We start from the raw sequence: 110257 nt of genomic DNA, 5'->3' as shown, positions 1-110257 counted from the left end.
ATGTAGGCCGTCACGTAGGTCGCACCGAACAGACCGCAGAACGTCATGAGCACGGGCGTGTTGTTCCAGAACAGCACGGCCGGCACCACCGTGAGCATCGTGAACGCCCACAGATAGGGAGACGTGCGGTTGTTGCGCTTGAGCATGCGGCGCGCCTCGTCCTCGTGGAACACACTGCGCACGATGCGTCGGTAGATCAATTGGTGGAAATGCAGCGCATCCGCCATGCCGGGCGACACGCCGCGCGCCAGCTTGCGGTAGATGGAAAACAGGGTCTCCCCCACGGGATAGATCAGCAGCAGCAGGGGAAACCAGGGCGACACCTCGGCATTGCGCTGCACCAGCGACAGGCTCGCCAGCGCGATCACCCCGCCCCAGATGTACGCGCCGCCATCGCCGGCGAACAGCATGCCACGCGGGTAATTCCAGACCAGAAACCCCCCCGTCGCCGCCGCCAGGCAGACCAGCAGCGAGGCCAGGGCGCGGTCGCCCACCTGCAGGCACACATGGGCCAGCGCCAGGCATACGATCAGCGCCACCATGCCGGCCAGGCCGTTGTAGCCGTCGATGATGTTGAACGCATGGGGCAGTCCCGCCATCGCCAGCAACACGACCCCCATGCCGAGCCACGGGGCCTGGCGCAGCAGCATGTCCAGCCAGGGCAGCCCCAGGCGCGGCACGTTCATGTCCAGCAGCCAGACCGCCAGACCGCCGGAAATCAGCGTGAGCAGCAACCGGTAGCGCACAGACAGCCGCTGGGTCATGTCTTCGGCGATGCCGCCGAGCACGGCCGGCAGCAGCACCGCGATCCAGAGGAGCACCCAGGGCCCCAGGCGCAGCGAACCGGGATCGCCCAGACGGGTTTGCCACATGCCCAGCAACCAGCTGACGACCAGGCCTGCCAGCAAGGCCAGACCGCCCAGGCGCGGCACCTCGCCCACGTGAAAACGCTGCGGCATGGCGTCGCCGTATGCGACGGCCCGCCCCCCCGACCAGCGAATAATGGCTGCGGCGACGACCGTGGTGACGATCAAACTGACGAGAGATAACCAGATCATGGGGCGCCAATGTTAACAGGCCGTTGAAAAATCCCCCGCCGACGCCCGCGTTGGCCGCTACGATCTGAAGCCATCGGTGAACGACCCAGACGAGGACGATGAGAGGCAGTCAAGATTTCCAGGGGGCGATGTTCAGCTACATCAGCCTTGAAGAGCGCGTGCCGCAGGCACACCCGCTGCGCAAGTTGCGCGCGGTGGTTGATGCGCTGCTGGCAACCATGAACCGCGAGTTCGAAGCGGTGTACGCCCGCCGTGGCCGCCCATCGGTGCCACCGGAGATGCTGCTCAAGGCCTTGCTGCTGCAGATCCTGTTCTCCATCCGCAGCGAGCGCCAGTTGGTCGAAGCGATCAACTACAACCTGCTGTACCGCTGGTTCGTGGGCCTGAACATCGAAGACAAGGTCTGGGACCACTCCACTTTCAGCGCCAACCGCGAACGTCTGTTCAACGAAGACCTCGCCCGCGCCTTCTTCGAGCGCGTCAAGCTCAGTGCCCAGTGGGGCAAGCTCGCCAGCGACGAGCACTTCAGCGTGGACGGCACGCTCATTGACGCCTGGGCCTCGCACAAGAGCTTCAAGCGCAAAGACGACGACAGCGGCACGCCGCCTGGGCGCAACCCCGAGGTGGACTTCAAGGGGCAGGAGCGCTGCAACGACACCCACGAGAGCACCACGGACGCCGATGCCCGGCTGTTCAAGAAGAGCCAGGGCGACAAATCCCGCCTGTGCCACATGGGGCACATCCTCATGGAGAACCGCAACGGGCTGATCGTGGATGTCGAGATCACCCACGCCAGCGGCACGGCCGAGCGCGAGGCGGCGCTGGCCATGTTGGAGCGTCGGGGCAACAGGAACAAACGGGCCACGGTCGGTGCCGACAAGGGCTACGACAGCAAGGCCTTCATCAAAGGCTGCAGAAAGCTCAAAGTCACGCCCCACGTGGCGGCCAAGGACAAACACTCGGCGGTGGATGCGCGAGTGACACGGCACGAGGGCTACAAGACCAGCCTGAAGGTGCGCAAGCGCATCGAAGAGGCCTTTGGCTGGATCAAGACCGTCGGTGGTCTGGCAAAGACCAAGCTGATCGGTCAGGCCAAGCTCACGGGCCAGGCGCTGCTGTGCTTTGCCACCTACAACCTTGTGCGAATGGGCAGCATCGGCGGCTGGTGGGACGCGCATCATGCGTGAGCCCAGGGATACGTGCGCCCGAAATGGGCGGGAGGGCCTGCAAACCGGCCAGATGGGCCGTTGCAATCGCTGCGCAGACGCGTCTGGGCAGCTCGTGTCTTCGCACTCAGCGTCCCTGATGCGTTCGAAAAGCACTTTTTCAACGGCCTGTTAAGGGTCGCCCCGCCGCCGGCGAAGTATCTCAATGCAATAAAGGGTGCGCTCATGCCCCCAGGGCCTCGAAATACTCCGCGCCGATCCGGTCCCAGGTGTAATGGAGCCGCCCCAATGCCTGCATGCAATTTCCCACGGCTTCGGCCCGCGCACCCTCCAGGTCTGAGAGCAACGCCGTGAGCGCCTGGGCATCCGCAAAATACCGAGCCTGCCCATGCGTCGTGTAGCGGTTGAAGGAGCAGTCATAGGCGGCCACCGGCAAACCAAAGTGCATCGCCTCCACCAGGGAAGGGTTGGTCCCGCCCGCAGAATGGCCATGCACGTACAGACTGGCGCGCTCGCGCAGCGTCCGCAGGGCACCGGGGTCGTATTTGGGATCGGCCAGTGTGATGTGGTCACACCCGCCATAACGCGCGCGCATTGCGCGGCCAAAGGCGCTGGCCTCCCAGTTGCCCACAAACACCAGCGGCAGCACGGGCTGGCGCGCAAAGGCATCGAGAATCATCTCCACATTGTTCTCGGGCTCGATGCGGCACAGGGCCAAGGCATAGCGCGGCGGCAGCGCGGTATGCCAGGGTCGGCGCGTGCACTGCACGGCATGTTCGCCACCATAGGCGATCACGGTGCAGGACCTCGCGTAGCTGCGAGCCACATGCTCGGCGACGCCCTCGTTGTCCGCGACCACCACATGCGAACACCGCACGGCGAGCCACTCCGACAGGCGCAGGAAAGCCCTGGCCGCCCTCCCCCACTTGGCTCTGCGCCATTCGACGCCGTCGATATTCGTCACCACTTTGGTACGCCCGAAGCAGCGCAGCAGGGGCAGCGCGATGGCGCCCGACACCCCGAGCAGCAGCACCGTGTCCACGCGCTGGCGCCAAGCCAGCGCCAGCGACCAGAGGTCGTAGGCGATGCTGGACACCCCGTTGGCGGAGATCGGCAAATGGTGCAGACGCGCACCATGGAAGCGCCGCGCCTCCTCCGCGGGCATGGGGCCACTGCAGAAAATCGTCAGGTCCACGTCCAGGCCATGCCGCTCCCGATAGAGGGCCAGGTTCTCGGCCAGCGTCTCAAACCCGCCATAGGCCGCGGGCACGCCGGCGCACCCGACGATCGCCACTTTTCGCGTCATGCCCGCCCTTCAATCACCGCCGCCCCGGCCGCCCACCTCAGGGGGCCAGCGACGCATTGGCCTGCTCGATGCTGGCCTGGCGATCCTGGCCGGCCAGCGACTGCAGCCGCATGCGCGACAGCAGGTACAAATAGCGCGCCTGCGCCAGGTCGCGCAGCGCCATCGTCTTTTGCTGCTCGGCATTGAGCACATCGACCGTGGTGCGGCTGCCGGCCTGCTGCGACTTGCGGCTGGAGATCACGGCCTGCTCGGCCGAGCGCACCGCCTGCTCCAGCGCGGCAATGCGCAGCGCGCCCTCGGTCATGCCGCGAAACTCCTTGTGCACGCGCACGCCCAGATCCAGGCGCGTCGCCTCCAGCGCTTCGCGCGCGCGTTCCTGCGCGGCCAGGGCCTGGCGCACGGTCGAACTCACATAGCCGCCCGAATACAGCGGAATCGTCAGCTGCAGGCCCACCACCCCCTGGTCGTAGCGCGAGTTCACGCTGGTCACGCTGTCGCTGCTGGAGCGCGCCCACTGGGCCACGGCATCCAGCGTCGGCTTGTGTCCGGCCTGGGCCTTGTCGATCTCCAGCCGCGCCGCCTCCACCTGGGCGCGCAGCGAGCGCAGCTCGGGGCTGGCCTCCTCGGCCAGGGCCACCCAATCCTCCAGCCGGGCCGGCATGGGCGGCTCGGGCCTGAAGCGCTGCACATCCAGGCCGGCCAACTGCGCCAACGGCTGGCCGGTCAGCGTCTGCAGCCTGCGCTGCGTGAACTCCAGGTTCTGCAGGGCCTCCAGCTCCTGCGCGCCGGTCATGTCCAGGCGCGCCTGGGCCTCGTCCACATCGGTGCGGGTGCCCGAGCCGGCCGCCAGCCCCTTGCGCGCGGCATCGAGCTGCACGGTGTAGCTGGCCTTCTGCGCGGCGACCAGGTCGAGTTGGTCGCGCGCCAGCAGCACATCGAAATAGGCCTCGCCCACGCGCACCACCAGGCTGTACTCATCGCGCTCCAGCAGCGCGTCGGCATCCTCCACCTGGGCCCGCGCCTGGTCGACCAGGGCGTTGTTGTACGGCCGGTAGATCGGCTGGCGCACCGTCAGGCTCTGGTTGCCGCTGTAGTAGTGGTTCTGCTGGGTCACCGGCTGGCCGAGGAAATTTCTCGTGCGGGCCGTGAGGTCGTTGTAGTTGCGCGTGGCGCTGAGCGACACGCTCGGCAGGCGCTGCGCCTGCGCCTGGGGCAGGCGCTCGCGGCTGGCGTCGGCGGCGGCGCGCGACGCGCGGATCGAGGCATCGTTCTGGAGCGCGGCCTCGTAGGCCTGGCGCAGATCAAGCGACCAGGCCGGCCAGGCCAGCGCCACGCCGGCCAAGGCGGCGCAGGCACGCGCCAGGCGGTTCAGGCGCGGCATGCCCAGGAGGGTGGAAGAACGGGCCATCGTCTCACTCCTCGGTCATCGAGGCTGCCAGGCGCTTGGTCAGCGGATGCAGCAAATAGGTCAGCATGCTGCGCTCGCCGCCCTTGAAGATCACCTCCACCGGCATGCCCGGATGCAGCTGGCGCTGGCCCAGGGCCTTGGCGCCCTCGCCCGTCACCTGCACGCGCGCCAGGTAGTAGCTGACGTTGGACTGCGGCTCGGTCAGCAGGTCGCCCGACACCGACTCCACCGCGCCCTGCACCACCAACTGGGGCGAATTGGCGAACGACGAAAAGCGCACGTCCACCGGCATGCCGGCCTTGACGCGGTCGATCATGTGCGGCGCCACGCGCGCCTCCAGCAGCAGCGGCGCGCCCTTGGGCACGATGTCCATGAGTTTTTGCCCCGGCTGCACCACGCCGCCCACCGTCTGCACGGCCAGGCCCACCACCTGGCCGTCGGCGGGCGAGCGGATCTCCGTGCGCTCCAGGTCGTTGCGCACGGCGCGGAATTTCTCGCCATCGACCAGCACCTGGCGGCTCACGTCGGCCAGCTGCGTCTCGACTTCCTTGCGGTATTCCTGCTGGCGCGAGATCGCGCGCTGGCGCAGGTCCGAGATGGCGCTGCGCGCGCGCAGCGTATTGCCCTGCAGATCGGCGATCGAGGTGTTGACGTCCGCGACCGAGCGCTCCAGCTCCAGCTGGCGGTTGCGCGGCGCATAGCCCTCCTTGACCAGGTCGCGCAGATGCCCCAACTCCTCGTGCAGCAGCGCCAGCTGGTTCTTGCGGTTGCCCAGCATGCCGGCGTAGGACTGCAGCAGCCCTTCCTGGCCCTGGATGTTTTCCTCGATCGACTGCAGATCCGAGCGCAGCAGGCTGCGGCGGGTGTGGAACAGCTGCTCCTGGTTCAGGATCTGCTGCTGGATCAGCGGATCCGATGCGGCCTCCTTCAGGTCGGCAGGCCAGGCGATGCCGGGCTTGCCCAGCTGCTCGGCCTGCAGGCGCGCCTGCATGGCCAGCAGCCCCAGGTAGCTCTGGCGCACCGACTCGTAATTGGCGCGCGCCACGGCCGCATCGAGCTTGATCAAGAGCTGCCCCTCCTTGACCTCGTCGCCCTCGCGCACCAGCACCTGCTGCACGATGCCGCCGCTCAGGTGCTGCACCGCCTTGCGTTTGGTGTCCAGCGCCACCACGCCCGGCCCGGGCACGCCCTCGTCCAGCGGCGCCAGCGCGGCCCACAGCAAGAAGCCGCCGAAGCCCAGGCCCAGCGCCCACAGCCCCCAGCGGCCGGCCCGGCCGAGGTCGTGCTTTGCTACTGTATCCGCAGCATCCAGCGCTTGTGCATCAGGCGTCAACTGGGATTTTTTATCTGAAAAATGTAAGGATTGAGCCATGTCAGAACTCGGCAAAAAAAGGGGGCGCCAACCACAAGGGAAAGGAGGGGCTCAGGCCACGGCCAGCGATGCCTGGGCCGCCGGGGACTGGGCATTGCGCAAGGCCGCCAGCACCGCATCGCGCGGCCCGTCGGCCTGCACGCTGCCGTTCTTCAGGATCACCAGCCGGTCGGCGACGGCCAGGATGCCGGGGCGGTGCGTGACCAGCACCACCGTGCTGCCCCGGGCCTTGAGGGTCTGCACCGCGCGCACCAGCGCGGCCTCGCCCACGTCGTCCAGGTTGGCATTCGGCTCGTCGAGCACCACCAGCGCCGGATCGCCATAGATCGCCCGCGCCAGGCCGATGCGCTGGCGCTGGCCGCCCGACAGCAGCCCCCCGGCCTCGCCGATCGGGGTGTCGTAGCCCTTGGGAAAGCGCAGGATCATGTCGTGCAGCCCGGCATTGCGGGCCGCGGCGATCACCTTCTCGGCATCGACCTCGCCGAAGCGCGCGATGTTCTCGGCGATCGAACCTTCGAACAGCTCGATGTCCTGCGGCAGATAGCCGAGGTAGGGCCCGAGCTCGTCGCGGTTCCAGCCGGCGATCGGGCGCTCGTCGAGCAGCACCTCGCCTTCCATATGGGGCCAGATGCCGATCATGCAGCGCGCCAGCGTGGACTTGCCCGAGCCCGAAGGCCCCAGCACCACCGTGGCCGTGCCGGGCTGCGCCTGCAGGCTGACGCCCTTGAGGATCGGCTCGGAGCGCCCCGGCGCCACCGCCACCACGTCGCGCAGCAGCAGCGCGCCCGTGGGCGGCACGCGGGTCAGGGCGGGGTCGCGCTCGGGGTTGCCCTCCAGCAGCGCCTCCAGCCGCTCGAAGGCGGAGCGCGCGACCATGAAGCCGCGCCAGGTGCTGACCAGCAGGTCGATGGGCGCCAGCGCGCGCGTCATCAGCACGTTGGCGGCGATCATCGCGCCCGGAGAGAGCTGGCCGTCGATCACCAGCAGGGCGCCGGCGCCCAGCGCCAGCGACTGCTGCGAGTAGCGGATGAACTTGCTCCAGGCGGTGATGCGGTGCGTCACCGCCTGCGCCTGGCCCTGCAGCCGCTGGGCCTGGCCGTGCTTGGCCAGCCAGCGCGCGCGCAGGTTGTGCACGATGCCCATGGGCTCCAGCACCTCCACGTTGCGCAGCTTGCTTTGCAGGTACAGCGTCTCCTCGCTGGCCCCGGCCTGGGCCTGCTCCGAAGGGGTCACGGTCTGGCGGTGGCCGAACCACACCAGCGCCACCTGCACCAGCGCGAAGAAGATCGCCAGATAGCCGAGCAGGGGGTGCAGGAAGAACAGCACCGCCAGATAGACCGGCGCCCAGGGCGCGTCGAACAGCGCAAAAATGCCGTTGCCCGTGAGGAACTGCCGCACCTGCACCAGATCGCCGAAGGCCTTGGCCGTGCTGCCGCCCAGCTGTTTCAGGTTGGTCTCGAAACTGGCATTGAACACGCGGGTGCTGAGCATGCCGTCCAGCCGCATGCCGGCGCGCACCAGCACGCGCGAGCGCATCCATTCCGAAAACGCCCCGACCAGAAAGAGGAACAGGGTGATCAGCGACAGCATCAGCAGCGTCAGCTCGCTCTGGCTGAGCATCACGCGGTCGAACACCTGCAGCATGTACAGCGTGGGCGCCAGCAGCAGCACATTCGCCACCATGCTGAACACGCCCACCACCATGAATTCGCGGCGAAAGGCCCACAGCGCCCGCGTCAACTCGCTGCGCTCGAAAAATCCGGGGGTCGTCATCATTGGACTCTGTTCTTGGTCTTGGATCGTGGCCGCCTCAGGCGACGGCCTGCCCGGGCGCCAGCGCCGTCGGGGCCGCTGCGGCCGCTGCCTGGCGCGCCGCCTGGTTCAGCGCGGCGAGCACCTCGTCGCGCGGGCCGAAGGCCTGCTGCTGGCCGTCGCGCAGCACCAGCATCTTGTTGGCCACGGCGAGCACGCTGGTGCGGTGGGTGATCACCACGACGGTCGCGCCGCGCGCGCTGGCCTGGGTGATCGCGGCGGCCAGGGCGGCGTCGCCCTCCTCGTCGAGGCTGGAGTTCGGCTCGTCCAGCACCACGTAGACCGGGTCGCCATACAGCGCCCGCGCCAGCGCCACGCGCTGGCGCTGCCCGCCCGACAGGCGCGCGCCGCCCGGGCCCACCCGCGTCTCGTAGCCCTCGGGCAGGGAGGCGATCAGCCCCTGCAGCCCTACGGCCCGCGCCGCGGCCTCCACCTGGGCCATGTCCACCTCGCCGAAGCGCGCGATGTTCTCGGCCAGCGTGCCCTCGAACAGCTCCACGCCCTGGGGCAGGTAGCCCACATGGGGCCCCAGCTCGGCCTTGTTCCAGGTCTGCACATCCACGCCGTCGAGGCGCACCTTGCCCATGGCCGCGGGCCACAGGCCCACCAGCAGGCGCGCCAGCGTGGTCTTGCCCGAGGCCGAGGGGCCGACCACGGCCAGCACGTCGCCGGGCTGGAGCGCGAACGCGATGCCGCGCAGGATCGTCGCATTGCTGCCCGGCGCGCCGGCCACCAGCTGCTCCACCTGCACGCTGCCGCGCGGCGCGGGCAGCGGCATGGCCGGCGCCCGGGCCGGCACCGCGGCCAGCAGCGCATCCAGCCGGTTCCAGGCGTCGCGCGCATTCACCACCGTCTGCCACTGCGTGACCACCTGCACCAGCGGCGCCAGCATGCGCCCGCCCAGGATGGAGCTCACGATCATCATGCCGCCGCCGCCATGCAGCTCGCCATGCAGCAGCAGCCAGCAGGCCAGGCCCAGCAGCATCGAGCTCAGGATGTTCTGCAGCAGCTTGCTCAGCGCCTGGAAGCCCCCGGCGCTCTCCGACGCCTGGGCCTGCAGCTGCAGGAACTCCCGCTGCTTGGTGATCCAGCGGCGGTGGGTGTTGCGCAGCATGCCCATGGCCTCGATCACCTCGGCATTGCGCAGCGTGCCGTCCGCATACTGCTGTGCGGCGATCGCCGTGCGGTTGGCCTCCATCAGCGGCGGCTTGGTGCGCCGCTCGTTGAGCCACGTTACCCCCACCTGCAACACGCCGAACACCACGGCCGACCAGCCCAGCACCGGGCTGATCAGGAACAGCAGCACCATCATCACCAGGGCAATCGGCGCCTCCATGATGGCCAGCAGCGCCGGCGAATGCAGGAATTCGCAGATCTTCCTGAAGTCCTGCATCGGCTGCACCGTGCCGCCGGGCACGCGGCGCACATTGGCCTCGAAGATCGCATCGAACACGCGCACGCGCAGCTTGCGGTCCAGGGCCTCGCCGGCCGCGCGCATCACCTCGCCGCGCGCCCATTCCAGCACCTCCATGAGCACGAAGGCCCCGAGCACCGCCACCGTCAGCCACCACAGCGTGAGATGGTTGCGGCTGTTGACCACGCGCTCGTACACCTCGAGCATGTAGCCCGAGGGCGCCAGCACCAGCAGGCTCGCGAACAGGCTGAACCAGGCGGCGCGCACGTAGTAGGGGCGCAGGGCCACGACGGCCTGGCGCAATTCGGAAGGGGCTTGGGTTGGGTTCATACGGCCTCGTCGACCATCACATATTCGGGAATCTCGCCCGGCTCCGGCGGCGCCAGCGCGCCCTCGGCCGCGGCGGCCGGCTGCGCCTGGTCCACCAGCAGGAAAGACAGTTCGTAAATGCCGTCGGCACGGCGCGACAGCACGATCTCGCGCAGCTTCTGCGCATGAAAGCGCGCCTCGACCTCGGCATCCAGCGACAGCTGGAAGCGCATGCGCCCGTCGAGCGTGAACATCGACAGCTGCCCCGCCTTGAGGCTCAGCGTGTGGCGGTCGAAATACACCGGGCAGCTGTCGGCAAAGCGCAGCAGCGGCAGGGGCCGCTCGCCCAGCTTGTCCAGGTGCAGCGGGCTGTCGGGGTGCTGGAACACCATGCGGCAGGTGCGCGACACCGAGTAGATCGCGTTGCACACCATCTGCGAGCCCATGTCCGGAAACTGCTCGCGCAGCTGGCGGTAGGCCAGGTGGTGCAGGGCCACCCGGTTCCACACCCGCGTGGACTGCACCAGCGGCGCCAACGCATTGCACAGCTGCGCAAAGCCCTGCTGCAAGGCCTGCAGGCGCTGGGCCTGCTCGGGCGAGGTGTTCAGGGGAATGCGGAGAATGGCGTCCATGGCAGGCTGCGCAGTCTAACAAGAACTCCTATATGAATTTCATATAAGAGACCGCGACGGCGAAAAAACAACGCGTGCGGCAACGCATGGATCCGGCCTGCATCACCCGCCCTCCCCTCACCACCACAGGCTTGTGTACGCACACATCTTTTTCAGTAGCAATGCCATCAGACTGGGCGCGGCTGTTACCCCTTCCCCCACTGGGGGAAGGTGGGGATGGGGGCCCGCTGACGCGTACGCAACGCATGAAAAAACAGGCCGTGGCGGCCCCACCCCAACCCTCCCCCAGCGGGGGAGGGAGCAAAACCGCGCCCCGCTTTGGACTACGTGCCATTCGCAAAGAGGTGTGCATACGCTATGCCAAGTAAAGCAAAACCGCGCTGCGCGCCATGCGCACAATACCCGGCACGGCCCCCGCGGCGTTATGCTGCGCCGCACCTTCCCGCACCCACCCAACATGACCGACACCCCCTCCAACCCGACCGCCAACCCCTTGACGCCGCTCTCGCGCCAGCAGCACGGCCAGCTGCGCTGGCGCGGCCCGGCCGACTACGGCTTTGCCCGCCACGACCAGCTCTGCCCCCTGGTGCTGCAGGAGCTGCCCAAGGCCGCCCTGGCCCTGCCCATCGGCTTCGTCGCGCAGCAAGAGCAGTTCCTGCCCGTCGCCATCCAGGGCCTGCAGGCCGGCCGCAACCTCTACGTGGCGCCCGACGGCCGCTGGCTTGCCGGCTACATCCCCGCGCCCTACCGCAGCTACCCCTTCCGCCTGGCCCGCACCGAGGACGGCCAGCAGGTGCTGTGCATCCACGCCGATAGCGGGCTCGTGGGCCCCGGCGACGGCCAGCCCTTCTTCGACGAGCAGGGCCAGCTCTCCCCGGCCACCGCCCAGGTGCTGCAGTTCTTCCAGCAGCTCGAGGCCAACCGCCAGCACACCACCGCCGCCTGCGCCCTGCTGCAGCAGCACGGGCTGATCCAGCCCTGGCCGCTGCGCCTGCAGACCGATGCCGGCACGCAGGAACTGGGCGGCCTGCTGCGCATCGACGAGGCCGCGCTGAACCGGCTCTCCGGGCCGGCACTCGAAGCGCTGCAGCGCGGCGGCGCCCTGCAGCTGGCCTATTGCCAGCTGCTGTCCATGCAGCACCTCGCCAGCCTGGGCCGGCTTGCGACCCTGCATGCCCAGGCGCGGCAGGCGCCGCCCCCGGCGCCCGCGCCGGCGCGCGACCTCGACCTGGAATTCCTGAACCAGGGCGGCACGCTGCGGCTCGGCGCGCTGTGAGCGCCATGCCCGAGGCTGTACCGCCGGCCCCGGTGCTGCAGCGCATCACCACGGCCTACGACCCCGCGCAGGACCGCATGCGCCTGGCCGGCGAACGCGCCGACGGCAGCACGCTCACGCTGTGGCTCACCCAGCGCCTGCTCAAGCGCCTGCTGCCGGCCCTGTGGCAATGGCTGGAGCGCCACGACGCCCCGGCCGGGGCGGCGCACTCCGCCCGCCTGCCCGGCTACCACAGCGATGCCGTGCACGGCTTTGCCCAGCAGGCCGCGCGCGCCCAGCTGCCGCCGCAGCCCCCGGTCACCCCGCACGAGCGCAGCCCGCAATGGCTGGTGCACAGCATCCAGCTCTCGGCCGGCGCGTCGGGCGTGGAGCTGCGCTTCAGCGGCGAACCAGGCACCGATGCCCCGGTCGGTCTGACGCTCGCCGCCCAGCCCCTGCGCCAATGGCTGTCGATACTGCAGCAGCAGTACCACGAGGCCGAATGGCCTACGCAGGACTGGCCCGCATGGCTCGCGGCAGCGGCCGGCCCGGCCGCCCCCGCGGGCCGGGCCATGCTGCATTAGGGAACGCTCTCAAATAAAGAGCTGCCAGCGCTTGCCTGACGGGCGCCACCAGCCGATTTGGCTTCAAACCAGCGGCGGCGCGGCCTCCATCGCCTCCGCCTCCGCCTCCAGCAACTGGCGCACACCCGCCAGCGCCTGCACCGCCTCCTGCAGCAGCGCATCGGCGGCCTGGCGACCGGCCTCGGCGCTGTCGCGGGCGCGGCCCGCCTGCTCCAGTTGGGCCTGGGCCAGCGCCGCGGCCTGCTGCGCCTGGTCGCGCGCCTGCTCGGCCCAGGCCAGTTCGGCGCGCAGGGCCTGGGCCGCGTCCGGCGTGGGCGCCGGGGCCGGCGCCGCGGCGCCGTCGGCCAGCGCCTGCAGCCATTGCAGCTGGCGCGGCAGGCAGACGCCGTGCAGGTCGTACCGCGCCTGCACGCATTGCCGCGCCTGCGCGCCCAGGCGCTGCCGTTCGGCCGGCGCCTGCAGCAGGCGCGCCACCTCGTCCGCCAGGGCCTCGGCGTCGAAGAACTCCAGCAGCCGGCCGGTCTCGCCATCGGCGAGCACCTCGCGCACCGGCGCGGTGTCGCCGGCCACCACGGCGCAGCCGGTGCTCATGGCCTCCAGCAGGCTGCGCGACAGCGCGAGCGGGTAGGCCCAGTGCACATGCACCGCCGCCAGCTGCAGCACGGCCACCACATGGGCGTGGGGCAGCGGCCCCAGGAAATGCACGCGCTGCCAGTCGGCCTCGGGCATCTGCGGGAGCACCTCGTCGATGAGGTGCTGCTTCCAGCTGCGCCCGTCCGCAGGCAGCGGGCCCTGGCCCGGGCCCTCCGCGCCCACGATGAGCACCCGCGCCGCGGGGCGCTGGGCCAGCAGCCGCGGCAGGGCGCGCATCACCACCTGCAGGCCGCGCCGCGGCTCCAGGCTGCGGGCCACGAAGCTCACGACCTCGTCGCCGGGCGCCAGCGCCACGTCGCCGGGCAGCGTCGCGCGCACCTGCGCGTTCGGCGCCAGCGCTTCGGTGTCGATGCCGTCGTGCGCCACCCACAGCCGCTCGCGCCACGGCGCGGGAAACCGCGCCGCCTGCCAGTCGGTGGGCACCAGCAGCCCGTCCGCCTCGCGCAGGTGCAGGTCCAGTTGGGCATTGCGCATGCGCAGCTGCGCCTGCACCAGCGCCTCGGCGCGTGCGCGCGCCGCCGCGTCCAGGGCCTGTAGCGGGCTCAGGCCCGGGTCATGGTCCGCATGCCGCGCACTCGCCGCGTCGTGGTAGTGAGCGCCCCACAGGCCCAGGCGGGCGCCGGGCCACACCGCCTTCAGGAACAGGCTGTCGCCCAGGCCCGCATGGGCCAGCATCACGTGGGGCGCGAACCCCTGCTCGTCGCGCAGCGCCAGCGCGGCCTGCAGCGCCGCCTCGCCGCGGATCGCCCGCAGCTCCAGCTCGGCCACCCAGCCCTGCGCCCCCGGCGTGCCGCCGCGCGGCAGGCCATAGGCATGCACCTGCACGCCGGGCACGTCGAATTCGGGGCGGCGCCCTCGGGGGCTTCTGGCACAGCGCCCGCACCGCATGCCCCTGCTGAACCAACGCCTGCGCCACATGGCGGAACTGTGCCGGGAACCCCGGGTGCACGAAAAGAATACGCATGGACCTCATTCACTCAAAAAAGCCGTGGGCTGCCCATGCAGCCCACGTGCGAGTGAATTTATCGCGTCCCGGAGGGGATTCCCGCTGTTTTCTTGTATCAATTCTCGCCCGGCTCAGGCCAGCTGCAGCGCCTTCAGGATCGGCAGGCGCTTCTCGGCCAACTCGGCGGCCTGGGCGGTGAGCTCGGCCAGGTTCTGCTCGGGCGTGTCCAGCGCCCTGCCCTGCTTGACCAGGCGCTGCCCCTGCACAGCCAGCAGGTTCCACACGAAGCCGGCCCAGTCCTGCGGGGCCTTGTGGCCGTGCTGGCGCGCGAGCAGGAACAGCTGCTGAAAGCGTGGCACGCTGACACCACCGCCGGTGACCGGGCTGGCCAGGTAGTTCAGCTCGCTGCTGCTGCGCGCCTTGGTCATCAGGTGGGTGTTGAGGCGCTCGGTGCGTTTCTTCGCCTTAGGGACTCTCTGCACGAATCCCTGTACGATGTGGCTGAGCAAGCCTGAAGCTCAGACAATAAGCGCATGAAGCAAAGCAGCCTGGGCCTGAGCAACACCACCAAACGCACCCGCAAGCGCGAATTTCTCGATGCCATGGAGCTGGTGGTGCCTTGGGCTGAGCTGGTCTCGCTGATAGAGCCCTACGCACCCGAGAGTGGGCGCCGGGGCCAGCAGCCATTTGCAGTGAGCACGCTGCTGCGCATCCACTTCATGCAGCAGTGGTTCAAACTCAGTGACCCCGCCATGGAAGAAGCCTTGCACGACGTGCCAGCCTTTCGGGACTTTGCAGGCCTGTCCCACTGGGACGCACAGATCCCCAGTGAATCGAGCATCCTGCGCTTTCGTCACATGCTGGAGCGCCACAAGCTGGCCGATCAGATCCTGGCCACCGTGAATGCGCTACTGCAAGCCAAGGGGTTGCAACTCAAGGCAGGCACCGTAGTGGATGCCACGCTGATTGCTGCGCCCAGTTCAACCAAAAACCAAAGTCACGAGCGTGACCCCGAGATGCATCAAAGCAAGAAGGGCAATCAGTGGTACTTCGGTATGAAGGCCCACATTGGGGTGGATGCAGACTCAGGCCTGGTGCATACGGTGCGAGGCACCAGCGGCAATGTCGGTGATGTGGTCGAGGCCAACAGCCTATTGCACGGGCAGGAGACAGACGCCTTTGGTGATGCAGGCTACCAAGGTGTAGACAAGCGGCCCGATGCCAACAAGAACGTACGTTGGCATGTGGCCATGCGCCCAGGGCTGCGCCGGGCTTTGGACAAAGACAGGCCTGTGGAGGCTCTGATTGACCAGTTGGAGCGCACCAAGGCCAGCATCCGGGCTAAGGTCGAGCATCCTTTCAGGGTGCTCAAGCAGCAGTTTGGGTATGTGAAGGTGCGCTACCGAGGGCTCAAGAAGAACACGGCGCAGATCATCACGCTGTTTGCGCTCTCAAACCTGTGGATGGCGAGGCACAAGTTGCTGACTTGCATGGGGCAGGTGCGCGTGCAGGGAGCGTAGTGCTTTCAATATCGGGGCAATAGCCCTCGCGCAGCGCCTGCGGCAAGCGCTGCACCAGTCCAATTGCTCAAAGTGAGTGCTGTTTTAGTTCAGGCATCGCCGTGACACAGGCAGAACTGATTCGTGAAGAGCTTCCCTAGTCTTACTGTGTCATAAAAGTAGTTTTTCACTCATGCTGATGCGGCCGCAGCAAGGGCACTGTCCCAGACGGTCTATGAGTGCGTAACTCAGCAGATGACGCAAGCTTGTGATCGAGTTGTCCACGTGCCGCTGTGCGCGCAGGCCTGCCTCTGGGGATGTAATCTTGGGGAACGGCAGGCACTTGGCGTTCGATGAAGTTTTTTTTACCCCCGGCAGGCTTGTCGGCGATAAGTCGCTCGCTCATCAAGAAGGCGTAGGCTGCGATGCTCAAGCTCGCATGGTGGTGGAACCCTCGCCAGCCGCGCCCCTCGTAGTGCCCCAAGCCGAAGTCCTGCTTGAGGTCTTGGTAGTCGCGCTCGATACGCCAACGCTGGTAGGCGCAGCTGACCAAATCGTTCAAGGCAGTGCTCTCGGGCAGCGTTGACAGGATGTATTTGACTGGCTCGGCCTGCTCCACTGGCCACTCGATGAGCAACCACTCTTGCGCGCGCAGACTCGCCTTGCCAGCATTGCCACCAGCGTGACGCACCCGCACCGCTGCGAACCGTCCCGTGAGTGGCGCGTTGGTGCCCTCGCGCCAACTGATTGTCTGGAACGCCTGCGCCGGTAACGACAAAGCCAGGGCCTTGACGCTCATCGGTTGCAACTGAGCGGTGCGCCTTGGCGTCACTGGGGGCCTGCCTTTGCCGCTGTAGGTCTCAGGTGGCAGTGGCTCGACGCCAGGGGGCCAGACTACGACCGCTGAGGTCACCCCCACCGCATAGTGCAACCCCATGTCGCTGAGCGCCTGCCGGAACGCGGTGTCCACGCCGTAGCCTGCATCAGCCAACACGCAGTGTCGGGGTGCACCCTCGCTCAGCAGGGTGCGCAACTGATGCAAGGCAATCTGTGTCTTGGTCGCAAAGCGAACCGACTCTGGTACGCCTGTGCGCTTGCGTCGCTCAGCGTCTTGCGCCCAGTCCTGGGGCAAATAGAGCTGCCATGCCACAGGAATGCTGCCTTGATCGCAAGCCAGCGAGACGCTCACCGCCACCTGGCAGTTGTCCTGTTTTCCAGGCATGCCGCAGTATTGACGGGCTACGCCCACCGAGTGCACGCCCTTTTTGGGAAAGCCCGTGTCGTCGATGATCCACCAGCCTCCTCGGCTGAAATCCATGTGTGGCACAACCCACTGGCAGACCCGGCGCAGAACTTCGACATCGGACCATTGGGCCTTAGCCACAAAGTGATGAAGTGCTTGGTGCCTTGCACTGGCATGAAGCGGATCCACCCGCGCGGCCATGGGCTCCACACTCTTTCGCGATAGTGGCAGCATCAAACCTGTGCAATAACCCTTGAGACCTGCGTAGCGATCTGCGTGTCCCAGCGCCCGCGACAAATGCGCCATGTACTGGTCAAACCGTTCACTCGCACTCATCGTCCCTCACAAAAAGAATTGGGAGGATTCATGATGCCACATTTATGACACAGTAGGACTAGAGGACATTGAGGCCTACCACCATGCTGACCTGGCCCGCGGTGCGGCGCGAGGCTCCGCCAACCGGCGCATCATCTTGCTGCGCTACATGTTCAATCTTGCACTCAAATGGGAAGTGCCCGGAGTGCTCAAGAATCCGGCCAAGCATGTGCAACTGGCCGATCCGCAGAATGCGAGGGAGCGGTTTCTTTCACCCGAGGAGATGGTTCGACTGCAGCAGGCTGTGCAGGACAGTCCCAACAAGATGCTGCGCTTTATCGTGCCAGCCTTGTTGCTGACCGGCATGCGCAAACGCGAGGTATTGGATGCCAAGTGGGCAGACATTGACCTACAGGCCAAGACCTGGTTCCTGCCCGATACGAAGTCAGGCAAGCCACGGGTGGTGCAGCTCTCAGATGCCCTGGTGGGCATGCTCCAGGCCATGCCCCGGCGCGGTGAGACGCCCTGGGTGTTTGCCAACCCGGCCACCGGCAAGCCTTTCGTTTCCATCTTCTACGCCTGGAACTCGGCACGCAAGAGGGCCGGCTTGGCAGATATCCGTGTGCATGATTTGCGCCACACGTTTGCCAGCTTGCTCATCAACAGCTCGTTTGAGCTGTACGACGTGATGCATGCGCTGGGGCACACGCAGATGCGAACGACGATGCGCTACGCGCATCTCTCGCGTGCCAGGAAGTCGGCTGCGGCCGATGCAGCAGCGCTGCAATCGGGCCTGCAGAGCTGGTTGCCGGTGGCTGCAGCCAACGAAGGGGCGTTCTTGAAGTCTGCCTGAGGCCGTGTTGTGCCGAGCGGCCGCTCAGTGCGGGCCTACGGCGCCGTCATAGAACAGTGTTTTGCTGTAATGCACCTGAAATCGAGCCTTCACAGCAAAGAGCTCGATTTCACGTATCCGTCCGGCCACCCCATATTGACCGTCGCCGGCGGTCATGACTGAGACTCAGATCGTGGCGCTCTGCCACCGATGCGGCAACAGTTCCCCGATGCGGCTGTCCTTGTGTGTGGGCAGTCGGGTCATCACATCCTTGAGGTAAGCGTGTGGGTCGTGGCCATTGAGCTTGGCCGACTGGATCAGGCTCATCACGGCAGCCGCACGCTGTCCCGCCCGCAGCGACCCGGCAAATAACCAGTTCTTACGACCGAGCGCGACCGGTCGCATCTGGTTCTCGATCCAGTTGTTGTCGATCGGCAGTTGGCCGTTGTCCAGCAAGCGCGTGAGCGGCTGCCAGCGCCGCAGGCTGTAGTCGATGGCCCGTGCCGTGGCTGAACCCTCGGGTACCTTACTGCGGTGCTCGCTCAGCCAGGCGTGCAATTTGTCCACGATCGGGCGGCTGTGCTGCTGGCGCATTCGCAGCCGCTCGGTGCCATCGACATTGCTCGCCTGCCTCTCCACCTCGTAGAGCTGCCCGATCTGCACCAGCGCCTGCTCGGCGATCTGGCTCTTGTTGGCTGCGTGCAGCTCAAAGAACTTGCGCCGGGCGTGCGCCCAGCAAGCCGCTTCGGTGATGTGCTCGCCCATGAGCTGCTTGTAGCCCGCAAAGTCATCGACCAGCAGCGTGCCGCGCCAGCCGTTGAGAAATTCACCGGCGTGCTTGCCCGCGCGGCTTTCGCAGAAGTCGTAGACCACGGCCTTGAGGTCTTCGTGCCGCCCCGGGGTGTAGGCCCACAGGTAGGCGCGGTGCGTCTTGCCATCGCGCTCGCTGCCGCGCTTGAGCATCTGCACCGGGGTCTCATCGGCGTGCACGATGCTGTGTGCGAGCACCTCCTGACGCAGCGCATCGACCAGCGGCTGCAGTTGCACGCCGCAGCTGCCCACCCACTGCGCCAGGGTCGAGCGTGCCAGCGGCACCCCAGCACGGGCATAGATGCTCTCCTGGCGGTACAGGGGCAGGTGGTCCGCGTACTTGGCCACCAGCACCTGGGCCAGCAAGCCGGTGGTGGCCAGGCCCTTGTCGATGATGTGCGCCTCGACCGGCTGCTGCTTGAGCGTCTGGCAGCACGCGCACACCCATTTGCCGCGCACATGGCGGTGCACCATGAACACGCCGGGCGTGTAGTCGAGCTTCTCGGCCACGTCCTCGCCCATGCGGCGCATGGCCTGGCCGCAGCACTCAGTCACCTCGGGCTCGTGTGTGAATTCCTGGCGCAGCAGTTGTGCCGGCAATGGCAGGCGCTTGGGTTGCTGGCGTGGGCTGCGCTCTTCAGCCGAGCGCAGCTGCTCGATCTCCTCATCCACCGCCTGCAGGTCTTCTTCGAGCGCGTCTTCCAGCAGACTGCGCTGATCGGCGTTCAATGCCTCGGTCTTGGCGGCGAACTTCAGCCGCTTGAGGATGGCCATCTCGTAGCTGAGCTTGTCCAGCAGCGTCTGCTTGTGTTTGAGCTCGCTCATGAGGTGCTGCAGCATCTGGCGCATTTGCGCCTCGTCCATGCTCTGCAGATCCACCGGTTCGTTCATGGCCGTCATCATCCCTGATGGGTGGGCAGCCGCCTACTGGCATATCCACGAATTGAACGCCGCCCCAGGGGCGACCAACATCACAGCACCGTGATCACAGCGTCTTCTCCCAGGCGCTGCCAGGGCAAGCCCGTGACCAGGGCTTGCAGTTGTTCGACGCTGAGTGTGAGCCGAGGACCCAGGCGCTCATCGCCCCAGGCAAACTTGCCCTGGTTCAGGCGCCTTGCGGCCAGCCAGACGCCAAAGCCATCGTGCACCAGTACCTTCAGGCGGTTGGCCCGTGCGTTGGCAAAGAGATAAGCGTGGTGCGGGCGGGCCGCGCCAAAGACTTGCACCACTCTGGCCAGGGCCGTCTCGGGGCCGGCGCGCATGTCCAGCGGTTGCGTGGACATCCAGACCGCATCGACCCGGATCACCGCAACACCTCGCGCAAGAGCGCCCCGCACTGGCCCAGTGGGCACTGCAGGCTGACCACCAGTTCGCCGCGTTGCAGGCGCACATGGACTGGCGCAGACGGCAGCGGTAAAGGCGCGGATGGCGGTAATGCAGCCAGCGCCTGCTCCTCATGGGTGCTGTCCGCCATTGCCGTCAGCGGCAGCGAGATGAAGCCGAGCTCAGCATCCGAACAAACGCCCGGTTGAGCGCGCACAGGGCCCGCCTCCCGAATCCATCGGTGCACCATGTTCGCGTGCAGCCCGTGCGACAAGGCCACACCACCGACACTGGCACCGGGCTGCGCGCACGCAGCCACCAACTGTGCCTTGAACGCTTTGCTGTATTCACGCCGGCGCGGCCGGCCTTCGCTTGAAACCTGTTCCATCGTCTCCACGATCCTCCAATCGTGGGCACGATGCCCGCTTCTCACGGCGCGTTCAATATGGGGTCACCGGACGGATACGATTTCACGAGCATTTTTGCGATTGGAACGGTCGCCCGACAGTATGCACATGAACGCGGTATTACGTACCCCACAAGGTGGACAGCCGCCGCGCCAACGACAAGGCCTCGACCAACTCACTCACCTCCAGGACGAGAAGTTCAGATCGAGGCCAGTGGGTGTAGAGAGCGAGTTCCACCACGAGGGCGGGCAGCTCGCCCGGATTCACTGCAAAAACCCGCCCAGCACCTTCTGCAGTTGGGCGTAGTCCTTCATGTCGAGCCGGTGGATCACCGCTGGCGGCAGTTCGGCCAGATTGGCAATCAGCCGGATTTTGCGTTCGGCATCGGTGCCGGCGGCTTTCTGCGCGGTGAGATGGTCGCCCACCGTGGGGCGGCGTAGCGCAATCTCCTTGATTGGCAGGCCATCGTGTTCGATGGGGAAAGTGAGGGTGATGTGTTCAGTGGTGTTTACCGTGATTCCTTTGAAAGCGTGTGTAATGAATACGAGTGGGACAGGCGCCCTGGACATTAACGCCAATTTTGACTAAACTTCATGCCAAATGGCTTTACCCCATAGGAGAACATCATGACCACTGCCAGCGTGCATTCCTCGGTTGCTTCGGCGTTGAACCTTCTCGGTGGCGAGGCGGTGCTGCATGCCCGCCCCCGGGTAGTCATGGACTGGATTCCCCTGGTGCGTCGGGGGCTGCCATCAGCCTCAGTCGATGCCCTGGTGCGTCTCACGCGCATCACGCAGACCGAGCTGGCGCACGCACTGGCCATTCCGGAGCGCACACTGGCCAGGCGCAAGCGTGAGGGTGCGTTGTCGGCCGAGGAATCCGCCAAGTTCGTTCGCTTTGCCCGCGTGGTCGAGCGCGCCGAAACCGTCTTTGAAGACACCGACAGTGCGCTGAGTTGGCTGCAAAGCCCGAATGCATCGCTCGGTGGCGTGACCCCTCTGTCGCTGCTGGACACGGATATTGGTGCCGACAGCGTACTGGACACCTTGGGGCGGATCGAGCACGGGGTGTTTGCCTGATGCGCACCGTCTGGCGCATCACTACTGCGCGCTTTGCTCAGACAGCCTTCAGCGGTGAAGGCGCGAGGCTTTACGGCGGGCGCTGGAATCCAAAGGGCTGGGAGGTGGTCTATACCGCCGAATCCCAGTCTTTGGGCTTGCTTGAACTGATGGTGCAGGACGATCCCTTGCGGGCGCACTACGTGCTGATTCCCGCACAGCTGCCTGACGATCTGCCCGAGACACGCATCAACATCGAACAACTACCCGACGATTGGCGCACCATCGGTGCGAGAGATGTCCTTCAGTCCATGGGGCAAGCGTGGCTGCAAGGTGCCCAGACGGCGCTATTGAGCGTTCCCAGCGCCGTGGTGCCGGCGGAGCGCAACATTCTCATCAACCCACGCCATCCGGATTTCGCCCGCATTGTGTTGGGGGCCCCCCAGTCCTTGCATACTGATACTCGCCTGCTGCGCAATCTTGGCAAACCCATCTGACAGCAGGTCGCCGTGCCAGACAAACTGCCTGCAGTGGTTTCGCATGCAGTCTCCCTACCTTTCAGGTCTGTGCCTGCCACAGCGCCCGGCCAATGGCCGTCACCAGCCCCGTCACCAACGCATTGCCCATCAAAAACCCTCGCTTTGCGGGCGTGATGCCGGCAATGTCCGTGAAGCCCCGGGCAAACCCGTTGAGCACTTCCAGCTCCTCGGGCACCAGGCGCCGAAGCCGCCCATCCGCATGCCGCACCACGTGCGTCGTGCGCGACGCACCAGCGCCACCTTCGCTCGTGATGACGGTGCGTGCCGGCGCGTCCAACCGGTCCGGAAACGCCATCGCGCCCTCGCTGAAATGGTAAGCATGGCCATGCGCACTGACACGCGCAATCGACTTGGCTGCCTTGAGCCGCTGCCACTTGGGCAACGCGGCATCCGCCAAAAAACATGCCGGCGCCACCGCCTCGCCCGTCTCGCGCACGACATCGCCCAGTGTCAGGGCCTGTGCCAAGCCGGTGAACTCCGTGAAATCCGTCAGTTTCTGGGCCACCAGGGGTGCTGTGCACACCCAACCTGCCGCACACACCCCGCCCGAGGCAAAGCCGCTGCCGCGCTTGAGCGGCACATACGACATCGCCGCAAAATCTCCAACAGGCAAAGAAAACACCTGCAGCTTGCCCCCGTCTTTGACACTTGCGGGCAAAGCCTTGGACAGCACCCCCGCGCTGAGCAACCACGGCAAGCTGCCCTGCTGGGCCTCTCCCGCACATGCCGCCATCCGGGTATACAGCGGCGTGCTCTCATGCGCGGCCACCATGAACAACCTGCGGCGCTTTTGTGCAAACCCGTAGTCCGCTGCATTGACCACCCGCCACTCGACCGCATAGCCTTCTTGCTGCAGGGAGACCAGAATCCGGGCAAAGTCTTGCCCTGGACACGTGGCCGGCGAAGAGAGCAACCGGTCCACGTTCTCCAGCACCAGGTACTTCAGCGGTGCGCCCGCTGCGCGGCGCGCTTGCAGCATCCGGCTGACCGCCCACCACATCACCCCCTTGTCCCCTTGAAGCCCCTGCGAATGGCTCAGCGGCTTCGCCACGGAGTAGTCTTGGCATGGAAAGCCCCCGACCAACACATCCGGGCACAGTGCATCAAGGCTCGCCATCAGCGCCGGCTCCTGCAGCACTTCAAAGATGTCCTCGTTGACCAAGTCCTGCACTCCCCAGCGCGCGCGGTAGACCTCGGCCGCCCACTGTTTTTTGCTCGCGGGCTCATACTGATTGGCCCACACCACTTTAAAAGCGGCCTGCTGCGCTGGTGTGCGCACTTGCTCAAGCCCTTGGCGAAACCCGCCCACCCCCGCAAACAGCTCCATCACGCGCAGGGTTCCCTGGTTTTTTATACCCAACATCTGTCATCTCCGGTAAAAACCCGGCGACGACGGCGTTGAGCGGCATGCAACCCTTGCACGCACCAGACAACTCAGCGGCCATATCGGCCGGACTGAGAGGTCTAGGGGGTGGGGTTTAGCCTTTTTGCGGGGGGCGAAAAAAAACCGCAGGTCGTACAACCCGCGGTCTCAATCAGTGGCAATCCCTCAAAAATCAGCCTTGTGTTGGTATGTCCTCAGTCTTGGTGGTGTCCACCTTCTTTCTTGAGCAACCCCTCGAGACCATCGCTGTCCAGCGTGATCCCGGCCAGCAGGCCGGCAAACACGGACACCGATGCAGAGGTCTGCAGCAACTCAGGCGCCCCGAGCTGCAGGGGCACCTGCCAGCGGCAGCGAGGCAGTGGGCGGTGGCTGTTCACCAAAGCGGTGGTGTCTTTGTCAATACGCATGTCATGTCCTTTCTTTCAAAAATGGCCTGAGAACACCCTGTCCTCCTTGCGTATAGCGACTGGCGCACAGCACGCACGCGCAAAAAAACCCTGCTCCCGCAAAAACTTGGAATCTTTCTTGTTCGCGCGCACAGCGCGCTCGCTATACCCAGCAAAGCCCCGGCCCACAAGGCTTTGCCTTGTTGGTGCCGGTGCCCGCCGCCCGCCCGGCACTTCAAAACACAGCCAGAACGATTCAAGGAGACCCGCATGAGCCACACCCCTGGCCACGACCCCCTGGTGCACACGCACCTCTCGAGCTACCTGCAGCGCATTTGCGACCATGTGCGCCTGGGATACCGCCACTGGTGCAGCGGCACGATCCGCGTGGACAAAGCGGCGGCGCTGGTGCGCAAATTCGACCGCCTGTACGCCGTGGGTCGCTCGCGCCACCAGCGCGCATGGGCACGTCACAAGGGTGAGGCCGCTGCCGTGCTGCTGCTATATGCGCCCACGGTGCCAGGTACCGCCGACACCGCCGAAGCCGATGACGACGCCCTGCTGTGGACGCTGCTGCTCACCCCTGGCCAGAGCCTGGCCCAGCAGCTGGAAGTGCTGCACGACGCAGGCACGGCCACCGGGCGCGTGCAGGTGCGGGACTTTGAGCTCGTGCAGTTGCCCCGCGCAGGCCAGGCCCACAGCGCCTGGACCTGGCGCCTGAGCGAAGGGGCTTACCAAGGCTGGCGCGCCCATCTGATTGACACCGCCCGGCGCAGCCCCTGGCTGCTGCCAGGGCAGGTGCAGCGCCTTGCGCGCACCCCCGGTTTTGCTGGCTGCCGTGTGCAGGTCAAGAAACTGCAGCAACTGGCGCGCGCCGAACACCAGCGGCGCATGCCGGGCCAAGCCGTCCTGGCGCTGCCGCGCGTGCTGTACGTGCAGCGCCTGGCCAGCGGCCAGCTGCGACTGTCGCAGCTGCGCCGTCGCTATACAGCGCAGACCTCGTGTGCTGCCAACACAAGGGGTGACAGAACCTGCCACTGAACCGTGCGCGGGGGCTGCCACCCCCGCTGCATCGAGACTTCGAGGCTGGAAAGCCTCACGATTCCGTCGCCAATCGGGATCAGACTGCGATAGCCGCATGCGCGTAGTTGCGCTGGTGCGGCTGTAACGGGGCGCTGCAGGCTGCAATGCCTGCTTCGACCCCATTCGAGACACAGGACAGAACGAGTTTGGGCGACACGGACACGGCCGCCGGGAGCAAATGCCCGGATGTGCCTGTCGATGGGCGTGTGGGTAGCAGGCAGGTGTGTACGGGTGCAGCCAAGGCACTGCTTAAGGTGCTCGACAAAGCCCCGAGGCAGCCCTCGCAGCCCTGCATTGAAACTGGAGCGGCTTTCTGCTGTGGCAATGAAGGTGAGGGGGCCTTTTGTGAGCCCCTCGGAAGAATGATTTTGATAGCTGCCAGCGCTTGCTGCATAAGCGCTGGAGGCCTATTTGGCTTCAAGCCACGCGTTCTGGTCTGGGGGACAGCATTTGGCGGGCGGTGGCCATGCCGCGCAGGGCGCGTGCCTGGCGCCGGGCAGCCAGTTGAGCCAAACTGGCCGGCGTGCCCACCGCGTTGGCAAAGGAGCGAAAAAAGGTATCGGCGCAGGCAATGAACGCCTCGGTGTCCATGCCCAGGCGCTGCAGCAAGGGCGGCACATGGTGGGCAATGGTGCCACGCTTTGTGGGGTGAACCACGCGGCCCACGGTGTCCACCAAGTCCAGGTATTCCTGCAGCCCGAACGGTACTGCCTGGGCAAACCTGCCGGTAGGGTCGAACGGCATCAGCGGTGCCTCGGGCAGGCAGGCCAGGGCCTGCTCGGGCAGCAAGTGGGGCAGAGGCGCAGCGGCGCCAGGCGCGCTGCTGTGCTGCGCAGCCTGCAGAGGCGCCTGCGGCGCCTGCACCGGCACAAAGGGCTGGCCCCGCAGCTCGGCCAGGCGGGCGGCGATGGCCGTGTGGGCGCTGTCCTCCAGGCTCTCGGCCATGCCGGCGCGCACCGGGTTCAAGTCCACATAGGTCATGGCCGACAGCAGGGCCTGCTCGTCCAGCAGCGCCTGGCTCTTGAAGCGCCCCTCCCAAAAGCGGCCTTTCACGCCGTCTTCGGCATTGGCCTGGCGCGCAATCGACTCGTTGAGCACGCGCATGAACCACGACAGTTCAAACAGACGGGCGCGGTAGGTGTCCGCCAGTGCTTGCACCTGCTCGAGTTGCGCCTGGCCCATCAGGGCGCGCTGCGGCGGCTGCAGGAACTGCTGCACCAGCAAGGGGCCGGTGAAGAGCTGCGTCCAGCGGCGCAGCACCTCTTCATCGCTCCAGCCGCGGGCACGTGCTGCATCCACGCGCAGCACGACGTGGTAGTGGTTGCTCATGACGGCGTAGGCTGCCACGTCGATGGTGAAGACCGAGGCCAGCTCGCGGATGCGCGTTTCTATCCAGCCCCGGCGGTGGTCAAAGTTGCCGCCCGTGGCGGCATCATGTCCGCACAAAAATGCGCGGCGCACGCAGCGGTTGACGACGTGGTACCAGGGCGTGTCGGCCAGCGAAATCAGGCTAGAACGTGGGCGGGTCATGGCTTCAAGCCCACCTGAGGCGCCCGGGCGCCGCGCAGCAGCCCCTCGGTGCTCAAATCTTCGTCAATATCAGGCCAATGGATGCCATAGCCCCCACCAGCCAGCTCCCAATGGCTGCGTTGCTGGGGCGTGGCGTTGGCCAATCTGGGGTACCAGACCAACGGCACCGCAATCGTGCGCCCGTCCATCAAATCGACCACCAAACGCGCATCTTCTACGACCACATGCATTGCGCGCACGTCTGTTTCAGGTGCCAAAGAATGCATTCCATGCCTCCTTTAAAGAAGATTGGTGAATTTTCACCATCCGTTGAATCTTGCTTAAATCTTGTGCAGAGAAACCCATGCTGCGTGCAACCGCCGCATCATGTAACCACACTTTGGCGGTCGCTGCATCCTTGTCGATATGCACATGGGGCGGCTCGTTCGGCTCGTGGCTATAAAAATAGAACCGAAATCCATCCACTCTCAAAATTGTTGGCATATGTTGTTTGGCCAGCAGGGTTAGCGGGAGCGGGGCATGCGGCCTCAGTGTAGGCAGTGCTACGGATTGAGGCAACTAAAGTGGGTGTCCTTTGTATTGAAGGGGCTTACCAAGGCTGGCGCGCCCATCTGATTGACACCGCCCGGCGCAGCCCCTGGCTGCTGCCAGGGCAGGTGCAGCGCCTTGCGCGCACCCCCGGTTTTGCTGGCTGCCGTGTGCAGGTCAAGAAACTGCAGCAACTGGCGCGCGCCGAACACCAGCGGCGCATGCCGGGCCAAGCCGTCCTGGCGCTGCCGCGCGTGCTGTACGTGCAGCGCCTGGCCAGCGGCCAGCTGCGACTGTCGCAGCTGCGCCGTCGCTATACAGCGCAGACCTCGTGTGCTGCCAACACAAGGGGTGACAGAACCTGCCACTGAACCGTGCGCGGGGCTGCCACCCCCGCTGCATCGAGACTTCGAGGCTGGAAAGCCTCACGATTCCGTCGCCAATCGGGATCAGACTGCGATAGCCGCATGCGCGTAGTTGCGCTGGTGCGGCTGTAACGGGGCGCTGCAGGCTGCAATGCCTGCTTCGACCCCATTCGAGACACAGGACAGAACGAGTTTGGGCGACACGGACACGGCCGCCGGGAGCAAATGCCCGGATGTGCCTGTCGATGGGCGTGTGGGTAGCAGGCAGGTGTGTACGGGTGCAGCCAAGGCACTGCTTAAGGTGCTCGACAAAGCCCCCGAGGCAGCCCTCGCAGCCCTGCATTGAAACTGGAGCGGCTTTCTGCTGTGGCAATGAAGGTGAGGGGGCCTTTTGTGAGCCCCTCGGAAGAATGATTTTGATAGCTGCCAGCGCTTGCTGCATAAGCGCTGGAGGCCTATTTGGCTTCAAGCCACGCGTTCTGGTCTGGGGGACAGCATTTGGCGGGCGGTGGCCATGCCGCGCAGGGCGCGTGCCTGGCGCCGGGCAGCCAGTTGAGCCAAACTGGCCGGCGTGCCCACCGCGTTGGCAAAGGAGCGAAAAAAGGTATCGGCGCAGGCAATGAACGCCTCGGTGTCCATGCCCAGGCGCTGCAGCAAGGGCGGCACATGGTGGGCAATGGTGCCACGCTTTGTGGGGTGAACCACGCGGCCCACGGTGTCCACCAAGTCCAGGTATTCCTGCAGCCCGAACGGTACTGCCTGGGCAAACCTGCCGGTAGGGTCGAACGGCATCAGCGGTGCCTCGGGCAGGCAGGCCAGGGCCTGCTCGGGCAGCAAGTGGGGCAGAGGCGCAGCGGCGCCAGGCGCGCTGCTGTGCTGCGCAGCCTGCAGAGGCGCCTGCGGCGCCTGCACCGGCACAAAGGGCTGGCCCCGCAGCTCGGCCAGGCGGGCGGCGATGGCCGTGTGGGCGCTGTCCTCCAGGCTCTCGGCCATGCCGGCGCGCACCGGGTTCAAGTCCACATAGGTCATGGCCGACAGCAGGGCCTGCTCGTCCAGCAGCGCCTGGCTCTTGAAGCGCCCCTCCCAAAAGCGGCCTTTCACGCCGTCTTCGGCATTGGCCTGGCGCGCAATCGACTCGTTGAGCACGCGCATGAACCACGACAGTTCAAACAGACGGGCGCGGTAGGTGTCCGCCAGTGCTTGCACCTGCTCGAGTTGCGCCTGGCCCATCAGGGCGCGCTGCGGCGGCTGCAGGAACTGCTGCACCAGCAAGGGGCCGGTGAAGAGCTGCGTCCAGCGGCGCAGCACCTCTTCATCGCTCCAGCCGCGGGCACGTGCTGCATCCACGCGCAGCACGACGTGGTAGTGGTTGCTCATGACGGCGTAGGCTGCCACGTCGATGGCAAAGACCGAGGCCAATTCACGGATGCGCGTTTCCACCCAGCCACGGCGGTGTTCAAAGTCCTGACCGGAGTGCGCGTCGTGCCCGCACAGGAAGGCGCGGCGCACGCAGCGGTTGACAACGTGGTACCAGGGCGTATCGGCCAGGGAAACGAGGGCGCAGCGGGGCGGGTCATGGGGTGAGTGTAGGGCGTGCTGATTATTTAGGCAACTAAAGTGGGTGTCCTTTTATTCAGGGCGTATCGGCCAGGGAAACGAGGGCGCAGCGGGGGCGGGTCATGGGGTGAGTGTAGGGCGTGCTGATTATTTAGGCAACTAAAGTGGGTGTCCTTTTATTCACAATTCACACTTTGAGCTTGCGCCGGATGAAATCGACGATGACCGCGCGGTTCTCATCGCTGATCCAGCTCCAGATGCCGTGCAGGCCGATGTAGTCAAAGTCTGGCAGGTCAGCGCGGTCGGCAAACTCGGCGAAGGCTTGGTCGTAGAGTTTGGCCTGGTTGCCGGAGACGGATGCCAGTTCCTTGGCAAAACCTGCCTGGGCGGGGTTGAAGTCGGTGCCGCTCCATTGGGTGATGCTGGCCGCCGCATGCAGGTTGGTGCTGACGCCCTGGCCAAAGCCCAGTTCACAGGCGGTGCCGAACTCGGGGCAGACCAGGCCGTTGTTCAGGAAAGCGAGTTTGACCCGCAGAGGGTTGAGTTCGGTGTAGTAGCCAAAGGTGTAGCCAATGTCGGCTACGTAGCCGGCGGTCCAGTCTGTCATTGCTTGTCCTTTTATCTGGGGGTCTTTTGTGAGCACACCATTTCTCTGACGCACTCAGAAAAAACCCCACCCCTCTTGCGAAGGATGGGGTCATGAGGCTTTCACCTCAAGCACCTACCTGCGGCAGGTGCTTGTCTCTGAGAGATTAGGCGAAGACAAAGTTAGCAGCGCCGAAGTCGGCAGCGGTCACGCCAGTCAGCGTCACAACAAAGTCCACCGTGCCGTTGCCATCGAAGTCAACTTGCAGATCGTTGGTATTAACAGCATCGGTGAAGCCGATTTGGGTTTTGCCAGCGGTTGCCGAGAAAGCCGTCGTGCCGGTGAACACAGCCGAGCCGGTTTGCAGCGAAGCTGCGAACTGGACCAAGTCGGCATTCACGTTGAAACCACCAACGGAGTCCTTAGCTGCTGCGTTCGATTGCTCGGCAACAGTGAAAACCAGCTTGTCAGCACCCGTACCCAGAGTGATCTGGTCAGCGCCTTTGCTGCCGAAGATGGTGTCGCCCTTGTTCGAAGCGGCGTAGGTGTCCACAGCTTCGCCGCCCTTGAAGGTCACAGCAGCGGTGCTGTTCGCAGCAGAGATCGACACGGCACCCTTAGCGGCCGAAGCGTCGATGCTCGACAGAGCAGCAGCGCTCACCGTAGCCACCGAAACGTCGCCCACACCGGTGATGGTGATGGTCTTCAGCTGCGCACTCGTCAGAGTGTCGAGCTTGAATGCACCAGCGCCAGTTTCCGAAGAAGAAGCGATGTTCACAGCTTCCACGCCATTGGCCAGAACCGTCACTTTGGAGGTCGCCAAGTCAGCGCCATCCTTGTCGGTCGTCAGGTTCAGCACGTCGGCCGTACCGGCGATAGCACCCTTCACGTCCACGGTCACGGTAGCGGCAGCCGTGGAGGCGCCGTCCAACTGAACGGTGCCATTGTTGGCCAGATTAGACAGCGTCAGATTGGCACCAATCTTTCCAACGACCTCAAAGCTGTTCACGCCAAAGTAGTCAGCGTTCAGCGTTGCTGCTGCGGCGATATCACCGGTCACTGCCAGTACTTCCACATTGGTCACTGCGGCAGCCTTGGTGAAAGCGGTAGCGTCGGTCAGAGCGATAGCCAGCGTATCCTTACCAGCGCCGCCGTCCACCACATCTTTGGCGTCGAAATTGGCGATTTCAAAACGGTCATTGCCAGCGCCACCCTTGACCGTCAGGTCGTTGGCAGCACCGGTGTACTTCAGCGTCACACCAGCGGAATTGGCCGAAGCATCCACCGTCTTGATGGCAGCGATGGCTTCGGACACGGTCACGGCCTTGTCGCCGGAGATGGTCAGCGAGGTAAGCTTGGTACCGTTGTTCGTCAGAGTCACGTCGCTAGCAGCCGAACCGGTTGCAGCCAGGGTGAAGCCAGTGGCGGTTGCCGACTTGACGTCCAGGGTAGCCTTCGTGACGTTGGCCACGGTTGCCTTCTGAGCACCGTCCAGCGTCACAGTGGTCGTTGCTGCCGAATTGGACAGCTTGACTTCTTGAGCAGCGGTGGTCTTGATAGTGGCAGTAGCGCCGAGAGCGGCACCGTCCAACTCAACCGACGTCACGCCTGCCAGCGTGGAGATATCCACAGTGGCTGCTGCCGTCACGGTACCGCCCTTGATATAGACGTTTTCCACGTTCTTCAGGGTCGGCAAAACGGTCTCTTCCACCTTCGTAGCGGTACCGATGTACAGCTTGAAGGTGTCGGTACCTGCACCGCCGTCGATTTGGTCGCCAGCGCCAGCATTGCCGGTTTGGGTGTTGTCGCCAATGATGGTGTCGTTGCCAGCAGTACCAACGATGTTGTCCACACCTGCAGTGAGCATAATAGCCCGGTACTCACCAATCCCTTTATAAGTCAAAGACTTACGCGCGTTTTGAAGCTCCCAAAACGCCCACTTCCGACCACTTTCCTACCGCAAAAGGCATATTTTCAGTCTGATAGGATATTTCCTTTGTCTTTTCAAAGGCTTAGCCGCATCACCTATCTATATAGACGCAATTTGCAGCCAATCCGACGTACCAACTACCTACCAACCGAAGCCATCTAGTGCAAAGGCCACCCAATGTGTCTCATCAGGTGGCCTTTGTGCCTTTTGGGTGGCTCGGGATGCTGTGCTCATTGTGGCCCATCAGGCGGGTTTTGTGCCTTGAGAATGACGCCAATCGCCCCGTCATCACGCGTGACGAATTCGATGCCAGCCAGGCTCAGTGCCTTGACCACCTTGTTGAGTGTTGAGCTGCGGCTGTCGGCCAGCGCCCCTTCCATGCGCAGCAGCGCCGACATCGAGATGCCCGAGGCCTGGAGCAGGTCCTCCCGGCTCCAGCCCAGCATCGCGCGCGCGGCGCGGATCTGTCTTCCGTCGATCATGGTCGACTCCTTCCTTTTTTTTTCGGTCTTGGTAGGTGAATATTTCTGTTTGATTAGACGCTTTTTATGTCCTTTCCGGCGCATTGTATCGTAGTATGACCCTCAATAGATAGAGGAGCACGACGATGCCAGCACAAGCGTTGACGACCGAATTCCTGGCCACGCTGCCAGGTCGCGAGCCTGCCTCCGGGGCCGTGAGTTACTTCGATACGGAGATCAAGGGCTTCTTGCTGGAGCACCGGGCCAGTGGCGGAGCAACCTTCTACTTCCGCTACCGCGATGCGGCCGGCAAGGTGCGACTGAACCGGATTGGCCGGGCCGATGAGATTTCGGTGTCGGACGCCCGGGCCAAGGCGCACAAGATGAAGCAGATGGTGACCGAGGGTGGTGACCCCAAGGTGGAGAGCCATCGCTTCAAGGATGTGCCGACCTTCGGGGATTTCGTGGCCGAGCGGTATCTGCCCTACGCCAAAACGAGGAAGCGCAGCTGGGAAACGGATGAGACGATGTTGCGCAATCACCTGCTGCCGGTGTTTGCCGATTTCCGGATGAACCGGATCACCCGCTCCGATGTGGTGGCGTTCCACCACGCGGTGTTCGAGAAGGGTTACGCGGCCGGCACCTGCAACCGGATGATCGTGCTGATGAAGTTCATCTACAACTGCGCGATCCGCTGGGACATCTTGCCGCCCAAGGGCAATCCTTGCGATGGCGTGGAGCCCTTTGAGGATCACGGGGCGCGGGAGCGTTACCTGACGACCGAGGAGGTGCAACGACTGTTTGATGAGCTGGACACCAACCGCAATGTGCAGGTGGGCCAGGTGATCCGGCTGCTGCTCTACACCGGTGCTCGCAAGCGAGAGGTCCTGGACGCCCGGTGGGACGAGATCGACTTCAGCCGCCGGATACTGACGGTGCCGGCGGCACGGTCGAAGTCGAAGAAGCCGCGCCACATTCCCCTGTCGGACGCGGCCATCGAGTTGCTGCAGTCGCTGCCCCGGCAGGAGGACATCCCCTGGGTGTTCTTCAACCCCAGGACCAAGAAGCCACCGGTGTCGATCTTCTACGCCTGGGACTCGATCAGGAAGAAGGTGGGCTTGGGCGAGGTGCGGCTGCACGACCTGCGCCACAGCTACGCGAGTTTCCTGGTCAATGCCGGGCGGTCGCTGTACGAGGTGCAGAAACTGCTGGGTCACCACGATCCGAAGGTGACGATGCGCTACGCGCACCTGTCGCCGCAGGCGATGCTCGAGGCGGTCAACGTGGTGGGGAATGTGGTGGGGCGGAGGCCGGTGGTGACGGCGGCGAATCAGGCTGCGGTAGCCACGGTGTAATCAGCGCAACGCCTCGAGCATCTTTTCTGCATCAGGCCAGGGCAAGCGACGCTTGCCCTCTTTCATTTTGTGCAAGGCCTTGAGCGCATCGTCCACAGTCAGCAGCTGGTTTTCGACCATGGCGCACAGCAGACCGATGGTGCCCATGACCGTGACCGACTCCTTGATGGCCACGATGCGCAAGTTGGCATCACCTGTCAGTAGCGTGCAGGATTCTTGTTTCGCCAGTGCCAGCGCCAGGTAATCGTTGTGACTGGGCTTGGCGCCGTTCTTGGCAGGCAGCGTCGGGTTGTACTGACCGGGCAGCAGGGCGGCGTATTTCACGAAGTCACCGCTGACCTCCATGATCTGCAAACCCATCTGCTCAAGCCCCGGACTGCCCTCTTCGATCTCTTCGTAGTACAGCAGATCAGGAATGCCGAACTGCATCGGAAGCCGGAACAGCGTTTCCATCAACGCCCCGGCCTCCATGTCAATCAAGATGTTGGCATCACTGATAAGCAACCGCATCCGACGACTCCAGCTGGCGTTCTTTGTGGAAGCGCATCATCGGGATGCCCAAGAGTTCTGCGGCCTTGCCTTCAGAGATGTATTGCTCGGCCAAGGCGCGGTAGACCAACTGATCGAAAAGTCGTGGATGCTCCTTCGGCAACGGATCACCGGGCTCGTTCTTGCGCCAGCCCTTGGTAGAAAATCGTTTGACCATCGACAGGTGGAACGCGTCGGTAATCACGCCACACTGCTTGGCCCGCTGCAGCCATCCGGCCATCGACAGCCCGAACTCGTGCTTGAGCACATACAGCTCTTGCCATTCCAGCGCGTGACGCTGTTGCCCCAGCAGGTGAATCACCGCCACACGCGGGGCCAAGAAAGCACCAGCGAATCGGTTACACGCCTTCTCCTCGTCAAGGCCGTCAGCGAGCCGCCCCTCGAGCATCAGATGCCCCAACTCGTGGGCCAGGGTGAAGCGCTGCCTGTCTCCGGGCCAGAGCTTGGACACGGCCACCACGGGATACTCGCGACCATCGTCGGTACGCGCCTTCGCGGTCAATCCCGAGAACTTGGGGTTTTCTTCGTCGACCACGATGACCAGCAACCCAACCGCTTCGAGGGTGTCGGTGAGATCAGCGATGGGGTTCATGCCCAGTTGCCAGGCATTGCGCACTCGATCCGAGAAGGCCTCGATCTCATCGAGCGACTCGATGCGTTCAGGCAGGCCTTCGGGCGGTGCGAACGCCAGCAGGGGCGATTCCGGAAAGGCACCGAGCAACTCGACACGCTTTTCCACCAACTCCACCACCTTGAGCTTGAGCGCATCCTGTGCCGTCTTGCCAAAGGAGGAGAGTTTGCGGAACTCCGGCTGGAGCAGCTCTACCGTGTGCGTGCGGAAAAAATACTCGGTGCGAATGCCGCAGGCACGCGCCAGCTTGAGCAGCTGCGACGAGGATGGCGTCAGCAGACCCTTCTCGTATTTCTGGATGGCGGTGTGCGACACACCGATTTTTTCGCCCAAAGCACCCAACGTCAAACCTGCCGCCAGTCGTGCTTGACGAATGCGATCTGCAATCATGACGTCTCCTTGGGCTTGGTTTAAAAAGTAAACGATTTTACCAAGTTTTTAAACCTCGGTGAAGGAGAAACGCCAAACGAAAAAATCCCCCGACCCCACCACCCGTAAAGGCAGTGAGATCGGGGGATCGTCGTTTCAGGTGGTCGTGCGCTACCGTGCCGGTCCACGCCACTTGTCAAAGCTGCGCGCACCCGTATAGCCCAGGTAGCCCGCACCAAACAGCCACCACAGGCTCTCGGGCACCGCACCCAGCAGTTTGTTCAGGTTCTCCGCTGCCTGGAAGACGTGCGTCGGCCACCAGATGCCGATGATGGCGCCCATCACGCACAGCAGAATCACGCCGTAGATCACGTACAAAAACGTCGGCCGTGCCCGGCTGGTCCAGGGGTCCTGCGAGTTGGCTTCAGCCAGAATTGCCGACAGGCTGGTCTGCATCTCCTGCAGTGCCAGCTGCCCTTCGGCCTGCAGCAGCGCGAGCTTGGCTTTTTCCCGCTCGGTGGGGTCCGGTACCAGGCGGTCGATCAGCCGACTGCCAGCTTCCAGCAGGCCCGGGGCCAAGGTGGTGAGGATCGGGGTCATGCCGTGCCCTCCACGAACTCTGCCATCCGGTTCATCCAGCCAGCGGCGAACGCCGACTGCTTGGGGTCGTTCGTGATCAGCCGCCCGAGGTGACGCAGGCGCTGGCCCAGCACCTTGCCGTAGAGCACACCTTGGTCGGCGGCAGCCAGTGCGGCGCGGGTCTGGGGACCGATCACGCCATCGGCCATGACACCGAGCGCCGACTGCAACCACTGCACTGCGCGCTTCGGCCCGGAATGCACGCCGGCATCGACCAGCAGATGCAGCAGCGCTGGATGCGTGACGGCTTCGAACCCCGGAGCAGTGATGTACTTTTGGCGGTAGATGGCACGGGCTTCGGCCTCAGTCAGCGCCTGCACTTCAGTGGCCATTGCCGGACGACCGAGCTGGCGCCAGCTGCCCAGCGTCTGCGCCGTGATGCCGAAGTTCGTCGGCCCGCCCCGGTCGGCCGGGTGATTCACGTAGCCGCCTTCGCGGCGCAGGATGTCATCCAGAATCTGTTCGATGGCGTTCATGGCCGCTCCTTGCTGGTGGGATTGCCGAGGCGCGTCTGCGCCCAGCGCTCAAACTGGTACAGCGCCCGGCTGCCCATGTGGCCCGAGACGCCCACCAGTGCTGCCGTGACGAGGGGATCGAGCTGCGCGGCCTCGCACAGCCAGAAGGTGATGAGGCCTGCGAAGGCCGAGGTGGCGATCTCACCGATGAGCTCAACCACATTGAAGACGCGGGTCTCGCCAGATTTGACCTTGCGGTAGAAACTTACCAGGCCACCCCAGGCGGCCAGACCCGTCACCCACAGGTAGGTGATCAAGCCGTAGGTCGAAGGATCTTTTTCGGGCATACGGGCTCCTTATTCGTTCTGTTGTTCAATTGCTGTGATGGGAACGGGGGCGGCGGTGAAGCGCTCGCACTCGACCTGCGTCGTGTAGCCCTGGTTGCCCAGGCGGTGCTCGACGCGCTTGATGCGCCAGTCCGTGGGGATACCCGGGCGCAGATTGATGGACAGCCTGCCTTCAGCCGCCAGCCTTGGATCGCCCGGCAGGCTGAACGACAGCTCGCCTTGTCCCCGCTCGCCGGTGTTCTTGCGCGTCGCCGCTGCCGCCTTCGCTTCCGCTTCGGTGGCATGGACGTAGCGGATTTCCTCGAATGGTGGCGATCCGGTGGTCACCTCCCGGCGCTCGCCTTTCTCGAAATCCCACCAGTACGCCTTGGTGCCGCCGGTGCTGACCTGCGGCGGCGACTGACCGTTTTCTCCCTGGGCGCTGCCGGTGCCCGCCGGCTTGCGGGCACTGTGCTGGTAGCGCCACTGGGCGAGCTGCTCAGGTTCGAGCCGCAACGTCGGCAGCACCTGACCGGTGACAGTCTTGGCCGCGCCCTGGCGGGCGAGCACCAGAAATCCCGCCACGGGTTTGGCCACTGCATCGTGTTTGGCGGCCAGACGGGTGAGCAACGCCATGTCCGACTCGGCGGTCTGGTCCAGATGCGGGACGGCGATGGCGCCCAGTTCGGGATCGATCTTGGCCTGGTAGCGGTGTTCAGCCGCGATGACGCTGACCAAGCCCCCGAGCGTGGTCTCCTCCCAAGAACGCGTCTTCGGGCTGCGAAACGGTCCGACCATGTCGGCCGCTTTGGCCGACACCGACAGCGTCGCTGGAGGCGAGCGGATCTCGATCTCATCGACGATGAATTGGCCCATCGCCACCCAGGATCGGCCGGCATAAGACAGCGAGACTTCGAGCACCGTGCCGATCTTGGGCAGTTGGGCGATGGCGCCATCCGCACGCCGTCGGTCGTCCAGCGTCAGACGAAGGGCATCGGAAGATAGACCGGCTTCGTCGGTCACGACCAGCTCCAGCAGCCGGTCGGCCACGGCGCGGGTGATATCGGTACGGTCGGCAAGGATCAGGAAGGTGGGTTGCATCGCGTCTACTCCTTACGACCAGATCCGAACCAGCGGCAGCACCGGCTGGTCATGAAGTGCGGGTAGAAATACCGGCGTGCCCGCAGGCAAACGCAGCATCTGCCCCACTGGCAGCCGTGCCAATTGGCGGTTGGCCTCGATCACCAGCGGCAGCACATCGAGGCGGCCGTAGTGTCGCCAGACCAGGGCATCGAGCATCTCGCCCTCGCGGGCGGTGAGCACTTGGGCGTCGAACGGTTTGCGGCTCATGGCAAGGCCTCCTGCAACCAGACCAAGGCGGTGCGGGTTTTTTCCAGCAAGGCGATGAGCTCGCCGGCAATCTCGCTGTGGCGCTGGCTGTAGAGCACCGGGTCGCTGCGCGCCTGGATCTGGGCAGCGGTGGTCCACAGCGCATTGATCGCGGCGAGCAAGGCGGTGATCTGCGCGTCCAGTGCAGCAGATGAACTCAGCGGGGCATTGGCCGCCGTGATCACCTGCTGCACCAGCGGGTCGACCGCGTGGATAGTCAGCCCGGCCGACCTCAGCTGGCTGTGCAGGCCATTGAGACTGGAACCAAAGCTCGAGAGCAGTTCCTTCAAGGCGGTGTGGATCGAGGCCACGGAAGTGAGTTCAGTGGCATTGCCCAGGTCATTGAGCAGACCGGGCAAGGACCCGAGCAGGTCATCGACGGCGCCGAGGGGGTCGGTGAGCACCGAATCGATGACCGAAAGCACGGCGAACGGACTCCAGCCACCCGAGTAGTCTGTGACGGTCTCGTCCTCACCGTAGGCCTTGAGCTTCATGTCGAACCCCACCCGGCGCGGCTGGCCGTCGTCCATCAGCACGCTACGGGTGTCACCGACTTCAACGATCACCCACGACCCCCACACCCGCCCAAGGCCATCGACCAGTTGCAGGGGTTCGCCCCGGTCGGCCAGTTCGCGCATTTCTTCGACTTGTGCCAAGCCGGCATCGAACCCCGGAAACAGCACGCCCTGCAGCCGGATCTCGGCAGGCTCGCGGCCCGTGAACTGCAGCGCGGGTTCGCGTCCGATACGGGCCTGCTCGGGCCAGCGCCAGGACTGGCTCATGGCCAGGCTCTGGTAGGTCGCTTGCCCCATCTCGAAACGAAACGGCCCCAGGGCCAACATCACGCGTTCGGCCATGGCGAACCTCCGCAACAGGAAATGGAACTCAGGGCAGAAGAAGATCAGTCGTGCAATGCCGCGCTGGAGCCGCGCAGAGCGTCCCGGATCAGGCTGCGTAACCGGCCTTCGAGCAGATCGGCCAGGGCCTGCGGGTCGCTGCCTGCAGGTGCATGGATAGTGATCTGCGGGGCGAAGTGGATCGTGGGGGCGCCTGGAGCCACTGGTGCCCCGGGCATGGACGGTGCCACACGAGTTGGATCGTTCACCGGGACTGGCTGGGCACGCTCCGGAGCCACCACATCGCCAGGCTCATCTTTGACCGATGGCAGTTGCGGTGTAGGCGCGCCCTCCCTCACCGGTCGCAGCGCCGGTACGGGTACATCGCTCCGAGCAGGCAGCGCCAAGCCCAGCGACGGACGCTGCGGCGAGGGCAGCCGCAGACCCGGTTGCTCGACCGGTACAGCGGGCTCAGGTTCTGGCGCGGCCGAGACAAACGAAGGCGCCACCCTCGGCATGACCAGCGCTGGCATGACAGCCGCACCAAGCGACGGCGACTGCATCGCCGGCATACCCGGTTCCGGTGGCACCACTTCCGGGCTGGCCAGCGACAACGGCACGGCCTGCAGCGACTGCGCCAGTTGCCCGACCTCATTCACCACCGCTGGCCCGGCCGCCGCCACCCCTTGCGCCAAGCCGAGCGACAGCGCACTGCCCAGCGTGGCAAACACCCGCGACGGACTGTGGATGCCCAGCATCGCCTTGAAACGGTCGCGCACCCCGGCGGCGACCTCACCCACGGCGGCCACGGCTTGCTGCGCAGCATTGCGCACGCCTTGGGCAAGACCTTGCAGCATCGCACTGCCCAGCGCCATGAACTGGCCTGGCAGATCACGCAACGCTGTCAGCATCGAACCGATCACCGACTGCAGTGCCTGCAGTGGATTGGGCGAGCTCAGCGCAGCCGTCAGTTGCTGCCAGGCCGACTGCGCCCCGCTGACCACGCTGGCCCACAGGCTGCCGAAGAACCCCGAGAGCGGTTGCCAGGCGGCTTGCAGCGCAGTCAGCGGCGAGAACGACAGCAGCCACCGAAAGCCTTCCATCACCCAGCCCACCAAGGTGCCCACGGCCCGAATCGGGAACGTCAGCGCCATCAAAGCGGTGCTCAATACGCTGCCGATCACCATCCCGAGGGACTGGCCCGATGCCGAGAGGCTGTCGAATTCATCCTTGGAAAGCGTCACCGGCGCGAGCAACTCGCTCACCCAGCCGACCAGGCCGCTGACTGCATCGGCGACAACCCCGAAGACCGACGCCACCGCCTGGCCGATGGGTGCCAGTGGCGCCAGCGCCGTGGTCAAACTGGTGATGGCCGGCTGCAGCGCCGAGCCGATGCCTTGAAACACTCCGCCGACATAGGCAGCAATGGGGTCCCAGTATTTGCGGATCACCAAGGCAAGGCCTGCGACGGCGACCCCGATGCCAGCGACGATCCAGGTGATCGGGTTGGTCAAGAGCGCAGTCGTGGTGGCACCAATGGCCGGCAGCATCGACCAGAAGGCCTGCGCTGCCGACTTGATCGGCGCGATCAGCCCGAGGGCTCCGGTCTGCATCCGACTCCAGGCCAGCGACAGAATGCCCGCACTGGTGCCCGTCGCTGCCGCCTGCACTTGCAGCAACGCCAGACCGGCCCGCGCCGATTGAAACGCCACCTGCGCACCGAGGATCGGCCCCTTCACGAAGGTCCAGGCATAGCCCAATGCGATGGTGGCCACCTTCAAGCCCAGCACGGCACCGACGGTGCCCACCACCACTTGCGTGACGATAGGAAACCGTTCGGCGAGATGGGCCAGGCTATCGATAGGCCCCATCAACGCGCCCACCAAGTTGTTCAAGGCCGGCAGCAGCGCATTGCCCACCGTGATGCCCAGCCGGCTCATCTGGTTCTTGAGGAGCTGCAGATTGTTCGCGGTGGTGGCCGAGCGCGCCTCGTACTCCTTCTGCATTGACCCAGCGTAGGCCGTTTGATCGGCGACCAGACCCACCGCCTTCTCGTAGGTCTCCATCGAGCCCACCAGCTTGGCGATATCGTCGGCGTACTCCATGCCGAAGAGATCCGACAGCGTGCCCATCAGGTCCGGGGCCTTCTTCACCTGCTGCAGAAAGGTGGTCAGCGCTCCTTGGGCGTCACGCTGGATCATCTGCTTCATGACCTCGGCCGACAGCCCGATGTCCTGCAAGCCCTGCTGGAACTTCTCGTTCTGCTTGTCGGCGGTGGCCAACTTCATCAGCAAGGCATTGATGCCGGTAGCCGCCACCTCCGGGGGCGTCTTGAGTGCCAGGAAGGTCGCGCCCAGGGCATTGAGCTGCGCCCCGGACAGGCCGAAGAGCTTGGCGGTCGAGCCTGCACGGTTGGCGATGTTGAGCAGGTCGGATGCCTTGGCATCCATGTTGTTGGACAGATGGTTGATGGCGTCGCCGAGTTTGACCACCTCGTCCTGAGTGAGGCCGAAGATCGAGCGCAGGCCTGTCATGGCCGCACCCGCCTGCTCACCGGTTAGGTCAAATGCCACCCCCATCTTGGCGGCGTCCTCGGCAAAGCGCAGCAACTCTTCGCGGGCGATGCCGGCTTGCCCTGCAGCCGCGACGATGGCGCCGATGCCGTCAGCGGCCATCGGAATGCGCGTCGACAGCAAGAGCACATCCTTGCTCATCTGCCCGAACTGATCCGGCGTGTCGAAGTTCACCACCTTCTTGACGTCGGCCATCACCGACTCGAACTGGACCGCCGGTTGCACCAGGCCATAGAGCGCACCGCCCAGGGCCACCGCGTCCATCAACTGGGCGCGGTAGGCACTGCGGTTCTCGAGATTCCTGGCCTGCGCCTGCTGCGCCCGGCTCAAGGCTTCGGTGCGAGATCGAAGCGTCTCCAGCTGGCTGCCGAGCCGCGCAGACTCGCTGCCCATGGCGCGGGTGTTGACGCCCGCGCGCTGCAGCGACCCTGAGAGTTCATCGACGGCTGCCCGCTGGCGACGGTAGGCTTCCTCGGCTCGGGTCGCTGCGGCACGGGCGCGCTCCAACTCTCTGGCCTGCTTGGCCGTGGCACCGCCATCCTGGCCGGCAATGTTCGCTTCCAGTCCGGAAACTTTCTGCTGCGCCGCGCGCATGGCCAGTGCCGCATCCTTGGCCTGGCTGCGCAGGCTCTCCAGCTGCTTGATGCCCGACTGCTTGTTGCCCAGTTCGGCCATCGTGGAGCCCAACTGGTTCAGCTGAGCCTGGGCACCGCGCACGGCCGAGCCGAGCGAGGCCGCCAGCGTGGCACCGATGCTGATTTGAACGGGATGCGCGGTGGCCATGGGCAAACCTCAGGAAGATGGCGTTGCAGACAGCCGCCGCGCCAATGACAAGGCCTCGACCAACTCACTCACCTCCAGGGCAAGCAACTCGGATCGAGGCCAATGGGTGTAGAGGGCAAGCTCCACCACGAGGGCGGGCAGCTCACCCGGATTCACTGCAAAAAACCGCCCAGCACCTTCTGCAACTGGGCGTAGTCCTTCATATCCAGCTGGTGGATCGCCGCTGGCGGCAACTCGGCCAGGTTGGCGATCAGCCGGATCTCGCGCTCAGCGTCGGTGCCGGCCGCCTTCTGCGCGGCCAGGTGGTCGCCCACCGTGGGACGGCGCAAAGCGATCTCCTTGATCGGCAGACCGTCGTGTTCGATGGGGAAGTTCAGGGTGATGCGTTCGGGGGTGTTCATGGTGGGCTCCTTATCGTTCATTCATCACAGCCCAATCGCCGCACGAATGGCTTCCATCTGATCGGTGCCACCCACCTTCCTGACCAGGTTGATGGCATCGATCTCGATCAGCTCTTCGTCATCGATGGTCAGCCTGTAATAGCTGGCTGCCACCGAGACCTTGAGGGTGCTTTTGTCGCCAGGCTTCCAGGTGCCGGCATCGAGCTCTTTCCAGCCACCGCGCAGGTTGACGATGACGGGCTTAGCTTCCGCCCCCTGTGCCTGGATGGCACCCCGGATGGTGATTTGCGTCGCGGCGTTGTCGAGCAGTCCGAAGAGCTTGAAGACTTCCGGGTCGTGGTCGGCAATGGTCAGCTCGGCTTCGAGCTTCTCCATACCGAGGTCGATCTCGACCGGCAGATCCATACCCCCGGCGCGGTGCTCCTCGGTTTTGAGGGTGAGTTTGGGCAGTTGGATCTCGTCGATGCGTCCGGCGTAGCCGCGACCGTCGACAAAGAGGTTCATGTTCTTGAGAACCCGTGGCAGTTCGATGGCCATTACAGAATCTCCTCGAGATAGTCATCGACCAGGTGCGAGCGGAAAATAATGTGCTCAGCCGGGTACGGCGGGGTGAAGTCGAAGTTGAAGTAGATCTTCCCGTCCTGGATGGACTGGGGCGAATTGAGGTCCGGGTCGGCCCAGCACTTGCCACCGAGAATCGCGCCCTGGGATTTGAGTTGGCGCAGGTAGGCGTTGACGCCTTCGGTGACTTCCTCGACGTAGGTCTTGGTGATGTTGCGATCCACGGCCCAGAGGTGTGCTCTGAGCAGCGACTCGTTGATCATGTCGGCGGTGCGCCGCACACTGAGGAAGGCCCACTTGGGGTCCGAAGAACAGGTGCGGTTGCCCCACAAGCGGTAGCCATCCTCCTGAATGATCGTGGCCACCTCGTTCTCGTTGAGCAGGTTGGCCCGGGCATTCGGGTCACCGAGTGCAAAGTCCACCGGACGGTGGCTGCCGACGATGCCGTTGATGACATTATTCGACGGGCTCCACCAAAAACCCCGGTCGTTGTCGATCTTGGCAATCAGGCCAGCCACACGCGCCGACACCGGTTCGGTCACCACCGCCCCATTCTTCATCACCTTGACGTGCGGATCGACCACGTAGATGCGCGGTGAACCCCAGTCCTCGCGGTAGTCGATTGCAGCAGCATCTGTCGTGTTGGGGCCGTCAGCGATGATCACCGCGCGCAGGCGCTCGGCAATGCCCAAGAGTTCCGCCACCACCGGGTTCGCCAGCTGGCGGGTGTTGTCATCGGGATCAGTGGGGCGCTGGTGCGTAAAACCCGGGGCGATCAGGATGCGCGGCGTGACCTTGGCCACCGACTGCGAAGCGAGCAAAGCCTGCAGGCCGAGGTACTGACCGGCGTCATCGACACCGCCGAGCACATTCGTCTGGGTCTCGGTATCCGTCGCCCCTTCGGCCACCCGGATCACGACCACCAGCGCACCGGCCTGATCGAAGATGCCATCGATGGCCATGGGCAAGGTGCCGGTGGCACCCAGTTTGGCCGCCTCCAGGCGAGAGCCGGCAATCAGCACCGGGGTGTTCAAGGGAAATCGCTGTTCATCCGCATCCGGGGCGGTGCCAACGAGGCCGATCACCGAGGATCGGACGGTACGAATGGGACGCGGGCCGTTGTCGATTTCAACGACCTCGACCCCGTGAAGAAAGTGATCTGCCATGGGTGGTCTCCAGAAACAAAAAATCCGCCAGCGGCGGATCGGGTGAATGTGTGGTTGCAGTGCGACAGGCTCAGGCGATGGGCTTGCCCTCATCGGGCTCGATGGCCTTCTCGCAATGGTTCGGATCGAGCCGATCCAGCAGCCGACACAGCACACAGGCCCAGCGGTTGCCCTCTCGAGCTGCTTTCCCTGCGCGACTGGAGAGCGTCTCGTCTTCGTGGCCACCGAAGGCCGCGTTGGCCAGTTGGTCGTGGGCGACCGCCAGGGTCCAGGCACGGCGGGAACCGGTGACGATGGCCAATAGCATCCACAGAGACGCGATCACCGCCGCGATCTGGCACAGCCCCCACAGCCCGAGCATCGACAGGCGATATTGGATTGCGGCCATCACTGCAGCACCTCCTGCACCCGAGCCTCGGTCAAGAGGCCGCTGGCGGCGAGCGCCTGCAGGCCACCGATGGTCTGGGCATCGGCCAGATTCACCTCTTCAGCGATTTTCAACTTGTCGAGGAACACTTCGACCATGACCTCGGTCTTGGCGGCGGTGTAGATCGCGGCCAACTCCTCCATGGTGAAGCGATTCATGAAGGCGAGCTTGGTGATCACCCGGGTCGGCTCCGCCGGCGGGGTGGTCAGTGCCGCCTGCGTGGCCTCGATGGCCGCCAGCACCTCCTCGTCCGTCTTGCCGGGATAGGCATCCACCACCTTGCCCGCCTCGACCCGGTAGCGGGCCGCCAGCCGCGACTGTTTGGTGGTCAATTTGATCCAGCCGGTCTCGGGTGCGTCGGTCTCAATCACCGCCACCGCATCGTTGCGGATATCGAAATAGACACTCATACACTGACCTCCACGTAGAAGGGATAGGTGCCGCCGGTGTTGTAGCCGTTGGGAATGGGCAGCACGATTTGCGGCGGGGACACGGAGGCGGTTTGCACCGCACAGTCGTAGCCGTACACCGCACCGCTGCTGGCCGCGCTGTAGCTGCTCGACGCATTGAACGCCACCGCAAAACCCGACGCACCCCAGTGCAGCAGACTGCGACCGTCCGAGGTATTGCTGTCGGCGTACATCACCCGGGCGCTGCTCGAGCGCTTGTTGACGGTGATGACCCCCAGGCCCGCGCCGTAGTAGTAATACTGGCTGTAGAAGGCCACGGTGCTGCCATCGCGGGTCTGCATCACCTGCATCCCGGAACCCCGGGCATTGTGCCGGCCATAGCTGGTCGTCACGGCATAGGAAATGGCATTGACCAGGGCACCGAAGGTGGTGTCCCCGGTACGCGGCAAGCGCACCACATAAAGCGCAGTACCGGCGTTGAAGAAGCCGATGTAGACATCGCCGTTGTCGGTGAGCACCGGCGTGGCCCCACCGACCGCTTCGGCATTGGCTGCCGGCGTCCAGTCCGACCAGGTGAGGGTGAGCTCAAGCGGCGTGATGGCCGACAGGATCGCCTCCAGGTTGCTGGTCTCGCTCAAAGGCGGCAGATTGCGGTACAGCCGCAGCCACATCCCGCTGCTGGACGTGGCGGAACTGCCGCCCAGGATGACGAGCTCGTTGCGGGTGCGGTTGTAGGACGCCGTGCCAAAGTAGCCGTTGGGCAACCCTGGGACGGTGAAGCGGCTGATCCAGCCCCGGACGCCGTTGGAAACCACCACCGTTTCCACCTCAGCGCGGCGGGTGAGATACAGGCGTCCATTCCAAAGCAGCAGCGTGAGGCTCCCGTCGGCCAGATCGCCATTGACGAAGGCATCGTTCGCTTCGGTCTTGGTCTCCACCCCGAAGGTCGGGCTGCGCTGGGGCAGCAGGATCGCGCCACGGTTGTCGAGGTTCCAGCGGTCGTGACCGAACTCGCCGCATCGACCGGTGTAGTGGTCGTAATTGCTGTTGCTGGTGCTCGGCGCGGCAGTGGCACCGCCAAAGTTGATGGCCTGTTGCAGCGCACCGTCGTAGTAGGTCGAGGTTCCACTGGTGTTGGCCGGCCCGGACCAAGCCCCGCCCAGCGCAAACACTGGGTCCAGCGAAATCCCCAACCCGGAGGGCTGGACGGTGCCGTAAGAGGCATAGGCACTGACCGAGATGGGCGCCATCGCGGGCGCAAGATTCGGGATCTGGCGCGCCGGTTTGAAGTCGCCATCGAGCAGCCGGTAATAACTGCCGCCGCTGCCCCCGAAGTTGCACACGGCGTAACGCACATCGCTCACGGGGCGGTCACTGCGGCCGAGCGGATTGGATAGATACCGTCCCATTACGCGACCTCCTCGATGCCCCAGGCGTTGAAGCTGACCGTGGCGGCGCTGGCCTGCACCACGATCTTCTGTCCTGCAGCCAGGGAGAGCGCAGTGCGCTCCAGCACCTCGGTGGCAGCAAGGCTCACATCAAATTCAATGAACTCGCTCTCGGCCGGTGTGGCCAAAGCGGTGAGCGCCACGCGCACCTTGGCAGCCGCCGTGCCCTTGTTGCAGGCGGCGACATTGACCACCGCGCGGCGGCCGGTCGGTACTTCGTAGAGGGTTGCCAGCGTGTTGGCGGCTGGCAGCGCCGTTCCCAGAATGGACATCGAGGAGGCTCCTTAGAGTTGGGCAAGGAAGAAGGTCTTGCGCCCCAGCACCAGTTGCTGGGTGACGCTGTTGGCAGCGGCTTGCGCTGTGGCTACCGCCTGATCGGCTGCGCTTTGCGTGGCGGCAATCGCCTGGTCGCGAGCACTGGCCGATTGCTGGATCGCGGTCTGGGCAGCGGCATTGACGGTGGCCACCGTGCTGGCCTCGGTCTGCGCCATCACGGCCAAGGCCGCGTTCTTGGTCTGGGTGACCGAGGATTCCGCTGCCGTCTTGGTGGCGGTGATCGCGGTCTCGGCCGCTGTCTTGGTGGCCGTGACGTTGGCAATGGCCACATCGGCGGCCGTGGCGATGGTGTCGAGCGTCGCCGACTCCACTGCGTTGGCGTGCGCCGACATCTCCGCCATCTTGATGTCGCCCATCTCCTCGACCTCGAGGACGGTGGCGCGACCACCGATGCGGTCGATGGCGGTGCCGAGATACGCCAGCTCTTCGGGTGTGGCGATCTCAGCGGCGGTTTCGATCTTGGCTTTGATCGCGCGCACCGCATCGCGCAGCAAGGGGTCTTTGGCCATGGGGTGTGCTCCTTAAAAGCCGAACTGGTGAAACACCCGCAGTTGCTGGCGGTGCAGCCGTTCGGTGAGTTGGTCTTGCCCCTGCTGGGTGGACACCTCCTGCGTGGCCACATCCGCATCGATGCGGGTGATGGCCTCACGCAGGTTCAGGACGTCTTCAGACAGCAGGTGCTCGGGGTGCGGCAGCGGGTAGCCGCGCGGCGTGCGCTCCTGGGTCATCGCTCACCCCCATCAGGTGACGATGACGCGCAGGTTGCGCACGAAGGGCCGGTGCTGGGGATTGCCGGACAACGCCAGCTTCACGCGCGTGGTGCGGTCGGCACCGACGCCTACGAGGCTGGTGGCCTTGTAAGTCCGCTCGACCCAGCCGTTGCCCACCTCCACGCCAGAAGACAAGGACAGCGCCTGGAAACTGCCCGGCGTGCCTGACTCCGCCTGCACCGAGACACTCGAGGTGCCGGGCGTCAGCGCATCGAAGGTCACCGACACATTGAAGGTGGCAGCAGCCGGAATCGCACGCGACAGGTAGTCCCCCGCTGCCTCCAGCGTGCCGAACACCAGCTGCGTGCCCGGGTAGAGGATCGGACTGGCCGTCTCCGTGCCAGTCAGCTTGGCCGACACCGCCAGGTTGCCCGAGAGCTTCTCCGACAATGCCAACCCCTGGTCTTCCGACAAGGTGTAGATCCGCCCCTGGGCATCGGTCGCCAGGAACTGCACGTCGGTGCCGGCGGCCGGACGCTCGACGCCCGCAAGGGCCATTACATCCGACAGATTCGTCACGGTGTACTGGCCCAGCGAGACCGTCTTGCTCGTCTGCGAAAACCTGCAACCCAGCAGCCGAAACGTCAGGTCCTGCGTCTGGTGCGGTGTCCAGGTGATGCCGTTGGAGGACGAGAGCAGTACCCCGATCTGGTAGGGCTGCGCCGTCACCCAACCGGTGCGCGGGTCGTACTTGCCGAGCTCGGCCACCGACACGGCGTGGTTCGCATCGTCGGTGAGCACCACGATGGCGTACTCGCGGTTGGCCTCAAGTGCCACCGGATCGAGGGTGATCCGGGTCGGGTTGCCATCGGTCTTGATGTCAGCAGCCGCCAGGCGACCTTCAGTCAGCACGGTCGTGGTCGGGAGGCCCACTTGGGTTTCACGGATCTGCACGATCACTGGCGCAGCGCCGCCCTTGGTGGTGAACCACAACTCCAAGCCACCGATGGTGCGGCGCTCGGGCAACGTGAAGGTCTGCGCCAGTGGGTCCCAGCGACGCACTACCGTGGTCAGGATGCGACGACGGGTCTCCGTCACGATCTGACCTCGCCCGACATAAGTCGCCGAACCGTAGCTGCCGCCGGCACCCACGAATTCCACCAGCTTGGCGCCAGCCGGAATCGCCTGCGGGATCTGGAAGCTGCCCGTGAGCAGACCGGAAGCATTGGCTGCCGTGCCGGCCGGCTGGCTGATCCCGATGCCATCGAAGCGCAGTTGTGCCAGGGCTTCGTTCGGCCCAAACCCCATGACCGTGTAGGCGACCTGCAGACTGCGCAGGAACTGCGCTTCCTCACTCGAGGACGCCAGCACCTGCTCCGAACGACGCGTCTCCACGACCTGCTCGAGCACACCGCTGCCGGTGATCAAGCGCTCGGTGACGTTGGACGCCCAAGTGGTATTGGTCACCGTGAACTGGTCGACAGCCGGGTTCAAGGTGACCCGGGCCGGCACTGGCTCGAAGGCCTGGTAGGGGTTGATCTTCATCGCACCCGTGCGAGCCAACTGCTCGATCACCGGGGTCAGGGTGTAGTCGAGCGTAATGAGGACGTTGCTGTTGTCCTTGGCGTGCTGGGCCGAAGCGGTGATCGGCAGCGTGAGGACACCGGCCACAATCGCGCCGGTCTGGGCCACACCCTGGTCGCGCAGATCGTCGTCGAGGAAGTTGTCGACAAAGAGCCCCTTCTTGGCGGCGGGCTCACGGATGTTGGCATCCACGCGCAGGCGCTCCAGGGCCATGAGATCGTAGAGGTCGGCGATCTGGCGCTGCATGGCGGTCAATTCCGAGACCTTGATGGTGCGAATTGCAATGTTGCGCACCAAAGGTTCAGAGCTACTACGCCAGCTGTAAGCGATCTCAGCCAGCGCCAGGCGCGAGGCCGGGACGGTGGGTGCGACGGGATTGCGCACTTGGCTGATGCCCTTGATGCGCTCGACCTGACCATCGGCGGTGAGCGCCAGCACATCGATGCGCGGCAGCTTCCACTGGTAGTCGATGTACATCGTCGAGCCCTGTACGACGCCAGCCACTTTGAAGCCGGTGTCGGTCAATTCGGTCGGCGTGATGCTGGCGATGTACTGGTAGGTGACCTGGTAGCTCGATCCGGGAGCCGGCTCGGCACCACCCGGGCTCCAGTCGATCTCATCGCCCACCACCTTGTAGTCGGTGCCTTGCGCATAGGTGGTCGTGCCTTGTTTGACGGTGAGCACGGCCACCACCGTGGGCTCGGTCAGCACATCGCGGCTGCCGGTAAAGGCGCCGTGGATGACGGTCTCGGTCTTGGCCTGCGTCACCTTGATGTCGAGCACTTGGGCGAGCGGTGGCCGGTTGATGGTCACCACCATGGAGCCATCGCCCGAGTCATTGAAAACCTGTGGCTCGGAGGACACCCGCTGCAGATCCGGATCGATGGGCAGACGCAGGCGCTGTGATTGGCTGCGCTCAACCTTGAAGCCGTCGATGTTGGCGCGGCCCTCCGCCACGGAAAAGAGGTGCTCTTGGCTGTCGCTGTCCTGGGAGAGATAGCGCACGCCCAGCCCCTCGGTCACGTAGTGGCCGTTGGCGTCATAGTCGTAGCGCGCCAGACTCGCAATCACGCCATCGAGCACGGGCGGCTGGCGGCGGTTCTCGAGGATGCCATTGTCCAGCGCGTAAACAGCGTGGAAGTCACCGGGCTGGCCGTCACTGGTGCCGGCACCTTCCCAGCCCCAGGCGAGGGTCTCCTGCAGACGCCCGGCACCCGGCTCCTGGTAGTTGCGCACGCCAACAGCGGGTTCGCGCAAGGCGGGATCTTCGAGTTCGGTGACCGTGCGGGTGGTGAAGCGCACGCCGACGGCAACCCGACCATCAACAGGCACTGTGAACGTGGCGGCAGGCACCTCGCGCACCGCGCCGCGCAGATAGACGCGGCCGGCTTCCAGCGTCACGAGCCCCGTGTCGGCATCGATCTGCAAGTTGGCCCCGCTGACGATGTCGCCGTCCTTGAGCAGCGCATCGGCCACGCTTTGCAGGCGGTGGATCAGCGTGCTCTGGATCTCGTTGAGTTCTCGGGATTGCAGGCCATCGCCGGCGCGGAACAAGAGCTGGGTGTAGTGCTTGGCCGGGTCAAACAGGTTGTAGTAACGCTCGATCATGGATGGCCTCGCTTAGAACGTGACGACGAATTCGAAGGTCTCGCGCGTCGAAGGCTGGCGCACGATGGGCACCGAGTTCTGCAGCACGAGGAGGATGCCGGGCTCAACGACTTGGCTCGGCACGAAGAATTTCTGCCCAACGGGCAATTGAGGATTGGTGTGGGTGCCGACGAATAGGCCCTGCTCACGCACGATGGAGGTCGCGGCATCCTCGAAGTCAAACCGCACCCGAATGAAAAGGTGGTTCGTGGGCTCGGTGACCAGCCGGTAGCGTCCAGTCGGCACCACGATCTCGCCCTCGGGGTCGGCGGCAACGAAATGCACCTCGTCCACCACTCGGCGGCCGACTTCGCGCAGCAGCGCCGTCTGGCCAATCGACTCGGGCGGGTGCGAAATCTTGAAGTGGATCGTGACGTCACCGCCTTCCGGGATGGCGCTGGCCGGCAGACGGCGGATCACGCCCTCACGGGCATTGGCGCTGTAGTCCACATCGAGCAGGTACTCGGTCTGGTCATTGAGCGAGGTGACGCGGATGTCGGCCAGGTGCGTAAAGCCCAGCTCGATCACACCCGCTTCATCGAAGGATGTGCTGATCGCCTTGGTGGTGTCCCACAGCGGATCGCCCTCGCCCAGGGCGAGGTGCAGGGTTTGTTCTTTGATCGCGGCGGCAAGCGCAGCGCGACCGCTGGCAGTCAGGATGGCCATCGGGTGCTCCAGAAAATGAACGGGGAATAGAAAAATCAGGACTGCGTGCTGTGAGCGCTGCCGATCAGCTCGCGGGTGTCGGTCCAAGTTGAAGACGGCCAGCGCACACCGGTCCAGGTCTGGCCTTGCCAGGCGGCGCGGGTACTGAAGACCGGCACGCGTGCGGGAGACACCTGTGAAGCGGCCCCGGCTTCTGCGCTGAGGGTCAGCAGGCGCAACAGGCTCGGGTGAGCGTCGTCGAAGACATAGGGCAGGTTCTCGCTCAGGCCAGGGATGCAAATTTGCATCTCTGTGAGCGCGCGCCACTCGACCTCGGCCACATCACCCAAAGTGAGATCGCCCAGGGTGGGCAGCGGCCGGGTGCGCAACAGTGCTCGCCGGGGCGTGCGGGTATTGACCTCGCCCAGAATGACCTCACTGAGCACCACCTGCGCCCGTTGGTACAGGCGTGGCCGCCAGCCGGCCGCATCGGGTAGAGCTGGATTGCTCCGGGCGTGATCACGCCGCACAAAACCCCGGTCGAGGCTGGGTACGGACTCGCCCAAGGCCCACATCCCCAGCGCCTGATCGGCACGGGCCTGGACCCGGTGAACAGCGAGATGGTCGCGGTGGGCCAGCAGACTCAAGGTCGGCACGACCAGGTCACTCGTATGCGCCCGCCTGAATCGCTCCAGCACCTCCACGCGAATCAGCCGGTGCGGCGTCGCGGAAAGCTTGTCACTGCCACCCAGGGTGATCGCTTGCCCCACCTCTTGCCAGGCAAAGCGCGGCAGGTTGGCGTTGAGGTCGCCCAAGGGCGTGCTGTCAGACAGCACCACCATCGCCCGTGCAAATCGGCGTTTGGGCAGCAAGGTGGTCGCATCTGGCACGCCCAGCGCATTGGCCAGCGTGAACAGATGCGAGTGCAGGATCTCCTCGTTGGGCGTGTGCCCAGGATCGCCCAACGCCGAAAAGTCGAGCAAATACCGGTCGATCAAGCGGGCCACAGCAAAGCGCACGGCCTCACGGTTCGGCGCGATCTGTTGTCCGGATGCCAGCGCGTTCTGTGCGAAACCTCGCCCAAACGACAGCTTGGTCTGCCCGTCCCTCCAGAACACCCCACTGTGATCCGACAGCAGCGCATCGCCCAGTCGACTCTCATCCAGCACGACGCGGCGCAGGTCATGGCCGTGATAGAGGCGTGACAGGCGAGACCGGGCCGGCGCCGACAGGCGGGCGATGGCAATCAGGTTGGCAATCGCCGTGTCGCTGTCGAGCACTTGTCCCGGATCGAGCTGGAACTCGGCGAAGTGAACGCCCGGGGGTTCCTGCTCGACCGTCGCGCGCATCCCGATCCAGGACAAGGCGGTCGAAAGTGCAGCCGGTGTGCCACGCAGTCGCTGCCAGAGGATGCCCTCGGCAATCGCCTGCCTTGGCTGGGGCAGGTAGGGCAACAATTCGCCGAGGCCGTACTCCCAGATCAGCCAGGGCAGCAGCGGGTCAGACGGATCGGTCTTGAACTGGCGGATGGCATCTGCCGGTAGTGCCATCCGGGACAGCGGATCGGTCGCCAGGGATAGCGCCTGCTCCAGCGGTGTGGCATTGGCGGGCAGCAGATGGTCAGCGGTCATGTGCCCTCCAGCGCAGGGTGGGGGGTGCTATCGATCCCGCCCTGCAAAATCCAGATTCAGATTCATCAGCCGTACCGCCTGGTTGGCGTTGGCGCGAATGTCCACGGTTGGTGACAGCACCTCGACTTTGTGCACGCCTGGACGCTGCAGCTCGCCAATCACCCAGGAGGGCGTCAGGTCCCAGCCCAGACCCGACTGCGCAGCCAATGCTTCCTTGAAACGTGCCCCGATGGCCTCGAAGGCCACCATCGGCGTGTCGGGGTAGAGCCAGATCCGGGCGATCACGGTGACGGGAATCAGCACGGCTGGCACCACCTCGACGGTATCGGTCAGCACCCGGATGTCGTCACGCAGCACAACCGCGCGAACAGCATCGAGCACCGCATCCGGAACGGTGTCTGCTTCACCCTTGGCGAGCACGCTGATGCGCACACGCCCGGGTTCCGGGCTGTCGACCTCGACATCGGCCACCTCGGGGGATGCCGAGAGTGCCCAATAACGGTAATGCGCCGCCCCGCCCGCATTGGCAAAGCCGATGATGCGTTGACGGGTGCGCAGGCGCAGCGCCTCATCGGTCTCATCCATCAAGCGCGTCACGCCGTAGAAAGCGGCCAGATGGTCGAGATCGCTGCCTGTGGCAAAAGCCAGGAGGGAGGCCTTGGCAGCGGCGTTGATTCGGTTTCTGAGCAGCACTTCCCGGTAGGCTGCGACCTCCAGGAGTTTCACGGCCGGGTCTGAGGCCAAGAGGGCCGAGTAGTCCGGGTAGCGGGATTGAAACTCGGCCTGCAGTTCCGAGAAGATCTTCTCGAAGGACAGAGGCTCGATCACCGCCGGGGTTGGCAAACTCGCCAGATCCGATAGCGTGCTCATTCATACCTCCAGTGCGGCAATCACGGTGGCTTGGCCATCGGGCAGATAGATGCCTTCCAGATCGAGCACGACTTGCCCGACTTCTGCCCTGGCGATGCGAACGCGGGTGAGCTTGAAGCGGGGTTCCCAGCGCGCCAGCGCCTCGGCGGTGGCCGAGTACAGATCCATGGCGAGTCTCGGGGTCATGGGGTTGTCAACCAAAGCAGGTAGGCGCGAGCCATAGTCACGGCGCATCACGCGGGTGCCAATGCGGGTGGTCAGGATGTCGCGGATGCTCTGGCGCAGGTGGTCGATGCCAACGAGGGGCTGGCCGGTTTGGGCGTTGATTCCGAGCATCGCTGATTACCCTGCATAGACATTGGGTGACCCTTCGGCCACGCTCGAACCACAGGCCACCGGATCGCCGATGCGCCCGACGGCCTGACCTTCGGCAAACACACAGGAACTGCCCTCCGCCAGCACGCTGGCGTGACAGGCGGGGCCACAGCAGTGAGTTCCCCAGGCATCCCCCATCCGATGCACCGCGATGCCATTGATGAACACCGAGGCGGCAGCGGAGGTGCTCGGGCGTGCCGGGAAACAGCCATGGCCGGTACATTGATCGCCCAAACGGGTCACAGCAGGCATCCGCTACCTCCTTCAGTTCAGATCAATCCGGGGTGCAGTCAGCCGCGCGCCCTGATCGCTGAGTTCCAGTCGCGTCGGGCCAATCTCCAGCACGATCTTCCCGCCCGCTGGCACGGCCAAGCGCCAGTGGTGCTGCGCCCGGTCGTACTCCATCACCGCCCCGTCCTTGAACCGCGTGCGCGAGATATCTGCTGAATCGGCCGGAGCAGGATGATCAGCCCGGTAGATCGAGCCGACCACCACCGCCTGGTTGAGATCACCCCCTGGGGCGACCAGCAACACCTGCTCCCCTGGCTCTGGCGGATGCCAGGTTCGGTCGAGACCTGCACGCAACGTCGCAAAGGGCAACCAGCCTGTGGTGATGGGACCGGCCTGCACCCGCACACGGGCAAGTGCGGTGTCGAGCGCCACCACCTGGCCCATGAGTGCCACATTGCTGATGCGCCGCTCGGCCTCGGTCATGTCCTGGTGCAGGTTGCGTTCGGTCATGCTCATTTCTCCCTCACGGCTCCCGGTAGTGCGTGCCGACCGGCTGATAGCTGTGCTCATGGCGAGTGCCGATCTCCGGCACCCAACTCACCAGCACTTGCAGGGGCAACACCCCGTCATCGATCACAGGCGTGGTCCAGTAGCTGACCTCGAACGACAGGCGGGCGGCCAGCACCGGCGTATCGCCCTCTCCGCCCTGATCGACTTCGGTGCGGGTCAGGCGTGTGCCTTCGACCAGCAGGCCCAGGGTCTCATCAAGATCGAGGATGGCTTCCACCGCTTGGGCCAGCACATCGGCCTCTTCGGCAGCGGCGTCACCACTGGCGATGATCTCGATGGAGAGCTCCAGCTTGCGATAGCGCAATCCGGGGTCAGCATTGGGCTGGTCCTCGATACGCTCATCGCGGGTGTAGATCAGGATCGCCGGGAGCTTGCCAGCAAACAGCGGGGTGCTGCGGTGGATGCTGATGCGCGAAGCGGTGATGCGCTCATCCACCTTGGGCAAAGACTCGTTGAGTCGCGCGGCCACGGCCTCACGAATCAGGGTGCGTGGATGCTTCATGACCGCCCCCTTTGTGTAGCATCAATTTGAGGAAGCCATGCCCATCGGGTCGCACTTCGACGATTAGGTAGAGCACACCTTGCACCGTCACGGCATCGCCCTCGGTAGGGTTGGCCGGCAGATCGGCCTGTCGCACCTCGAGCACTGGCTGCACGCTGGACACCGGCACACCCGTGCTGGCATCCACCTCCTGGTGCGCCGCCGAGAACACGCCCCGGCCCGGCAGCGCCTCGGCCTGCCCTTCGAGGTGAAACACCACCGGCTCACCGAAGGTGGTGAGCACGATGGATGATATGGCCCGTGTCAAATCACCGAAGACCGTCATGGTCACCTCCCATCACGATCACCAGCCATTGCTCGAGAAGAGCCGCACGGTGAGCGCCGGGCGTTTCACAATCGGCAGCGGGTTGGACTGGGTGTAGATGTCGACGCCCGTGCCATTGGGCCGTGCCAGCTGGTGCGCATAGAGCTCCTGACCATAAGTACCGACGGCTTCCATCAGGTTCGCCGGGGCGAAGTAGGTGCGGAAGGTATCCAGCGTGCCCAGCGGGAACGCCACCCCTTCGCGCGGCGGAATCAGGCGCACGGATGTACCGTTGGCGAGCGTCACCGTGCCGAAATACTCTTCGAACAGGATGGAGCCGAAGCGGAAACCCCGGCGCACATCGTCGCGCAGCGGGTTGGTGCCGGCCGTGCCCTGGTAGAAGGTGTAGGCCTCCTTGACGGTCTTGTGCTTGACCAGGGCATCGAAGAACTCGGGGCTGACCAGGGCGTGAATGGTGGTCATCATCTCGCCCTTCAAGTTCTCCTCGATGTGGCGGGCGACCTGGGTGCAGTGGATGACCATGTCTTCGGTGCTGCCGAACACGAAATCCACCTCGGGCTTCTGGATGTCGAACTCATCGTGCCAGTCGTAGAGGGTGTTGCCAGCACCATCCTTGGTGATGCCCAGCAGTGCATTGACGCGCATGTACTCAAGCGTCTGCGCGTGCTTGGCGCGCATGCGGGCGAGTTTGCGGGTCATCACGGTCACCAGCGGGTCTTCACCGGCCGCCAGGCCCAGGCCACGGATGCCCTGGATTTCCTCGGGCAGCACCACGTCGTTGTGCGGGATGTGCGGCACGGCAAAGGAGCGTACCGAGCGCTTGTCGGTGGTGCCCACCGTCGCAGGCGCCCCGGGCGCAACAGCCGGCAACAGACGCAGCTCACCCTCGATGGACTCGATGGTGACGTTGCGCTGCGAAATCGGCTCGGGCGCGAACAGCCCCAGCTGACCGACTCGGCCATAGGGGTTGGGCAGCATTTGGATGGCAGCCGACATCTCGGCCAGCGTGAAGCCGCCGGCGTCGAACGGATTGACGATCACGGTCATATCAAGACTCCTGGGAAGTGAGATCAAGCGACCGGACGCACGACGATACCGTGGGCAGCCAGTTGCTGGTGTTTGAGGGATTGGGCTGCGGCATCCGTGACCGTGGCATCGAAGGCCAGCGCACGGTCTGCGACGATCACCTGGCCACGTGCGAGCACCACCGCCTGGGTGTCAGTTGCGCTGGCAGCCACCGGGTGCAACAGCACGGCGTTGGCAATCTCGGCCCCCTCGGTGCCCGTGGTCGATGCCACTGGCGAGAAGGTGTATTTGCCATCCGCCGTGATGCGACCGAGCACCGCACCCAAGGGGTAGGCGGTGCCGGCCTTCAGGGTCACGGTCTCGCGGGTGTAGTCCGGGTCGGACTCGCGCTTGATGAGATCACCCAGCGTCGACGGGGAAATCAAAGGTGTGCTCATTTACGACCTCCATAGGCTTGAGCCGCTTTGACCAAGGGGCTATCAGCGACGGATTGGGGTTTGGTAGAGGCAGGTGCCGGGGCCTCGGCGACGATGTCTTGCGCGACATCACGCTCGGCGGCCTGCTGCAGCACCGTTTGGCGCAGCGCATCCGGGGTGACACCACGGGCCAGGGCCTGGGCCGGATCGACCGTCACGCCGAGGCGCTTGGCCTGGGCGGCGATCTCAGTCAATTCAGCCAACTGGCGCCGCAGTCGTTGCTCGACTTGGGCGGTGATGGCCGCTTCATCGAGCGGCGGCGGGGTTTGCGGTGACTGCGCCGGGGTCGGTGTGCTGTTCTCTTCGGTGTCGTCCATCGGCGTGACAGGGTTGTGATCATTCATGGAGATCTCCTTCGGGAAGGGTTGGGATCGGGAACTGATGTGGGACGTGGGGCGGCAGGCCGACAGCGCAGTGGCCTTGTTGCGCAGGCTGCGGCCAGCACTCATGGCGAGCTGGCGTTGCAGGGCCGTGATCGCCTCGGCGCGGGTGCCGATCTGATCGGCCAGACCCGCCTGGAGCGCGGCCTCCCCGCGATAGACACGGGCTTCGGTGTCGCGGATGGCATCCACCGTGACTCGGCGGAATCCAGCGACCAAGGCGATGAACTGCTCGTGCAGCTGCTCGATGTCGGCCTGGATGTCAGCCGCGACCGGTGCTGGCAGCGGTGCGTGCGGATGGCCATCGACCTTGTGGGCGCCGGCGTGCAGGAAGGTGTAGTTCAGACCGGCCTTGATATCGGCCACCGACTCGTCGACGTGCACCGCCACCACGCCAATCGAGCCCACCTCGGCAGTGCGGGTGAGCCAGAGGCGGTCAGCCGCAGCAGCAATGGCGTAGGCCGCCGAGAGTGCTGCCTCGTCGGCAATCGCCCACAGGGGTTTGCCGGATGTCTGAGCCAGCTGGCGCAGATGCTGCGCCAGATCGAACACGCCACCCGCCTCGCCGCCGCTGGAGTCGATCTCGAGCAGCACAGCGCGGACCTCTGGGTCGGCAAAGGCTGCTTCAGCCATGGCCTCGATGTCGTGGTAGCTGGTGAGGCCACTGGCGGCACCGATATACGAAGCGCGTCGTACCAGGGTGCCAAGGATCGGGAGGACGGCGATGCCCTCCTGAACTTGGAGGCCACCGCTCATGCCGGCATCGACGTTGGCCGGGGGTGGCGTGGCCAGGGTGTCACCCGCGAGCTTTCGGGCCACCACCCCGAGGATGACTTCGAGTTTGGGGCGCGCAATGAGGAGCGGCGTCCCGTACAGGCGGGACGCCAGGTAAGGCAAATCGGTCATGGGAATTCCTCAGTTCGAGGGGGCTGGCGGTGGCGCCTGCGCAGGAGTCGGTGCCGGGACCGGTGCCGGGACCGGTGCAGGCTCACGCCCGAAACGCAGCCCCAGGCTGTCCTCGCGCCGGTGGTCGCCTGCGATCTCAGCATCCACCATGGCAGCATCAAAGCCCCGTTCGGCAATCGCCTGGGTGCGCGACTTGAGCCCGGCCTCGATGGCATTGATCTCGGCGCGGATGTCTTTCAAGGGATCGACCCAGTCCCAGCGGGGCGGCAGCCAGCTGCAGTCCAGGTAGTCGGCGCGGCGTTGCTCGTAGTTCGGCAGGTCCAACGCCCCCGAGAGCACCGCCGTGTTCATCCAGCGCGACCACACCGCCCGGCACAGCTGAAACACCAGTACCGAATGCTGGAATGCCTCGATGCGCCGGCGAAACTCCAAGAGCGCCGCGCGCGTGTTCGAGTAGTTGGCTTTCAACATATCGGCCGACAGGTTGGCGTAGGGCAGACCCAAGGCAGCCGCCACCTGCAAGAGCGTGCGGTACTGGAAGCTCTCGTAGTTGCCGCCGACATCGGCCGGGGTCGAGAAGGTGATGTCCTCGCCGTCGTCCAGGATCTGGAGTTGCCCGGGTTCGAGCGGCAGCAGCGGCTCGCCCCGGTCGTCGGTTTCGCCACCGTTGTCGAAGTCGCGCTCGGGCCGGCGCACGAAGCCGACGAACATCGCCGCGACCTTCTTGCGGTCGAGCTCGGCGTCGTCGTACTGATCGAGCAGAAAGAGCTTCACGAGCGCCGGCGAGAAACGGGAAACACCGCGCAACTGCCCAGCGTCCACCGGATCAACGATGTGCAACACCGACTCGGCAGGCACCCGAACCGTTTCTCCAGCGAGTCCCGGATCGGTGATGTCGCCCGGGTGGCGGCGCAGGAAGTGGTAAGCGACGCGTCGGCCGATCTTGTCGAACTCGATCCCCTGGCGGATGCGGTGACCGTTCTCCAGCAGCTGGTTGTGGTGCAAGGGCAGCATCTCGGCCGGCAGCATCTGCAACTGCAGCGGCACGGACAAACCATCCTCGGGCCGGCGCGGCCGAATACGGAAGAACACCTCCCCGGCGATGAACAGTTCACGAGCGGCCCGGCGCTGCTGGCCGTAGAAATCGGTCAACCCCTCGGCATCCGACTCATCGGTCCAGCGCAGCCACAGGCGCTGCACCCGATCCTTGAGCACCGCATCGGCAATGCCCGACGAGGGCTTGATGCCGGTGCCCACGGCATTACCCGCCCAGGACTCGACCGCATTGGCGGCATAGCCGTTGTTGCGAATGAGATACCGGGCACGCGCGGTCATATCGGCGCCAGCCGCCTGGATCAGGGTGTTGACGTGGGCACGGCTGGCAGCGAAGGTCTTGAGGCGTCGCGCGGACAGTCCACCCTCGAAGCCGCCGATCATCGCGCCGACCTTGCGGCGCAGGTTCTGGAATGCCTTCATCACAACCCCTTCCCGGCATAGGTGCGGATGCGACGGGCGCGCGGGCGACCTTCGGCTAAAGCGATCTCGCGATCCAGGTCCCCCAGGGCCGACTGCAGCTCAGCATCAGACTTGTAGGTGACCCACTTGTCGCCAGCCTTCACGGTGAGCACACCATTGAAGCGCGCAGCCTGCAGGGCCTCGCGTTGGGCCTTGAGTTGTTCGAGGGTCATGGACAGCACTCCCGGCCAGCGGGAGGCTGGCGGTATCAGAGGTAGTTGGAAGAAATGGCCATACGGCGACGGCGCGGACTGGCGGTCATCGGTGCCGTAACGGGCGTGGCGTTAGTGATGGAGTTGCGGCTTGTGGGTACCGGCGGCAGCGCCTCGACCCGCTTGTTCAGGTTCAGCCCCATCGACAGCAGGCCGTGCAATGCCGCGTAGGCGTACACCCGGCAATCCAGTGCTTCGTTGCGCCGGCCATCCGGTTTCCACCAGAAGCGCTGCGGAAAGCCCTTCACATACCGAGTGCGGATGCGCTCGGCGGTGAGTTGCTCGAAATACTGCGCATCGCGATCGAGCGGAAAGTGCATCGCACCAGGTCCACCCTCAGCCTTCTTGAGACGCGCGTAGATCGCCTCCTTGGCGGCATCCACCCCGACGGTGAACAGATTGACCTTGCCCTTGTTCGCCTTGCTGGGGCGCTTGGGCCAGATCGGCCGTTTCCCTGCACCGCCCTTGATCGCCCAGATGCGCTTGCGCTCCCGGCCCTTGCAGAAGGCATAGGCCGCCAGGGTGTGGTGACCACCGGTATCGAGACAAGCGGCTTCGATGGTCAGGCCGTTGGCCAGCGTCTCGTGCTCGAAGCGACTGCCGAGGTAAGCATCGAGCTGCGCCCAGGTGTCCGGCGCGGACGGGTCACCCCACAGCACTTTGTAGTCCACCGACCAGGACTCCTCGTCCCGGCCCCAGCCGACCACTTCCAATTCGAGGCGGTCGTCCTGCACGTCGATGCCACAGGTGAGCAGTGCGACCTCGGCAGGAATCGCCGGACCATAGGCTTCGCGGCGTTCCATCAGACCTTCAGCGTCCAAAGTCTCGCCCTCCCGGTCTTCCCAGGTCTCGGCCAGCTTGGTGTTCACCCAGACCTTGAGCCGCACCGGATCGTCCTTGGCAGCGTGGTGCTCCTGCGCGATCTCGCCCCAAGTGAGCCACGGGCTGTAGAGGCTGGAGAGGTGGAAGCCCACTGTCTTGCCATCACCCTCAGCTCGTGACGTCCAGCGACCGCTGGCCAACAGCGCCGGCTTGCGGTACTCGGGGTGGATGCCATCGCACTGCGGGCAATGCCAGGCGGCCTCGCTCATCTTGCCGGCCGGCCACTTGATGTCACGCCAGAGGATCTGGCTGTGCGTGCCGCAGTGATCACAGGGCACCTCGAACACCCGCTGGTCACTTTCCAGATACGCCGCCTCAATGCGGGAAAAACCCTTCAGGGTCGGCGTCGAGCACAGATACACCTTGCGGTTGACGAAGGTGGCCGCACGCTGCACCGCGAGCGCCACCGGATCGCCTTCGCCATCAGCATCGCCCGGGTAGCCATCGACCTCATCCAGAAACAAGTAGCGCACCGGCATCGAGCGCAGGCCTACCGCCGAGTTGGCGCCGGTCATGATCAGCACGCCTCCAGGGAATTCCTTCATCAGCTGGGTGTTGCCGGAGTCGCGCGAGCGTGGATCTTTGACGCGACTGGCGAGTTCGGGACTGGCTTCGATCAGCGCATCGACCCGCTGCTTGGAAACGCGCTTGGCGCCTTCGACGGTCGGCTGCACCAGCAGCATCGGCCCCGGGGCGTGGTGGATCACATAGCCCAGCCAGTTCAACCCCGCTTCAGTCTTGCCGATTTGAGCCCCGGCCATCAGCACCACCCGCTCCACGCGCGAAGTCGCCGACAGCGTTTCCATCACCGCCTTGAGGTACGGCGTGCGGGTGGTCGACCAGCGACCCGGCTCAGCGGAGGCCACCGACGAAAGCATCCGGTGGCGGTTGGCCCAGTCATCGACGGTGAGGATGGGATCGGGTGCAAGGCCCCGTTTCCAGGCGGCCTCCACGCTCAACGCAGCCGCAGATTCGGCAGTGTCGAACATAAGCCACTCCGATGCGAAATAGATGGACCGAACGCTTGGCTTCAATCCCGAACAGCGCGTTCATACAGACACCGCAACAACACACGCCAAGGAGAACCACGATGTGCAAAACCGCCAACAAGACCGCCACCATGGCCGCGCAGCAACTCGACCAACTGCTCGCCCAGATCGCCCTGGACCATCTCTTCATCGAGACCCTGGCCACACGCAACAGCGACAGCCTGGATTTCCACGACGTCAGCGTCTGGGCCGTCCAAAGCGCCCTGATGGCGGCCTACCAAGCAGGCCTGGCCGCAGGCCAAAACGCCACCAGCAAGGCCACTGATCAACCGACCCAGCAGCAAGCCGTCTGACCTTCATCACCCACAAGGAGCACGACCATGTCCGCACAAACCACCCCGATCACCGAACGCCAACTGGACCTGATCACCCGCGCGCATTGCGACGCCGCTGGCCTGATCGAGCCGCTGCTGGCCCTCAAGGGCGGCGCCAAGCTCAAGATGATCGCCAGCCTCGCGCAGCGGGGACTGATCGAGCAGATGGATGGCCAGTGGCGCATCACGGGTGCCGCCATCGCGATCATCAAGGGCGAGGCCCAACCGGAGGATGTGCTGCCTGCGGTAAAGGGTGCCGCCACGTCACCCACACCGCCGCTGGCCGACGACCCGGAACTGGAAGCCGCCGTGGCTGCCGCCGAAGCCAGCTGGCAGCAGGTTCAACCCGCCAGCACCCTTGAGTCGCCCAAGCGTGGCCCGGGCAACAGCAAGCAGGCGCTGGTAATCGAGATGTTGAAACGCCCCGAGGGCGCCACCATCGCGCAGATCTGCGAAGCCACGGGCTGGCAGGCGCACACGGTGCGCGGCACCTTTGCCGGCGCACTCAAGAAGAAATTGGGCCTGAATATCGTCTCCGAGAAGATCGTGGGCCCCGCCGGCACGCCGGGCGCAGGACAGCGCCTCTACCGCATCGCCGAGGAAGCCACCGCGTGATCGCGCAGCCCGACGCCCCGATCCCGGCAAACCTGTTGCCAGCCTTGCTGGAGGCCTGCCGGGAGATCGCCCGGATGAAGCATCCGAGCATCGAGCACCTCCTTCGCCACCGGGGTTTGGCTTCGAGGCCGACCGCATTGCCGATCTGGTGCTGGCGATTGAAGCCCTCGATGCACTCGATGCCCATCGCGATGCAGATTGAGCTTGGCTTCGGTGGGGACCAGCGCGTGAATGCTGTTGTCACCCACATCCACCGAAAGGACGCCACCATGACCACCGCCAACCACACACCGATCCGTGCCCGCTTTGCCCGCAAGCCCTGCGACCTGGACGAAGTGCTGCACAACACCGACCCCAGCGCACTCTTCGAGCCCATCGAAATCGCGTGGCGTAAGGCACTCACCGAGGCTGAATATGACGCCTTCGCCAACACACTGCTGGAGGACCGGGACTGGCTGACCGGTCTCGGAGGCCACGCGGCAGGGTATCGGCGCGTGGTGGCTGTCAGCGCACCGGGGCGCACAACCGTATTTGTCGATCCCTCCGGCGGCAGCTACGGGCGCTACGTCGGCATTGCCGAAGAGCAGCCTGCGGCAGATGACGAGCAGGCCGGCGCGATTGCCTGGCTGATCGACAACCGTCGCCCGGAGGTGTCGCGCGAGCAGGCCATCCACACCCTGCGCCGGGCGCTGGCAGGCGATCCCGCCGCCTTGCGCATCCTCGACAGACTGGCCAACCAGTCATCGAAAAATGATCAATGAATCGCTTGGCTTCAGTGGCGACAAGCGCGTTCATACAGGTGTCGCAACGATCAACCGAAAGGAGAGCACACCATGAACACCCCCCGCGAATTTCAAGCTCACTACGCCGAAACCAGTGGCCGTGATGCGCTTACCAACGCCCGCGCCACGATGCAGCGCGCCCTGGTAGAACTCGACCGCTACATCGCCCGCTACGAAGAAGCAGAGTCGCTCAAAGACAAGGCCAATGTCCTCAACTGGACCCTGAGCCATCTGGCCACCTACGTGCCCAACAACGTGCGCCTGGACCTGATCGCCAGCGCCCAGGCGGAACTGGTGCGTGCCGACACGATGGAATAAGGAACCCCGAGCCAAGCGCAAAAAGATCGAACAGGCGCTTGGCTTCCATCTCGAACAGCGCGTTACTACGGGTGTCGCCACGATCAACCGCCAGGAGCCAGAGATGAACACCACCACCCAGATCCCCGCTACCCAGAACGAGTCGTGGGGCTTTTACGGCACGATGAACGAACAGGCCGAGGCCGCTTGGCCACTGGCCATGACCGCGATCTCGGATGCCACCTACCAGCCGCTCGAGTCAGTCCGCACCTTCCTCGACAGCCGCCACGGCCGCCACTTTGCCGACGACGTGCAAAACGGCCTCTACGCCGGCGCCACCCTGGCGGACGCCATCGCACAGGCCACACAGCGCTGGATGGGCTGGACCATTGGCCGCAGCACCAGCAAACAGTACGGCATCCCCAAGGGCCTGCCTTACCTGACGGGCTTCGTGATCCACTGCGAGATCGTCGAAGAGTCTCTGGCGGCGTGAGGAGTACAACGTGGCCGCGCTCTCCACCAACCCACAACTCGAAACCCACTACGACCAGTTCATCGCCGAACTGACGGCACTCACCCGCAAGTACGGCATTGCGATCCAGTCAGTCGGCGGTGTCATCCTGGCTGATGCACCCGGTGAATTCAGCCATGTCAGCTATGTTGCCGACATCAGCAGCGGTGATCTTTATCCTGAGTTCCCGGATAACTGACGCACGCGCAGCGCCTCAAAGACCCGGCGCAGCACGTAGCTCCTGACCAGCGACACGGCCGTGAAGATGAGGCCAATCAGCAAGTTCTCCTGCAGCGTGGCGTGAAGCCCGAAGAGGGGAAACACCAGCCATTGGGTCGCCACCGCCACACCGTAGCCGACCAGCATATTGGTCACGGCTTCCACCAGCGACATCCAGCGCGACTGCTTCACAGCGCCACCTCGGCATCGATATCACTGGCGTCGGCAGAATCGGCTGTGCCGACCAGGTCATCGAACTTCACCCCATCCGCTTCCCGCACCGCCTGTGAGCCAGCGTATTCCTGCCAGCGACGAACGATCACATCGACGTACTTGGGGTCGAGCTCAATCAACCTCGCCTGGCGACCGGACTTCTCAGCGGCGATCAGCGTGGTGCCAGAGCCACCGAAGGGATCGAGCACCACATCACCCGGTCGGCTGGAGTTGCGGATCGCTCGCTCGACCAGTTCCACCGGTTTCATTGTTGGGTGCAGGTCATTGACGCGCGGCTTGTTGAAGTGCCACACATCGCCTTGGTCGCGGTCACCACACCAGTGGCGGGTAGCTCCCTCGGGCCAGCCGTAGAGGATCGGCTCGTACTGGCGCTGGTAGTCCGAGCGCCCGAGCGTGAAGGTGTTCTTGGCCCAGATGATGAAGGTCGACCACTTGCCACCGGCAGCACGGAAGGCGGACTGCAAGGTGTCAAGTTCCGATGAGGACATCGCCACGTAGACCGCGCCATTGCATCGGGCCAGCGCTGGCTTGAACGCCGCCAGCAGGAAGTCCTGGAATCCGTCGCCGAGGTTGTCGTTCAGGATCGGACGGTTGGTGCCGCGCAGCTTGTCCTTGGCCGTGTTGGCATAGTCCACGTTGTACGGCGGATCTTGGAAGATCATCGCCACCCGCTCGGTGCCGAGCAGCGTGTCGTAGCTCGCGTCATCAGTGCTGTCGCCACAGAGCAGCCGGTGCTTGCCCATGATCCAGACATCACCAGGCTTAGACACTGGGGTGACCGGGACCTCGGGAGCAGCATCCTCGTCGGTGTGGCCCTCGGCAGTGGTTTCCTCGCCCGCCATGATCTCCAGCAACTCGTCGGCATCGAAGCCGGTGAGCGCCAAGTCGAAATCGGCCTCCTGCAACTCGGCCAGCTCCAGACGCAACAGTTCCTCGTCCCATCCGGCGTTCTCGGCGATCTTGTTGTCGGCGATCACCAGAGCCCGACGCTGGGTTGGGGTGAGATGCTCAAGCACCACTACCGGCACGCTCGCCAACCCCAGCTTGCGCGCCGCCGCCAAACGCCCGTGACCGGCCACGATCACGCCATCCGACCCGGCCAGGATTGGCGCAGTGAAGCCGAACTCGGCGATGCTCGCCGCGATCTGCGCGATTTGGGCCTCGGAGTGGGTGCGGGCATTTCGGATATAGGGCAACAGGCGCTCGATGGGCCAATGCTCCAGTTTGTCAGCGAGCCAGGCTTGCATCGGTGTTCTCCAGTCGTTCTGATTCGACCTCGGCAAAGGTCTGTCCGGTGGCCAGCAAGGTCACCGGGATGTCGGGGTGGTTTTGTTGGAAGCGCTTGACCGCCACGTCGGTGTAGGACGGGGCCAGTTCGATGGCGCGGGCCACGCGATTCGTCTTCTGGGCGGCCAGGATCGTGGTACCGGAGCCGCCGAAGGGCTCGAAGACAACATCACCCGGGTCCGAGTACGCCAGCAAGATGTGCTCGGGCAGGGCCACCGGAAACACGGCCGGATGGTCGATGTCCCGGCCGATCTTGCCCTTGTGGCGCATCACGCGAATCACGCTGTCCGGGATGCGGTAGTCCTGGGTAGGCTGCCCGGCATGGGTCCAGCCCCCGACCTCGCCATCCTTGCCGCGCATCGCCGTCGATGATCCGTCGGCGCGCAGGTGGCTGTCCTGACCGGCGTGTTTGCACGGCACGATCTTGTTGGGCTTCCTGCTCTGGCGGTTGAAGTGGAAGACGAACTCGAAGCTGGGGGCCAGGCGTCCGGCCCAGTCACCGGGCATCCCCGGCCCCTGGTCCCAGACGTACCAGCCAAAACGTCGCCAGCCTTGCGTGCGCATCCAACTGATCCAGCCATCCCAATACGGGATCACTTCATTGTCGCGGTGGATCAGGCCCAGGTTGACCAGCACCTGGCCGTCGCCGGCCATGGGCAGGTTGGCGAACACCCCGCGCATCAGCGCATCCCAGTCGGCGATGCCTTGCGTGTAGTTGCGCTGCTGGCCGTAGGGTGGGCTGGTGAAGCACAGGCTCGCCCGGTCGCCGGCCATCAGGGCAGCGACTACGGCCGGGTCGATCGAGTCGCCGCAGATGAGGCGGTGCGCACCCAGTTGCCAGATGTCGCCCGGTTGGCTGACCGGGTTGGCCGGTGCCTCCGGGATATCCTCATCCTCGGGTTCGGCAATGGGCGCAGCCTCATCGGCGCGCTCGGTCTCTTCGATATCGCCGAGCAGGTCGGCCAGTTCCTCATCGCTGAATCCGGTCAATGCCAGATCGAAGCCCGCTGCTGACAGGTCAGCCAACTCGACGGCGAGCAGTTCCTGATCCCATCCGGCCTGCAGCGCCAGCTGGTTGTCGGCCAGGATGTAGGCGCGGCGCTGGGTGGGCGTCAGGTGATCGAGCACGACCACGGGCACGGCGTCCAGATCGAGTTTTCTGGCGGCGGCCAGGCGACCGTGGCCGGCGAGAATGCCGCCGTCGTCCGACACCAAGAGCGGCGCGGTAAAGCCAAACTCGACGATGCTGGCGGCGATCTGCGCCACCTGTGTGTCGGAGTGAGTACGGGCATTTCTCTGGTAGGGCTTGAGCCGATCCAGTGGCCACATCTCGATGCGGCTGGCCATGGCGGGGGTGACGGTCATCGGGAGAGTTCCTCCAGGGCTTCGCGGATCGCCTCCATCAGCAGGTCTTCCACCACGCGCTGGTCGGGTTGAGCGACCACGGCCGCCACGATCTGTGGAGCGAGCTTGCGGGGAATTTGCTGGATGCGGTCACGCAGCAACCGCGCGAGGTTGAAGTGCTTGACCTTCACCTCGTCGGCGTTGAGCAGCTTGCCCGTGCGTTCTTCGAATTCGAGCTTGGCCAGGCGCGCGGCGTAGGCTTCGCGGATGGCGCGGCTGGTCTGGTAATCAGGCGCGGCAGCCCGGGTTTCCAGAGGCGGCTGCAGCTCACGGTTGGCAACTGCTGCCGTGGAAACCGGGGTGGAAACAGGTGGGGTTGCCACCTTGGTCGCAGGTTTCGGGGCGCCGGTGTTCAGGTTCTGCGACGGCAGCGTGTTGCGCGCCCACTGGGCATCGGCCTTGGCCGGGTCGATCTTGCCGTCGGGCTCGACGCTGATGCGCCCGGCCTTGATGGCCTTGGCCACAGCGGTGTGGCTCACGCCACGGTGTTGGGCATAGGCCCGGATGGACAGTCCCATCGCATTCCTCCGGGCCGGGCGGGTCAATCAATTCGTCAGGGGTGGATCACCTCGGCGTGGAAACGGGTGGCAACTGGCAACCTCTTTTTGTCGCTGGCGCTAGGCAAGCCGGGTGGTTGGCGCGTCCCCCGCTTTTTAGATCGCCCGGGAGGACCCGTCAGATGTGTCAGATGTGTCAGATGCGTCAGACATCATCACGTGGCCTTCGCCAGTTCTTCCCGCAGCGCCCGTTCCATCTGCCGCTGGTACTCGCGCAGCGCCACGCTGCGTACCGTCTCGGCCATACCCAGTCGCGGCTGCACCTTGATCTGGGCCTTGGGCCGCAGCAGGTAGAGCGCGAGGATGCGCCGCTCGTCACGGCGCTCGAACAGCATCCCCGCCCGGTAGAAGACGGTGGGCTTTTTCTTGACCTGATCGAGCCACTGGCTCTTGGGGATCACCCGGCTCTGGGCCATCTCGCGCAACCGCCCGGCCGGAATGGGTCGCGCATCGGGATGGCTGCCGCCCGTCTCCTGTGCCGCCATGAAGCGATCCCGCGACCAGACCTCGGCCATCAAGGTGCGCGGCTTGGCCGGCGTCACGCCGATACCCCGACTGATCCACGGCCGGCGCAGATTGAAGCGCTCGGGCAGACTATCGCGCACCGCATCACGGGCATCGAAGGCCGTTCGGGTCAGGGCTTTGGCGGCGGCGTTCGGAACGTGCCGCTGAGCCACGTCCGACAGGTACTCGGTGGCCTTGGCCACATCGGCAGTGACATCAAGTTTCAGCATCGGCGGACTTCCGGCGGCGTGGGGTGGCTGGAGTGTCGGGCTGGGTAGCCGGTTCAGCTGGGATGCCAGCCTGTTGCGCCAGGATCTGTTCAGCAGTGGCCGCATCGACCTCAACCGTCAGGCCAGGGACGAGCGAGCGCACGCCGCCAGCGCCGGTGAGGACCACCGGGCGGGTGATGAGAAGTTTCATGGGGGAGTCTCCAGCGCTGGGCAGACAGGCGAGCGCCCAGCCCAGAAACGACAACGCCCACCAAGGTCTCCCCGGTGGGCGCAGTTATCAGCAGTACGTGAATACTGTACCTTGTGGGGGGCCAGCATTCAATCAGGTTTCGGGAACTACCCTCAAAAAAATTTCAGAAGGCGACTTTCCAGTCCTTGAGGATCGAGACGGTTTGCGTCAGCCCTTGCTTGAGCAGGATGTCGAGAAACTCGTCAGCGGTCTTGGGTGGCTTTTTGAGGGAGGCGCGCTGCTCGGCTAATGCCTGCAGAACCGATGCGGGGTGAAGGTCGAACAGATCCACAATGAAGTCGTCCGGGTGCTGGGCGTCCAGGTTATAGCGATCCAATGCGCCAGCCGGAAAGTCCTTCAGGTTGAACGTGACGATGGTCTCAGCCCCGCTATGGATGGCGGCAGCCACGACATGGCGATCATCGGGATCGGGCAACTCGATGGCTGGGATGAGATGCTCGAAACCTTCGACCAGGCTATCGCGCACATTCGAATTCATCAGGGTGCGGGTTTTTTCCAGCGCAGCAGGATCGAGTTCTGGGCGCTGCTTGAGCAGGTTGCGAATCCACTCGTCGTGAATGGTGTTTGACCAGCGCGCACGGAACCGGTCCGTGAGCGCCAGTCGCATCAGCAGATCCCGCAGCGGCGCGGGGTAGAGTACGCACGCGTCGTAGACGACCGTGAAGTGCGAACTCATTCGTAACCCATTCCCAGTTCCTGAGCCTGCTCGGCCAGTGCATCCAGAGCCTTGCGCCGCTCAGCATCGATGCGCTCCTTGTAGGCAATCACGTCCTGGTAACGCACGCGGCGATGTGTGCCCGTCTTGTGGAACGGAATCTCCTTGCTTTCCAGCAGTTTCACCAAGTGCGGGCGCGATACGTTGAGAACATCGGCCGCCTCTTGGGTGGTCAGTTCGGCATGGACCGGGATGATGCTGACGGCGTTGCCCTCGCCGATCTCGGTCAAGACATCGACCAGCAAGCGCAGGGCCGACATCGGAACGCGCACCGGGTGAGCAGCGCCCTTGTCATCGAAAATCTCGATCTGCTGGGTTTCTGAACGCATCTGCAGATAGGCCGAGAGCGCCCGCCCGCTCTCGCGAGCCAGCGCCACCTCTTCGGCTGTGGGCATCGTCTGCGGTAGTTGGGTCGTGGTCATCGTGCTCTCCTTGGTGTCTGTTTCCTGCGCCGGTCTGTGATGATAAACGAAATAAACGACAAACGCAATAAACGAAAGACCCTGACCGTATCTGATCAAGGCCTCTGTGCTCAGACCGATGGACTGGTCGACTCAGGACGCCGTCGGTGTTGTGGCGGTCCCGAACGCTCATAGCCGTAGTACCGGGCCAACACCCCAAGGGCTGCCACCAGATAGCCCTTGGCCTCATCCCGATCCTGCCGTCGACCATTCCAGCCTTCACGCTGAGCCCAATCGCGGATCGACATCTGCAGCCCCGCCACGTACCACAGCGCCGCCCCGGCTGGACTGCCACTGCCTCCCACAGCGTCCAGTGCATCCCGAACCGCACGGGCGGCACTGGCGTTACGCTCGATCAACATCTCTCCGGGGGCTGTTCCACAAGGCAGACCATCGAGTCGGCTGCTGGCGACACCACTGGCAAAGGCCCGGGCAAAGTCCTGCGAGAACTGCTGACCGGCGTCGTGCATGGCGCCGGTGATGCTGCCGTTTCGGAGCATCAGCGCCAGCGTGTCCACCGTGCGGTAGTGATCGACGGGCTTGCAGTCATCGTCCTCCTCGCGTACGTAGCGGATGACGCTGCCGTCCGGGCGGATCAGTTCATGGCCGATGGGTGGTTTGCGTTCGGCTCGTGCCTTGGCGCGTTGGGTCTTCTTGGTCATGGCCGGCCCTCCCCAAGTTGCCCGAGGGTCGCCAGCGCACCGTCACGGTCACGCTGCACAGTGATCGACTTAGCCGTGGTCGCCACCACCGTCCAGGTCTCGCCATCACCCCGGTCGATCACCTCGCCCTCGGCCCAAGGCGTGCTCTTGCGGGATGCTGTGGTGCGCGCTCCGTAGAGCTTGGTGGCGATGCCGGTCAGGAACGCCCGGTCCCAGTCGTCGTAGATGTCGTCCAGCGGCACCACGACGATGCCTTGCTTGTGCCAGGCCGCTGCGCGCATCGCACGCAGTTCTTCGGCGTTGGCCGGCGACTGCGGTGCCATCCTGCCCAAAGAGCAGGGAATCGAAGGTGTGTTTATGCGCATACCACACCTCCTTGGGCCATCGCCCAGTCCAACAGTGCCAGCGCATCGGCGTGGTTGTCGTCGACCGGTTCGATGCCGCGCGCCTTGGCTGCCGCGATCATCTCGATCTTGCCGGCATTGCCCCTGCCAGTCGCATGCTTCTTGATCGTGCCCACCGGCACGCCCTGGTACGGGATCTGATGATGCTCGCACCAGGCCGTCAGATGCGCCATGAAGCCGCCATAGGCGTGTGCGGCATCGACGCCGGCGTGTTTCCTCACCTCTTCGAACACCACCCAGTTGATGCCATCGGCACACTGCTTGATGTCGGTCAGCCAGCGTTTGAAGCGCAGGTATCTCATTCCGCCACCTTCGAAGCGCTGCGGCTTGAAGGATTCGCTGCCACCGCTGATCAGTCCGTCGCGGTCGACCAATGCCCAGCCCGTGGTGGTGCCCAGATCGAGGGCCAAAATCGTTGTCGTCATATTCGTCAGTCCTGTTTTTGGGGGCGGTCTGACAGATCCGACAGAGTTGCCGATTAACCTCTTACGCGTGTGCGCGTGTAGGCGTAAATCAGTAGCCCTGTCTGATCTGTCAGTCCTGCCCAGATTCATGTTTCGGGTCAGTTGTCGGCGTAGGGGGTGAAGCGGTCTTTCGGGGGCTCCTTGAGACCCACACCCCGGAATCCGCGCAGCCCCATCCCGTTGCGCCACTTCTCCAGCCCCCGTGTGAGCAGCAGATCGGCGAAGCGCTTTTGCGAGCCGACGAATTCGCCGGCGGCTTCGGCCCACTGCTTCCAGTCGGTGAAAAGCTCGGCGGTCAGCGCCTTGGCGTTCGGGTGGCGCACGCAGCGCTCTTCGAGCCAGCGGCCCAGCGCGTCTTCCGCCTCGAAGTACTCATCGGTGGCATCAAGCACGGGTTTCGGTGGTTTGAGCCCCTCCCGCTGCCAGGCCAGACAGCCCTCAACACCCCAGCTGAAGATCCCATTGGCCTCAGCCAGCAACTTGGTCTGCAGTTGCTTGTCGCGCTTTTCCGGGGGCACGGTGATCGTGAAGGGGATCAGGTGCAGACGGCGGCGCATCGCTTCGTCGATATTGCGGATGGCCGGCTTGTGGTTGCCGGCGATCACCAACTTGAACTGCGGGACATAGGTGAAGAAGTCCTGGCGCATGAAGCGTGCGGACACCCGGTCGCCACCGGTGATCTCCTTGATCTTCGACTCGTTCCAGCGCCGGCCTTGTTCGGTCTCGGTCGCGCCGACGAAACGCGAACCGCGCAGCCCGGCCAGATCGGTCGGGTGCCGGTCACCGCGCGTTTCCATGAAGGTGTCCATGGGCGCGTTGGCGGCGTAGTCACCGAGCAGGGTAAAGAGCGTGTTCACGAACACCGACTTGCCGTTGGCCCCGGTGCCGTAGAGGAAGAACAAGGCGTGCTCACTGGTCGCCCCGGTCAGGCAGTAGCCGAACATCCGCTGCAGGTAGGACTGCAGCTCGGCATCGCCGCCCGTGACCTGCTCCAGAAAGCGCATCCAGGTCGGGCAGGTGCTGCCCGGCACCAAGGTGGCCGAAGCGATCTTGGTCATCCGGTCGGCACGGTCGTGCGGGCGCATCCGGCCGGTGCGCAGATCCACCACGCCACCCGGCGTGTTGATCAGCCAAATATCCGCATCCCACTCATCGGTAGTCGCCGCGTGCCGACGGTCCGAGCGCGCCAGACGTTCTACCCCACCCACGGTGCTGCTGGCCGCGAGCTTGGCCGCGACCTTGCTGCTGTCCGCGCGCACCGCTGCGTGGCGACAGACGTGACGGATGAGATCAGTCGCTGCCAAGGTCTCCTCGGCCCGCCAGCGCTGGCCATCCCACATCAGCCATTTGCCCCAGGCCGCGATGTAGCGCCAGTCGCGCTGGTAGCGCCGGGTGAAGCTGACTGCCAGGGCATCCTCAGTCCCCCACACCGTGGCATCGCCATCGTGGTCGGCCTGCCCGTCGTACTCCGGCAGATCAGCTCCATCGCCCAGAGGCTGCACCGTAATGCGCGGTCCGGTGGCGATGAAACCCGCGACATCGAAGTCCTCCGCCAAGGCATCCGCTGCATCCCAGCCCTCGGGCTTATCGTCGGGTGGCAGCAGGATGGCGCAGGAGGTGGCTCCCGCCATGAGCACGGCTTGCGAGGCGGCCTCGGCATAACCGAATCCCGGCTTGTCCCGATCCGGCCAGATGAGCACAGCTTTGCCCGCCAGCGGTGACCAGTCGGTCTTGTCGACCGGCGCATTGGCGCCGTGCATCGCGGTGGTCGCCACGATGCCGGCCTCGATCAAAGTCTGCGCGCATTTCTCGCCCTCGACCAAGATCACCTGTTCGGCAGCAACGATGCCCGGCTGGTTGTAGAGCGGGCGCGGCTCGGGTGGCGCCATCTTGCGGCGCTTGGCATCCCAGGGGCGGAACTCTTTCCGGCCCGGGGCCGGGTCGTAGCGATACACGCAGGCGATCAGGTTGCCGGCGGCATCCAGGTAGTCCCACTTGGCCGTGGCCGGACCCAGCTCGTCGACCGGGGCTTCGGCCTTCTTGCGCTTCGGCGGATGGCTGGTGGCTCGCCCCACCAGTTGCCCGGCGATCTCGAGCACCCGGGCAAAGTCCGCCTGGGTGTCGAGCCCGTGGTGGGCGGCGATCAGATCGAAGATGTCACCGCCTTCGCCAGTGGCGTGGTCGTGCCACAGGCCAGCGGTTTCACCCTTGAGTGACACCTCCAGGCTGTCGCCAGGGCTGCCCAGCACATCGCCGACCAGGTACTTCTGGCCACGCTTCTTGCCGGCTGGCAGCAGCGTCATCAGCACCGACTCCAGCCGCGCCAGCAGATCGGCACGGATGGCGTCGCGTTGTGCGTTGGGATCACCACCGACAGGGAAGGCCTGCGGCGGCACCGAATTGAAATCAAGCATGGATCAGTCCTCCCTGTGGCGGATGGTTGTGGGCATGGCAGGTGATGGAATGCACGGGGGCGCTGCTGGCGCTGACCACCGGCTCGGTGGGTGCGCTTTGCACCGGCACCTTGAGCGGGACCTTCTGCCAATGCGCCTTCTCGTCGGCGAGGTAGCCGGCCTTGCGTGCAACGAAGCGCACGAAGTCCGGATGCAAGCCAACCAGGTCACACCAGAGCGTGAGGTCGTCCCCGAGCAGAAAACGCCTTGCTTCGCGCCGCATCCGGCGGTTGGTCAGACTGAGGCTGTCGTGGATGGCGCGGGCGAGCACCGCCACCACCAGCCGGGACTCTGGGCACACGAGGAAGGTGTGGCGATTGAGCACCTTCTCGATGGCCTGCAGCCCGACCAGGGGTTTGGGTGGCGACCAGCGATCCACCCACTCGGTGCGGTAGGTCTTGCGTGCGCTGGCGCGCTTGGAAGCTGTGCTCATTGCGCACCTCCCCAGCAGCGCTGCGCATAGCTGCAAAACTTGCACTCGAAGTGGCTGGCCTCGGCGAAAGCGCGCGGCAAGAGCTCACCGGCCTCGGTCGCCTGAATCACCCGCACCGCCCGGTCGGACATCTTCTGCGCCAGTGCGGCATCGAAGGGGACCAGCTCGAACCACAGCTCCTGGGTATCCTTGTTGATGGCGGTAAAGAGCGCCGGGTTATGGCTGATGCCTTCGACCGTGCCTTCCATGTAGGCCTGGTAAGTGGCCATCTGCGCGGCATAGACCGGCTTGGTGAGCGCCACGCCAGACTTGGCGCAGGCTTTCCAGTGCTTGTCAGCCATGGTCTTGCACTCGAAGAGCATCGGGAAAGAAAGCCCCAGCTCTGGTGGTGCCGCCGTGATGATCCCGTCGACGTGGCCCTTGATCCGGCCACCCGCCACCGAGAAGCCAAACTGGCTGCCGTTGACCTTCTGGTTGTGCAGCTCGAAACCCGCCATGCGCAGCCAGCGCACGGCTAAGTCCTCCAGCACATGGCCGACCTCGAATACCCGCAGGATGCGACCTGAGAAACCACGGCCGGGATCAACCGGCGCACCAGCGTACTCGTACTGAAGCGCCCGTTCGCAGGCCACGCCCAGACGCGAAGCACCAAGGTAGTCGCGCGGGGTCTGCCCGGCACGTTCAACATCCAGCGCCGTATCGATGAAGCCCGTCACCCTCTCGTGGAAGGCCGGCCTGTGATTAAAGTCCAGCATCGATATGCCTCCATGTTTTTTCGTGCTTGATCGCATCGATGGCGCCGGGCGTCACCCCAGCCAGCACCGATAGCTCTTTGGGTGTGCACGCACCAACTGCAAGCAGGCGCTTGATGACCTGTACCTGTTTGCTGTTCAGACGTGCTGAACTGCTACGCTCGCCGCGAGCTGCTCTCCCCTTGGCCTTCATGTCAGCCAGGTTCTCGGCGTGTGTCCCAAGCCAGAGGTGCGCCGGATTCACACAACGTGGCGTATCGCAGCGATGGCAGACATGCAGCCCATCAGGGATAGGGCCGTAGGTAAGCTCCCACGCTGCGCGGTGAGTGGTGGTCTTTGCGCCTCGAAGCGCATTGCCCTCTGGCTCGCGACGGATCTGTCCATAGCCCCTTACGTTGGTGCTACCCAGCCACAGCCAACAACCATCGGGACCTGCACCCAGATCAACGCGGCTCCAAAGCCGTACCGATAAGGGGAGAGGCTTGCGCCGAACGACGCACCGCCCTGTGTTCGGCTGATGAGTGGCGTCTTTCTGCATCACTTCGCCCTCCCACGCTTGTCCGGCTTGGCGACCACCGGCTCCCCAGTCTCCCAGGGCAGGTCGTCCTCCAGATCAGCGAAGGGATTCGCCGGATCGAAGGTGATCGTTGCCGAGGCTGGCTCCAACTTGACCACCGGCTGCGGCGCCTGCGTTTCATACGGCTCAATGCCGCGCACCGGCGGATATTTCGCCTGTTGGTGGTGAGCCGCCATGGCCTCCGTCCAGCCGGTCACAATCGCTTCGATCACCTGCAAGGCCTCGGCCTCGCTGTAGTGACCCAGCGGTTTGTCAAAGCCGATCTCGCCGGCGGCCTCGCCGAAGCACTTCAGGCAGGCGCGCATCGCCGCGCGCTCGAATTCGGTCGGGTCAACCATGAGCACGTCCTCCTGCCTGGGGTCGGTTCGAAGCCACTGGCCGTAGAGCGCGTGAAACGCGTCCTGGCATTTGCGGCTGCAGAAGACCCAATCCATCGGGTACCGGCGCGATTCGCCCACCCGGAATCGGTTGTCGCTGTGGCCGAGGCCACGGGCCTGTCGCTTGCAAGCCCAACATTGGCCGGCCATTCATTGCCCTCCCTCCAACGCACCGATAAAGAGGGTCATCTGCAGCGGCTGGCTGCCAAACGCCGTGGCGCAGCGGGTGTCGAAGTCCCGGTAAGTCATCGACGAGCGCGCGATCATGGTCACCGCGTGGATCTGCTTTTCCAGCAAAGCAAGACCGCCTTCGGAGAGCCACTGGTGCGCCTTGTCGGACAGGCGCTTGCGGTTCCTGATCTCCTCGATGATTTCGCGGGGCATGATCACGTCGTACACCCAGCGCAAGGTGATCTGGCCGATCACCGCCGGCGGGTTCTGCTGATGGCCCAGGTAGTGCCAGCCGAACAGGCGAAACAGCGCCCGGTAGTAGTCGGGGCTGAAGCGCCGCTCCCAGCTGGCCACCCGTTCGCGCAGCAAGCGCGAGATCAAGGCCTGCAGCGCATCGGGGGCACGGTGGTACTGGTAGCCGGTGGCCTCGTCGATCAGCGCGACCTCACCGGTCTTGGCCAGGGCCTTCAGGATGCGCTGGCAGTTGGGCACCAGGTGCTGGCGTTTGCGGTGCAGTCGACCTTCCAGGGCAGCGTCGATCACGCCCGAGGCGACCTCGCTGATGACCCCAGCCGGAAAGAACGCCGTGGTCTGCCCCGAGGGCAGGCGGATGCTGCAGGCGTTTTCCTGCAAGACCTCCGCTGCACCGGGGGCGACATCGGACAGCAGGGCTTTGAGTTGGCTGCCCCGGCGCGATTCGTGCAGGCCGATGGCGGTGGCCAGTTGCCGCTGCACATAGCCACGGGTGCCGTCTTCCAGCACCACGGCTTCCACCGCCAGGTCACCGAAACGCACCACGCCGTAGTGGCTGGTGGTCAGGATAGGTGTGCTCATCATCGTCACGCCCTCCCTCACTGCGCCCAGGCGGGCTTGCCGCTGGGGACGGTGGCTGGGGCTGGACGCGATGAAGGGGTGTGGGCAGCTGGTGGCGTGTAGCTTGGGGCCACGACTGCTGCCGGTGCACCCGACTGACCGGCGCCCGTATTGCCCATGCCACCCCTGGGCATCACCCCCATGACCAGGGCGTAGTCCCTGTGGTCTGGCTCAATGGCGGCCTTGATGGTGTTGCGGTCCTCGCCTCGGCCATCCTTCTCGATGTCGATGCGGGCGGCGAACTCCAGGCCATCCAGGTCGGCAAAGCCGCTGATGCGACGGGCAGCCTGCGCCTGAGAGCTGTTGTCCGCCGGATGTACGTTGCGCGCGGAGTTGAGCGCCGCCCTGATGAAGGTGCGGCCCATGTTCCCCCAGGTTGGTCCCTTGGCGCTGTGCAGACCGACGTTCCACCAGATCTTGCGTTTGGCAAACGGGCCTTCCATCACCACGCCTTCGCAGGCGAGGTAAACCGCACCGGTCTCGAAACTCTGCGTGGCCCAGCCGCCGGTCCAGCCCTGTGCCGGATCATCGAAACCGCCCGGCTTGATGCTCAGGCGCAGCTTGACCGCCGTGTTGCGCGGGATGAGGTCGAAGGACTGCTGCTGTTCAGCGTCGTTGAAATCGTTCCAGTTGGACATGGCGGGTTACTCCTGGGATGCGTGGAAATCGGGGGTGGCGGTCGGAAAAGCGGTGGCGTGCGCAGCAACGGCATCGCGGCCGAGGCACTTGGCGATGAGCTTTCCGAGGTGGGGTTCTTCGATGGGGTCGAGCCGACCGCTGCGGTCTTTGCTCGGGAAGCCCCAGGTGTTGTCTGCGCCGGTGACAAAAGCGCGGTACGGCGTACCGTCGTCGGCCTTCAAGATGGCCAGCGTGATCACTTCATCGAGCACGCCCGGCAGCTCGGCCGAGGTCTTGGCGCCTTCGAGCTGCAGCTGGTAGATGCGGCGATTGAAGTCGTCCAACTTCTCTTCGAGGATGCAGACGTAGATGACGTGTTTGTCCCGCACGTGCTGCAGGTGCGTGAGCGCGCCGATCATTTCGGTGCCCAAGAGGCCATAGGCGCCCCGGGTGTCGGGCTTGCCGGTCTTCTCGGAGAAGGCGGCCGGCTGCGTCTTGCACCAGGCCAGGCACATCCGCGAGAGCACGGTCAGACTGTCGACGAAGTAGGTGTCGTACTTGGCCAGCTGCGCCGGATCGCCGTACTTCTGACAGACGTGGTCGAAGTGCGCCTGCGAAAAGGCCTGCTCGGGTGAGGCGCTCGGGCTCGGCCCGGCAAGGAACACCACCAGGTCCTTGAACTCCGGCCAGGTGCGCGGGCGCAGGGTGTCGCCGGCCCAGTCCAAGATCGACAGATCGCCGGCCTCGGTGTCCACCAGCAAGGTGCGCTCGGCATCCAGGGTGCGGATCTGGGAGGTCTTGCCCGCGCCCGGCACACCGACGAGGGCGACCTTGGCGCAGCGTTTTTCTGACAAGCGCTGGTCAGCGCTGATGATGGGAAGGGTCATGACAGGTTCTCCTGTTCACTCAGGGATTCAAGGGCGGTGAGAAGGGGTTCGCTTGCATCGGCGCCGGCGGCCACAGCCATGTCGCGCAATTCACGCAAGGTGCTGTGGCGACGGGTGTCGGCGCTGATCTGCGCTGCCAGCAGCTCCAGGTGGGCATCGATGTCGGCCAGGGCAGCACGGGAGAGCGGCTTGTAGATGACGCTGTCTTCGCTGAGCGCCTCCTCGTCCACGCCCGACACCGGGACGCTGATCGCCGGCGGTAGATGGGCCATCAACGCACCGGGAATGCCGGGCACGCGCAGTTGGGCGTGCTCAGTGATGGCCGGGTAGCGCTTGAGCTCACGGCGGGCCATGGCGGCAATGGCGTTCTCGACCAGCCGCTCGCCCATCTGGCTCACGCCTTTGCGGTACAGCGCACAGACCACCTGGGCCACCTCTCGCGGCCTGGCGTAGCCCTGCACCTCGAAGGCGTTGCGGATTTCCTTGCGCACGGCCTCGCGCAACCAGCCGAAGTTCACTTCACGCATGGCGAGCCTCCTTCCACAGCAGGTCGAAGGTGGTGATCAGGGGCATCACCCGTGACAGCCAACCGCTCAGGTTCTTCTTCTGGTAGTGCGGCACGCATCCCATCAGGGACTGGGCGTCCACATCGATGCGGCACAGCGACTCCAGTCCTTCGCGCAGGGCCAGCCAGCGCTCGGCGTCTGCCGTCGATTCGGCGCAGACCGTGGCCCCGTGGAAGCGCCCGTCCGAGCCCAGCACCAAGGAGCAGCTTTGCTCAGCCAGGCGGCGGGCCTCGCTTGGCGAGGGCAGCGGTGTCTGCTCGGCCTTGATCGCCTCGACCACCGCCATCTGGTCGGCTCCGCAGAGCTGCTGCTCAGCCGCCACCCGCTCGAAGATCCTCACCGCCGAGGCACCACACACGCCGGCCTGCTCGATGCGGGTCTGCACCTCTCTGGCGATGTCGCGGATCTCCTGCGGGCTCTTGGTCAGCATCAGGCGCTGCTGACTGGCAGGCAGTTGTGCCAACTGAGCGGCTAGACGCACAGGAATGGCGCCGGACTCGACAGCAGCGCCCAGCTCAGGCATGCCGTGCTCGAGCACCACACGCGCACGCTGCAGACTGCGCTCACCGACATTGAGCAACTGCGCTGCATGAGGCTGGGTCAAACCTGCCAGTGGCCGGGAAGCGCTGGGGCGACCTCTGCCCAGGCTGGCCAGCCGGGCAGCAACCATGGCCCGCTGGCTCTCGGAGAGATGGCGCCGATGCAGGTTGAGCGAGACCACCAGCGCAAAGGGATCACCGTCATCGGCGCTGACCTGGCGCACCAGGGGCTCCAGTCCCAGTTGCTCGCATGCCCGCAGCCGGTGGCGACCATCGATGACCTGGCCATCCAGAATGAGGATGGGTTCGCGCTGGCCGTGGGCGGCGATGTCCGCCACCAGAGCGGTGAAAGCGGCCTCATCCATGACCGGGAAGAGTTCGGCGGCCGGATGCAGGGGGTAGGCAGTGCTCATCACTGGCCCTCCCCATTCGCATCCATGCGGCGCAGCACGAACTTCGGTGCCTTGGGCGTCACGGTGCGCAGGGCCTCGAACGGTGCGCGCAGGGTCTGGGGCCAGGCCTTGAACTTGGCTTCCGACACCGAATACTTGATTTCGACGTACTCGCGCGGATCGCCACCGGTGGCTTCGATCTTGGCCACCAGCTCGGTCAGGCCTTTGGGCTCCCACTTGACGTCCTTGCCGATCTCGACAGTGATGTCGAAGCCGGCGTCCTGGAGATGCGTGGTACCGGTGTCTTGGCCTTTTGCGAGCAGTTGCGCGCGGGCCGCATCGGCGTAGCGCATCTCCAGGCCGGTCTGCACCATGGCGCTCAGGGTGGCGAGCTCGGACTTGGCGTCGCTGATGAAGCGCTGTAGGGCGGCAACGTTCTCCAGCGGCAGGTCACGGATGACCTGGGCCGAGAGGTCGAGGAACGGATGGACGCCGGAGGTCTCCAGCGCGGCTGCGAGGGGGGTGGGCAAAGGGGTGGGCAGATTCGTGCCCACCCCGGCATTCAGGCGTGCGCTCATGCCACACCTCCTGGGCTGACGCGCTCGGTCGTGCTCTTGTGCAGGTTCTGCGCTTCGAAGGCCTCGACGTCCTCCAGGCGGTAGGCGATGCGGCCTTGCAGTTTCAGGAAGATCGGGCCAATGCCCTCGGTGCGCCAGCGCTCCAGACTGGCTTCGCTCACGCCCCAGCGCTCGGCCAGTTGGCGTTGATTCAGGTGCTTGATGCTCACGTTTTGGCTCCTGTTGTCATGTGCAAAATTGCAGGGCCATGGTCCCAACCAGGGGGTGGGCAAACCGGTGGGCAAAGTGGACGGAAAGGGTGGGCAGATTTGGTAAATAGGGGGTTTGCCACCGGCCAGACGCAAAAAAGCCCGTCAGGCGATGCCGGACGGGCGGGGCAACGAGAAACCGGTGGATTCAGGGGATTGGCAGCGCTTGAGCCAGGTGCAGCTGTGGCCTGCGACGTTTCAGGGATACCCGGAGGGGTGGGCAAAGGGGTAGGCAAGTTGCCCACCAGGCGAAAAAAAGCCCGGAGGGTCAGTCCGGGCTCGCGGGATAGCGCTGTTAGCGATCAGCCTTTGGGTGGGTAAGGGTCGTTGCCGTAACTGTTGCGCTCACGGATGCGCCCATCCTCCCCATGGATCAAGACTTCGCTTTTTTGATTGATGGCAATCTCGCGTGCGGCGCGCTCGGCCTCGGCCTGCGTGCGGTGCAGAGAGGTGTCTCGGGTATTGCCTTCGCCGCGAACGGCCCAGCCTTCTTCACGGGGGACAACGTGTTGGTTTTTTCCGGTCATGATGGAGTCCTTTTCAATGGATAGAGATCAAGAAACAAAGAGGGTCACGAGGCTGTCTTGTCGTTGGCTCACCCCCTTTCCAGAATCAGAAACTCCGGACGCAGCCAGAAGTGGCCCTTGTCGTCGGATTGCACGAAGGTGTCGAACACCGCCTTGTGGCGCTTCTTGATGTCGGCGTAACGGAAGGTCTCCGAGATCCCCAGCGCCTGCGCGATTTCCCGCTTGTGTACTTCGTCGCCATCGGCGTCTTCGAGAACCTTGAGGAAGCCATACACCTGCGGCGAGAGCTTGTGCTCTGCGCCGCCGATCAGCACGACACGCCGGGTGTGCAGCAGCCGCAGCGAGGTTTCGTCGCTGGTCAGAGGCGGCGCCAGGCCATCGAAATACCCGTCAAGCGACTCCAGCGTGAGATGCCCCTTGCGCAGCTGGGCCACCGCGCGCAGGGCAATCAAGCGACAGTCGGCCAGGGGCGAAGTCCTGAGCAGCGCCGCCTCGGTGGTGGTGATCACCGCCTCTGTGCCAGGTGCAGCCAACTCGGTCAGTTGGGCGCGTGCCTGCACGGGGTCGCTGACCAGCCGACAGCCGAAGAAGAAACTGCGCCGGTGTCGGCGAATCTCCAGCTCCCCCAGGTGCCAGAGCACGCCCGGGATGATTTCGGTAAGGGAGTGTCGGCCTCGCAATCCCAAGGCCTGGAGCAACCAATCCGCCACCTTGCCCGGATGGGCCTGCCACAGCCGCACCTGCGCCTTGGGCAATTCCATCTCCCCGCACTCAAAGCACAGCGCCCGGTAGCGTCCAGGGGCGCCGGCGAGCGGTTGCGGTCGCACCCGGTGTTCGCGGCAATCCGGGCACAGGACCTCGGGCGCCATTTCTGCGGCCAGGCTTAGCGCCTCGCAGTCGCGCAGACGCTGGTACAGCACAGCGCGTCCGCCCAGCCCCACCGCATCAGGCAACAGCTGCTGGTCGGGCGTCTCCAGCAAGGCACAGAGTTCGGCCAGTGCAGGTGCGTTGATCGGGCCTTCGCTCACAGAACCTCACTGTCGGCAACAGGCTCATCGGCTGCCACCGGCGTGGGCGGGTCTTGCATCACGCCCAGGGCACGCAGCAGGGCTTCTGCCAGATGGACGTCGGCCTCTTCCATCTCGCGCAAATTGGCAATCCCGGTCGGCTTGACGCGGATGTGCAGCACCCGGTGCTGCTTGGCGCCGTCGGCAGGCTCGAAGTACAGGCTGACCACCGCATCGAGGATGTCGAAGCCCTGGCTCATCAGCACATCGGTTTTTTTGGCGCGCACGCACTCCAGCGCATCGGGACTGTCCTTGTCCCCGGGCGGCTTGATGATGAAGTCGCAGGCCGGCGGCTGAATCGCACTCACGCGGCATTCAGACAGCCGCGCCTTGCCCACGCCGTAGTCACGCAGATCCAGACCGCTGTGCTCATCGGGCCACACGCCCTGGCGCAGGCGGTTGAGCAGGAACATCGGTTGCGGCACCGCGATGGGCACAATGGGCTTGCGGAACACATACTGGCCCAGTGGGGCCAGCAGTTTCTTGCGCGCCGAGTTGCCGCCGGGCACAAGCAGGTCGATGACACCGTTGGCTGGATACAAGATCACCGTCATCGTCAAGGGCGGACGCACATCGCGCCAGATGGTGCAGTCGTCCGGGCCAAACTCCAGGCTGCGCTGCAGGTTGTCCTCGATGCGGATGTCCAGCTGCACACCGCCATCGAGGTGACGCGTCAGCACATCGATCTCGCAGGCACGGGGGCGGCCCTTCTTTGGTGTGAAGGCCAGGGCGAGCGTTTTGCGCAGGCCATCGATGTCTTCGGGCTGGCAATGCAGCACCTGCGCCGGTGGCAGATAAAGCCGGCGCCAGCTGCGGCCACCCACTTGTGCATTGGCGCGCAGAAAGGCCTCAGCGATATCGAAGCGCTGGGGCCAGTTGGCCAGTGCCCACAAGGCGCGCTCGGCGTCGCTTACGTGGTGCTCGAAGTCCTCGAGCATCGCATCGCCCAGCGGCACGGCGTTGCTCAACGCCTGGATGCCGCGTTGGTTCGCCAGGGCCTTGACCCTGCGCAGCTCGGTATAGATGGGGTTCTGCTGCGATTCGTGGAGCGCCTCCAGTGCTTGCAGAATCGGCTGGTGCAGGGACGCAGCCTCTTGCGTCCAGTCGGCGCCCTCGGGCAGTGCGATGCCCCGGGCCTGAAAGTAGAACTGCCAGCTGCGCGGCGGCACTTGGCGGATGAGGTCACGGTAATTGAATGCGGCCATGGTGTGTGCTGTCTCCTCAAAAACATGGCCCCGTGTGTCCGATTGCTCCCTGGCTCACCCTGGCCGAAACCCAGAGCCGGCTGAGTCACCACACCCTGCCGACCCACTTCGTTCGATATAAACGTTCGATACACCGAACTTGATAGGGATTATTTCTGGCGCCTAATGGGTTTGTCAAGCAGGTGCGTATTCGTTCGGTATGGTGGTATATTCTTGGGCTTTGTACGAATCGACGATAGGAGACTGCGATGCCATCTCCCCTGGGTGACAAGCTGCGCGCGCTGCGCCAGCAAAAGAAACTAAGCCTTGAGCAACTGGCCGAGCTCACCGATTCCAGCAAGAGCTATATCTGGGAACTGGAGAACCGCGACGATCCCAACCCGTCGGCCGACAAGATCAGCAAACTCGCAGCGGCACTGGATGTGACCACCGAGTTCCTGCTCAGCCACACCACCGCGACCCCGGATGCCGAGGTCGTCGATGAGGCGTTCTTCCGCAAGTACAAGACGATGCCGGAGAACACCAAGAAGCAGATCCGCAAGATCCTGGACGCCTGGGACGACGACGAATGAACGACCAGAAGCGCCCCAAGGCCGAGGCCAACGACATCTCGAAGTTGCTCAACCAGGTCTTCGGCACGGATCGCTTCCCGGTGCCGGTCGAAGACATTGCGCTGGAGTACACCCAGCAGAAATTCCGCGATGCGCCGATTGCCAAGGTCAAGGGCGAAGATCTGGACGGTTTCGATGGGATGCTGGCCGCCAACAAAAAGCGCGACAAGTGGATGATCCTCTACAACAGCGCCGTGAGCTCCGAGGGCCGCAAGCGCTTCACGGTCGCCCACGAGTTCGGCCACTACCTGTTGCATCGGCACCAGCAGGAGGAGTTCGCCTGCGGCGCTGGCGACATCGAAACCAGTGGCGAGGGCAAGGGCAGCCGGGACATCGAGAAGGAAGCCGACGACTTTGCCACCGCCTTGCTGATGCCGCTGGATGATTTCCGGCGGCAGGTGGACGGTGAGGCCGTGAGCTTTGACCTGCTGGGGCATTGCGCCGACCGATATGGCGTGTCGCTTACCGCCGCCGCGATTCGCTGGCTGGAGATTGCACCCCAGCGTGCCGTGTTGGTGGCCAGCCGCGATGACCATATGCTGTGGGCGTCATCGAACGAGGCAGCCTTCAAGTCCGGGGCCTTCTTTGCGACGCGCAAGAACACCATTGAGTTGCCTCGGTCAGCGCTGGCGCACAGCCGCAATTGCACGGGTTCAGCGCAATCTCAAGACACCCGAGCGCAGGCCTGGTTTGCGCGCGAGCCCGCCGATATGCCGATCACCGAGATGACCAAGGTGGCCGGCAACTACGGTTACACGCTGACCTTGCTGGTGATGCCGGAGGCTGAGAAGCGGTGGCGGCGGAGGGATGAGGAGCAGGTGGAGGACAGCTACGAGCGGTTCATTTCCCGAGGGCAGAAGCCGTATTGAGCGCACACCTATGAGCACCACGCTGACCTGCTTCAAATACCGCAGCCCCGCTGCTGCCCTCCGATGCTTGGCGGAAGGCTCGCTGTACTTCGCCAAACCGTCGGAACTCAACGACACGCTTGAGGCCAAGTATGAGCACGCCACGCCGGAGGATTTCACTCGGGCGATGATGCAGACCTACAGCGAAATCAGACAGCAGCGTGGTGGCCAGGCTTTGGCGTTTGACCAGCAGAGCATGGCCGAAATGGTGGAAGCTCACGCCCGGGAATGCCAACGCCTGCAGGATTTCACAGATCAGATCGGCATTTTCTCGGCAGCACAGCGACCTGATCACCAAGCGCTGTGGGGCTACTATGCCGACAATGCATCTGGCGTTTGCTTCGAGCTGGAGTGGAGCCAGGAAGTGATGCAACTGCACCGAATACGCCATATCGATGTGAGCTACAGCGAACAAGCTCGCATTCATAACCGTGCGCAGGACTGGCACCACGTCTTCCTTGAGTTTGCCCGTGAGCATCCCAACGCCAGCCTTGATGATTTGCGCCAGCTGTCACTTGAAGAGGAAGTCAGACGAGAATGGGGGCGCCGGACTGCAACGCGAGCAGTCTCGATCAAACACACCGACTGGTCGCACGAAAAAGAAATTCGCCTACTGGCGCCAAAATCTGGCGCGCTTCCAGTTCTGGGCGAGGTTCTGAAACGGGTCCATTATTTGCGTACCGATGGCGAGCACTGGGCAAATACTATGCAACTCTTGGTGACTCGCTACCCCTCTGTCGAACTCGTTCATTGGCAATTCAGCCATGGCGAACTCAGCGCCACGCCTACGCCGATGGAAATTCGGCTGATCCCGGTGTGAGCATCGCATAATGCTTATGTTGCCCAACCTTGACGAACTCCGCGACCGACTCGCGATACCGACAATCAACACAGGCCGCCAGATTTACCTTTTTGGCCACCCTGCCGGCCCAGTCACCGATGACCTGGAAGGCTTGCATGCTATTGCCGACGAGAATGGCTGCATCCGATTGATCTCTGGCACCGAGTTTTCGATGCAGATGTACCGGGGTCAGACGCAGATGTATCCGCGCTGTGTCCCTACGCTAAGCAGACTAGAGAAAGTCGAGGATCAGTTCTTGGCCCTATGCCGCCGTGTCGCCTTCGAGGACGCCATTGGCGAGCACCCAATGGTGAGCTTGGCTGAGCGGATCAGACTTTGGGATTCACCCCTGTACGTTGACCGTGAGGGGCTGGCACAGCACTATGGCCTGGCCACCGATATGCTGGACGTGACGGGCAACTTCGATGTGGCTTGCTTTTTCGCAACCTGCGCCTGGAGTCATGAAGACGGCCGGTACCGGCCTGTCGCCTCCGACGAGGCCTCTGGGGTGATGTACCGGATCACCCCAGCGTTCGTGACTGGTAGGAACGGTACTGATGACGCAGTTGGGCCAGTGCACATTGTCGGCTGGCAGCCGCTGCCTCGACCTGAACAGCAGCGCGCTTTTGTCGTGAAAATGAAGCCCGGCCAGGATTTCACTTCACTGCCCTCGGTCGAGACATTCCACTTCCAGCATCAGGCACACATCTCGCACCGTATATGGAACGCTTTCGACCAGGGCAAGGCACTGTTCCCGACAGACGCTGCTGCCGAGCTAGCACGTCGAGCAGAATCTCTGAATGAATTCACCGAGAGTCAAATCGAGCGTGCGTCGCAACGGCTGGCCGAATGGACTGCGGAAACTGATGTTCCCATCGACACAGTCCGAATCCGGACGATTACCGGAATAACGATGACCGAAGCGCCACAGCTGAACTGGAGCGGTCTCGTTATTGAAACCTCGGAAGAGCGATTGAGGGAACAGTTCAGAGAGGTTGTTGATCGTGTCCGGTTCCGCATGGCTGCCTACGGGTGAGCGGCCTCACTCAAACAACACCACCTCCACCGCTTCTCACAGTCGATCCGGGCCCATCATTTGCGGGCGTGCAATACCGGGAAATCCCCGGCGCCCATTCTGGTTGTCCAAAATCGTGGGATGACGGCGGCACGGAAAGTCAGATCGTGGCGCATTTTTGCTAGAAATTCATCCTTCAACCGCGGTTCGTTAAAAGCATCACCGTTTTGAATGGTTGCCATCCACGACTGAAATGCCAGCACGACATCATCAGGTGCGTGCAACCAGAGGACACGCCCTTCTTCGAGCATCTGGTCCAGCTTTTCCACATCCAGGCCAGCAAGGGTAATCGATGGCAAGAGTCGAACAATTTTCTCGTAAATCGCAGATCTCTGGCCACGCCGTTCCCAGGCTTTTTGATAGAGCCACGCGATAGATCCGATAAATGCGCCGAACGCGAAAGACCACTCACCCATTGTCCATCCTCCGTTCTACCGACCTCACCCTACCCACACACCCACTCGACCAGGCCATTGAGGCGTTCAGCACACCAACAACATCGCTTACCAGCATCTTCCATTAATTTCGGTGTCCTTTAGGTGTTGGTGTAGGTTTTTCGATGGGTGGCACGTAAAGACGTTAGGAGCGTTCGCAGCGAATGGCTCCAACCTCATGCAGCGTTTCAACGCGGGAGCGAATTGGCGATGATATTTGTTAGCGTGCGGAGTACAACAGCAACCCCCTTGCCACCTCCGAGCAGTTCGGCCAGGGATTTCGCGTCGAGCGTATCGTTGTTGAGATCGTCCAGCACCGCATCAGCCAGGTCGGCCTTTGCAACCTGGAGGGCGGCTTCACTGGTCGGAGCAAGTCCTCTTGGTGCGCCATCGTTCGCAGCAATGAAGGATTTCAGAATTGCGTGAATTGGCTCAGGCAAGTCGGCCGCCGACTCGGAGAAGCCCTGCACACCTTCCCGCAGCAGATTGAATATGCGCTGATCATAGGGCGCCAGCAGTTCCATGATGCGATGAGGGCGTAAGGACGGGGACACCGCTGTCAAGGCTGTGAGCTCAGGCAAGAGCGCCTCGCATGCCCTTGAAAGCCCTTCGTCGCCGGCGGATTGAAGGACGGCCAACAGCGGGTTAATCGCTTGCCCTGCCCTCAGTTGATGAAGGTGTTTTCTGCTCTCCTCGGCTGTGCTCAGCAGCAGAGATTTACCTACTTCCCGGACAACACGTACGTCGCGGTCTTGGCCTGCGTCCTTCGCAAGTGGATCGATATGGGTGGTGATTCGGTCAAGGTTGCTGTTTTCAGTAAGTTCGCCGAGATCAATGCCAAGCTGAATCGCGCCGTAGAACGACACCAACGCCCCGACCCTGCTCGTGTTCGCAATCTGCCCAATTGCTACCGTGTGACCGTGGGTGAAGGGGTTAATGTGGAAGACACCCGCCACCGGACGTGCCGACACCTGACCTGAGGCTGGCCAAGGCCGATGGTCAGCGGGCAAGCGCGTCTCAGGCGGCAGCGGGCGTGGCGATGAAGCCGTGCTTGCGCAGCATTTTGATCCAGCGCGGCGCGTTGCGCTGAACGTTCAGCGCCTCGTAATCGACCTCCTTGTCCTGGTAGTGGCTTGCGTTGCTGAGCATGGCGTAGATGGTGCGCAGCATCTTGTGGGCCAGCGCCACCACTGACTTCTTGTGGCCCTTTCGGATGGTCAGCGCGTCGAACTTGGCCTTGAGTGCGCAGCGCGTTCGTGCTGCAGCCTGGGCGAACTCGCACAGCAGCCTTCTGACCCAGGCGTTGCCCTTGCGGATGCGCCCGGTTTTGCGCTTGCCCGCGCTCTCGTTGTTGCCTGGGCAGATGCCCACCCAACTGGCCAGGCGCTCTGCACTGCCAAACACGCTCATGTCCGCACCAATCTCCACCAGCAGCATGGCCGCCCCCTGCTCGTCGATGCCCGGCAGGGTCTGCAGCAGCCTGAGCTGTGGCTGCCAGGGTTGCAGGCCCTGCAGCAGGTACTGGTCCATGCGGGCGATGCGCTGCTCGATCTGCTCAATGTGCTGCACGATCTCCTGGGCCACAAAGCGGTGCACTGCGCTGAACTGCTCGGTGCTCAGGGCCTCGCACAGTTCTTGCCTGCTCGCTCGCAGCCGCCCCTTGTGGTTCAGCACCTCGTGCATGGGCTGTCCCTCGATCAGGGCTTTGACCATGGCACGCGCGCTCTGTCCGTGGATGTCGGCCACCAGCACGTTGATGCGAATGCCCGCGTCCACCAGCACCTTGTGCAGCCGGTTCTTCTCGGCGCTGCACATGCCCACCAGCTTTTGCCGCTGGCGCGCTACCAGGCGAAGCTGGCGCATCTGCACCGGTGGAATGAACGAGGCGCGCAGCAAACCCGCACGCGCCAGCGTGGCCAGCCACTGTGCATCGGCCATGTCGGTCTTGCGACCGGGCACAGCCTTGACATGCCGCGCGTTGACCACCCAAGCAATAAGGCCCACCGCCTCCAGCGCCGCAAACGGGCTTTTCCAATACACCCCTGTGCTCTCCATCACCACGACCTCAGGGGCCATCTCCAGCGCCCACTGCGCCAAGGCGCGGCGGTCGCGTTTGAAGGCGCCGAAGTCTCGCTTGGTGACCTCTACCCGGCCATCGTCATGTTCGACAACGGCGCAGGCCGTGATCTTGGCCTGGTGAACGTCCAGCGCAATGACGCGCTTGTGCATCGGGGTCAAATCCATTGCGGCTCTCCTGCAGCTTGAATGACAATCACAAGCGTGCGGACCAGCCAAGGTGCCGCCGACCAACGGCCTGCCGGGCAAGCCCGGCGGCTCTCTTTAATGTGGGCTGTCAGGCGCGCTCTGACCCGGCTGGGTCTGGGCAACGCCCGCAGGCAATCCTGGGTACGAGTGGTCGGCAGCGGGTCAAGTTAGCGATCGCGGTCGAGTGCCATCAAAGAATTGACCGACCTCTACCCGCGCTGGCCCGCACGCCCCCAGTGTCTTCCATCATCCAGGGTGAACCGCAAGGGTCATGACAGTTAGTGCTGATCTGCGCCATAGCACCAGGAGGCTCCCAAAGAACGCGATCCCCCACCGGCTCGTCTTTCTCGACAATATCACGCGCTTTGGCAAGGCCCGAAGACCGGGCGATTTCGGGATACCCGTGCGCGAGAAAGGTCAGGGCGAGGTAGAGAAGCCCACGCATAAAGGCTTCGTCACCGAGAAGCCTCGGCGCATGCAGCGGCTGCGTGAATATCTGCGTTCGGACAGGCCCTGCTGGTTCTGCTACGACCTGAAATCCAGATTTTTTCTGCTCGGCGATCCATTTGTCTGCTTGCGCCTGGTCGGCAAATTTCATTTGGACGCGTTTGCCCACCAGCTCGGGGGTCTCTCTCAGAGATGGTGGCGGGGCGATTTTCGCTTCGTTTTTGGAAAAAAGATACCGCTCACCATCCTCGGATTTGACTTCTGCAGGCCGTATCTCCTTGTGCCGATCAGGAATCACTCCGATGATGGCGTTGACGATATCCAGAGCATTCAGGAGCGTCGCTACGTGCCGCCCAAACGCATTATTGTGAGTTTCACAATAGATTCGTCGATTTGTTCGCCTACCGCCAAATGCTGCTGGAAACACGTGCTCACCTGAGCCTGCGGGTCCATTGCAGATGATGCACGTCTTTGCCATTTATGCGTCTCTGTTATTTATTCCTGACAGCTTATCGGAAAGTGCGTCTTTGCCGCTCACCCCAGCCCACCCCACCCCACCACAACCACCTCCACCGCCTCCCGCAGCCGCTCCCGGCTCAGGTGGGCATAGCGGCTGGTAGTGCGAATATCGGCGTGCCCCAGCAGCTCCTGCACCTCGTACAGGCTGCGCCCGGCATTCACCAAAAAGCTGGCAAAGCTGTGCCGCAGGTCGTGGATGCGCAGCTCGGGCAAGCCGGCCTGGGTGCGCGCCCTGTCCCAGCTGTAGAAGATGGACACGAACGGCCGCCCAGTGCGCGGGTTAGCGAAGATGTGCGCAATGGCCGGATCGGCTTTCTCCTTCAGCTCACACAGAAGCTTCAGTGCCCCGGATGACAGCGGTACGTGACGCACCTTGCCAGACTTGGTCTTGGGGATGCGCCACAGCTTTTGCCGCCAGTCCACGTCCTGCCACTTGGCATCGAGCGCCTCGCGCTTGCGCGCGCCGGTGAACAGCAAGAAGGCGACGATGCCCGCCAGCAACGGGTTCTGGCTGTGCCGCACCGCTGCCAGCAGCCGGGTGGTTTGTTCCGGCGTCAGGTAGCGCTCGATCTTGTTGTCTTCCTTCAGGTTTTTCAGCTCCTTGGCCGGGTTGCTATCCACGCCGTCGATGTGCCAGCGCAGCGCCAGGGTGTAGCCGTAGCGCAGCAGCACCAGCACGCGGTTGATGGTGCCGGCGGCGTAATCGCGCGACCGCATCGCCTCCACCACCCGAGCAATGTCTGGCGGAATCAGGCTGCCCATGGCGCGGTCACCCAGTGCGGGCAGTAGGTGGATACGGATCATCGTTTCGTCAGTGTCCCAGCTGCGCTTGTAGCTCTTCACATACGGCAGGTACTGCTCGGTGTAGAAATGCTCGATAGTCGGGCCGTCAATGGGCAGATCCACCGCCTTGGGATCGCCGCCTGCGAGCACCTTGCGCAGTGCGGTGCGTGCCAGATCACGGGCTTCGGCCACGGTCAGCAGCCGGGCATCACCCAAGGTGTGGCCGCGCTTTTTGCCATCCTGGCGGTAGCGCACCCGAAACGCCATGCGGCCGTTGGCCAGCACGTCCACGTACAGGCCACACATCAGGGTGTCGAAGATTTCGATGTGGGCACGCCCCGGTGGGCAAGTGAGGGTAGCGACCAGGTCGTCGCTGAGTTTTTGAACTGGCATGGGCAGTCTCCGTTGGGTTGAAAACAGAGACTGTTGCGGCCGGTGACTACCGCAGAGAAGGATGCTTTTTAGGTCGTTCTGGAAAGCGAGGCGGTCGTTGTGGGGTCGATGGTGGTCTGGCGATGTAAGCAAAAGCCAGGCGGATCAAGTGCTGGGGTGGGACAGAAGACGCCGCTCACTTCTGGTGCGGATGGCTTCACTGGTACGTCTGGCAACGACACTTTCAACGCCGTTGAAGTCGCTGGCCCGACCGCTACTTGGTCCGTTGGTGACTCCGTCGATGGCGGCGCAGGCACTGATACCCTGAATATCACCCAGACCGCTGCTTTTGCTGACAAGCTGAGCACCACCGTCAAGAACATTGAAACTGCCAACGTTATCAGCGGCACGACTGGTTCCAGCATCACCACGACCGGCTGGACTGGCCTCGAAACGCTGAACCTGACTGCTCCCGCTGCTGTCAGCGCTACCGCTGCTGCCACCACCGCTGTGAACGTGACGAACTCCGCTCAAGCTGCAGGCGCTATCGCAGTCAACGGCGGTTCCAACGTTAGCGTCACCGCTAGCGGCGTGACCACCGGTACGACCACTGTTGGTGGCACGACCGCTGCTGCCGGCAACGTGACCATCACTTCCTCCGCTACTGCTGCTGGCACCACTGGCGCTATCACCGTTACCGGCGGTAAAGAAGTTAGCATCACCACCAGCTCCAGCAACGCAGTGAACACCACCGTTGTTGGCGGCGCTATCACCGTGACTGGCGATGCAAACACCACCGCTGTGACGGTCAAGCAAGACACCGCTGCTACCGCTGCCGCTACTGTCGTTGGTAAGACCAACGCTGCTGTTGTCATCGCTGACAAGAACGCCGCCTCCACAACCGCTGCCGGCACGATCACCACCGTGACCCTGCAGGGCTTTGGCACTGTCGATTACAACGTTGATGCTGACACTGCTGATGCAGGTGAAACTTCCACCATCAACTCTGGTGCTCTGACCACCCTGAACCTGTCCGGCAAGGGTACCGCGCTGACCGTGACCAACGGCGCGCTGACCACCCCGACCGTGACCACGCAGGCTCTGAACGTCAATGGCTTGACCACCACCGGTGCTGTCACCCTTGACACCGATATCACCACCCTGAACATCACGTCTTCCACCGCTGCTTCCACGATCAACTCGCTGGTTGCCGCTGGCGCGACTACCGTGAACGTTGCTGGTGATGCTGCTCTGACCCTGACCGGCCAGACCCTGACGGCTGCTACTGCCATTAACGTCACCAACACCGCCGGTGCCTCTTTCGGTACCGCGCTGGCTGCTGGTGTGACCTTCACCGGCGGTGCTGGTGCTGACACCGTGACCCTGACCGACGAGTTCACCAAGGCCATCACGATGGGCGCTGGTAACGACAAGGTTTCAATCGTTGACACCGACGCCGATGGCGTGCTGGCTGGCACGGGTGGTTCTGTTGCTGCAGGCGACGGCACCGACACCATCGCTCTGACTGCAGCCACTGCAGCCACAATTTCTGGCAACGCCACCTTCAACACCAAGTTCACTGGCTTTGAAGTTGCTGACATCACCGCCACAACTGCCAACGCCACGGTTAACCTGGCAGGTATCAACGGTGTCAACCAAGCTGTTGTTCGCGGCATCAGCGCTGGTAACACCTTGACCCTGAACGGCTTCGCAACTGGTGGTACGCTGACGCTCGACACTGACGCTGCCAACGCTGCGACTAGCGTTGTTGCTGCTAACGTGACCAACGCCGTTTTGTCTGCTGGAGACACCTTCAACGTTGTCATCAAGAACAGCACAGCGGGCTCGATCGACGCTGGTGACATCCAATTGGCTGGTATTGAGACGGTGAACATCTCCACCGTTGATGCAGGCACCACTACCAGCACCGCTGCAACCGTGGATACCATCGTTCTGGAAGCCACCTCGGCTACCAGCGTGGTTGTTTCTGGTAACAACGGTCTGAGCATCACCAACACTGGCAACACGGCTATCACCAGCTTCGATGCCTCGGGTGTGGTTGCCAACGGCACCGATGACACGGCCGCTAACCTGGCTGTGACCTTCGCATCCGCTAACACCACGACGACTGCAACTGTGACTATCAAGGGTGGTGCAGGTAACGACACCCTGACTGGTAACGCTGCCAAGGACACCATCAACGGTGGTGCTGGCGCCGATATCATCACCGGCGGTCTGGGTCTGGACACCATCCAGCTGGGTTCCGGCCGCGATGTGGTCAAGGTTGCTTCTAACAGCGATGCGCAAGTTGCGACCTCCGACTCGACCACGGCGACTGCCGATGTTGTGACTGGCTTCAGCCTGCTGGAAGCCATTACCGCCTCGACCGACCTGAGCTCGGTTGCTAATTTCCAAGCGGCTACGGCTGGCGGTGCAAATGCCAACATGCTGGTTCTGGACCTGACTGCTGATGACGGCGCAGGCACGAGCGGTACCAACTTGGCAGTCGCCATCGAAGCCAACGGCACTGGTGTTGGTCAAGCTGCTGGCGCGACCTACACGGTGACCAACGGTATCCTGACTCTGTCTGGTGCTGGCGCTTCGACAGTTGATACGCTGGGTGAGTGGCTCACTGAAGCCGCAGCAGTGTCGGCGACTGCTGGCGAAACCGTTGCCTTCGTCTTCGGTGGTGACACCTATGTCTTCGCCCAGAACGGTGCTCAAGATGTGCTGGTGCAACTGGTTGGTGTCCAGGCTTCCGCTCTGGCCGCTGCTGGTACCGCTACGTATGCTGCCGGTACGCTGCTGATCGGCGACAGCCTGTAATCTCCCCCCGGAGATACCCCACGGCACTTCACGGTGCCTTGGGGTAAGGTGAAAGCCATTGAAACCCCTGTGACTTCGGTTGCAGGGGTTTTCTAATTTCTGCAGAACGAAAAAAAACCGCCCCGAGGTTTCCCAAGGGGCGGTTTCTGTTTCGGCTAAGCCGCTACCTTGCGGCAGGAGCTTTCTCCTGGTGGGAGATTACAGATCAGCGTACAGGATCGCGCCGGCGGAAGCGGTGGTAGCGCCGGAGACTTCGACCAGCGAGGAACCAGCCACACCAACCAGCTGAACCAGCACGTCAGCCGTACCGTTCTGAGCGAACACGTAGGTGTCAGAGCCGAACTGGAAGCCCAGCACGTCGCCAGCCGTAGCGGCAACGGCAGCAGCTTCGACCAGCCACTCACCCAGCGTATCCACAGCAGCCGCACCAGCGCCGCCCAGCGTCAAGATACCGTTGGTCACGGTGTAGGTAACACCAGCGGCTTGGCCAGCGCCCGTTGCGTTGGCTTCAACAGCCAGAGCTTGGTTGGCACCAGCACCAACACCAGCGTCGTCGGCAGTAACGTCCAGATTCAGCACGGTGAGGTTCGCACCAGCAGCCGTGTAAGCCTGAATCTTGGCGTTCGTGCTCAGGTCAGCGCCAGTGATCCCGGTGCTCACCAAACCGAAACCGGTGATGGTATCAGCGGCAGACGTACCCGAACCGATGATGTCACCAGCGGTGTTGTCGTCGTTGTTGGTGATCTGGACGATGTCACGACCGTTGCCAACGGTGATGGCATCGAGACCCAGTCCACCGTTGATGATGTCGTTACCAGCACCGCCGTTGATTGCATCCTTGGCTGCGCCACCGGTCAGCACGTCGTCACCAGCACCACCGGTAATGGTGACGTTAGCAGTCGTCGTGTCGTTCAGCGAGGTGTAGGTCACAGCCAGGTTGGCGGCCGTATCCAGACCGGCAGTGCCGTTGGCCACAACGCCGGAGGCATCGAACGTGGTGACCTTGGTGCTGCCAGTTGCAGTCAGCGTCAGGCCGTTGTTACCGGACACGGTCACCTTGGTCGCTTCATTTGCGGTCAGGGTAGCGGTGTGGATAACAGCAGCGCTGCCGCCAGTAGCGGTCGAGGCGTCAGCGGCGGTGATGTTGATGGTCTCAACGCCAGCAGCGGTCACCGTGCCAGCAGCGAGAACGCCACCAGTCTTGCTCAGGTCCAGGTTGAACACGTCAGTAGCGCTCAGCAGAGCGTTGGTGACGTTAGCTTGGTAAGAACCACCACCGGCGACGTCGGAGGTCAGCTACCACGACCACCTCCACCGCCTCCCGCAGCCGCTCCCGGCTATGGTGGGCATAGCGGCTGGTGGTACCGGCCAATTCAAAGGCTATCAACAGCATCGCGGGCTTGTTCCATCAGCTCATCCGCGATGGCTCGGATCTGCTTTTCCGAAACACTGCGGCTTGGCTGAGGTCTTTGTGCTTCATCCAGCGTAGCCACAGTACCCGTCGGATCACGCTCGGCTTCCTGGCAATAGCGCTGATGCTCGACAGCAGCCGTAATCGCTGCCTCTCTGGTCATATCCCTGGCCGCAACAAGCTCAGCGGCGTGCATAGCGATTGCCCGAGCCGTTTCTTCTCGCCACTCATCCTCTGCGTCTTCTACTGCGATGGTCGATCCGTAACTCATTTGCGCTCCTGAAAAAAGAAAAAAACCCTGCCCCTCTTTCGAAGGACAGGGTTTCAATCACCTCAAGCACCTACCCGAGGGCGGGTGCTTGTCTCCGGGGAGATTAGAAGCCGAAGTCGCTCAGCGCAACAGTGGCGGTACCACTCAACACGATCATCATATCGTTCGCCGCATTAAGTGTGCCGTTACCGTCGACGTCGATGAACGCCACGGTAGAGCCTGCGCCGCCACCGAAGGTAGAAGCATCAACACCTTGAACAACAGCCACACCACGGGCAACACCGGTATCGACGAAGAAGTCGGCAATCGTGGCGGTCGTGCCGTTAACCAACTTGACAATGTCAGCGGCTGCCAGCGTCTTGTTGGCCAGGGCAGACTGCTTCTGGCCGGTAAAGCCGAAGGCACCCAGATCGATCAAATCGGTACCAGACACAAAGCCAGTGATGACATCGAATGCTTCAGCGTCAGCTGCGGCAGTGTAGGCACCATCTTTGTTGGTGTCGGTGAAACCGATTTGCGAGTCACCCGCATTCAGGATCAAGGTGTCACGAACGCCATTCGCGCCGAGGGTAACCACGTCACCACCCTTGCCTGCATTGATGGTGTTAGCACCAATACTCAGTGCATCGATGACCAGGGTGTCGCCATGAGCAGAACCCGTGATCGACACCGCAGTCGTCGTTTGTACACCTTCGCTCATGATCAACCCCTTCGATGCAGAAGCATCGATGGTCTTAATCGTGGTGTTACGAGCGGCGCCCGTCTCAGAGTCGAAATTGGTGATCTGCAGAACGTGATCGCCAGAAACAACAAGCTTGGTGGCGTTTGTAGCCAGCTGGGTCAGAGTGTTTTTGACACCTGCCACGTTACCAGCATCGGTCTTGGACTCGATCGTCACGGTCTCGATGTCAGCAGTGGTGATCGCAGCAACCGTCAGGTCGTTGGCATCGTCAGTCTTAACGGCCGGGGTGCCGGCATCGCTGTAAGCACCAGCAATGCTCACTTTGATTGCATCGGTCGTACCGGTTGCGGTCTTCAACGCATAGGTGATGCCGTTAGTGGTCGTAGAGGTAATCGTCAGCAGTTCGCTGGTAATACCGCTAACAGTCGCAGCCTTAGTCAGATCGCCACCGATAGTGACCTCTTCAAAGCCACGGCCATCCACGTTGTAGTTACCGTTACCCGCGGCATTACCATCAGTCCCGTTGGAACCCTTGATGTCCAGCACTTCGAAACCAGTGACATTGGCCATCAGACCAGCATCCAGGTTTGCAGATGCAGTGATGTTCACCGTGTCACGACCAGCCCCACCTGCGACGGTCTTGGCACCAGCAGCACCGTAATCAACAGCACCGATGGACACGTAGTCATTACCGTCACCCGCCACAACCACTGTTGCAATAGCAGCAGAAGTGATGGTGTCAGCGCCAGCACCGCCCGTGATGGAAGCAGTATCCGCGCTACCGGCGACAGTAAGTTTACCTGTCAATTCAGCTGCATTGACCGAGTTACCATTGACAGCCTTACCAGTATCCAGTGTAGCCAGGTTGACGTTGCCCGCACCTTTCACGGTGATTACAGCGTCATTTGCCAAGTCAGCAGTGGCACCCAGCGTCAGGTTACCCGTTGCGTTGATGTTGAGGGCCGTCGTGGCGGCGAGAGCAGCAGCACCCGACAACGTCGTGTTGGCGCCAGACTCGACGGTCACGTTGACAGTCTTGGCCTGAGCAGCGCTCACTACGTTCATGGCGTTAGCGCCAGTGCTAAAGACCAGGTTCAGGGTCTCGATGTTGCCAACAGTCAGGTTGTTGTTGGAGTTCGCGCCAGCACCACCCGATTCGGTCGCCTTGGCGACTTCAACGGTAGCGGTGTCTGCTGCACCAGTCGCACCGACGAAATTCACGGTCGACGCCACATCGGTGATTTCCTTCAGAACCACGCGGGTAGCCAGGTTGGCATTATTGACGGTCAGCGTATCGCTATTTACGGTAGTTGCCTCGTCACCAGTCACGCCCTCGAAAATAGCCTTTTCGTAGGCAACGCTGTTCAGGTTCAGAGTACCTGCAGCCTGAGCTGTGCCTGCAGTACCGGGAGCTGCAACAGCCTTGTTGTTGACTTCAACGTTTTCAACATTGCTGATAGTAGCCACAGCCAAGTTGACGGTAGCGTTATCGCTGGTGACTTTCAGGGTGTCGGTACCGGCACCGCCGTTGATCACATCACCCAGGGTCAGGGTAGCACCCGTACCGTTGAGACCGATGATCGTATCGTTACCAGCAGTACCGGTGAAGTTGTCCTGACTGGTAGTGAGCGTAATAGCCAGCTACTCTGCAATCTCTTTGTAAGTCAAAGACTTACGCGCGTTTTGAAGCCTCCTAAGCGCCCACTTCCGACCACTTTCCTACCGCAAAAGGCATATTTTCAGTCTGATCGGATATTTTCCTTGTCTTTTCAAAGACTTAGCCGCGTCACCTATCTATATAGACGCAATTTGCAGCCAATCCGACGTACCAACTACCTACCAACCGAAGCCATCGAGTGCAAAGGCCACCCAATGTGTCTCATCAGGTGGCCTTTGTGCCTTTTGGGGTGGCACAGGATGCTGTGCTCATTGTGGCGGCTGAGGCGGTTTTTGTGCCTCTGCTTTATGCGAACCAACCGTCATCATCGAGGATGGTACGTACCGCCGTGAGCTTGATCACTCCCTCACCAAAGCTGCCACCCACGGGGTTGAAAACGTCGAGATAGAAGTATTCGCTGGGCTCGGGCGTGCTGTCGCCGATGATCTCGACCGGGATCACAGCCTGGTTCTCATCGGGATACAGGTTCAGTGTGCCACTGACGGCAAGGTAGTCGGTTCCACCCAAGGCCGAGCCATCTCGCGTGGCGTAGTCCACGCTCAAAATTTGATTGGGGTCGCTGCGCACGCCGGTAAACTGCACCAGGAAGTAGGCGAAGCTGGTACCGCTGTTACCCTCGGCGACTTCCTTTTTGACCTCCTCCGGCTTGGTCGGGGCGTTCGGATAGTTAGCCCGCAGGCTTTGGTCAATCCACTGTTGGTAAGCGCTCACGCGCTGCCAGGCGGCGATCTCACCGAAACTGCTGTTTGTGCTGCTATCGATATCAGGGTTGATGCTGCCCCGAGTCAGGCTGGCGGTGTAGCTTGCGACGCCGGCAAGCTTGTTCTGGAGGAAGGCTGGACCGCCGCTGTCACCTGATGCAATCAGGCCTTCATCAAGTCCTCGGCCGGTGTCATAGCGATAGATTAATTGGCCCAGTGCATCGTTGGTGGAGGTGCCGTTGTCGAAGTCGGCGATCAGTTGTGTGCCGGAGAGCGGTGTCCAAGCCATTCCTGAGCCGAGATAGCTTTTAAGTGTCGCTGCATCAGCATCGAACTGATTCGACGCCTTGAGCCGGATGGGAGTGGCGGTGTCGCTGCTGGTTGCGCCAGTGCTTCCCGTGCCGGTTCGGCCATAGCCTGAGAAGTTGAAGGCTTGGCCGATCTCGTCGCTGTCACGGTAGATGTCGTAGCGATCGGCCAACACAGGCGCAGTGCCGGACAGCCAGACAATCGCCAGATCGTTATTGCTGTCTACGTCGTACCCCGGGTGCTGGAGGATTTTGGTCGCGGTCAGAGTTTGCGTCCCACTCCCCGTTTCGAAGGTGACGCTGGCAGATCCCGTCCGTCCTTCGAACAGGTGAGCAGCCGTCAGAATGGCTCGGCCGTCAAAAAGCAAAGTCCCCGTGCCGTAGTAGCCACCATAGCTCACACGCACGACACCATCGTAACCGTCCCCAGGATAGGTACGGTAGCGGGAATCGGTGTAGTAGGTGGTCGTGGTTACCATCGGAGATAAGTCAGCTGCGGAAAACTGCACATTGTCTCAAACGCTCAGTTTCCTTGCGACGCTTTCGCCTGTTCGGCCTTCAGGATCACGCCAATCGCTCCGTCATCACGCGTGACGAATTCGATGCCAGCCAGGCTCAGTGCCTTGACCACCTTGTTGAGTGTTGAGCTGCGGCTGTCGGCCAGCGCCCCTTCCATGCGCAGCAGCGCCGACATCGAGATGCCCGAGGCCTGGAGCAGGTCCTCCCGGCTCCAGCCCAGCATCGCGCGCGCGGCGCGGATCTGTCTTCCGTCGATCATGGTCGACTCCTTCCTTTTTTTTTCGGTCTTGGTAGGTGAATATTTCTGTTTGATTAGACGCTTTTTATGTCCTTTCCGGCGCATTGTATCGTAGTATGACCCTCAATAGATAGAGGAGCACGACGATGCCAGCACAAGCGTTGACGACCGAATTCCTGGCCACGCTGCCAGGTCGCGAGCCTGCCTCCGGGGCCGTGAGTTACTTCGATACGGAGATCAAGGGCTTCTTGCTGGAGCACCGGGCCAGTGGCGGAGCAACCTTCTACTTCCGCTACCGCGATGCGGCCGGCAAGGTGCGACTGAACCGGATTGGCCGGGCCGATGAGATTTCGGTGTCGGACGCCCGGGCCAAGGCGCACAAGATGAAGCAGATGGTGACCGAGGGTGGTGACCCCAAGGTGGAGAGCCATCGCTTCAAGGATGTGCCGACCTTCGGGGATTTCGTGGCCGAGCGGTATCTGCCCTACGCCAAAACGAGGAAGCGCAGCTGGGAAACGGATGAGACGATGTTGCGCAATCACCTGCTGCCGGTGTTTGCCGATTTCCGGATGAACCGGATCACCCGCTCCGATGTGGTGGCGTTCCACCACGCGGTGTTCGAGAAGGGTTACGCGGCCGGCACCTGCAACCGGATGATCGTGCTGATGAAGTTCATCTACAACTGCGCGATCCGCTGGGACATCTTGCCGCCCAAGGGCAATCCTTGCGATGGCGTGGAGCCCTTTGAGGATCACGGGGCGCGGGAGCGTTACCTGACGACCGAGGAGGTGCAACGACTGTTTGATGAGCTGGACACCAACCGCAATGTGCAGGTGGGCCAGGTGATCCGGCTGCTGCTCTACACCGGTGCTCGCAAGCGAGAGGTCCTGGACGCCCGGTGGGACGAGATCGACTTCAGCCGCCGGATACTGACGGTGCCGGCGGCACGGTCGAAGTCGAAGAAGCCGCGCCACATTCCCCTGTCGGACGCGGCCATCGAGTTGCTGCAGTCGCTGCCCCGGCAGGAGGACATCCCCTGGGTGTTCTTCAACCCCAGGACCAAGAAGCCACCGGTGTCGATCTTCTACGCCTGGGACTCGATCAGGAAGAAGGTGGGCTTGGGCGAGGTGCGGCTGCACGACCTGCGCCACAGCTACGCGAGTTTCCTGGTCAATGCCGGGCGGTCGCTGTACGAGGTGCAGAAACTGCTGGGTCACCACGATCCGAAGGTGACGATGCGCTACGCGCACCTGTCGCCGCAGGCGATGCTCGAGGCGGTCAACGTGGTGGGGAACGTCGTGGGGCGGCGGCCGGTGGGGAGTCAGGCGGCGGTGGTGGCCACAGCGTAAAATACTGGCAAACCGGACGAGTTGTCGGTTATACTAGTCGCACATCTCCCCAGTCGCCTCGGTGGCTGGGCGCGGGGCTACCTTCGGGTGGCCCCTGCTTTTTTGTGGGTACTGATGCGTACTATCGTCTACGTCGATGCGTTCAATCTGTACTACGGGTGCTTGAGGCGGACCCCGTATCGTTGGTTGAACATTCAGAAGCTCTGCGAGCTACTGCTGCCGAAGAACGACATTCGGGCAGTCAAGTATTTCACAGCGCTGGTATCGGCTCGCCCAAATGATCCTGATCAGCCTGTACGTCAACAGACTTATCTGCGCGCACTGCGTACTTTGCCCACGACAGAGATCGTGCTCGGCCACTATCTGACGCATAACGTTTGGATGCCCAAAGTCGTGCCTCCTGGCCAGCCGCAGGAATACGTCGAAGTCATCAAGACCGAAGAGAAGGGTTCCGACGTGAACCTTGCAACGCATCTGCTCAACGATGCTCACCACAACCGATTCGACGCTGCGGTGGTCATCTCCAATGATTCTGATTTGCTGGCCCCGATCAAGATCGTGCGCGCGGACATGGGCAAGAAAGTCGGTGTCCTAAATCCGCAGAAAAACCCCAGTCGCGCCATCCTGCCCCACATTGACTTCATCAAGCAGATTCGCTCGGGCGCACTTGGGGCTGCGCAATTTCCTGATCAGATCACGGACCAGCACGGTACATTCACTAAGCCAGGCGGCTGGTAGCCACGCCCAAACGCAAAAATCCCCCGACCCCACCGCCGGCAAAGGCAATGAGATCGGGGGATCGTCGTTTCAGGTTGTCGTGCCGGGCAGCACCGGTCAGCGTGCCGGCCCACGCCACTTGTCGAAGCTGCGCGCCCCGGTGTAGCCCAGGTAGCCAGCACCAAAGAGCCACCACAGGCTCTCGGGCACCGCGCCCAGCAGCTTATTGAGGTTCTCCGCCGCCTGGAAGACGTGCGTTGGCCACCAGATGCCGATGATGGCACCCATCACGCACAGCAGGATCACGCCGTAGATCACGTACAGGAAGGTCGGCCGTGCCCGGCTGGTCCAGGGGTCGGCCGAATTGGCCTCAGCCAGGATCGCCGACAGGCTGGTCTGCATCTCCTGCAGCGCCAGCTGCCCTTCGGCTTGCAGTAAGGCGAGCTTGGCTTTTTCGCGTTCGGCGGGGTCCGGCACCAGGCGGTCGATCAGCCGACTGCCGGCTTCGAGCAGGCCCGGTGCCAAGGTGGCGAGGATCGGGGTCATACCGTGCCCTCCACGAATTCCGCCATCCGGTTCATCCAGCCGGCAGCGAATGCCGACTGCTTGGGATCGTGGGTGATCAGCCGTCCAAGGTGGCGCAGGCGCTGCCCCAGCACCTTGCCGTAGAGCACACCTTGGTCAGCTTGTGCGAGTGCCGCGCGGGTCTTGGGGCCGATGACGCCATCAGCAGCGACACCGAGCGCCGTCTGCAGCCACTGCACTGCGCGTTTCGGTCCGGAATGCACCCCGGCATCGACCAGCAGGTGCAGCAACGCCGGATGCGTGATGGTCTCGAACCCGGGGCCGGTGATGTACTGCTGGCGGTAGATGGCACGGGCTTCCGGTTCCGTCAGCGCCTGGACTTCAGCAGCCGTGGCCGGGCGGCCAAGCTTTCGCCAGCTTCCCAACGTCTGTGCGGTGATGCCGAAGTTCGTCGGCCCGCCCCGGTCGGCCGGGTGATTCACGTAGCCGCCTTCGCGGCGAAGGATGTCATCCAGAATCTGTTCGATGGTGTTCATGACCGCTCCTTGCCCAGACGCGTCTGCGCCCAGCGTTCCAGTTGGTAGATGGCCTGGCTGCCCATGTGGCCGGAGATACCGACCAGCGCAGCGGTGACTAGGGGATTGAACTGCGCGGCCTCGCACAGCCAGAAGGTGATGAGGCCAGCGAAAGCGGAGGTGGCGATCTCGCCGATGAGTTCAACCACGTTGAAGGCACGGGTCTCACCGGATTTGACCTTGCGGTAGAAATTGACCAGGCCACCCCAGGCGGCCAGGCCCGTCACCCACAGGTAGGTGATCAGGCCGTAGGTCGAAGGATCTTTTTCGGGCACGGTGGCCTCCTTACTCAGATTGGGTGATGGGAACGGGAGCGGCGGTGAAGCGCTCGCACTCGACCTGCGTCGTGTAGCCCTGGGCACCGAGCCGGTGCTCGACGCGTTTGATGCGCCAGTCGGTGGGGATACCCGGGCGCAGGGAGAGCGACAGCCGTCCCTCGGCGGCGAGCCTCGGATCACCGGGTAGGCTGAACGAGAGTTCGCCCTGCCCACGCTCCCCAGTGTTCTTGCGGGTAGCAGCCGCTGCCTTGGCTTCCGCTTCGGTGGCGTGGACGTAGCGGATTTCCTCGAAGGGCGGCGATCCAGTGGTCACTTCCCGGCGCTCGCCTTTCTCGAAGTCCCACCAATATGCCTTGGTGCCGCCGGTGGCTGTCGTCGGTGGTTTTTGCGTATCGCCATCGCTGGTCGAGCCGCTGCCGCCGGGTTTGCGCGCCGAGTGCCGGTAGCGCCACTCCGCCAGATCACTCGCTATGAGCTTGATCGTTGGCATCACCTGCCCGGTGATGGTCTTGATCGCCCCCTGCTTGGCCAGTACGAGAAACCCCGCCACGGGTTTGGCCACGGCATCGTGCTTGGCCGCCAGGCGCGTGAGCAGCGCCATGTCCGACTCGGCGGTCTGATCCAGATGCGGGATCGCGATGGCGCCCAGCTCCGGATCGATCTTGGCCTGATAGCGGTGCTCAGCAGCGATGGCTGCGACCAGCTTTCCGAGCGTGGTCTCATCCCACGAGCGCGTCTTGGGGCTGCGAAACGGCCCGACCATATCGGCGGCCTTGGCCGAGACGGTCAACGTCGCGGGCGGCGAGCGGATCTCGACCTCATCCACGATGAAACGCCCCAAGGACACCAGCCGGGTTTCGGCATAGCCCAGCGACACAGTCAGCACCGTACCGATGCGCGGCAGCTCAGCAATCGCGCCGTCCTCACGGCGACGATCATCGAGGGTCAGTTTCAATTCATCGGACTGGATGCCGGCTTCGTCGGTCACGACCAGTTCGATCAGCCGGTCGCGGATGGCAGCGGTGATCTCTTGGGTGCCGGCGTAAATGCGGAACAGTGGTTGCATGGCCCCCTCCTCGTATTGGGCTCACGACCACAGCCGGATCACCGGCGCTTCAGTCGGCAGCGGCAGATCGGGCAACTCGACCACCAGGCCAGCCACAAGGACCGGGGGTAACTGGGCCAACTGCGGATTGGCTTCGAGCACGGCGGTCAGTACATCGCTGCGCCCGTAATGCCGCCAGACCAGATCGTCGAGCACATCGCCATCACGGGTGATCACCCGTTTGAAGATCGGCCGGGTCATGGCTGATCCTCCCCATAGGCCTTGAGCTTGATGCGGAACTCGAGCTTCCTGGGCTGACCGTCATCGGCAAACACGGTGCGGGTGTCGCCGATCTCCGTGATCACCCAGGCACCCCAGATGCGGCCCAGGCCATCGACCAGCTGCAGCGGCTTGCCGGCGTCAGCAAGGGATCTCATGGCTTCGATCTGCCCCAGGCCACCCTTGAAGCTCGGGTAGATCAAGCCGTCGAGTTCGATCTCGCCAATGTTGCGTCCGACGAACTGCAGCGCAGGATCGCGGTGGATACGCGCCTGCTCCTGCCAGCGCCAAGACTGGTTCAGCGAGAACTTCTGGTAAGCGAGCGTGGCGATTTCAAAACGAAACTCGCCCAGGCCCAACATCACCCGTTCGGCCATGGCACACCTCGACAATGAAAGGGGGTGGAAGGAATCAGTCGTACATCGCCGCAGCCGGGCTGCGGGTGGTCTCGCGCATCAGGGTGCGCAGGCGCGACTCGATGAGTGCGGCGATCTCGCGCGCATCCATCCCGGGCGGTGCATTGACCGTGATCGGGGCAGACAGCGAGACACTGGTGTTGCCACGCGCAGCCAGTGGTTGTGCCGGCATCGTCACCGGTCTGGCACTCGCCACTGACGGACTGCCCGCTGACATCGGTGTGAGACCAACGGGAACGGTACCGACGGCGGGACGTGGCGCAGCCAGCGAAGCAGTGCCACCCACCGCTGCCGGACGCGTGGTGGCCGGTGTCGTGGCAGTGGCCGATGACGGTTTGTCACCGCCGAAGAGCGAGCCGAACCAGTTGCCGACCTTGCTGCCGGCTTCCATCACCCAGCCGATCTTGCCGGCGATCCAGTCGATGGCTTGACCGACGGTGGCGGTGATGCCCGACCAAAGACCGGTCATGAACTCCGCCACCGGTTGCCAGGCGGCGCTGATGAGAGCCAAGGGGGAGAATGTCACCAGGGCCGTAAACCCCTCGATCACCCACCCCACCAAGGTGCCCACCGCGCGAATCGGAAGCGTCAGCACCGTAAAAGCCGTGCTCAACACACCACCGATCACTGCACCGAGGGACTGGCCCGAGGCGGACAGGCTGTTGAACTCCTCCGTGGAGAGCGTCACCGGCGCGAGCAACTGACCGATCCAACCGACCACCCGGCTCACGCCATCGGCGATGAAACCGAACACGGAAGCCACCGCCCGCCCAATCGGCGCCAGCGGTGCCAGTGCTGTGGAGAGACTGGTAATCGCCGGCTGCATGGCCGAACGAATGCCCTCGAACACACCGCCGACGTAAGCGGCAATCGGGTCCCAGTATTTGCGGATCACCAAGGCCAGTCCGGCAACCGCCACCCCAATGCCGGCAACGATCCAGGTGATCGGGTTGGCGAGCAGGGCTGCCGTGGTGGCGCCGATGGCTGGCAGCATCGACCAGAAGGCCAGCGCTGCCGACTTGATCGGCGCGATCAGCCCGAGGGCACCCGTCTGAATCCGACTCCAGGCCAGCGACAGAATGCTGGCACTGGTTCCAGTGGCCGCCGCCTGCACTTGCAGTAGTGCCAGACCTGCCCGGGTCGACTGAAACGCCACCTGGGCACCGAGGATCGGCCCCTTCACGAAGGTCCAGGCGTAACCCAGCGCAATCGTCGCCACCTTCAAGCCCAGCACGGCACCGACGGTGCCCACCACCACTTGCGTGACGATGGGGAAGCGCTCGGCCAGATTGGCCAGACTGTCGATGGGACCCATCAGCGCACCCACCAGGCTGTTCAAGGCCGGCAGCAGCGCATTGCCCACCGTGATACCCAAACGGCTCATCTGGTTCTTGAGCAGCTGCAAGTTGTTCGCGGTGGTCGCCGAACGGGCCTCGTACTCTTTCTGCATTGACCCAGCGTAGGCGGTCTGATCGGCGACCAGGCCTACCGCCTTCTCGTAGGTCTCCATCGAGCCCACCAGCTTGGCGATGTCGTCGGCGTACTCCATGCCGAACAAATCCGACAGGGTGCCCATTAGGTCCGGCGCCTTCTTGACCTGCTGCAGGAAGGTGGTCAACGCGCCTTGGGCATCGCGCTGGATCATCTTCTTCATGACCTCGGCCGACAACCCGATGTCCTGCAGACCCTGCTGGAACTTCTCGTTCTGCTTGTCGGCGGTGGCCAGCTTCATCAAGAGCGCATTGATGCCGGTGGCCGCCACCTCAGGTGGCGTCTTCAAAGCGAGAAAGGTCGCGCCCAGGGCATTGAGCTGCGCGCCAGACAGGCCGAACAGCTTGGCCGTCGAGCCCGCCCGGTTGGCGATGTTGAGCAGGTCGGACGCCTTGGCATCCATGTTGTTGGACAGGTGGTTGATGGCATCCCCGAGCTTCACCACCTCGTCTTGCGTCAGTCCAAAGATCGAGCGCAAGCCCGTCATCGCCGCCCCGGCCTGCTGCCCCGACAGATCGAAGGCCACGCCCATCTTGGCGGCGTCCTCCGCAAAGCGCAGCAGTTCATCCCGGGCGATACCGGCCTGACCCGCAGCGGCGACGATGGCCCCAATGCCGTCGGCGGCCATTGGGATGCGGGTCGACATCAAGAGCACATCTTTGGACATCTGCCCGAACTGCTCGGGCGTGTCGAAGTTCACGACCTTCTTGACGTCGGCCATCACCGATTCGAACTGGACCGCCGGTTGCACCAGACCGTAGAGCGCGCCGCCCAAGGCCACCGCATCCATCATCTGGGCGCGGTAGGCACTGCGGTTCTCCAGATTGCGGGCTTGCGCCTGCTGGGCACGCGTCAGGGCTTCGGTGCGGGATCGGAGCGTCTCCAGTTGGCTGCCCAGGCGTGCGGACTCGGTACCCATAGCGCGGGTGTTGACCCCTGCGCGCTGCAGCGATCCCGAGAGTTCATCCACGGCTGCCCGCTGGCGACGGTAGACCTCTTCCGCCCGAGCGGCGGCGGCACGAGCACGTTCGAGTTCGCGGGTCTGCTTGGCGGTGGCGCCGCCATCCTGGCCGGCGATATTCGCTTCCAACCCGGAAACCTTCTGCTGCGCCGCGCGCATGGCCAGCGCCGCATCCTTGGCCTGGGCGCGCAGGGCTTCCAGTTGCTTGATGCCGGATTGCTTATTGCCCAGCTCGGCCATCGTGGAGCCCAGCTGGTTCAACTGGGACTGAGTAACCGTCTTCGAAGTCAAGCGCAATGAAGCGACTTGTCCCAAGGTTTTCCAGTGCGCACAATGGCGTTGAGCGTGGTGAGCAACTTGCGCATGCAAGCGACCAGGGCGACCTTGGGCAACTTGCCAGCGGCCTTCAGACGCTCGTAGAAGGCCTTGATGGCCGGGTTGTAGCGGGTGGCCGTGAGCGTTGCCATGTACAGCACGCGGCGGATCTCGAAGCGCCCGCCTTGTACGCGCCGCCTGCCCTTGCTGCCGCCGGAGTCATTGGCCATGGGCGCCACGCCCACCAATGCAGCGATCTCGCGCCGGTTCAGCCGGCCCAGCTCTGGCAGCTCGGCAATCATCGTGGCACTGGCCACCGGGCCGACTCCCGCAGCCGACTGCAGCAGCGTGTCGAGCTCCCCAAAGTGCTCGCGCACATGCGTGACCATCTGCTCTTCGATCTCATCGAGCTGCGCCTTGATCGCCGCCTCGATGGCCTCGATGCTGGCGTGCAGCTTCTTGGGCGTGATCTGCAGCCGTTGGCGCTCCGAATGGAGCATGGTCAGCAACTGGCGCCTGCGCGTGACCAGGGCCGCGAGCCACTGCTGGCGCTCATCGGCCAGGGGGCGCAAGAAGCGCTGCAGATCGTCGCGGCGCAGCAGCACCGCTGCCAGCTCGGCCAGCGTGCGCGCATCCACCGCGTCGGTCTTGGCCAGGCGTCCCATGGATTTGGCGAAGTCGCGCGCCTGGCGCGGGTTGATGACCGCCACGGGCAGGCCTGTGGCCTGCAGGGCACACGCTAACGCGGCCTCGTAGCCGCCGGTGGCCTCCATCACCACCAGACCCACGTCCAGGGGCTGCAGGGCAGCCGCCAGCGCCGAGTGGCCTTCGGCATCGTTGTCAAACCGCTGGGCGCTGCTCTTGGCACCCAGCACACAGACATCCACGTGCGCCTTGGCCACGTCGATGCCCACCGTCACAGAGGTAACAGACATGATCTTCAGATCCCTTGCTTGTGCATGCGCGCTCAATCAAGGCGCGCGTAACCGTTCGGGCTTCACGAAGACCAGCGCGGCGGCCATGCGTTCTGTACTCAGTCACGGGCTCTATCACCCCAGCGCCTACCAAACTGCACGGGCCGGTCTGGCCGCCTCAACGGCGTTCAGACTCTACCGCGCTGGTCTGGTTTAAAGATACAAGCACCGCGCACCGCCGAGCCGAGCGAGGCCGCCAGCGTGGCACCGATACTGATCTGAACAGGATGCGCTGTGGCCATAGTGCGCCTCGGTTTGGGTCAGGAAGTCGGCACAGCCGACAAGCGCCGCGCCAATGACAAGGCCTCGACCAACTCGCTCACCTCCA

122 protein-coding genes and 3 pseudogenes (1 of these 125 only partly in view) are annotated in these 110257 nt (G+C 63.9%); 23 read left to right on the top strand and 102 right to left on the bottom strand.

The genetic code is table 11. The annotated features are described in order from the left end of the window. A protein-coding gene (locus tag HND92_RS04165; RefSeq protein WP_011804041.1) for a glycosyltransferase crosses the window boundary here: on the bottom strand, positions 1–1058 show its 5' portion. The gene continues 43 nt to the left of window position 1, outside the view; 1058 of the gene's 1101 nt are visible here — the first part of the coding sequence; it begins with the start codon at positions 1056–1058; its stop codon lies off the left edge, out of view. A 98-nt stretch (positions 1059–1156) separates the two neighbouring features. Here HND92_RS04165 and HND92_RS04160 point away from each other — a divergent pair, with 98 nt between their 5' ends. After that, entirely contained in the window at positions 1157–2245 is a 1089-nt protein-coding gene (locus HND92_RS04160) for an IS5-like element ISDisp1 family transposase (RefSeq protein ID WP_011803559.1), read from the top strand. A 202-nt stretch (positions 2246–2447) separates the two neighbouring features. Here HND92_RS04160 and HND92_RS04155 read toward each other — a convergent pair whose 3' ends face one another. From HND92_RS04155 to HND92_RS04130, 6 genes are read right to left on the bottom strand one after another with little or no spacing between them, the layout of a single operon-like run. Then, positions 2448–3530, bottom strand: coding sequence for a DUF1972 domain-containing protein (locus HND92_RS04155; RefSeq protein ID WP_011804040.1), 1083 nt, complete (start codon positions 3528–3530; stop codon positions 2448–2450). Between the two features lie 37 nt (positions 3531–3567). Then, a complete protein-coding gene (locus tag HND92_RS04150; protein WP_011804039.1) occupies positions 3568–4938 on the bottom strand; it encodes a TolC family outer membrane protein in 1371 nt (456 codons plus the stop codon). A gap of 4 nt (positions 4939–4942) precedes the next feature. Then, on the bottom strand, positions 4943–6310 hold the full coding sequence (locus tag HND92_RS04145) for an HlyD family type I secretion periplasmic adaptor subunit (RefSeq protein ID WP_172206106.1): 1368 nt from the start codon (positions 6308–6310) through the stop codon (positions 4943–4945). A gap of 51 nt (positions 6311–6361) precedes the next feature. After that, complete coding sequence (locus HND92_RS04140) at positions 6362–8083, bottom strand: type I secretion system permease/ATPase (protein ID WP_172209146.1); 1722 nt, start codon at positions 8081–8083, stop codon at positions 6362–6364. A 37-nt stretch (positions 8084–8120) separates the two neighbouring features. Continuing rightward, entirely contained in the window at positions 8121–9866 is a 1746-nt protein-coding gene (locus HND92_RS04135) for a type I secretion system permease/ATPase (protein WP_172206104.1), read from the bottom strand. Continuing rightward, positions 9863–10477 carry a hypothetical protein gene (locus tag HND92_RS04130; RefSeq protein ID WP_011804035.1) on the bottom strand — a complete coding sequence of 205 codons (615 nt, stop codon included), beginning with the start codon at positions 10475–10477 and terminating at the stop codon, positions 9863–9865. The genes HND92_RS04135 and HND92_RS04130 overlap by 4 nt, the downstream gene beginning before the upstream one ends. 457 nt (positions 10478–10934) lie before the next feature. Here HND92_RS04130 and HND92_RS04125 point away from each other — a divergent pair, with 457 nt between their 5' ends. Further along, positions 10935–11753, top strand: coding sequence for a SapC family protein (locus HND92_RS04125; RefSeq protein WP_083766787.1), 819 nt, complete (start codon positions 10935–10937; stop codon positions 11751–11753). Positions 11754–11758: 5 nt separating this feature from the next. Then, entirely contained in the window at positions 11759–12316 is a 558-nt protein-coding gene (locus HND92_RS04120) for a hypothetical protein (RefSeq protein WP_011804033.1), read from the top strand. A 63-nt stretch (positions 12317–12379) separates the two neighbouring features. Here HND92_RS04120 and HND92_RS04115 read toward each other — a convergent pair whose 3' ends face one another. Both HND92_RS04115 and HND92_RS04110 read right to left on the bottom strand, forming a co-directional pair. Further along, a complete protein-coding gene (locus tag HND92_RS04115; protein WP_172206102.1) occupies positions 12380–13804 on the bottom strand; it encodes a glycosyltransferase in 1425 nt (474 codons plus the stop codon). 243 nt (positions 13805–14047) lie between these two features. Further along, positions 14048–14398, bottom strand: a complete 351-nt coding sequence (locus HND92_RS04110; RefSeq protein ID WP_172206100.1) for a hypothetical protein — start codon at positions 14396–14398, stop codon at positions 14048–14050. Positions 14399–14449: 51 nt separating this feature from the next. On the opposite strand from HND92_RS04110, the gene HND92_RS04105 reads away from it, so the two are divergent. Beyond that, the gene (locus HND92_RS04105; protein ID WP_011806505.1) at positions 14450–15436 is read left to right on the top strand and encodes an IS5 family transposase; all 987 of its coding nucleotides are present in this window, start codon (positions 14450–14452) and stop codon (positions 15434–15436) included. Positions 15437–15602: 166 nt separating this feature from the next. On the opposite strand, the gene HND92_RS04100 is transcribed toward HND92_RS04105, so the two are convergent. Next, positions 15603–16994: an IS701 family transposase gene (locus HND92_RS04100; RefSeq protein WP_011804031.1), complete on the bottom strand. Its 1392-nt coding sequence runs from the start codon at positions 16992–16994 to the stop codon at positions 15603–15605. 148 nt (positions 16995–17142) lie between these two features. Between HND92_RS04100 and HND92_RS04095 the strand changes: the two genes are divergently transcribed. Further along, entirely contained in the window at positions 17143–17826 is a 684-nt protein-coding gene (locus HND92_RS04095; protein WP_085947529.1) for a site-specific integrase, read from the top strand. Between the two features lie 24 nt (positions 17827–17850). On the opposite strand, the gene HND92_RS19480 is transcribed toward HND92_RS04095, so the two are convergent. The 5 genes from HND92_RS19480 to HND92_RS04075 form a co-directional block, all read right to left on the bottom strand. Continuing rightward, positions 17851–17982, bottom strand: coding sequence for a hypothetical protein (locus tag HND92_RS19480; RefSeq protein ID WP_255519514.1), 132 nt, complete (start codon positions 17980–17982; stop codon positions 17851–17853). Positions 17983–17991: 9 nt separating this feature from the next. Then, positions 17992–19506: an IS66 family transposase gene (locus tag HND92_RS04090; protein WP_011804030.1), complete on the bottom strand. Its 1515-nt coding sequence runs from the start codon at positions 19504–19506 to the stop codon at positions 17992–17994. A gap of 80 nt (positions 19507–19586) precedes the next feature. Then, the gene (gene tnpB, locus HND92_RS04085; RefSeq protein WP_011804029.1) at positions 19587–19898 is read right to left on the bottom strand and encodes an IS66 family insertion sequence element accessory protein TnpB; all 312 of its coding nucleotides are present in this window, start codon (positions 19896–19898) and stop codon (positions 19587–19589) included. A gap of 20 nt (positions 19899–19918) precedes the next feature. After that, a complete protein-coding gene (locus HND92_RS04080) occupies positions 19919–20326 on the bottom strand; it encodes a transposase (RefSeq protein WP_253940138.1) in 408 nt (135 codons plus the stop codon). Between the two features lie 282 nt (positions 20327–20608). Next, positions 20609–20914, bottom strand: coding sequence for a phage tail assembly protein (locus HND92_RS04075; protein ID WP_011804027.1), 306 nt, complete (start codon positions 20912–20914; stop codon positions 20609–20611). Positions 20915–20971: 57 nt separating this feature from the next. Between HND92_RS04075 and HND92_RS04070 the strand changes: the two genes are divergently transcribed. Together HND92_RS04070 and HND92_RS04065 are read left to right on the top strand one after the other, a co-directional pair. Beyond that, a complete protein-coding gene (locus HND92_RS04070; protein ID WP_011804026.1) occupies positions 20972–21424 on the top strand; it encodes an antitoxin Xre/MbcA/ParS toxin-binding domain-containing protein in 453 nt (150 codons plus the stop codon). After that, positions 21424–21900: an RES family NAD+ phosphorylase gene (locus HND92_RS04065; RefSeq protein WP_011804025.1), complete on the top strand. Its 477-nt coding sequence runs from the start codon at positions 21424–21426 to the stop codon at positions 21898–21900. The genes HND92_RS04070 and HND92_RS04065 overlap by 1 nt, the downstream gene beginning before the upstream one ends. Positions 21901–21961: 61 nt before the next feature. Here HND92_RS04065 and HND92_RS04060 read toward each other — a convergent pair whose 3' ends face one another. After that, positions 21962–23305 (bottom strand): DNA cytosine methyltransferase, encoded by a 1344-nt coding sequence (locus tag HND92_RS04060; protein ID WP_253940101.1) that lies wholly within the window; start codon positions 23303–23305, stop codon positions 21962–21964. A gap of 215 nt (positions 23306–23520) precedes the next feature. After that, the gene (locus HND92_RS04055; RefSeq protein WP_041835870.1) at positions 23521–23733 is read right to left on the bottom strand and encodes a hypothetical protein; all 213 of its coding nucleotides are present in this window, start codon (positions 23731–23733) and stop codon (positions 23521–23523) included. Between the two features lie 249 nt (positions 23734–23982). Between HND92_RS04055 and HND92_RS04050 the strand changes: the two genes are divergently transcribed. Continuing rightward, positions 23983–24753, top strand: a complete 771-nt coding sequence (locus HND92_RS04050) for a hypothetical protein (protein ID WP_011804022.1) — start codon at positions 23983–23985, stop codon at positions 24751–24753. 459 nt (positions 24754–25212) lie between these two features. On the opposite strand, the gene HND92_RS04045 is transcribed toward HND92_RS04050, so the two are convergent. Genes HND92_RS04045 through HND92_RS04035 form a run of 3 tightly spaced genes read right to left on the bottom strand, consistent with a single transcriptional unit; the run spans position 25213 to position 26808 of the window. Then, positions 25213–26325, bottom strand: a complete 1113-nt coding sequence (locus HND92_RS04045; protein WP_172206096.1) for a transposase — start codon at positions 26323–26325, stop codon at positions 25213–25215. Further along, positions 26322–26555, bottom strand: coding sequence for a DUF2442 domain-containing protein (locus HND92_RS04040; protein ID WP_196996034.1), 234 nt, complete (start codon positions 26553–26555; stop codon positions 26322–26324). The genes HND92_RS04045 and HND92_RS04040 overlap by 4 nt, the downstream gene beginning before the upstream one ends. 16 nt (positions 26556–26571) lie before the next feature. After that, complete coding sequence (locus HND92_RS04035; protein WP_103738567.1) at positions 26572–26808, bottom strand: DUF4160 domain-containing protein; 237 nt, start codon at positions 26806–26808, stop codon at positions 26572–26574. 80 nt (positions 26809–26888) lie between these two features. Between HND92_RS04035 and HND92_RS04030 the strand changes: the two genes are divergently transcribed. Continuing rightward, entirely contained in the window at positions 26889–27224 is a 336-nt protein-coding gene (locus HND92_RS04030) for a hypothetical protein (protein ID WP_172206094.1), read from the top strand. A gap of 459 nt (positions 27225–27683) precedes the next feature. On the opposite strand, the gene HND92_RS04025 is transcribed toward HND92_RS04030, so the two are convergent. From HND92_RS04025 to HND92_RS04010, 4 genes and pseudogenes are all read right to left on the bottom strand, one after another. Next, on the bottom strand, positions 27684–28727 hold the full coding sequence (locus HND92_RS04025; protein ID WP_253940100.1) for a transposase: 1044 nt from the start codon (positions 28725–28727) through the stop codon (positions 27684–27686). Between the two features lie 238 nt (positions 28728–28965). Next, a pseudogene (locus HND92_RS04020) lies at positions 28966–29382 on the bottom strand (class I SAM-dependent methyltransferase); the annotation flags it as partial. A gap of 145 nt (positions 29383–29527) precedes the next feature. Continuing rightward, positions 29528–31213: a M10 family metallopeptidase C-terminal domain-containing protein gene (locus HND92_RS04015; RefSeq protein WP_172206092.1), complete on the bottom strand. Its 1686-nt coding sequence runs from the start codon at positions 31211–31213 to the stop codon at positions 29528–29530. A gap of 308 nt (positions 31214–31521) precedes the next feature. Then, complete coding sequence (locus tag HND92_RS04010) at positions 31522–31773, bottom strand: transcriptional regulator (protein ID WP_172206090.1); 252 nt, start codon at positions 31771–31773, stop codon at positions 31522–31524. A gap of 125 nt (positions 31774–31898) precedes the next feature. Here HND92_RS04010 and HND92_RS04005 point away from each other — a divergent pair, with 125 nt between their 5' ends. Continuing rightward, the gene (locus HND92_RS04005) at positions 31899–33107 is read left to right on the top strand and encodes a site-specific integrase (protein WP_172206088.1); all 1209 of its coding nucleotides are present in this window, start codon (positions 31899–31901) and stop codon (positions 33105–33107) included. Here HND92_RS04005 and HND92_RS04000 read toward each other — a convergent pair whose 3' ends face one another. The 33 genes and pseudogenes from HND92_RS04000 to HND92_RS03840 all read right to left on the bottom strand — a co-directional run bounded on the left by HND92_RS04000 (position 33108) and on the right by HND92_RS03840 (position 61882). Further along, on the bottom strand, positions 33108–33617 hold the full coding sequence (locus HND92_RS04000; protein ID WP_172206086.1) for a PIN domain-containing protein: 510 nt from the start codon (positions 33615–33617) through the stop codon (positions 33108–33110). Beyond that, positions 33598–34677: a helix-turn-helix domain-containing protein gene (locus HND92_RS03995; RefSeq protein ID WP_172206084.1), complete on the bottom strand. Its 1080-nt coding sequence runs from the start codon at positions 34675–34677 to the stop codon at positions 33598–33600. Before HND92_RS03995 ends, HND92_RS04000 begins: the two co-directional genes overlap by 20 nt. 150 nt (positions 34678–34827) lie before the next feature. Continuing rightward, positions 34828–35256, bottom strand: a complete 429-nt coding sequence (locus HND92_RS03990; protein ID WP_172206082.1) for a holin family protein — start codon at positions 35254–35256, stop codon at positions 34828–34830. Further along, complete coding sequence (locus HND92_RS03985) at positions 35253–35771, bottom strand: glycoside hydrolase family 108 protein (RefSeq protein WP_172206080.1); 519 nt, start codon at positions 35769–35771, stop codon at positions 35253–35255. Before HND92_RS03985 ends, HND92_RS03990 begins: the two co-directional genes overlap by 4 nt. Beyond that, the gene (locus HND92_RS03980; protein WP_172206078.1) at positions 35768–36097 is read right to left on the bottom strand and encodes a phage holin family protein; all 330 of its coding nucleotides are present in this window, start codon (positions 36095–36097) and stop codon (positions 35768–35770) included. Before HND92_RS03980 ends, HND92_RS03985 begins: the two co-directional genes overlap by 4 nt. Before the next feature lie 9 nt (positions 36098–36106). Next, positions 36107–37177, bottom strand: a complete 1071-nt coding sequence (locus HND92_RS03975; protein ID WP_172206077.1) for a phage late control D family protein — start codon at positions 37175–37177, stop codon at positions 36107–36109. A gap of 12 nt (positions 37178–37189) precedes the next feature. Then, positions 37190–37426, bottom strand: coding sequence for a tail protein X (locus tag HND92_RS03970; protein ID WP_172206075.1), 237 nt, complete (start codon positions 37424–37426; stop codon positions 37190–37192). After that, the gene (locus HND92_RS03965) at positions 37423–38322 is read right to left on the bottom strand and encodes a phage tail protein (protein WP_172206073.1); all 900 of its coding nucleotides are present in this window, start codon (positions 38320–38322) and stop codon (positions 37423–37425) included. The genes HND92_RS03970 and HND92_RS03965 overlap by 4 nt, the downstream gene beginning before the upstream one ends. Before the next feature lie 1763 nt (positions 38323–40085). Then, positions 40086–41138: pseudogene (locus HND92_RS19545) on the bottom strand (phage tail tape measure protein); the annotation flags it as partial. Positions 41139–41809: 671 nt separating this feature from the next. Continuing rightward, a complete protein-coding gene (locus HND92_RS03955) occupies positions 41810–42058 on the bottom strand; it encodes a phage tail assembly protein (protein WP_172206069.1) in 249 nt (82 codons plus the stop codon). A 24-nt stretch (positions 42059–42082) separates the two neighbouring features. Beyond that, positions 42083–42595 (bottom strand): phage major tail tube protein, encoded by a 513-nt coding sequence (locus HND92_RS03950; RefSeq protein ID WP_172206066.1) that lies wholly within the window; start codon positions 42593–42595, stop codon positions 42083–42085. Continuing rightward, positions 42595–43785, bottom strand: coding sequence for a phage tail sheath protein (locus tag HND92_RS03945; protein ID WP_172206064.1), 1191 nt, complete (start codon positions 43783–43785; stop codon positions 42595–42597). Before HND92_RS03945 ends, HND92_RS03950 begins: the two co-directional genes overlap by 1 nt. Positions 43786–43855: 70 nt before the next feature. Further along, on the bottom strand, positions 43856–44173 hold the full coding sequence (locus HND92_RS03940) for a hypothetical protein (RefSeq protein ID WP_253940137.1): 318 nt from the start codon (positions 44171–44173) through the stop codon (positions 43856–43858). Next, positions 44173–44622: a hypothetical protein gene (locus HND92_RS03935; protein ID WP_172206062.1), complete on the bottom strand. Its 450-nt coding sequence runs from the start codon at positions 44620–44622 to the stop codon at positions 44173–44175. The genes HND92_RS03940 and HND92_RS03935 overlap by 1 nt, the downstream gene beginning before the upstream one ends. Further along, the gene (locus tag HND92_RS03930) at positions 44619–46031 is read right to left on the bottom strand and encodes a hypothetical protein (protein ID WP_172206060.1); all 1413 of its coding nucleotides are present in this window, start codon (positions 46029–46031) and stop codon (positions 44619–44621) included. Before HND92_RS03930 ends, HND92_RS03935 begins: the two co-directional genes overlap by 4 nt. Further along, positions 46031–46342, bottom strand: a complete 312-nt coding sequence (locus tag HND92_RS03925; RefSeq protein ID WP_172206058.1) for a hypothetical protein — start codon at positions 46340–46342, stop codon at positions 46031–46033. Before HND92_RS03925 ends, HND92_RS03930 begins: the two co-directional genes overlap by 1 nt. 12 nt (positions 46343–46354) lie before the next feature. Next, a complete protein-coding gene (locus tag HND92_RS03920; RefSeq protein ID WP_172206056.1) occupies positions 46355–46915 on the bottom strand; it encodes a hypothetical protein in 561 nt (186 codons plus the stop codon). 12 nt (positions 46916–46927) lie between these two features. Beyond that, the gene (locus HND92_RS03915) at positions 46928–47134 is read right to left on the bottom strand and encodes a hypothetical protein (protein ID WP_172206053.1); all 207 of its coding nucleotides are present in this window, start codon (positions 47132–47134) and stop codon (positions 46928–46930) included. Between the two features lie 12 nt (positions 47135–47146). Further along, positions 47147–50308 carry a DUF4815 domain-containing protein gene (locus tag HND92_RS03910; protein ID WP_172206051.1) on the bottom strand — a complete coding sequence of 1054 codons (3162 nt, stop codon included), beginning with the start codon at positions 50306–50308 and terminating at the stop codon, positions 47147–47149. A gap of 12 nt (positions 50309–50320) precedes the next feature. Next, on the bottom strand, positions 50321–51013 hold the full coding sequence (locus HND92_RS03905) for a hypothetical protein (protein WP_172206049.1): 693 nt from the start codon (positions 51011–51013) through the stop codon (positions 50321–50323). 35 nt (positions 51014–51048) lie between these two features. Continuing rightward, positions 51049–52623, bottom strand: a complete 1575-nt coding sequence (locus tag HND92_RS03900) for a phage tail protein (RefSeq protein WP_172206047.1) — start codon at positions 52621–52623, stop codon at positions 51049–51051. Positions 52624–52650: 27 nt separating this feature from the next. Beyond that, on the bottom strand, positions 52651–53493 hold the full coding sequence (locus HND92_RS03895; RefSeq protein WP_172206045.1) for a baseplate J/gp47 family protein: 843 nt from the start codon (positions 53491–53493) through the stop codon (positions 52651–52653). Beyond that, positions 53494–53829: a GPW/gp25 family protein gene (locus HND92_RS03890; RefSeq protein WP_172206043.1), complete on the bottom strand. Its 336-nt coding sequence runs from the start codon at positions 53827–53829 to the stop codon at positions 53494–53496. A gap of 6 nt (positions 53830–53835) precedes the next feature. Next, positions 53836–54120, bottom strand: a complete 285-nt coding sequence (locus HND92_RS03885; RefSeq protein ID WP_172206041.1) for a PAAR domain-containing protein — start codon at positions 54118–54120, stop codon at positions 53836–53838. Between the two features lie 12 nt (positions 54121–54132). After that, positions 54133–54609 (bottom strand): phage baseplate assembly protein V, encoded by a 477-nt coding sequence (locus HND92_RS03880; RefSeq protein WP_172206039.1) that lies wholly within the window; start codon positions 54607–54609, stop codon positions 54133–54135. Positions 54610–54622: 13 nt separating this feature from the next. Then, a complete protein-coding gene (locus HND92_RS03875; protein ID WP_172206037.1) occupies positions 54623–55171 on the bottom strand; it encodes a hypothetical protein in 549 nt (182 codons plus the stop codon). After that, positions 55143–55496 (bottom strand): hypothetical protein, encoded by a 354-nt coding sequence (locus tag HND92_RS03870; RefSeq protein WP_172206035.1) that lies wholly within the window; start codon positions 55494–55496, stop codon positions 55143–55145. The genes HND92_RS03875 and HND92_RS03870 overlap by 29 nt, the downstream gene beginning before the upstream one ends. 18 nt (positions 55497–55514) lie before the next feature. Next, entirely contained in the window at positions 55515–56543 is a 1029-nt protein-coding gene (locus HND92_RS03865; protein WP_172205879.1) for a major capsid protein, read from the bottom strand. 23 nt (positions 56544–56566) lie between these two features. Then, positions 56567–56959 carry a head decoration protein gene (locus HND92_RS03860; RefSeq protein ID WP_172206033.1) on the bottom strand — a complete coding sequence of 131 codons (393 nt, stop codon included), beginning with the start codon at positions 56957–56959 and terminating at the stop codon, positions 56567–56569. Next, positions 56956–58284 carry a S49 family peptidase gene (locus HND92_RS03855; protein WP_172206031.1) on the bottom strand — a complete coding sequence of 443 codons (1329 nt, stop codon included), beginning with the start codon at positions 58282–58284 and terminating at the stop codon, positions 56956–56958. Before HND92_RS03855 ends, HND92_RS03860 begins: the two co-directional genes overlap by 4 nt. 9 nt (positions 58285–58293) lie before the next feature. Further along, positions 58294–59760, bottom strand: a complete 1467-nt coding sequence (locus tag HND92_RS03850; protein ID WP_216662911.1) for a phage portal protein — start codon at positions 59758–59760, stop codon at positions 58294–58296. Then, positions 59760–59972: a phage head-tail joining protein gene (locus tag HND92_RS03845; RefSeq protein WP_172206029.1), complete on the bottom strand. Its 213-nt coding sequence runs from the start codon at positions 59970–59972 to the stop codon at positions 59760–59762. Before HND92_RS03845 ends, HND92_RS03850 begins: the two co-directional genes overlap by 1 nt. A 35-nt stretch (positions 59973–60007) precedes the next feature. Beyond that, positions 60008–61882 carry a phage terminase large subunit family protein gene (locus tag HND92_RS03840; RefSeq protein ID WP_216662910.1) on the bottom strand — a complete coding sequence of 625 codons (1875 nt, stop codon included), beginning with the start codon at positions 61880–61882 and terminating at the stop codon, positions 60008–60010. A 101-nt stretch (positions 61883–61983) separates the two neighbouring features. Between HND92_RS03840 and HND92_RS03835 the strand changes: the two genes are divergently transcribed. From HND92_RS03835 to HND92_RS03810, 6 genes are all read left to right on the top strand, one after another. Continuing rightward, positions 61984–62235: a hypothetical protein gene (locus HND92_RS03835; RefSeq protein WP_172206027.1), complete on the top strand. Its 252-nt coding sequence runs from the start codon at positions 61984–61986 to the stop codon at positions 62233–62235. A 27-nt stretch (positions 62236–62262) separates the two neighbouring features. Then, the gene (locus HND92_RS03830; RefSeq protein ID WP_172206025.1) at positions 62263–62871 is read left to right on the top strand and encodes a DUF3489 domain-containing protein; all 609 of its coding nucleotides are present in this window, start codon (positions 62263–62265) and stop codon (positions 62869–62871) included. After that, positions 62868–63632 (top strand): hypothetical protein, encoded by a 765-nt coding sequence (locus tag HND92_RS03825; RefSeq protein WP_172206023.1) that lies wholly within the window; start codon positions 62868–62870, stop codon positions 63630–63632. Before HND92_RS03830 ends, HND92_RS03825 begins: the two co-directional genes overlap by 4 nt. Positions 63633–63704: 72 nt before the next feature. Continuing rightward, a complete protein-coding gene (locus tag HND92_RS03820; protein WP_172206021.1) occupies positions 63705–63971 on the top strand; it encodes a hypothetical protein in 267 nt (88 codons plus the stop codon). A 103-nt stretch (positions 63972–64074) separates the two neighbouring features. Next, positions 64075–64443 carry a hypothetical protein gene (locus tag HND92_RS03815; RefSeq protein WP_172206019.1) on the top strand — a complete coding sequence of 123 codons (369 nt, stop codon included), beginning with the start codon at positions 64075–64077 and terminating at the stop codon, positions 64441–64443. 10 nt (positions 64444–64453) lie between these two features. Beyond that, complete coding sequence (locus HND92_RS03810; protein ID WP_172205868.1) at positions 64454–64660, top strand: hypothetical protein; 207 nt, start codon at positions 64454–64456, stop codon at positions 64658–64660. Here HND92_RS03810 and HND92_RS03805 read toward each other — a convergent pair. The 27 genes and pseudogenes from HND92_RS03805 to HND92_RS03680 form a co-directional block, all read right to left on the bottom strand. Next, positions 64636–64872: a hypothetical protein gene (locus tag HND92_RS03805; protein WP_172206017.1), complete on the bottom strand. Its 237-nt coding sequence runs from the start codon at positions 64870–64872 to the stop codon at positions 64636–64638. The genes HND92_RS03810 and HND92_RS03805 overlap by 25 nt on opposite strands. After that, positions 64869–66161: a site-specific DNA-methyltransferase gene (locus HND92_RS03800; protein ID WP_172206015.1), complete on the bottom strand. Its 1293-nt coding sequence runs from the start codon at positions 66159–66161 to the stop codon at positions 64869–64871. The genes HND92_RS03805 and HND92_RS03800 overlap by 4 nt, the downstream gene beginning before the upstream one ends. Further along, positions 66142–67566, bottom strand: coding sequence for a site-specific DNA-methyltransferase (locus HND92_RS03795; RefSeq protein ID WP_172206013.1), 1425 nt, complete (start codon positions 67564–67566; stop codon positions 66142–66144). The genes HND92_RS03800 and HND92_RS03795 overlap by 20 nt, the downstream gene beginning before the upstream one ends. Further along, complete coding sequence (locus HND92_RS03790; protein ID WP_172206011.1) at positions 67563–68123, bottom strand: hypothetical protein; 561 nt, start codon at positions 68121–68123, stop codon at positions 67563–67565. Before HND92_RS03790 ends, HND92_RS03795 begins: the two co-directional genes overlap by 4 nt. A gap of 194 nt (positions 68124–68317) precedes the next feature. After that, on the bottom strand, positions 68318–68896 hold the full coding sequence (locus HND92_RS03785; RefSeq protein WP_172206009.1) for a hypothetical protein: 579 nt from the start codon (positions 68894–68896) through the stop codon (positions 68318–68320). Continuing rightward, complete coding sequence (locus HND92_RS03780) at positions 68883–69086, bottom strand: hypothetical protein (protein WP_172206007.1); 204 nt, start codon at positions 69084–69086, stop codon at positions 68883–68885. Before HND92_RS03780 ends, HND92_RS03785 begins: the two co-directional genes overlap by 14 nt. A gap of 163 nt (positions 69087–69249) precedes the next feature. Continuing rightward, positions 69250–69822, bottom strand: a complete 573-nt coding sequence (locus tag HND92_RS03775) for a PIN domain-containing protein (RefSeq protein WP_172206005.1) — start codon at positions 69820–69822, stop codon at positions 69250–69252. Continuing rightward, positions 69819–70283 carry a helix-turn-helix domain-containing protein gene (locus HND92_RS03770; RefSeq protein WP_172206003.1) on the bottom strand — a complete coding sequence of 155 codons (465 nt, stop codon included), beginning with the start codon at positions 70281–70283 and terminating at the stop codon, positions 69819–69821. Before HND92_RS03770 ends, HND92_RS03775 begins: the two co-directional genes overlap by 4 nt. A gap of 110 nt (positions 70284–70393) precedes the next feature. Next, entirely contained in the window at positions 70394–70984 is a 591-nt protein-coding gene (locus HND92_RS03765; RefSeq protein WP_172206001.1) for a hypothetical protein, read from the bottom strand. Continuing rightward, entirely contained in the window at positions 70981–71307 is a 327-nt protein-coding gene (locus HND92_RS03760) for a hypothetical protein (protein ID WP_172205999.1), read from the bottom strand. Before HND92_RS03760 ends, HND92_RS03765 begins: the two co-directional genes overlap by 4 nt. Positions 71308–71339: 32 nt before the next feature. Further along, the gene (locus HND92_RS03755) at positions 71340–71813 is read right to left on the bottom strand and encodes a crossover junction endodeoxyribonuclease RuvC (RefSeq protein ID WP_172205997.1); all 474 of its coding nucleotides are present in this window, start codon (positions 71811–71813) and stop codon (positions 71340–71342) included. 137 nt (positions 71814–71950) lie between these two features. Beyond that, the gene (locus HND92_RS03750; RefSeq protein ID WP_172205995.1) at positions 71951–74266 is read right to left on the bottom strand and encodes a phage/plasmid primase, P4 family; all 2316 of its coding nucleotides are present in this window, start codon (positions 74264–74266) and stop codon (positions 71951–71953) included. Further along, on the bottom strand, positions 74259–74738 hold the full coding sequence (locus tag HND92_RS03745; protein WP_172205993.1) for a hypothetical protein: 480 nt from the start codon (positions 74736–74738) through the stop codon (positions 74259–74261). Before HND92_RS03745 ends, HND92_RS03750 begins: the two co-directional genes overlap by 8 nt. Next, positions 74735–75493 (bottom strand): hypothetical protein, encoded by a 759-nt coding sequence (locus HND92_RS03740; RefSeq protein WP_172205991.1) that lies wholly within the window; start codon positions 75491–75493, stop codon positions 74735–74737. The genes HND92_RS03745 and HND92_RS03740 overlap by 4 nt, the downstream gene beginning before the upstream one ends. Then, positions 75480–75683: a hypothetical protein gene (locus tag HND92_RS19300; protein WP_253940161.1), complete on the bottom strand. Its 204-nt coding sequence runs from the start codon at positions 75681–75683 to the stop codon at positions 75480–75482. Before HND92_RS19300 ends, HND92_RS03740 begins: the two co-directional genes overlap by 14 nt. An 18-nt stretch (positions 75684–75701) precedes the next feature. Further along, a pseudogene (locus HND92_RS19295) lies at positions 75702–76028 on the bottom strand (HNH endonuclease signature motif containing protein); the annotation flags it as partial. Beyond that, on the bottom strand, positions 76028–76594 hold the full coding sequence (locus HND92_RS03730; protein ID WP_172205987.1) for a DUF6511 domain-containing protein: 567 nt from the start codon (positions 76592–76594) through the stop codon (positions 76028–76030). The gene HND92_RS03730 and the pseudogene HND92_RS19295, both read right to left, overlap by 1 nt. Further along, entirely contained in the window at positions 76595–77452 is an 858-nt protein-coding gene (locus tag HND92_RS03725) for a P63C domain-containing protein (RefSeq protein ID WP_371814845.1), read from the bottom strand. 14 nt (positions 77453–77466) lie between these two features. Continuing rightward, positions 77467–78126: a hypothetical protein gene (locus tag HND92_RS03720; protein ID WP_172205976.1), complete on the bottom strand. Its 660-nt coding sequence runs from the start codon at positions 78124–78126 to the stop codon at positions 77467–77469. Between the two features lie 6 nt (positions 78127–78132). Next, a complete protein-coding gene (locus HND92_RS03715) occupies positions 78133–78993 on the bottom strand; it encodes an ATP-binding protein (protein ID WP_172205974.1) in 861 nt (286 codons plus the stop codon). Continuing rightward, entirely contained in the window at positions 78990–79520 is a 531-nt protein-coding gene (locus HND92_RS03710) for a hypothetical protein (RefSeq protein WP_172205972.1), read from the bottom strand. Before HND92_RS03710 ends, HND92_RS03715 begins: the two co-directional genes overlap by 4 nt. Beyond that, on the bottom strand, positions 79513–80511 hold the full coding sequence (locus tag HND92_RS03705; RefSeq protein ID WP_172205970.1) for a ParB/RepB/Spo0J family partition protein: 999 nt from the start codon (positions 80509–80511) through the stop codon (positions 79513–79515). Before HND92_RS03705 ends, HND92_RS03710 begins: the two co-directional genes overlap by 8 nt. After that, positions 80511–81068, bottom strand: a complete 558-nt coding sequence (locus HND92_RS03700; protein WP_172205968.1) for a hypothetical protein — start codon at positions 81066–81068, stop codon at positions 80511–80513. Before HND92_RS03700 ends, HND92_RS03705 begins: the two co-directional genes overlap by 1 nt. Continuing rightward, positions 81065–81277, bottom strand: coding sequence for an AlpA family transcriptional regulator (locus HND92_RS03695; protein ID WP_172205966.1), 213 nt, complete (start codon positions 81275–81277; stop codon positions 81065–81067). The genes HND92_RS03700 and HND92_RS03695 overlap by 4 nt, the downstream gene beginning before the upstream one ends. A 341-nt stretch (positions 81278–81618) precedes the next feature. Beyond that, the gene (locus HND92_RS03690; protein ID WP_172205964.1) at positions 81619–81843 is read right to left on the bottom strand and encodes a DUF2188 domain-containing protein; all 225 of its coding nucleotides are present in this window, start codon (positions 81841–81843) and stop codon (positions 81619–81621) included. Positions 81844–81911: 68 nt separating this feature from the next. Further along, complete coding sequence (locus HND92_RS03685) at positions 81912–82871, bottom strand: hypothetical protein (protein WP_172205962.1); 960 nt, start codon at positions 82869–82871, stop codon at positions 81912–81914. Continuing rightward, complete coding sequence (locus HND92_RS03680; protein WP_172205960.1) at positions 82868–84115, bottom strand: hypothetical protein; 1248 nt, start codon at positions 84113–84115, stop codon at positions 82868–82870. The genes HND92_RS03685 and HND92_RS03680 overlap by 4 nt, the downstream gene beginning before the upstream one ends. Positions 84116–84363: 248 nt before the next feature. Here HND92_RS03680 and HND92_RS03675 point away from each other — a divergent pair, with 248 nt between their 5' ends. From HND92_RS03675 to HND92_RS03660, 4 genes are read left to right on the top strand one after another with little or no spacing between them, the layout of a single operon-like run. Continuing rightward, entirely contained in the window at positions 84364–84687 is a 324-nt protein-coding gene (locus HND92_RS03675; protein WP_172205958.1) for a helix-turn-helix domain-containing protein, read from the top strand. Next, positions 84684–85595 (top strand): ImmA/IrrE family metallo-endopeptidase, encoded by a 912-nt coding sequence (locus HND92_RS03670; protein ID WP_172205956.1) that lies wholly within the window; start codon positions 84684–84686, stop codon positions 85593–85595. Before HND92_RS03675 ends, HND92_RS03670 begins: the two co-directional genes overlap by 4 nt. Before the next feature lie 10 nt (positions 85596–85605). After that, on the top strand, positions 85606–86454 hold the full coding sequence (locus tag HND92_RS03665; protein WP_172205946.1) for a DUF2971 domain-containing protein: 849 nt from the start codon (positions 85606–85608) through the stop codon (positions 86452–86454). A gap of 16 nt (positions 86455–86470) precedes the next feature. Beyond that, positions 86471–87511: an FRG domain-containing protein gene (locus HND92_RS03660; RefSeq protein WP_172205944.1), complete on the top strand. Its 1041-nt coding sequence runs from the start codon at positions 86471–86473 to the stop codon at positions 87509–87511. 56 nt (positions 87512–87567) lie between these two features. Here HND92_RS03660 and HND92_RS03655 read toward each other — a convergent pair whose 3' ends face one another. From HND92_RS03655 to HND92_RS03635, 5 genes are all read right to left on the bottom strand, one after another. Next, on the bottom strand, positions 87568–87966 hold the full coding sequence (locus HND92_RS03655) for a hypothetical protein (protein ID WP_172205942.1): 399 nt from the start codon (positions 87964–87966) through the stop codon (positions 87568–87570). 206 nt (positions 87967–88172) lie between these two features. Next, complete coding sequence (locus HND92_RS03650; protein WP_172205940.1) at positions 88173–88853, bottom strand: hypothetical protein; 681 nt, start codon at positions 88851–88853, stop codon at positions 88173–88175. A gap of 148 nt (positions 88854–89001) precedes the next feature. Further along, positions 89002–90228, bottom strand: coding sequence for an IS110-like element ISAisp4 family transposase (locus HND92_RS03645; RefSeq protein ID WP_011803789.1), 1227 nt, complete (start codon positions 90226–90228; stop codon positions 89002–89004). A 211-nt stretch (positions 90229–90439) separates the two neighbouring features. Further along, positions 90440–91174, bottom strand: coding sequence for a hypothetical protein (locus HND92_RS03640; protein ID WP_172205938.1), 735 nt, complete (start codon positions 91172–91174; stop codon positions 90440–90442). A gap of 56 nt (positions 91175–91230) precedes the next feature. Next, positions 91231–92391 carry a site-specific integrase gene (locus HND92_RS03635; protein WP_172205936.1) on the bottom strand — a complete coding sequence of 387 codons (1161 nt, stop codon included), beginning with the start codon at positions 92389–92391 and terminating at the stop codon, positions 91231–91233. Between the two features lie 156 nt (positions 92392–92547). On the opposite strand from HND92_RS03635, the gene HND92_RS03630 reads away from it, so the two are divergent. Beyond that, on the top strand, positions 92548–95196 hold the full coding sequence (locus HND92_RS03630; RefSeq protein ID WP_172205934.1) for a calcium-binding protein: 2649 nt from the start codon (positions 92548–92550) through the stop codon (positions 95194–95196). Positions 95197–95394: 198 nt separating this feature from the next. Here the strand turns inward: HND92_RS03630 and HND92_RS03625 are convergent, their stop codons facing one another. From HND92_RS03625 to HND92_RS03605, 5 genes are all read right to left on the bottom strand, one after another. Beyond that, positions 95395–96420 (bottom strand): calcium-binding protein, encoded by a 1026-nt coding sequence (locus HND92_RS03625; RefSeq protein ID WP_172205933.1) that lies wholly within the window; start codon positions 96418–96420, stop codon positions 95395–95397. 149 nt (positions 96421–96569) lie between these two features. After that, the gene (locus tag HND92_RS03620; RefSeq protein WP_172205931.1) at positions 96570–96878 is read right to left on the bottom strand and encodes a hypothetical protein; all 309 of its coding nucleotides are present in this window, start codon (positions 96876–96878) and stop codon (positions 96570–96572) included. A gap of 103 nt (positions 96879–96981) precedes the next feature. Then, positions 96982–99096, bottom strand: a complete 2115-nt coding sequence (locus HND92_RS03615; protein ID WP_172205929.1) for a hypothetical protein — start codon at positions 99094–99096, stop codon at positions 96982–96984. A 427-nt stretch (positions 99097–99523) separates the two neighbouring features. Further along, positions 99524–100726: a trypsin-like serine protease gene (locus HND92_RS03610; RefSeq protein ID WP_172205927.1), complete on the bottom strand. Its 1203-nt coding sequence runs from the start codon at positions 100724–100726 to the stop codon at positions 99524–99526. A 44-nt stretch (positions 100727–100770) separates the two neighbouring features. After that, entirely contained in the window at positions 100771–101025 is a 255-nt protein-coding gene (locus tag HND92_RS03605; protein ID WP_172205925.1) for a transcriptional regulator, read from the bottom strand. A 125-nt stretch (positions 101026–101150) separates the two neighbouring features. Here HND92_RS03605 and HND92_RS03600 point away from each other — a divergent pair, with 125 nt between their 5' ends. After that, positions 101151–102353, top strand: a complete 1203-nt coding sequence (locus HND92_RS03600; protein ID WP_172205923.1) for a site-specific integrase — start codon at positions 101151–101153, stop codon at positions 102351–102353. A gap of 114 nt (positions 102354–102467) precedes the next feature. Beyond that, positions 102468–103091 carry an NYN domain-containing protein gene (locus HND92_RS03595; protein ID WP_172205921.1) on the top strand — a complete coding sequence of 208 codons (624 nt, stop codon included), beginning with the start codon at positions 102468–102470 and terminating at the stop codon, positions 103089–103091. 96 nt (positions 103092–103187) lie between these two features. Here HND92_RS03595 and HND92_RS03590 read toward each other — a convergent pair whose 3' ends face one another. The 8 genes from HND92_RS03590 to HND92_RS03555 are packed head-to-tail and all read right to left on the bottom strand — an operon-like array spanning position 103188 to position 109890. After that, the gene (locus HND92_RS03590) at positions 103188–103616 is read right to left on the bottom strand and encodes a holin family protein (RefSeq protein WP_172205919.1); all 429 of its coding nucleotides are present in this window, start codon (positions 103614–103616) and stop codon (positions 103188–103190) included. Then, the gene (locus HND92_RS03585; protein WP_172205917.1) at positions 103613–104131 is read right to left on the bottom strand and encodes a glycoside hydrolase family 108 protein; all 519 of its coding nucleotides are present in this window, start codon (positions 104129–104131) and stop codon (positions 103613–103615) included. Before HND92_RS03585 ends, HND92_RS03590 begins: the two co-directional genes overlap by 4 nt. Continuing rightward, positions 104128–104445: a phage holin family protein gene (locus tag HND92_RS03580; protein WP_172205915.1), complete on the bottom strand. Its 318-nt coding sequence runs from the start codon at positions 104443–104445 to the stop codon at positions 104128–104130. The genes HND92_RS03585 and HND92_RS03580 overlap by 4 nt, the downstream gene beginning before the upstream one ends. 10 nt (positions 104446–104455) lie before the next feature. Continuing rightward, the gene (locus HND92_RS03575; protein WP_172205913.1) at positions 104456–105514 is read right to left on the bottom strand and encodes a phage late control D family protein; all 1059 of its coding nucleotides are present in this window, start codon (positions 105512–105514) and stop codon (positions 104456–104458) included. A gap of 21 nt (positions 105515–105535) precedes the next feature. Further along, complete coding sequence (locus HND92_RS03570; RefSeq protein ID WP_172205911.1) at positions 105536–105754, bottom strand: tail protein X; 219 nt, start codon at positions 105752–105754, stop codon at positions 105536–105538. Then, on the bottom strand, positions 105751–106149 hold the full coding sequence (locus tag HND92_RS03565) for a phage tail protein (RefSeq protein WP_172205909.1): 399 nt from the start codon (positions 106147–106149) through the stop codon (positions 105751–105753). Before HND92_RS03565 ends, HND92_RS03570 begins: the two co-directional genes overlap by 4 nt. A 34-nt stretch (positions 106150–106183) precedes the next feature. Next, on the bottom strand, positions 106184–108880 hold the full coding sequence (locus HND92_RS03560) for a phage tail tape measure protein (protein WP_172205907.1): 2697 nt from the start codon (positions 108878–108880) through the stop codon (positions 106184–106186). 47 nt (positions 108881–108927) lie between these two features. Further along, positions 108928–109890, bottom strand: coding sequence for an IS110 family transposase (locus tag HND92_RS03555; protein WP_371814822.1), 963 nt, complete (start codon positions 109888–109890; stop codon positions 108928–108930). Between the last annotated feature and the right edge of the window lie 367 nt (positions 109891–110257).

It is taken from the genome of Diaphorobacter sp. JS3050 (genome assembly GCF_013154915.1).
GTDB lineage: Bacteria > Pseudomonadota > Gammaproteobacteria > Burkholderiales > Burkholderiaceae_C > Diaphorobacter > Diaphorobacter nitroreducens.
Note: the sequence above shows the minus strand (reverse complement) of the source record. Positions and strands in the feature narration are given on the sequence as shown.

What these genes read in the sequence shown, in the direction of transcription:
- HND92_RS04090 (WP_011804030.1), bottom strand. Translation starts at nt 19,506, where the DNA reads ATGAACGAACCGGTGGATCTGCAGAGCATGGACGAGGCGCAAATGCGC.
- HND92_RS03605 (WP_172205925.1), bottom strand. Translation starts at nt 101,025, where the DNA reads ATGATCGACGGAAGACAGATCCGCGCCGCGCGCGCGATGCTGGGCTGG.
- HND92_RS03800 (WP_172206015.1), bottom strand. Translation starts at nt 66,161, where the DNA reads ATGCAAGCCTGGCTCGCTGACAAACTGGAGCATTGGCCCATCGAGCGC.
- HND92_RS03610 (WP_172205927.1), bottom strand. Translation starts at nt 100,726, where the DNA reads ATGGTAACCACGACCACCTACTACACCGATTCCCGCTACCGTACCTAT.
- HND92_RS03910 (WP_172206051.1), bottom strand. Translation starts at nt 50,308, where the DNA reads ATGATCGAGCGTTACTACAACCTGTTTGACCCGGCCAAGCACTACACC.
- HND92_RS03875 (WP_172206037.1), bottom strand. Translation starts at nt 55,171, where the DNA reads ATGAAGCATCCACGCACCCTGATTCGTGAGGCCGTGGCCGCGCGACTC.
- HND92_RS03785 (WP_172206009.1), bottom strand. Translation starts at nt 68,896, where the DNA reads ATGCTGAAACTTGATGTCACTGCCGATGTGGCCAAGGCCACCGAGTAC.
- HND92_RS03775 (WP_172206005.1), bottom strand. Translation starts at nt 69,822, where the DNA reads ATGAGTTCGCACTTCACGGTCGTCTACGACGCGTGCGTACTCTACCCC.
- HND92_RS03980 (WP_172206078.1), bottom strand. Translation starts at nt 36,097, where the DNA reads ATGCCCGAAAAAGATCCTTCGACCTACGGCTTGATCACCTACCTGTGG.
- HND92_RS03570 (WP_172205911.1), bottom strand. Translation starts at nt 105,754, where the DNA reads ATGACCCGGCCGATCTTCAAACGGGTGATCACCCGTGATGGCGATGTG.
- HND92_RS03990 (WP_172206082.1), bottom strand. Translation starts at nt 35,256, where the DNA reads ATGACCCCGATCCTCACCACCTTGGCCCCGGGCCTGCTGGAAGCTGGC.
- HND92_RS03855 (WP_172206031.1), bottom strand. Translation starts at nt 58,284, where the DNA reads ATGACCGATTTGCCTTACCTGGCGTCCCGCCTGTACGGGACGCCGCTC.
- HND92_RS03560 (WP_172205907.1), bottom strand. Translation starts at nt 108,880, where the DNA reads ATGGCCGAGCTGGGCAATAAGCAATCCGGCATCAAGCAACTGGAAGCC.
- HND92_RS03765 (WP_172206001.1), bottom strand. Translation starts at nt 70,984, where the DNA reads ATGACCAAGAAGACCCAACGCGCCAAGGCACGAGCCGAACGCAAACCA.
- HND92_RS03725 (WP_371814845.1), bottom strand. Translation starts at nt 77,452, where the DNA reads ATGATGAGCACACCTATCCTGACCACCAGCCACTACGGCGTGGTGCGT.
- HND92_RS03740 (WP_172205991.1), bottom strand. Translation starts at nt 75,493, where the DNA reads ATGCTGGACTTTAATCACAGGCCGGCCTTCCACGAGAGGGTGACGGGC.
- HND92_RS03665 (WP_172205946.1), top strand. Translation starts at nt 85,606, where the DNA reads ATGAGCACCACGCTGACCTGCTTCAAATACCGCAGCCCCGCTGCTGCC.
- HND92_RS03635 (WP_172205936.1), bottom strand. Translation starts at nt 92,391, where the DNA reads ATGCCAGTTCAAAAACTCAGCGACGACCTGGTCGCTACCCTCACTTGC.
- HND92_RS03790 (WP_172206011.1), bottom strand. Translation starts at nt 68,123, where the DNA reads ATGGGACTGTCCATCCGGGCCTATGCCCAACACCGTGGCGTGAGCCAC.
- HND92_RS04040 (WP_196996034.1), bottom strand. Translation starts at nt 26,555, where the DNA reads ATGCATGTGGTCGTAGAAGATGCGCGTTTGGTGGTCGATTTGATGGAC.
- HND92_RS03870 (WP_172206035.1), bottom strand. Translation starts at nt 55,496, where the DNA reads ATGACGGTCTTCGGTGATTTGACACGGGCCATATCATCCATCGTGCTC.
- HND92_RS03595 (WP_172205921.1), top strand. Translation starts at nt 102,468, where the DNA reads ATGCGTACTATCGTCTACGTCGATGCGTTCAATCTGTACTACGGGTGC.
- HND92_RS04145 (WP_172206106.1), bottom strand. Translation starts at nt 6,310, where the DNA reads ATGGCTCAATCCTTACATTTTTCAGATAAAAAATCCCAGTTGACGCCT.
- HND92_RS03935 (WP_172206062.1), bottom strand. Translation starts at nt 44,622, where the DNA reads ATGAGTGTCTATTTCGATATCCGCAACGATGCGGTGGCGGTGATTGAG.
- HND92_RS03670 (WP_172205956.1), top strand. Translation starts at nt 84,684, where the DNA reads ATGAACGACCAGAAGCGCCCCAAGGCCGAGGCCAACGACATCTCGAAG.
- HND92_RS03815 (WP_172206019.1), top strand. Translation starts at nt 64,075, where the DNA reads ATGAACACCACCACCCAGATCCCCGCTACCCAGAACGAGTCGTGGGGC.
- HND92_RS03565 (WP_172205909.1), bottom strand. Translation starts at nt 106,149, where the DNA reads ATGGCCGAACGGGTGATGTTGGGCCTGGGCGAGTTTCGTTTTGAAATC.
- HND92_RS03880 (WP_172206039.1), bottom strand. Translation starts at nt 54,609, where the DNA reads ATGACCGAACGCAACCTGCACCAGGACATGACCGAGGCCGAGCGGCGC.
- HND92_RS03835 (WP_172206027.1), top strand. Translation starts at nt 61,984, where the DNA reads ATGTGCAAAACCGCCAACAAGACCGCCACCATGGCCGCGCAGCAACTC.
- HND92_RS04070 (WP_011804026.1), top strand. Translation starts at nt 20,972, where the DNA reads ATGACCACTGCCAGCGTGCATTCCTCGGTTGCTTCGGCGTTGAACCTT.
- HND92_RS03820 (WP_172206021.1), top strand. Translation starts at nt 63,705, where the DNA reads ATGAACACCCCCCGCGAATTTCAAGCTCACTACGCCGAAACCAGTGGC.
- HND92_RS03945 (WP_172206064.1), bottom strand. Translation starts at nt 43,785, where the DNA reads ATGGCAGATCACTTTCTTCACGGGGTCGAGGTCGTTGAAATCGACAAC.
- HND92_RS03675 (WP_172205958.1), top strand. Translation starts at nt 84,364, where the DNA reads ATGCCATCTCCCCTGGGTGACAAGCTGCGCGCGCTGCGCCAGCAAAAG.
- HND92_RS03760 (WP_172205999.1), bottom strand. Translation starts at nt 71,307, where the DNA reads ATGGCACCGCAGTCGCCGGCCAACGCCGAAGAACTGCGTGCGATGCGC.
- HND92_RS04100 (WP_011804031.1), bottom strand. Translation starts at nt 16,994, where the DNA reads ATGAGTGCGAGTGAACGGTTTGACCAGTACATGGCGCATTTGTCGCGG.
- HND92_RS03985 (WP_172206080.1), bottom strand. Translation starts at nt 35,771, where the DNA reads ATGAACGCCATCGAACAGATTCTGGATGACATCCTGCGCCGCGAAGGC.
- HND92_RS03660 (WP_172205944.1), top strand. Translation starts at nt 86,471, where the DNA reads ATGTTGCCCAACCTTGACGAACTCCGCGACCGACTCGCGATACCGACA.
- HND92_RS03890 (WP_172206043.1), bottom strand. Translation starts at nt 53,829, where the DNA reads ATGCTCGGAATCAACGCCCAAACCGGCCAGCCCCTCGTTGGCATCGAC.
- HND92_RS03795 (WP_172206013.1), bottom strand. Translation starts at nt 67,566, where the DNA reads ATGACCGTCACCCCCGCCATGGCCAGCCGCATCGAGATGTGGCCACTG.
- HND92_RS03970 (WP_172206075.1), bottom strand. Translation starts at nt 37,426, where the DNA reads ATGAGCCGCAAACCGTTCGACGCCCAAGTGCTCACCGCCCGCGAGGGC.
- HND92_RS04045 (WP_172206096.1), bottom strand. Translation starts at nt 26,325, where the DNA reads ATGACCCGCCCACGTTCTAGCCTGATTTCGCTGGCCGACACGCCCTGG.
- HND92_RS03645 (WP_011803789.1), bottom strand. Translation starts at nt 90,228, where the DNA reads ATGGATTTGACCCCGATGCACAAGCGCGTCATTGCGCTGGACGTTCAC.
- HND92_RS04160 (WP_011803559.1), top strand. Translation starts at nt 1,157, where the DNA reads ATGAGAGGCAGTCAAGATTTCCAGGGGGCGATGTTCAGCTACATCAGC.
- HND92_RS04065 (WP_011804025.1), top strand. Translation starts at nt 21,424, where the DNA reads ATGCGCACCGTCTGGCGCATCACTACTGCGCGCTTTGCTCAGACAGCC.
- HND92_RS03965 (WP_172206073.1), bottom strand. Translation starts at nt 38,322, where the DNA reads ATGGCCGAACGCGTGATGTTGGCCCTGGGGCCGTTTCGTTTCGAGATG.
- HND92_RS03620 (WP_172205931.1), bottom strand. Translation starts at nt 96,878, where the DNA reads ATGAGTTACGGATCGACCATCGCAGTAGAAGACGCAGAGGATGAGTGG.
- HND92_RS03770 (WP_172206003.1), bottom strand. Translation starts at nt 70,283, where the DNA reads ATGACCACGACCCAACTACCGCAGACGATGCCCACAGCCGAAGAGGTG.
- HND92_RS04080 (WP_253940138.1), bottom strand. Translation starts at nt 20,326, where the DNA reads ATGGAACAGGTTTCAAGCGAAGGCCGGCCGCGCCGGCGTGAATACAGC.
- HND92_RS04005 (WP_172206088.1), top strand. Translation starts at nt 31,899, where the DNA reads ATGCCAGCACAAGCGTTGACGACCGAATTCCTGGCCACGCTGCCAGGT.
- tnpB (WP_011804029.1), bottom strand. Translation starts at nt 19,898, where the DNA reads ATGTCCACGCAACCGCTGGACATGCGCGCCGGCCCCGAGACGGCCCTG.
- HND92_RS03915 (WP_172206053.1), bottom strand. Translation starts at nt 47,134, where the DNA reads ATGACCCAGGAGCGCACGCCGCGCGGCTACCCGCTGCCGCACCCCGAG.
- HND92_RS04095 (WP_085947529.1), top strand. Translation starts at nt 17,143, where the DNA reads ATGTTCAATCTTGCACTCAAATGGGAAGTGCCCGGAGTGCTCAAGAAT.
- HND92_RS03590 (WP_172205919.1), bottom strand. Translation starts at nt 103,616, where the DNA reads ATGACCCCGATCCTCGCCACCTTGGCACCGGGCCTGCTCGAAGCCGGC.
- HND92_RS03845 (WP_172206029.1), bottom strand. Translation starts at nt 59,972, where the DNA reads ATGACCCTCGAACAACTCAAGGCCCAACGCGAGGCCCTGCAGGCTGCG.
- HND92_RS03555 (WP_371814822.1), bottom strand. Translation starts at nt 109,890, where the DNA reads ATGTCTGTTACCTCTGTGACGGTGGGCATCGACGTGGCCAAGGCGCAC.
- HND92_RS03705 (WP_172205970.1), bottom strand. Translation starts at nt 80,511, where the DNA reads ATGAGCACTGCCTACCCCCTGCATCCGGCCGCCGAACTCTTCCCGGTC.
- HND92_RS03900 (WP_172206047.1), bottom strand. Translation starts at nt 52,623, where the DNA reads ATGACCGCTGACCATCTGCTGCCCGCCAATGCCACACCGCTGGAGCAG.
- HND92_RS03575 (WP_172205913.1), bottom strand. Translation starts at nt 105,514, where the DNA reads ATGCAACCACTGTTCCGCATTTACGCCGGCACCCAAGAGATCACCGCT.
- HND92_RS03885 (WP_172206041.1), bottom strand. Translation starts at nt 54,120, where the DNA reads ATGCCTGCTGTGACCCGTTTGGGCGATCAATGTACCGGCCATGGCTGT.
- HND92_RS03840 (WP_216662910.1), bottom strand. Translation starts at nt 61,882, where the DNA reads ATGTTCGACACTGCCGAATCTGCGGCTGCGTTGAGCGTGGAGGCCGCC.
- HND92_RS03600 (WP_172205923.1), top strand. Translation starts at nt 101,151, where the DNA reads ATGCCAGCACAAGCGTTGACGACCGAATTCCTGGCCACGCTGCCAGGT.
- HND92_RS03730 (WP_172205987.1), bottom strand. Translation starts at nt 76,594, where the DNA reads ATGGCCGGCCAATGTTGGGCTTGCAAGCGACAGGCCCGTGGCCTCGGC.
- HND92_RS03950 (WP_172206066.1), bottom strand. Translation starts at nt 42,595, where the DNA reads ATGGCCATCGAACTGCCACGGGTTCTCAAGAACATGAACCTCTTTGTC.
- HND92_RS03750 (WP_172205995.1), bottom strand. Translation starts at nt 74,266, where the DNA reads ATGCTTGATTTCAATTCGGTGCCGCCGCAGGCCTTCCCTGTCGGTGGT.
- HND92_RS04050 (WP_011804022.1), top strand. Translation starts at nt 23,983, where the DNA reads ATGAGCCACACCCCTGGCCACGACCCCCTGGTGCACACGCACCTCTCG.
- HND92_RS03850 (WP_216662911.1), bottom strand. Translation starts at nt 59,760, where the DNA reads ATGAAGGCATTCCAGAACCTGCGCCGCAAGGTCGGCGCGATGATCGGC.
- HND92_RS03860 (WP_172206033.1), bottom strand. Translation starts at nt 56,959, where the DNA reads ATGAGCACACCTTTGATTTCCCCGTCGACGCTGGGTGATCTCATCAAG.
- HND92_RS03940 (WP_253940137.1), bottom strand. Translation starts at nt 44,173, where the DNA reads ATGGCCGCAATCCAATATCGCCTGTCGATGCTCGGGCTGTGGGGGCTG.
- HND92_RS03905 (WP_172206049.1), bottom strand. Translation starts at nt 51,013, where the DNA reads ATGGCCATCCTGACTGCCAGCGGTCGCGCTGCGCTTGCCGCCGCGATC.
- HND92_RS04035 (WP_103738567.1), bottom strand. Translation starts at nt 26,808, where the DNA reads ATGCCAACAATTTTGAGAGTGGATGGATTTCGGTTCTATTTTTATAGC.
- HND92_RS03680 (WP_172205960.1), bottom strand. Translation starts at nt 84,115, where the DNA reads ATGGCCGCATTCAATTACCGTGACCTCATCCGCCAAGTGCCGCCGCGC.
- HND92_RS03925 (WP_172206058.1), bottom strand. Translation starts at nt 46,342, where the DNA reads ATGTCCATTCTGGGAACGGCGCTGCCAGCCGCCAACACGCTGGCAACC.
- HND92_RS03715 (WP_172205974.1), bottom strand. Translation starts at nt 78,993, where the DNA reads ATGACCCTTCCCATCATCAGCGCTGACCAGCGCTTGTCAGAAAAACGC.
- HND92_RS04055 (WP_041835870.1), bottom strand. Translation starts at nt 23,733, where the DNA reads ATGCGTATTGACAAAGACACCACCGCTTTGGTGAACAGCCACCGCCCA.
- HND92_RS03720 (WP_172205976.1), bottom strand. Translation starts at nt 78,126, where the DNA reads ATGTCCAACTGGAACGATTTCAACGACGCTGAACAGCAGCAGTCCTTC.
- HND92_RS19300 (WP_253940161.1), bottom strand. Translation starts at nt 75,683, where the DNA reads ATGAAGGCCAAGGGGAGAGCAGCTCGCGGCGAGCGTAGCAGTTCAGCA.
- HND92_RS04105 (WP_011806505.1), top strand. Translation starts at nt 14,450, where the DNA reads ATGAAGCAAAGCAGCCTGGGCCTGAGCAACACCACCAAACGCACCCGC.
- HND92_RS04150 (WP_011804039.1), bottom strand. Translation starts at nt 4,938, where the DNA reads ATGGCCCGTTCTTCCACCCTCCTGGGCATGCCGCGCCTGAACCGCCTG.
- HND92_RS03995 (WP_172206084.1), bottom strand. Translation starts at nt 34,677, where the DNA reads ATGATTGCAGATCGCATTCGTCAAGCACGACTGGCGGCAGGTTTGACG.
- HND92_RS03655 (WP_172205942.1), bottom strand. Translation starts at nt 87,966, where the DNA reads ATGGGTGAGTGGTCTTTCGCGTTCGGCGCATTTATCGGATCTATCGCG.
- HND92_RS03865 (WP_172205879.1), bottom strand. Translation starts at nt 56,543, where the DNA reads ATGACCGTGATCGTCAATCCGTTCGACGCCGGCGGCTTCACGCTGGCC.
- HND92_RS04130 (WP_011804035.1), bottom strand. Translation starts at nt 10,477, where the DNA reads ATGGACGCCATTCTCCGCATTCCCCTGAACACCTCGCCCGAGCAGGCC.
- HND92_RS03895 (WP_172206045.1), bottom strand. Translation starts at nt 53,493, where the DNA reads ATGAGCACGCTATCGGATCTGGCGAGTTTGCCAACCCCGGCGGTGATC.
- HND92_RS03745 (WP_172205993.1), bottom strand. Translation starts at nt 74,738, where the DNA reads ATGAGCACAGCTTCCAAGCGCGCCAGCGCACGCAAGACCTACCGCACC.
- HND92_RS03690 (WP_172205964.1), bottom strand. Translation starts at nt 81,843, where the DNA reads ATGACCGGAAAAAACCAACACGTTGTCCCCCGTGAAGAAGGCTGGGCC.
- HND92_RS03700 (WP_172205968.1), bottom strand. Translation starts at nt 81,068, where the DNA reads ATGAGCGCACGCCTGAATGCCGGGGTGGGCACGAATCTGCCCACCCCT.
- HND92_RS03955 (WP_172206069.1), bottom strand. Translation starts at nt 42,058, where the DNA reads ATGAACACCCCCGAACGCATCACCCTGAACTTCCCCATCGAACACGAC.
- HND92_RS04075 (WP_011804027.1), bottom strand. Translation starts at nt 20,914, where the DNA reads ATGTCCAGGGCGCCTGTCCCACTCGTATTCATTACACACGCTTTCAAA.
- HND92_RS03975 (WP_172206077.1), bottom strand. Translation starts at nt 37,177, where the DNA reads ATGCAACCCACCTTCCTGATCCTTGCCGACCGTACCGATATCACCCGC.
- HND92_RS04135 (WP_172206104.1), bottom strand. Translation starts at nt 9,866, where the DNA reads ATGAACCCAACCCAAGCCCCTTCCGAATTGCGCCAGGCCGTCGTGGCC.
- HND92_RS04000 (WP_172206086.1), bottom strand. Translation starts at nt 33,617, where the DNA reads ATGCGGTTGCTTATCAGTGATGCCAACATCTTGATTGACATGGAGGCC.
- HND92_RS03920 (WP_172206056.1), bottom strand. Translation starts at nt 46,915, where the DNA reads ATGGCCAAAGACCCCTTGCTGCGCGATGCGGTGCGCGCGATCAAAGCC.
- HND92_RS04125 (WP_083766787.1), top strand. Translation starts at nt 10,935, where the DNA reads ATGACCGACACCCCCTCCAACCCGACCGCCAACCCCTTGACGCCGCTC.
- HND92_RS19480 (WP_255519514.1), bottom strand. Translation starts at nt 17,982, where the DNA reads ATGACCGCCGGCGACGGTCAATATGGGGTGGCCGGACGGATACGTGAA.
- HND92_RS03585 (WP_172205917.1), bottom strand. Translation starts at nt 104,131, where the DNA reads ATGAACACCATCGAACAGATTCTGGATGACATCCTTCGCCGCGAAGGC.
- HND92_RS03780 (WP_172206007.1), bottom strand. Translation starts at nt 69,086, where the DNA reads ATGAAACTTCTCATCACCCGCCCGGTGGTCCTCACCGGCGCTGGCGGC.
- HND92_RS04010 (WP_172206090.1), bottom strand. Translation starts at nt 31,773, where the DNA reads ATGATCGACGGAAGACAGATCCGCGCCGCGCGCGCGATGCTGGGCTGG.
- HND92_RS04140 (WP_172209146.1), bottom strand. Translation starts at nt 8,083, where the DNA reads ATGACGACCCCCGGATTTTTCGAGCGCAGCGAGTTGACGCGGGCGCTG.
- HND92_RS03830 (WP_172206025.1), top strand. Translation starts at nt 62,263, where the DNA reads ATGTCCGCACAAACCACCCCGATCACCGAACGCCAACTGGACCTGATC.
- HND92_RS03755 (WP_172205997.1), bottom strand. Translation starts at nt 71,813, where the DNA reads ATGACGACAACGATTTTGGCCCTCGATCTGGGCACCACCACGGGCTGG.
- HND92_RS03640 (WP_172205938.1), bottom strand. Translation starts at nt 91,174, where the DNA reads ATGGCAAAGACGTGCATCATCTGCAATGGACCCGCAGGCTCAGGTGAG.
- HND92_RS04060 (WP_253940101.1), bottom strand. Translation starts at nt 23,305, where the DNA reads ATGTTGGGTATAAAAAACCAGGGAACCCTGCGCGTGATGGAGCTGTTT.
- HND92_RS04120 (WP_011804033.1), top strand. Translation starts at nt 11,759, where the DNA reads ATGCCCGAGGCTGTACCGCCGGCCCCGGTGCTGCAGCGCATCACCACG.
- HND92_RS03930 (WP_172206060.1), bottom strand. Translation starts at nt 46,031, where the DNA reads ATGGGACGGTATCTATCCAATCCGCTCGGCCGCAGTGACCGCCCCGTG.
- HND92_RS04155 (WP_011804040.1), bottom strand. Translation starts at nt 3,530, where the DNA reads ATGACGCGAAAAGTGGCGATCGTCGGGTGCGCCGGCGTGCCCGCGGCC.
- HND92_RS03710 (WP_172205972.1), bottom strand. Translation starts at nt 79,520, where the DNA reads ATGCGTGAAGTGAACTTCGGCTGGTTGCGCGAGGCCGTGCGCAAGGAA.